The 90,472-nt window shown below is 61.4% G+C and carries 84 protein-coding genes and 2 tRNA genes; 30 read left to right on the top strand and 56 right to left on the bottom strand.

Annotated features, from left to right (window positions below; genetic code table 11):
• The coding region (radC, locus tag GYA94_RS10120; RefSeq protein WP_161892252.1) for a RadC family protein at nt 1-417 on the top strand (417 nt) is incomplete at its 5' end.
• 9 nt (nt 418-426) lie between these two features.
• Nucleotides 427-609 carry a hypothetical protein gene (locus GYA94_RS28160; protein ID WP_161892251.1) on the top strand — a complete coding sequence of 61 codons (183 nt, stop codon included), beginning with the start codon at nt 427-429 and terminating at the stop codon, nt 607-609.
• Nucleotides 610-705: 96 nt separating this feature from the next.
• Here GYA94_RS28160 and brxL read toward each other — a convergent pair whose 3' ends face one another.
• The 14 genes from brxL to GYA94_RS10045 all read right to left on the bottom strand — a co-directional run bounded on the left by brxL (nt 706) and on the right by GYA94_RS10045 (nt 20,611).
• Nucleotides 706-2,748 carry a protease Lon-related BREX system protein BrxL gene (gene brxL / locus GYA94_RS10110; RefSeq protein ID WP_255326916.1) on the bottom strand — a complete coding sequence of 681 codons (2,043 nt, stop codon included), beginning with the start codon at nt 2,746-2,748 and terminating at the stop codon, nt 706-708.
• Nucleotides 2,749-2,754: 6 nt separating this feature from the next.
• Nucleotides 2,755-5,073, bottom strand: a complete 2,319-nt coding sequence (pglZ, locus tag GYA94_RS10105) for a BREX-1 system phosphatase PglZ type B (RefSeq protein WP_161892249.1) — start codon at nt 5,071-5,073, stop codon at nt 2,755-2,757.
• A 14-nt stretch (nt 5,074-5,087) separates the two neighbouring features.
• Nucleotides 5,088-5,771 (bottom strand): DUF4276 family protein, encoded by a 684-nt coding sequence (locus GYA94_RS10100; protein WP_161892248.1) that lies wholly within the window; start codon nt 5,769-5,771, stop codon nt 5,088-5,090.
• The gene (locus GYA94_RS10095; RefSeq protein ID WP_161892247.1) at nt 5,768-6,871 is read right to left on the bottom strand and encodes an AAA family ATPase; all 1,104 of its coding nucleotides are present in this window, start codon (nt 6,869-6,871) and stop codon (nt 5,768-5,770) included. Before GYA94_RS10095 ends, GYA94_RS10100 begins: the two co-directional genes overlap by 4 nt.
• Nucleotides 6,872-6,887: 16 nt before the next feature.
• Nucleotides 6,888-8,681, bottom strand: a complete 1,794-nt coding sequence (locus GYA94_RS10090; protein ID WP_161892246.1) for a DUF262 domain-containing protein — start codon at nt 8,679-8,681, stop codon at nt 6,888-6,890.
• Nucleotides 8,678-9,655 carry a DUF932 domain-containing protein gene (locus GYA94_RS10085; protein WP_161892245.1) on the bottom strand — a complete coding sequence of 326 codons (978 nt, stop codon included), beginning with the start codon at nt 9,653-9,655 and terminating at the stop codon, nt 8,678-8,680. The genes GYA94_RS10090 and GYA94_RS10085 overlap by 4 nt, the downstream gene beginning before the upstream one ends.
• 2 nt (nt 9,656-9,657) lie before the next feature.
• Entirely contained in the window at nt 9,658-12,591 is a 2,934-nt protein-coding gene (locus GYA94_RS10080) for an Eco57I restriction-modification methylase domain-containing protein (RefSeq protein WP_218031591.1), read from the bottom strand.
• A 590-nt stretch (nt 12,592-13,181) separates the two neighbouring features.
• Nucleotides 13,182-16,646, bottom strand: coding sequence for a BREX system P-loop protein BrxC (gene brxC / locus GYA94_RS10075; protein ID WP_161892243.1), 3,465 nt, complete (start codon nt 16,644-16,646; stop codon nt 13,182-13,184).
• A gap of 63 nt (nt 16,647-16,709) precedes the next feature.
• Complete coding sequence (locus tag GYA94_RS10070) at nt 16,710-17,255, bottom strand: BREX protein BrxB domain-containing protein (protein WP_161892242.1); 546 nt, start codon at nt 17,253-17,255, stop codon at nt 16,710-16,712.
• Nucleotides 17,248-18,027 carry a hypothetical protein gene (locus GYA94_RS10065; RefSeq protein ID WP_161892241.1) on the bottom strand — a complete coding sequence of 260 codons (780 nt, stop codon included), beginning with the start codon at nt 18,025-18,027 and terminating at the stop codon, nt 17,248-17,250. The genes GYA94_RS10070 and GYA94_RS10065 overlap by 8 nt, the downstream gene beginning before the upstream one ends.
• Nucleotides 18,024-18,557, bottom strand: a complete 534-nt coding sequence (locus GYA94_RS10060) for a WYL domain-containing protein (protein ID WP_255326915.1) — start codon at nt 18,555-18,557, stop codon at nt 18,024-18,026. Before GYA94_RS10060 ends, GYA94_RS10065 begins: the two co-directional genes overlap by 4 nt.
• A gap of 15 nt (nt 18,558-18,572) precedes the next feature.
• Nucleotides 18,573-18,920, bottom strand: coding sequence for a BrxR family helix-turn-helix transcriptional regulator (locus tag GYA94_RS10055; protein WP_161892239.1), 348 nt, complete (start codon nt 18,918-18,920; stop codon nt 18,573-18,575).
• Between the two features lie 112 nt (nt 18,921-19,032).
• A complete protein-coding gene (locus GYA94_RS10050) occupies nt 19,033-20,043 on the bottom strand; it encodes a YagK/YfjJ domain-containing protein (protein ID WP_161892238.1) in 1,011 nt (336 codons plus the stop codon).
• A 334-nt stretch (nt 20,044-20,377) separates the two neighbouring features.
• Nucleotides 20,378-20,611: a helix-turn-helix transcriptional regulator gene (locus GYA94_RS10045; RefSeq protein ID WP_161892237.1), complete on the bottom strand. Its 234-nt coding sequence runs from the start codon at nt 20,609-20,611 to the stop codon at nt 20,378-20,380.
• 957 nt (nt 20,612-21,568) lie between these two features.
• Here GYA94_RS10045 and GYA94_RS10040 point away from each other — a divergent pair.
• Nucleotides 21,569-22,261 carry a RepB family protein gene (locus tag GYA94_RS10040; protein ID WP_174824178.1) on the top strand — a complete coding sequence of 231 codons (693 nt, stop codon included), beginning with the start codon at nt 21,569-21,571 and terminating at the stop codon, nt 22,259-22,261.
• 131 nt (nt 22,262-22,392) lie between these two features.
• Here GYA94_RS10040 and GYA94_RS10035 read toward each other — a convergent pair whose 3' ends face one another.
• From GYA94_RS10035 to thrS, 10 genes are all read right to left on the bottom strand, one after another.
• On the bottom strand, nt 22,393-22,599 hold the full coding sequence (locus GYA94_RS10035) for a hypothetical protein (protein WP_161892235.1): 207 nt from the start codon (nt 22,597-22,599) through the stop codon (nt 22,393-22,395).
• A 290-nt stretch (nt 22,600-22,889) separates the two neighbouring features.
• Nucleotides 22,890-22,966, bottom strand: a tRNA-Pro gene (locus GYA94_RS10030).
• 116 nt (nt 22,967-23,082) lie between these two features.
• Nucleotides 23,083-23,439, bottom strand: coding sequence for a MerR family transcriptional regulator (locus GYA94_RS10025; RefSeq protein ID WP_009685877.1), 357 nt, complete (start codon nt 23,437-23,439; stop codon nt 23,083-23,085).
• Nucleotides 23,420-23,722 (bottom strand): integration host factor subunit alpha, encoded by a 303-nt coding sequence (ihfA, locus tag GYA94_RS10020; RefSeq protein ID WP_003250679.1) that lies wholly within the window; start codon nt 23,720-23,722, stop codon nt 23,420-23,422. The genes GYA94_RS10025 and ihfA overlap by 20 nt, the downstream gene beginning before the upstream one ends.
• Before the next feature lie 4 nt (nt 23,723-23,726).
• Nucleotides 23,727-26,108, bottom strand: coding sequence for a phenylalanine--tRNA ligase subunit beta (pheT, locus tag GYA94_RS10015; protein WP_161892234.1), 2,382 nt, complete (start codon nt 26,106-26,108; stop codon nt 23,727-23,729).
• 31 nt (nt 26,109-26,139) lie between these two features.
• Nucleotides 26,140-27,156, bottom strand: a complete 1,017-nt coding sequence (pheS, locus tag GYA94_RS10010; RefSeq protein WP_161892233.1) for a phenylalanine--tRNA ligase subunit alpha — start codon at nt 27,154-27,156, stop codon at nt 26,140-26,142.
• A gap of 109 nt (nt 27,157-27,265) precedes the next feature.
• Entirely contained in the window at nt 27,266-27,622 is a 357-nt protein-coding gene (gene rplT, locus GYA94_RS10005; protein WP_003250671.1) for a 50S ribosomal protein L20, read from the bottom strand.
• Nucleotides 27,623-27,649: 27 nt separating this feature from the next.
• A complete protein-coding gene (rpmI, locus tag GYA94_RS10000; protein ID WP_003250667.1) occupies nt 27,650-27,844 on the bottom strand; it encodes a 50S ribosomal protein L35 in 195 nt (64 codons plus the stop codon).
• A gap of 60 nt (nt 27,845-27,904) precedes the next feature.
• Nucleotides 27,905-28,456, bottom strand: coding sequence for a translation initiation factor IF-3 (gene infC / locus GYA94_RS09995; RefSeq protein ID WP_012052879.1), 552 nt, complete (start codon nt 28,454-28,456; stop codon nt 27,905-27,907).
• Complete coding sequence (thrS, locus tag GYA94_RS09990) at nt 28,456-30,378, bottom strand: threonine--tRNA ligase (protein WP_009685881.1); 1,923 nt, start codon at nt 30,376-30,378, stop codon at nt 28,456-28,458. The genes infC and thrS overlap by 1 nt, the downstream gene beginning before the upstream one ends.
• A 334-nt stretch (nt 30,379-30,712) precedes the next feature.
• On the opposite strand from thrS, the gene GYA94_RS09985 reads away from it, so the two are divergent.
• On the top strand, nt 30,713-31,018 hold the full coding sequence (locus GYA94_RS09985) for a hypothetical protein (RefSeq protein ID WP_161892232.1): 306 nt from the start codon (nt 30,713-30,715) through the stop codon (nt 31,016-31,018).
• 162 nt (nt 31,019-31,180) lie between these two features.
• On the top strand, nt 31,181-31,393 hold the full coding sequence (locus GYA94_RS09980) for a cold-shock protein (RefSeq protein WP_003250656.1): 213 nt from the start codon (nt 31,181-31,183) through the stop codon (nt 31,391-31,393).
• A 75-nt stretch (nt 31,394-31,468) separates the two neighbouring features.
• On the opposite strand, the gene GYA94_RS09975 is transcribed toward GYA94_RS09980, so the two are convergent.
• The gene (locus GYA94_RS09975) at nt 31,469-31,798 is read right to left on the bottom strand and encodes an I78 family peptidase inhibitor (protein ID WP_009685884.1); all 330 of its coding nucleotides are present in this window, start codon (nt 31,796-31,798) and stop codon (nt 31,469-31,471) included.
• A 275-nt stretch (nt 31,799-32,073) separates the two neighbouring features.
• Here GYA94_RS09975 and GYA94_RS09970 point away from each other — a divergent pair, with 275 nt between their 5' ends.
• A complete protein-coding gene (locus tag GYA94_RS09970) occupies nt 32,074-32,286 on the top strand; it encodes a hypothetical protein (RefSeq protein ID WP_009685885.1) in 213 nt (70 codons plus the stop codon).
• On the opposite strand, the gene GYA94_RS09965 is transcribed toward GYA94_RS09970, so the two are convergent.
• The 7 genes from GYA94_RS09965 to GYA94_RS09935 all read right to left on the bottom strand — a co-directional run bounded on the left by GYA94_RS09965 (nt 32,258) and on the right by GYA94_RS09935 (nt 39,200).
• The gene (locus GYA94_RS09965) at nt 32,258-33,259 is read right to left on the bottom strand and encodes a nucleoside hydrolase (protein WP_161892231.1); all 1,002 of its coding nucleotides are present in this window, start codon (nt 33,257-33,259) and stop codon (nt 32,258-32,260) included. The genes GYA94_RS09970 and GYA94_RS09965 overlap by 29 nt on opposite strands.
• A gap of 72 nt (nt 33,260-33,331) precedes the next feature.
• A complete protein-coding gene (rbsD, locus tag GYA94_RS09960; RefSeq protein ID WP_009685887.1) occupies nt 33,332-33,730 on the bottom strand; it encodes a D-ribose pyranase in 399 nt (132 codons plus the stop codon).
• Nucleotides 33,727-34,635, bottom strand: a complete 909-nt coding sequence (rbsK, locus tag GYA94_RS09955; RefSeq protein ID WP_161892230.1) for a ribokinase — start codon at nt 34,633-34,635, stop codon at nt 33,727-33,729. The genes rbsD and rbsK overlap by 4 nt, the downstream gene beginning before the upstream one ends.
• A gap of 15 nt (nt 34,636-34,650) precedes the next feature.
• Nucleotides 34,651-35,673 (bottom strand): LacI family DNA-binding transcriptional regulator, encoded by a 1,023-nt coding sequence (locus tag GYA94_RS09950; RefSeq protein ID WP_161892229.1) that lies wholly within the window; start codon nt 35,671-35,673, stop codon nt 34,651-34,653.
• Nucleotides 35,674-35,677: 4 nt separating this feature from the next.
• The gene (locus GYA94_RS09945; RefSeq protein ID WP_161892228.1) at nt 35,678-36,670 is read right to left on the bottom strand and encodes an ABC transporter permease; all 993 of its coding nucleotides are present in this window, start codon (nt 36,668-36,670) and stop codon (nt 35,678-35,680) included.
• A complete protein-coding gene (locus GYA94_RS09940; protein WP_161892227.1) occupies nt 36,667-38,220 on the bottom strand; it encodes a sugar ABC transporter ATP-binding protein in 1,554 nt (517 codons plus the stop codon). The genes GYA94_RS09945 and GYA94_RS09940 overlap by 4 nt, the downstream gene beginning before the upstream one ends.
• Before the next feature lie 26 nt (nt 38,221-38,246).
• The gene (locus GYA94_RS09935; RefSeq protein WP_161892226.1) at nt 38,247-39,200 is read right to left on the bottom strand and encodes a sugar ABC transporter substrate-binding protein; all 954 of its coding nucleotides are present in this window, start codon (nt 39,198-39,200) and stop codon (nt 38,247-38,249) included.
• A 398-nt stretch (nt 39,201-39,598) separates the two neighbouring features.
• Between GYA94_RS09935 and GYA94_RS09930 the strand changes: the two genes are divergently transcribed.
• A complete protein-coding gene (locus GYA94_RS09930) occupies nt 39,599-40,687 on the top strand; it encodes an asparaginase (RefSeq protein ID WP_009685895.1) in 1,089 nt (362 codons plus the stop codon).
• Nucleotides 40,688-40,739: 52 nt separating this feature from the next.
• Here GYA94_RS09930 and GYA94_RS09925 read toward each other — a convergent pair whose 3' ends face one another.
• Both GYA94_RS09925 and GYA94_RS09920 read right to left on the bottom strand, forming a co-directional pair.
• Nucleotides 40,740-41,231, bottom strand: a complete 492-nt coding sequence (locus GYA94_RS09925; protein WP_161892225.1) for a GNAT family N-acetyltransferase — start codon at nt 41,229-41,231, stop codon at nt 40,740-40,742.
• A gap of 117 nt (nt 41,232-41,348) precedes the next feature.
• Entirely contained in the window at nt 41,349-42,269 is a 921-nt protein-coding gene (locus GYA94_RS09920; RefSeq protein ID WP_029884919.1) for a LysR substrate-binding domain-containing protein, read from the bottom strand.
• Between the two features lie 160 nt (nt 42,270-42,429).
• Here GYA94_RS09920 and GYA94_RS09915 point away from each other — a divergent pair, with 160 nt between their 5' ends.
• The 8 genes from GYA94_RS09915 to GYA94_RS09880 all read left to right on the top strand — a co-directional run bounded on the left by GYA94_RS09915 (nt 42,430) and on the right by GYA94_RS09880 (nt 48,072).
• Complete coding sequence (locus GYA94_RS09915) at nt 42,430-43,218, top strand: YqcI/YcgG family protein (RefSeq protein ID WP_110677733.1); 789 nt, start codon at nt 42,430-42,432, stop codon at nt 43,216-43,218.
• 2 nt (nt 43,219-43,220) lie between these two features.
• Nucleotides 43,221-43,859 carry a LysE family translocator gene (locus GYA94_RS09910; RefSeq protein ID WP_110677734.1) on the top strand — a complete coding sequence of 213 codons (639 nt, stop codon included), beginning with the start codon at nt 43,221-43,223 and terminating at the stop codon, nt 43,857-43,859.
• A 39-nt stretch (nt 43,860-43,898) separates the two neighbouring features.
• Nucleotides 43,899-44,981 (top strand): hypothetical protein, encoded by a 1,083-nt coding sequence (locus GYA94_RS09905; RefSeq protein WP_161892224.1) that lies wholly within the window; start codon nt 43,899-43,901, stop codon nt 44,979-44,981.
• Between the two features lie 139 nt (nt 44,982-45,120).
• On the top strand, nt 45,121-45,816 hold the full coding sequence (locus tag GYA94_RS09900) for an SEL1-like repeat protein (protein ID WP_029884916.1): 696 nt from the start codon (nt 45,121-45,123) through the stop codon (nt 45,814-45,816).
• Between the two features lie 122 nt (nt 45,817-45,938).
• Nucleotides 45,939-46,631, top strand: a complete 693-nt coding sequence (locus GYA94_RS09895; RefSeq protein WP_029884915.1) for an AzlC family ABC transporter permease — start codon at nt 45,939-45,941, stop codon at nt 46,629-46,631.
• Nucleotides 46,628-46,942 (top strand): AzlD domain-containing protein, encoded by a 315-nt coding sequence (locus GYA94_RS09890; protein WP_009685903.1) that lies wholly within the window; start codon nt 46,628-46,630, stop codon nt 46,940-46,942. Before GYA94_RS09895 ends, GYA94_RS09890 begins: the two co-directional genes overlap by 4 nt.
• Nucleotides 46,939-47,772 (top strand): AraC family transcriptional regulator, encoded by an 834-nt coding sequence (locus GYA94_RS09885; RefSeq protein ID WP_110677738.1) that lies wholly within the window; start codon nt 46,939-46,941, stop codon nt 47,770-47,772. The genes GYA94_RS09890 and GYA94_RS09885 overlap by 4 nt, the downstream gene beginning before the upstream one ends.
• Before the next feature lie 72 nt (nt 47,773-47,844).
• Nucleotides 47,845-48,072: a hypothetical protein gene (locus tag GYA94_RS09880; protein WP_029884913.1), complete on the top strand. Its 228-nt coding sequence runs from the start codon at nt 47,845-47,847 to the stop codon at nt 48,070-48,072.
• 32 nt (nt 48,073-48,104) lie between these two features.
• Here the strand turns inward: GYA94_RS09880 and GYA94_RS09875 are convergent, their stop codons facing one another.
• From GYA94_RS09875 to GYA94_RS09855, 5 genes are all read right to left on the bottom strand, one after another.
• On the bottom strand, nt 48,105-48,587 hold the full coding sequence (locus GYA94_RS09875) for a copper chaperone PCu(A)C (RefSeq protein ID WP_029884912.1): 483 nt from the start codon (nt 48,585-48,587) through the stop codon (nt 48,105-48,107).
• A complete protein-coding gene (locus GYA94_RS09870) occupies nt 48,588-49,196 on the bottom strand; it encodes an SCO family protein (protein ID WP_009685906.1) in 609 nt (202 codons plus the stop codon).
• Nucleotides 49,197-49,497: 301 nt separating this feature from the next.
• On the bottom strand, nt 49,498-50,082 hold the full coding sequence (gene nfuA, locus GYA94_RS09865; protein ID WP_003250416.1) for a Fe-S biogenesis protein NfuA: 585 nt from the start codon (nt 50,080-50,082) through the stop codon (nt 49,498-49,500).
• 58 nt (nt 50,083-50,140) lie between these two features.
• Nucleotides 50,141-51,175 (bottom strand): acyltransferase family protein, encoded by a 1,035-nt coding sequence (locus GYA94_RS09860; RefSeq protein WP_009685907.1) that lies wholly within the window; start codon nt 51,173-51,175, stop codon nt 50,141-50,143.
• 113 nt (nt 51,176-51,288) lie between these two features.
• Entirely contained in the window at nt 51,289-53,589 is a 2,301-nt protein-coding gene (locus GYA94_RS09855) for a fatty acid cis/trans isomerase (protein WP_161892254.1), read from the bottom strand.
• A gap of 180 nt (nt 53,590-53,769) precedes the next feature.
• On the opposite strand from GYA94_RS09855, the gene metH reads away from it, so the two are divergent.
• Together metH and GYA94_RS09845 are read left to right on the top strand one after the other, a co-directional pair.
• Nucleotides 53,770-57,477 carry a methionine synthase gene (gene metH / locus GYA94_RS09850; RefSeq protein ID WP_009685909.1) on the top strand — a complete coding sequence of 1,236 codons (3,708 nt, stop codon included), beginning with the start codon at nt 53,770-53,772 and terminating at the stop codon, nt 57,475-57,477.
• A gap of 160 nt (nt 57,478-57,637) precedes the next feature.
• Nucleotides 57,638-57,856: a DUF2970 domain-containing protein gene (locus tag GYA94_RS09845; protein WP_009685910.1), complete on the top strand. Its 219-nt coding sequence runs from the start codon at nt 57,638-57,640 to the stop codon at nt 57,854-57,856.
• 277 nt (nt 57,857-58,133) lie between these two features.
• Here GYA94_RS09845 and GYA94_RS09840 read toward each other — a convergent pair whose 3' ends face one another.
• Nucleotides 58,134-59,210, bottom strand: coding sequence for an ABC transporter substrate-binding protein (locus GYA94_RS09840; RefSeq protein WP_161892223.1), 1,077 nt, complete (start codon nt 59,208-59,210; stop codon nt 58,134-58,136).
• A 214-nt stretch (nt 59,211-59,424) separates the two neighbouring features.
• Here GYA94_RS09840 and GYA94_RS09835 point away from each other — a divergent pair, with 214 nt between their 5' ends.
• The 4 genes from GYA94_RS09835 to GYA94_RS09820 all read left to right on the top strand — a co-directional run bounded on the left by GYA94_RS09835 (nt 59,425) and on the right by GYA94_RS09820 (nt 63,867).
• Entirely contained in the window at nt 59,425-61,077 is a 1,653-nt protein-coding gene (locus tag GYA94_RS09835; protein WP_161892222.1) for a nitrite/sulfite reductase, read from the top strand.
• Nucleotides 61,061-61,555 (top strand): DUF934 domain-containing protein, encoded by a 495-nt coding sequence (locus GYA94_RS09830; RefSeq protein ID WP_029886967.1) that lies wholly within the window; start codon nt 61,061-61,063, stop codon nt 61,553-61,555. Before GYA94_RS09835 ends, GYA94_RS09830 begins: the two co-directional genes overlap by 17 nt.
• A 262-nt stretch (nt 61,556-61,817) precedes the next feature.
• On the top strand, nt 61,818-62,621 hold the full coding sequence (dkgB, locus tag GYA94_RS09825; RefSeq protein WP_161892221.1) for a 2,5-didehydrogluconate reductase DkgB: 804 nt from the start codon (nt 61,818-61,820) through the stop codon (nt 62,619-62,621).
• A 97-nt stretch (nt 62,622-62,718) separates the two neighbouring features.
• Nucleotides 62,719-63,867, top strand: coding sequence for a M14 family metallopeptidase (locus tag GYA94_RS09820; protein ID WP_009685915.1), 1,149 nt, complete (start codon nt 62,719-62,721; stop codon nt 63,865-63,867).
• Nucleotides 63,868-63,888: 21 nt separating this feature from the next.
• On the opposite strand, the gene GYA94_RS09815 is transcribed toward GYA94_RS09820, so the two are convergent.
• The 7 genes from GYA94_RS09815 to GYA94_RS09785 form a co-directional block, all read right to left on the bottom strand.
• Nucleotides 63,889-64,860 (bottom strand): Csu type fimbrial protein, encoded by a 972-nt coding sequence (locus GYA94_RS09815; RefSeq protein WP_161892220.1) that lies wholly within the window; start codon nt 64,858-64,860, stop codon nt 63,889-63,891.
• A complete protein-coding gene (locus GYA94_RS09810; RefSeq protein ID WP_218031592.1) occupies nt 64,857-67,151 on the bottom strand; it encodes a fimbria/pilus outer membrane usher protein in 2,295 nt (764 codons plus the stop codon). The genes GYA94_RS09815 and GYA94_RS09810 overlap by 4 nt, the downstream gene beginning before the upstream one ends.
• Nucleotides 67,152-67,259: 108 nt before the next feature.
• Nucleotides 67,260-68,036, bottom strand: coding sequence for a fimbrial biogenesis chaperone (locus tag GYA94_RS09805; protein ID WP_161892218.1), 777 nt, complete (start codon nt 68,034-68,036; stop codon nt 67,260-67,262).
• Between the two features lie 47 nt (nt 68,037-68,083).
• Nucleotides 68,084-68,587: a Csu type fimbrial protein gene (locus GYA94_RS09800; protein WP_161892217.1), complete on the bottom strand. Its 504-nt coding sequence runs from the start codon at nt 68,585-68,587 to the stop codon at nt 68,084-68,086.
• A gap of 3 nt (nt 68,588-68,590) precedes the next feature.
• Nucleotides 68,591-69,121, bottom strand: coding sequence for a Csu type fimbrial protein (locus tag GYA94_RS09795; RefSeq protein WP_161892216.1), 531 nt, complete (start codon nt 69,119-69,121; stop codon nt 68,591-68,593).
• Nucleotides 69,122-69,139: 18 nt separating this feature from the next.
• The gene (locus GYA94_RS09790; protein WP_054913375.1) at nt 69,140-69,676 is read right to left on the bottom strand and encodes a Csu type fimbrial protein; all 537 of its coding nucleotides are present in this window, start codon (nt 69,674-69,676) and stop codon (nt 69,140-69,142) included.
• Between the two features lie 30 nt (nt 69,677-69,706).
• Nucleotides 69,707-70,234 carry a Csu type fimbrial protein gene (locus GYA94_RS09785; RefSeq protein ID WP_110677759.1) on the bottom strand — a complete coding sequence of 176 codons (528 nt, stop codon included), beginning with the start codon at nt 70,232-70,234 and terminating at the stop codon, nt 69,707-69,709.
• A gap of 267 nt (nt 70,235-70,501) precedes the next feature.
• On the opposite strand from GYA94_RS09785, the gene GYA94_RS09780 reads away from it, so the two are divergent.
• From GYA94_RS09780 to GYA94_RS09770, 3 genes are read left to right on the top strand one after another with little or no spacing between them, the layout of a single operon-like run.
• Nucleotides 70,502-72,760 (top strand): ATP-binding protein, encoded by a 2,259-nt coding sequence (locus tag GYA94_RS09780; protein WP_161892215.1) that lies wholly within the window; start codon nt 70,502-70,504, stop codon nt 72,758-72,760.
• A gap of 6 nt (nt 72,761-72,766) precedes the next feature.
• On the top strand, nt 72,767-73,228 hold the full coding sequence (locus tag GYA94_RS09775; RefSeq protein WP_009685925.1) for a response regulator: 462 nt from the start codon (nt 72,767-72,769) through the stop codon (nt 73,226-73,228).
• Nucleotides 73,229-73,241: 13 nt separating this feature from the next.
• Entirely contained in the window at nt 73,242-75,641 is a 2,400-nt protein-coding gene (locus GYA94_RS09770; protein ID WP_161892214.1) for a response regulator, read from the top strand.
• A gap of 141 nt (nt 75,642-75,782) precedes the next feature.
• Here GYA94_RS09770 and GYA94_RS09765 read toward each other — a convergent pair.
• Nucleotides 75,783-75,857 (bottom strand) — tRNA-Gln (locus tag GYA94_RS09765).
• Nucleotides 75,858-76,114: 257 nt separating this feature from the next.
• Here GYA94_RS09765 and GYA94_RS09760 point away from each other — a divergent pair.
• Together GYA94_RS09760 and zapE are read left to right on the top strand one after the other, a co-directional pair.
• On the top strand, nt 76,115-76,357 hold the full coding sequence (locus GYA94_RS09760) for a DUF465 domain-containing protein (RefSeq protein WP_009685928.1): 243 nt from the start codon (nt 76,115-76,117) through the stop codon (nt 76,355-76,357).
• Between the two features lie 130 nt (nt 76,358-76,487).
• The gene (gene zapE / locus GYA94_RS09755; protein WP_161892213.1) at nt 76,488-77,564 is read left to right on the top strand and encodes a cell division protein ZapE; all 1,077 of its coding nucleotides are present in this window, start codon (nt 76,488-76,490) and stop codon (nt 77,562-77,564) included.
• Here the strand turns inward: zapE and GYA94_RS09750 are convergent.
• The gene (locus GYA94_RS09750; RefSeq protein ID WP_161892212.1) at nt 77,561-79,450 is read right to left on the bottom strand and encodes a propionyl-CoA synthetase; all 1,890 of its coding nucleotides are present in this window, start codon (nt 79,448-79,450) and stop codon (nt 77,561-77,563) included. The genes zapE and GYA94_RS09750 overlap by 4 nt on opposite strands.
• A 178-nt stretch (nt 79,451-79,628) precedes the next feature.
• Between GYA94_RS09750 and GYA94_RS09745 the strand changes: the two genes are divergently transcribed.
• On the top strand, nt 79,629-80,495 hold the full coding sequence (locus GYA94_RS09745; RefSeq protein WP_009685932.1) for a LysR family transcriptional regulator: 867 nt from the start codon (nt 79,629-79,631) through the stop codon (nt 80,493-80,495).
• On the opposite strand, the gene GYA94_RS09740 is transcribed toward GYA94_RS09745, so the two are convergent.
• From GYA94_RS09740 to GYA94_RS09720, 5 genes are all read right to left on the bottom strand, one after another.
• The gene (locus GYA94_RS09740) at nt 80,469-81,626 is read right to left on the bottom strand and encodes an HPP family protein (protein WP_161892211.1); all 1,158 of its coding nucleotides are present in this window, start codon (nt 81,624-81,626) and stop codon (nt 80,469-80,471) included. The two genes, GYA94_RS09745 and GYA94_RS09740, sit on opposite strands and share 27 nt — an antisense overlap.
• 252 nt (nt 81,627-81,878) lie before the next feature.
• Nucleotides 81,879-83,195, bottom strand: coding sequence for an ATP-binding protein (locus tag GYA94_RS09735; protein WP_009685935.1), 1,317 nt, complete (start codon nt 83,193-83,195; stop codon nt 81,879-81,881).
• A complete protein-coding gene (locus GYA94_RS09730) occupies nt 83,192-83,860 on the bottom strand; it encodes a response regulator transcription factor (RefSeq protein WP_161892210.1) in 669 nt (222 codons plus the stop codon). The genes GYA94_RS09735 and GYA94_RS09730 overlap by 4 nt, the downstream gene beginning before the upstream one ends.
• On the bottom strand, nt 83,861-84,175 hold the full coding sequence (locus tag GYA94_RS09725) for a PepSY domain-containing protein (protein ID WP_009685937.1): 315 nt from the start codon (nt 84,173-84,175) through the stop codon (nt 83,861-83,863).
• A complete protein-coding gene (locus GYA94_RS09720; RefSeq protein WP_161892209.1) occupies nt 84,175-84,483 on the bottom strand; it encodes a PepSY domain-containing protein in 309 nt (102 codons plus the stop codon). Before GYA94_RS09720 ends, GYA94_RS09725 begins: the two co-directional genes overlap by 1 nt.
• A gap of 201 nt (nt 84,484-84,684) precedes the next feature.
• Here GYA94_RS09720 and GYA94_RS09715 point away from each other — a divergent pair, with 201 nt between their 5' ends.
• Complete coding sequence (locus GYA94_RS09715) at nt 84,685-85,764, top strand: patatin-like phospholipase domain-containing protein (protein ID WP_161892208.1); 1,080 nt, start codon at nt 84,685-84,687, stop codon at nt 85,762-85,764.
• 53 nt (nt 85,765-85,817) lie between these two features.
• Nucleotides 85,818-86,174 carry a 6-carboxytetrahydropterin synthase QueD gene (gene queD / locus GYA94_RS09710; RefSeq protein WP_009685940.1) on the top strand — a complete coding sequence of 119 codons (357 nt, stop codon included), beginning with the start codon at nt 85,818-85,820 and terminating at the stop codon, nt 86,172-86,174.
• 13 nt (nt 86,175-86,187) lie between these two features.
• Here the strand turns inward: queD and GYA94_RS09705 are convergent, their stop codons facing one another.
• A complete protein-coding gene (locus GYA94_RS09705) occupies nt 86,188-86,784 on the bottom strand; it encodes a hypothetical protein (protein ID WP_161892207.1) in 597 nt (198 codons plus the stop codon).
• Between the two features lie 128 nt (nt 86,785-86,912).
• Entirely contained in the window at nt 86,913-87,380 is a 468-nt protein-coding gene (locus GYA94_RS09700) for a DUF1289 domain-containing protein (RefSeq protein WP_161892253.1), read from the bottom strand.
• Nucleotides 87,381-87,786: 406 nt separating this feature from the next.
• On the opposite strand from GYA94_RS09700, the gene acnB reads away from it, so the two are divergent.
• Nucleotides 87,787-90,396, top strand: coding sequence for a bifunctional aconitate hydratase 2/2-methylisocitrate dehydratase (gene acnB, locus GYA94_RS09695; RefSeq protein WP_029888008.1), 2,610 nt, complete (start codon nt 87,787-87,789; stop codon nt 90,394-90,396).
• Nucleotides 90,397-90,472 lie beyond the last annotated feature (76 nt).

Below are 90,472 nucleotides of genomic sequence, written 5' to 3'. Positions count from 1 at the left end.
GGTTTATGGAGCGGTTACGCCACTCTGCGCCTGCGCCGGGGGCGAGCACTGACATCACCCAAGGAGGTATTTAGCCACCTGCAAGCCCTGCTGGCCGAGTATGAGCATGAAGTGTTTGCACTGCTCATGCTCGACAGCAAACACCGTGTGATCGACTTTCATGAGCTGTTCCGAGGCACCCTGGACGGCGCCAGTGTTTACCCGCGCGAAGTCGTGAAGTTAGCCCTGGAGCACAACGCCGCCGCAATGATCCTCGTGCACAACCACCCCTCTGGAGACCCCGAGCCAAGCCTGGCGGATCGCAATCTCACTCACAAACTCAGGCAAGCGCTGGATTTGGTCGGGGTGCGAACTCTGGATCATATCGTGGTCGGCCAGGAAGGCTGCGTCTCTCTGGCAGAACAGGGCTACCTGTAAGGAGGCGGCATGAAGCTTTGGCTACGTACCTTCGCAGCTGTGTTCGTATTCGCTGGCATCCTTGTAGGCTGCTTGGCAATCGTGCTGCTGGTGATTCTGATGGTGCATTTTCCACCACTGCTGGTCGCTGTTCTCCTGGCTTGCTGGGTCTTCGCTCGGCTGCTGAGTGCAAAGCCAGGCACAGCCCGCTAAACGGCCACCTTCAACGTGAGCAGCCGAATGGCTGCTCACGTTGAGGTCGGCCAGTTTTTTCTTTTTGGGTCTGCGCTCCACCATCAAGGCGAGCTGTTACTCCACAACCGCCTTCAACAGCGCATCGCGGGCATCCTGATAGAACTGAATGTCGATTTTGGTGGCCATGTCATCAGACAGATCGTAGAGCTGTCGACGCGCGGCAACTGGCATCAGTAATGCGCTAGCGCCCTTCTCCACAGCCAGCTCGGCGATGTTTACTGCATTGCTGATGGGCTCGATTGAGCCACCCAGGTTGATCTCACCAACGACGATTAACCCACCTTTGACGGACTTCTTCAGCAAGCTGCTGCACATGGCGATTAGCGCTGCCATCCCCAACTTAGAGCCGCGCTTCGCCGCATCAAAAGCCCGCAGTTGAATGGAAAACTCATGGGAGCGCGGATCGCGGTCGCCAATCAACTGCCCTGCACGTGAGTACAGGTTTTGTTCGGCATAGCGCACAGACTCTTTGAACGCGGCAGGTGCTGGGTTATTGAGAATCTTCACCCCAGAACCAGGCCCTTCATTGACCTCAATCCGGTACAGGCCGGCATTGTCATCAATATCCGCCCCCCCTTCACTGATGGTCCAGATCTGACCCGGCTCCAACGGATCGTCACCGATCTCGTTATCAGCTCTCAGCTCAGGGGTTGCAACGAACTTCTCGACGCCATCATCGCCAATGAAATAGCTGAAATGGGTATTGCGGAACTCGGCAGCCCCCACCCGTTTCTGCTGCTCTTTCACCCGCCGGCGAACCTCAAGGCCCAAGCGCGTTGCCCACTCCAGATCTTCATCGGAGACCGGCATATCCTGTTTGGGGTACATCAACTTCAGCAAGCCCGATACCGTCTTGTTGACCGCGTTGGTATCACGACCACTGAGAGCGCCGCCCAGGTGAACGCGGTTTTGCATCACGGATACACGGCTCTCAAATCGCAGGCGGCTCATGCACTCGGAGAAGAAGTCGCTAACCAGACCAAAATGATCGGTGGCCAGATCCTTGTTCATCTTCGGTACATCCCAGCCAGGCAGATAGCAATGGATACGGTCCATCCACGCCGTGTCATCACGCATTTCAGCAGGCAGCGGGCCAAACAAATGGCCAACGCGCTGCTGGTGCTCCACGTCTACATCGAAGTTACCCACAAACACCATGGAGCCATCAGCACGAATGCTTTCCTTGCCACGGCTGAACTCACCGGACTCCATGTAGCCTTTCATGATGTTGATCCCCTCCTTGCTGTCAAAGGAGATCCCACTCACCTCATCAAAACAGACCACATCGTACTGGCACACCAGGCCGCGCTGTCCGCTCGAATTATTCACAAACATCTTGGCGATCGTCGCCTTGCCCCCGGAAATCAGGTGGGCGTAGGGAGATACCTGCTGGAAAAGGTGGCTCTTGCCGGTGCCCCGCGGCCCCAATTCAACCATGTTGTAGTTGCGCTCAACGAACGGGATCATCCGCAGCAAAATGGCATCTTTCGCACGCGAGGTCAGCGCGCTGGCCTCCAGGCCAATGGAGCGCACCAGAAAGTCGCGCCACTCCTCACTGCTGAAATGACTACGGGCCTCGGCCATGATGTCCAGCACGTTGCGCTTGGACATCTGGATCGGCCGCAGCTCGGAGATACCAAAAGCGTTGCCCTTCTCCTCAGCAATCACCCCGTCATACTCAAGGGTGACCTCAGCATAAAAACCGCCGGTCAACAGGCGCTCGTTGTCATCGACTATCTGGTCAGGGATGCGCACCCGGTTCAGGTTCAGGCTGGGCAAACTGGCCAGATAGCACCCCTCTTTTTCCACGAAGCGTACGCTGACAATATCAATCAGCTTGGCCGAACCTGTCTTGTAAGCCCTGGCCTTGAACAGCTCTTCCTCGCCCGCGCGCACGGTTCTGGAAGACAGCTGGCGCTGCACAATCTCCAGCCCCTCCTCAATCTCATCGGGATTGGTGGAAGCGCAGTACCGTCCCAGCATGAACTCGACCACATAGGTGGGTACCGGGAACTGGCGGGCGAAGGTTCGCACCAGATCCTTGCGGACCAGATAACCCTCAAAGGACTCAGCAGCCTTGTGGTCCAGCGTATCCATTTCCACTTATTCGTCTCCTACCAATGTCGGCTTCTTCGCCAGCACATTGCCTTGATCATCCAGCAGCACCAACACCGCAGAGCTGCCCTCATACTGGTCATCCACCAAGAGGCTGCACTTGCCTTCTTTGAGCGGCTTGCGCTTGCTGATTTCGGAATCCGCCTCACCCGCATGTGTTCTCAGCACCGCCAATACACCGTCTGCCTGGGTTGCAGCCTGCACCTTGCAGGTCAGGCCTAACCAGCGAATATCCGACAGGGTCGCGGTAACTGCAGAGACGGAGATGGGCGCTTGTGTGCTGCGCAGCTCAATGACCGGAGTGAGGCACTCCTGCAGGCTCAAGCCTCCGTGATCATAGTGCTGACCGGCCTTGAAGCTAAAAACTCCCGGCGCCAATGCAATGCTAACAGCGCTATTCCAGTACCAGCCCACCTGCTGATAGCCCGTATCGACAGCATCCTTGATGACCGCGCAACGGCCCCAGCGAGTCTCTGTCAGATGCTTGGGCAAATCGACCTTCACCATCGGCTTGGGCGTCAGCAACCAGCCATGGTCAGTAACAATGCGGATTCTCCGCCAGCCAGCAGCGATCAGTTCCTCAGCCCGCTCCACCACCTCATCCAGCAGAGTGTCGATGCGCGCGGCGAGTTTCAGCCCTTTTACGTGGCCTTCCTTATCAATATCGCCACTTTGCAGCCAGGCATTCGAGGACGAACTACCCGACTCTCCTTCTTCCAGGTACTGCCAGCTCTTTTCGTCCAGCAGCTTGCGCAGGTAGTGAGCTGAAAAGTCTTTATCCTCATCCAGCAAACTGGGTTCGAAGTCTCGATCGGTCACACGCCCGGTCAAGCGATCATGCACAGGGGTAACTGCCGCCTTGGCCGTAGCAGTCACCGAAGGCAACGCCGCCCAGTTAGAAGCGAGCTTAATATCACCCAGATCTTGCAGTTTGGCCGCCAGGCGCTGAGCCGTATCGAAGCGCAAACCATCTACGAAGAAAACCGCCTCGCCGGTCGCGGCATAGTCAGCAGTTGCCTCATTGACCTGACCAGAACCCGGGTAGCCCTTAGTGCGCACCAGGTTCTGGAAGTTGGAAGTGATGCCATCCAGCCACGGGGTGTAAATCAGATCCAGGATGCCCTGCACCAACCCCTGCTGTACCAAAGACAACGGATAAGCCAGCGCTCGCAGCGCATGATCATCCGCCTGCCAGTAGTGCTCTTTGTACTGGCTTGCCATTTCCTCCGGGTCAACTCCCGAGAAGGTGGTTGTCGTGGCCTTGGCAATTTCCGCCAGATGCTGCAGAACGCCAGCCAACGGAGCCATCTCAAGCGAGAACCACACCCACTCACGACGCGCAGCATGCCGCGCTTCAAGCTGAGCAATAGCCAAGCGAACCTTGGCAGGCTCCTGCTCAAGCAACCCGCTTAAGTCCTGCTCAAGCTGCTGTTCTTCACTGGCATTGATCGAAGGGTAGCTGTCACCGCTCGCAGCAAGGTCAGCCTGCACCTTCAACAGCAACTGCGGCAACTGCGGGTAGTGGGTGCAAGACTCGACAAAACGCCGCCATACGCCGTCCCAAATACCCTGGCGCTGGCACAGCAACTCCGCTGCAGTCAGCTCCCCATCCCGCTCCGGATTAAAATGGTACTCGGCATCGCAAATACCCACCAGCGCCTGCCAGCGTGCCGGCTCCCAGCGCTCACGGCAGGCTTGGCTGTCATTCATCCAGCTGAGTAAATCTCTGACCGGATCACTGCTGACCAACTTGTTGAAGTCCGCTGCTTCCAGGCGACGGTTGCTCAGCTCATCGCGCTCGCTTTCGAGAATTTCAGGCAGTACGCGCAGCAAAACCTGCTGGCTTTTCTCATCCTTGGCCACATCCAGCCCGGCACCGCCGTTGCTCGATACCAGGAAGGCATTCACCGTCCAATCCCGACCGGAATTGCTGTAGATCCACCAGCAGCCACGGTACTGCAACTCCGCCAGCGGCTTGAGCGCCTCCGGGCAAGCGGCGATAGCGCGTAAATCTCGGCGCTCATAGCCTGGCAAATACACAATCGGCGTACGTTCGGCGGGCAGCTCAATGCCAGGCAACACCCCCTCAACCGCACACTTGATCCAGATAGCCGGACCGGTTCTAGCCTCAGGCGCATAGTCACCCAGCACAATCAGCTCAGGCATAGCCGCCTGCAACAAAGGCAAGGCCGGCTCCCACTGACGCAGCTTATCGGTCCAGAGAATCACGCTGGGGGCGGTTTGAACGTTGGAGTTGTACGCAGCGCTGGCACGGACTTCCTGGACCAACAGGTCAATCAGCTTCATGAAACTCCCTAAATTCAGATTGCTTCATTGGTTACCAGCAACGACTCAATGCGCGTCAACCAATCATTGAAAAGCGCGCATTTTGCACGCATTACATCCAAACCCACTTCCAAGGCAGCCAGCGTTCCCATCAATGGCTTTTGATAGTCAGCCATCAAGGCCTCGATCCGCTTGCTGGGAGCTGTTACAGGGCTATTGTTAATGTGTTCTGGACTCTCGAACTGCGCGCCGATTGCTTTGAGGTGCTGGTTCAAGGAAATTCTGTCGACGCCAATGGCAAAGGCATCAGGGTCGCTGAACAACAGCGCCTCAAATTCGTACATCTGCACAAAGGGTATAAATCGTCGCATGGAATCTTGGCCGATTAAACGGATAAGCTCATCGACCATCGCATCCTGTACGGCTGCAGCTTTGTCTCGGATGTCCGCATGAGCAACTAGAGTATCCTTACCTGGGAAACCCTGCGGCAGGCCGTAATAGTCAAAGAATGTAGTGCAATAAGCGGTTCGGTCACCCAGCAAGCGATTTTTCACATCCGCCTGTAGGCGTTCAAACTTGAAATTGCCGCCCTTATGCCCTGGTTTGCCAACGAGCGCAGGAACTAACTGAATACCCTTAGGGAAAAAGACCGGCGTCAGAATTTCATTGACAAACATCTCCTCTGTTTGCCCTTCGCAAATGACGTGGACTCGGATCATCGTGAAGGCCTCCCGCCCAAGACGTTCTTCTCCCATAGTTCACCGAGACTGTAATCCTCCAACCAACTGGTGAAGTCCGCTTCAGCCAGGCGCTTAAATACCGAACCGCCCTCTTCACGCTCAACGACGATCAAGTCTTCAATTTCAAACTCGTTGAGCAAGGGAACTGACTGAGTGGAAATAATCACCTGAGTGCGCATGGCAGCCGAACGTATCAGTGCCCCAAGCAGCGTGATTGCATAGGGATGTAAGCCCAGCTCAGGCTCATCAATAATAATTGTTGTAGGGGGATCAGGCTGAAGCAGCGCAGTTACCAGACAGATGAATCGGATAGAACCATCCGACAGTTGACTGGGCCAGAGTGCGTAATCACTGTCGTTTTGCTTCCAAAGCAAACGGATCTGCTGCTCTTCTGTGGGCAAGGTCGTCGGCTTGAGCACAAAGTCCTCAAAGAACGGCACTGCCAGACGAACCGTCTTACGAATCTGGTTGTAAACCTCAGGTGCTTCACTTTGCAATCGGAAGAGGAAGGCTGCCAGATTCGAGGCATCCTTCCGCAAAAAGGTGTTGTCATGCACGGCACACTGGCGCTTCACGCCCGCCGTATCACTAGTGTCATGGAAGTGATAAACCTTCCATCCGTTGATAGCGTTAAAGCAAAAGGTCGCAATTTTTTTTGACGTACCGCTCGCCATCACACTCTTGAGATTCGACTCGGAATGCCCAGCACCCAACCTGGGACGGGTTACACCGTGGTAAGGGCCATTGAAATACAACATTTCAGATGTGAAAGTGAATCCACCATCTACCCTTGGTTCCAGCGCAATGTCGTAGCCATTAGCACCAAAACGAACAGATGTAGTCAATTCAGAGGTTTCCTTAACCCCATAACTGAGAAGCCTGTCTGCGCCGCCTTGCTTGCTTGCCCAGACCTGTAGCCGCCCCTCCACAAGCTCTGAGAGCATGCGGAAATAGGCAACAAAATTGCTCTTTCCGGCACCGTTTGCCCCTATCAAAACGTTAAGGCTCGACAGGTTCAGGTTCTCCATCTTTCTGATGGACTTGAATCCACTGATAGACAGCGTGTGGATCGCGCTCATATCGTCACCGAGGCTTTCATTTGAACGAAATGGCCAGAGGATACTTCTGCAGCACCTCTTGCACCAAAAGATCCGTGCGTGCCTTGAGCTTATCCACGGTCCAGCTGGTCTCATTGGCCAACGCTTGGTTCAAGTGCAGGCCATTGTTGTAGCCCACCTTGCGCCCCTGGCTATCCAGCCGGCTCTGCTTTTCGGCAAAGCTCTTGTTGCCCAGAGCGCTGTTGTAGCCAGAGATAGTCAGATTTCCCAGGCAGTGGGCGTAGGTTTGGCGGTGTTGCTCCGCTAGCGCAGCGTCGCCGTTGGCGATCATCTGCACCCAGGTATCGGGGATGTTTTCACCCTGAGGGAAAATGTGCTCGATCGTCCAAACGTACTGCTTGCCTTTCAAGGCCCAGAGATCAACCTGGGTTTCACGGGTCATGCGACTTTCTTCAAGCGCACAAAGCACAAAGCGGCAAACGGCCTTGTTATCTTCATAGACTGGCCCTTTGAGGATCTTCTCAAACTGCTCGTCACTGGAGCTTTCGCCTGTCAGGCGTTGCTGGATATGACTGACCACTGCCTGGCCTTTTAACGCCAGCACTGCCTCGGCCACATCCATAAAAATCCGGGTCAGGTCTCGGGTAGGCGGCAGGTCGGTGGTGTTGCGCCGTACAAAGAAGGCGATGAGGAAATGCACCGCCTGCTCCAGATGCTCCTGCTCGAGCTCCAGGGTGTCCTTACGCTCAAACAGCACCATCAACAACAGATACGCTGCGGCCCCTTGGATACGATCCAACGACAACAGCAGACCGGATAGCTTTGGCTGCTCAGGCACGGCGCGGTAACCCACGATCTGAGCGTAATGGGCAGAGAGCCGGATCATTGCCTGCAGGAAGCTCTCAGCATCATGGGCGATCAGCTTCTCGTACACATGCATCAGGTTGGATTTGGTCGCCACCGGCACCGAGACGATGTCCTTCAGGTCAGGCTTGAAGGCGTTGTAGTACTGACGGAAGAATCGCTCCTGCACCGCATAGTCATCACCCAAGGCATCGATGACTTTCTTCCAGCGGTTGTAGTGCTTGTCGATGCTGCCAGGGTCCTTGGCTTCCAGCACGGCCAACAGCTTGTTCTTGATAAGATCAATAGCCGTCAACGGCACACCACGGTTGTTCAGCGATTCAAACAGCGTGTAGGCATCCGAATGACCAGCCACCTCGATCTTGACCAGGGTGGCGGTGTTCACTTTGTCCAGCAGCGCTTGCAGGCCCGTGACTGGTTCACTGAGCTCTTGCAGATACTGCTCAATACGCCACAGAAAGTGCCGGTATGCTTTCAGCACACGGCGGTTACCTGCGTGCTGCACCTGCTCCACATCGTCTAAAATCCCGGCTTTGCCGAGCACCGCGAAGTAATCCTGCTGATTGTTGTTCTGCACCTGGGGGATCAATCGTGGCTGGTCTGACTTTTTCTTCAGCACCAGCTTGTGCTTGAGGTTATACAACTCAATCTGCTGCTCCATGCCCAGGTTGGGCAGCACCCTGAAGCTTTGGTAGATCGCAGCTAACAACAGCGACAAGGTAGTCATGCGCTGCTGACCATCCACCAGCTCCAGGCTTTGTACTGACAAAGCGTCTTGCGACTGATTGATGCAAATGATCGAGCCAAGAAAGTAATTTGGCTCGTTCTCCAGCAAATCGTCAAACAGAGCATCCCATTGCGCCCGACTCCAGGTGTACTCACGCTGGTAGCGCGGGATAGCGTAGATAACACCACTTTCAATATCGAGAAGAGTAGATACAGGGTAGTTATAAACCGACTTGATCATAATCTGGCGATGGCCTCTGCTGTTTTCAGGTGTTCGCCGAGATAGGCTTCAAACGTGAAATCACGCTTTTCAATATGTTCAACAAATTCATCGATCCAGTCACCGGCCTTGTGCTGGAAGCCATCAATCATGGTTTCTGGGGCAATAACACCCACAGGTCGGCTAGCGTAATCTGTCAGCACATTGAGGGCGGCATAGCCGTGCCCCCCCATCGACACAAAATAATCACTGGCCAGATCCGCAATGGCCTGGCGGAACTTAACCAGCTCATCAGCCCGGCGTTTTTTGATGGGCGTATCAGAGGCAATGCGCACGTCAAATACCTTGCACGCGAGCGGTAGCATCCAGCGTGCAGGCACATGAAAGCGCTGCAAATTATTCAGCTTGGCCACAAAGAGTTTTTCTAGCAGCTTGATACCAGCGAGATTCTCATGCCAACGGCGCATTTCATCTTGCAACTGCCGGGTATGGGCAAAGCTGATTTCGACACTTTTACCGCCAAAGATCAGCCCATTCAGACAGATCCAACGGCAAAAACCAACTTCAAAGCGTAAACGGCGGGTGCGGTTGTAGCTGTTGGTGATACGCACAAAGGGTACCCAACGGTCGTTCTGCCAGGGCTCAAAGTCGCTTCCTTTGTGAATCAGATCGATATGACAGAACGATCGCGACTTGGGCATGGTCACGTTTAGGCAGGCCATATCCTCCATCGAGGTAAAGTCAAAAACCTGCTTGAGTGCATCGGCTGCCAAGTCAAACGCCTGACGATTAGTGACCAAGCGATAATCCTCGGTCACCACTGCAAAGGCATGGTTACTCTCTACATCGACCACCGCTTGGTGACGAGGAAGCGCCTGATACCCGCAGCCTGCAAACAGGTCGTTACCTTGAGCTGAAGCCTCGATAAAAACCGGCCTCAGCTCGACAGGGAAAAAGGCAACCGCTGGCTCCATCGCGGACCATTTACGTTCCATGTTTAATGGCTCCTTGCCGCCCGTTTCTCAGCCAAACTCAGGTGATGGTCGTTGATGCGTGCGCCTTCGCCTTCGCCGTATTGCAGGCCCAGGCGATACCAGGGGGCGGATTCGACGTCTTTGCCGCGATCTTTGGTCCACTTGATGTTGGGCGCCCAGCGCAGGATGCCGGCGCCTTTCTTGCTGACGTCGCGGGCATACAGGAATGGGCGGATATTGAGGCGCACGCCATCGTTGAGGTCGGGGGTCCAGCCGATGGGTTGTTCTGCCAGAGGCTTCCAGCGGACGAAGATATCGTAGGGTTTTTCGGCTGTACCCTCTCCTTCGAGGATGGCTTCCAGCTCTTTCTTCAGGGCTTCGGCGGCGGCGAGGCGTTCCTGGGCACCGTCTTCGCCGTTGGCGAGGCCGGCCTGCTGGGTGCGAATCCAGTCGCCCAGATAGGTGTAGATCAGGCGCTCAAGGCCGGCCTTGTCGAGCTTGTGGTAGTTGACCAGTACACTGAAGCCGTCCTTAAGGCCGTCCCAGATGTGCCAGATGAAAGGCCGGTGCTGGAACAGCTTGCAGTGCTGCTCGAAGAACTTGTCGCGCAGCCAGAGGCTGAGGGATTTGCTGCCGACAGCGTCGAGCAGGCGGTTTTTCAGTGGGGTGGTCCAGGCATCGCCATAGGCGGCTTGCAGCAGGGCTTCCAGGCGCTGGTCGGCGGCCTTTTCACCGCGCACCGGTGGCAGGCAGACAATGCCGTCGTCATCGACAAAACCGGCCAATTCCTGGCAACGCTCTACCCATTCGCGTTGTTCGGCGGCCAGCTCCATCTCCGGGTCCAGCTCTGCTGGCCAGCGGTAGCCGAGCAGGCGGGCAACGGCGACTTGCAGCACGCTGTCATCGACGCGCAGTTCACCTTGGGCGGTCCATTTGCTGTCTTCGTCCCAGATTACCGAGCCACAGGGGTGGCCGTGGTAGATCCATTGGGTGGGGTCGTTGGTGTAGGGCTGCGGGAGACCGTTGGGATAGGCGTTTTTTGAATTTTCTAACCATGCCTCATGGTCGTACGAAGCGCGACCAAGAGTTGCCGGGGTAACGCCAAGCTTTGAGTCGATTTTACGTATAGCAACGTTGTAGTCTTCTGAGGATAAGAAGCACCAAAGAGCGGGAAGATCCTTATTGGACTCTGGAATAGCTACAGCTCCATTCTGGTCAAAAATTTCACCCAAGAAAAAGGTGACTGGGAGGTTTGCCATTCTGTGGATAAGAATTCCTTTTTTCCGGCAGCAATCTAACCCTCTAATTGCGGATCCAGAATTCGATTTCAGCTCCAGCCCAGACGGATGCCATCTCAGTATTTGTCTAGCACCCGAAAAGTGCTCTGAACGCTCGGCTGTGCGCTGAAAAAGAGCCCAAGGTTCGCATATTGACAAAACCTCCCAAAACAGAAAAGAGAACCGATCATTATCGCCAGTCTGGAGGCCCGTTCTTGGCTTGCAATAAGCCTCAAGTAAGCCCCCACCTTGTTGGTTGAAAGTAACCACCACATCTGGATTCTCAAACTGCTTCGATTGCTCAGCAATCTGAATGTCATCCGCCAACAACCCCGCCGCCTTCTCCGCCGCCGTGCGCGGTTCAGACACATCCACCCCGCGAATCCAGTTGTCTTGCTCGCCACTGTGCAGCAGATCCGCCGACTGGCCTGCGGCATTGCCACGACTCAGGTTGATCAGAATGGCTTTGACCACCTCGCCACTGATGGTCTCAAAGGCACCTGGCCCCAAGCGGGCAATCAAATGCCAGCTGTCGTTCTGCAACAGCTTCTCGCGAAACTTGCGGTAGCTGGTAAGGAACAGCCAGTTCTGCGGCAGCACAATGCTGGCAGTGCCCCCCTGCACACAGAATTCCAGACAACGGTCAAGAAACACCGTGGCAAGGTCATTCTTGGCTTCGGGGTAATGGGTTTCGCAGTGGTCCTTAAGGGTCTCATGCTGCTTGCCCCGCGCCAGATATGGCACGTTGGTGATAACCCAGGTGTATTGGCCCGCGAGCAGCTCGGCGGCCTTGGCCAAGCCCTGAGCGACAATGCCGGCCTCCAGGCGATTGGTCAGGGCGGAGATTTCGCCGTCGACCTGGTTTTGCTGGTTGGCTTGATCTTGAGTGAGCGCTTCACCCAACAGTTGCTGCAGTTCGCTCCACTGGGCAATTTGCGCGGCCTTGCTGCGGCGCGGGTTGATCAGGCTGCCAAGCACCGGGGCATCCTGGAAGGTCTGGTACATCCAGTCCAGGGCAATGGTCAGGTTCTGTTTGCCGGCCTTGCGGCTGAGCTCTTTCCATTCGTCGCGGGCGGCAGCGATGGACAGGCCACTGCAGGCCAGGTGCAGTTCGGGCAGCAAGCGATAACCATCGGCATCGGGGTAGCGCCAGGCTTCCAGGGCGACGGCAAAAGCGGCCAGCTCGACACAGCGCTGGTCCAGCTCAAGGCCGTGGAGGTTTTCGCTGAGTACCTTGTCGATGGCTTGGCGGGCGTTGAGGTGCTCGGCCTGCATGCGCATGGGCACCAGCATCAGAAAGGCGGCGACCAGGAAATGGCCAGAGCCGCAGCAGGGGTCGAGGGTTTTAAGCTCGCTGAGGTGCTTGGGCCAGGCGTCGAAGGTGCCGGAGGCGGGTTGCCATTGCTGGGTTTGGTCGTTTTGCACAAAGCGCAGGTAGCTCAGCGGCACGCCGGGGATGGCAGCTTTTTCGCGCAGTTCCTGTTCGCTGTGCGCGGTTTGCCAGTCGTGCTCGGTGAGCCGCTGGCCTGCCCACCAGGCGCCCAGACTGTTATCCAGCAGGAAGCTGACCATGTAGGGTTCGGTAAACAGCTGGGTGACGGGCGAGAGTTCGTCGGCGCCTATCTTGACCTCGGATTTGTTGACCTCTTCCTTGCGCTTGCTTTGCCAGAACTGATACACCCAGCCGAGGCTGTCCTGAGCCTGGAAGGTCTCTGCGGCCAGGCCGGTAACCAGCCTTTCAAGCTCGCGCTGGTGCTCGGGGGCAAACTCCAGGGCAAATACCGGCGAGTCGACGCGAAAGATCTGCGGCAACATCTTCGAGGCGAGTACGCCGGCCATCTCCCAGCCACTGTTGCATCGGCTCTCCAGCTCATCACGCAGAGTGTCCGGGTCCTGGATCAGTTCGCTGCATTCGGCCAAGGTCAGCGGTGTGTGCTCGTCATACATCAGCAGATGGTTCTGCTCCAGAAAACGGGCGAACAACATGCGGTGCCAGTGCTCGTAAGCGACTTCGGTTATCAGCTTGTTCAGGCTTTGCTGGCCGCTGGCCTGTTTGCAGTCACCCAACTGGCGGCCATGGGCGCGCAGACGTGTACGCAGCTGGCGTTGCTGGTCATTGAGGTAGTCCGCCGCTTTGGCCTCCCCCACGCTCAGGCGGGTAAGCGCCTGGCTGGCGGCCGTTTCGGCGATGTCACGGGCTTTGACGACGGTAGCTTCCAGCGCACGGCGCAGGGCTTTGTCGAGGGGCTGGCGGTGTGTGGTTTGGGTCATCAGAAGGTCACCGGTCCGTCGTTAAGTTTGCTGAGAATCTGTTGTTTGACGTCAGTCAGCCAGGCATCCACATCGGCTTCGCTTTCAAAGGTTTTGCGCGGCAGGCTGATGCGTTGCAGCTTGGGTTGCAGCAGCTCGGCGGCTTCCAGGCGGGCGCTGTCGAACTTGCTGGCGAGAGACTCGGTGCGGTCTGTCCACTGCTCCAGGCTGACCTCGCTGAGGCTGTCGATAATCGCCTCGGCATCGTTCAGCGTGGGTTGCTCCAGGGTCATCAGTTTGCGCTTTTCCAGGATGGCGCTTTGTTGCTGATCATTCAGTTGCTGCCAGTGGCTATCTGACTGCAGCTGAGCCAAGCACTCCGCGTGGCGATCCAAATAAGCCTGGACATGGAACTGGATCGCATCGCGCAGCTTGCTGACCAGTTGCTGGATCAGCGCGGTGGCCGGGTTAGGGTCGTCGAGTAACGAGCGTTGCTGGCTAATCGCATCGGCTTCGGCCTGAATGGGCGCGTGGAAGGCTAGGCCACGGCTGGCGTCTAGCAGACTGGTCAGCAGCGTCCAGTCACCACGGCGAGCGTCAATACGCTTTGCGGTGTCGGCCCAGTCCTTGATGGCCTGCTTGATGGCGTCCTGCTCATCCAGCACCTGCTTGAGCTGGGCATTACCGGATTGGCGGGCCAGTTCGTCAAAGACCTTGGTATCTGGCACTGCCGGGAATGGCGCAGGACCACCGGCGCGCTTGGCCAGATCGCGCCCCTTCTCGGCTAGGAGTGGCAATTTGTTGGCCTCTTCCCCCGGCTGGCACTCGATACCACTGCTGCTGAGCACACCACGGATCTTGATCATGTCCACCGGGCGGATGGTGATGCTTTCCGGACGGAAGCTGGCCTGGGTGATCTGCTTACGATCAAGGCTACTGGCACTGACCGGGTTGTTACGGCTGTCGGTGGCGATCAGGATGCCGCTGGAAAGCAGCACATAGAGCGCACCGTCAATGGCATCCTGTGGCCAGCCATAGGGCGCGGCCAGGAAGTGCTCGCGGATTTCACTGCCCTTTTTCGAGACACCGATAAAGCGTTTGATCGCGGCACAGACCGGATGCTGTTCGGCATCACCACTATAACCAAGTAGCTCGAGGGCGTTCTGGCCACCGTCTTTGCTGGCACGCTCGTAGACCTTGCCCCAGGCGGGGTGGTCGGCCTGGTCAAACTCGCGGTAAAGGCGAACCAGTGAGGCCTTGGCGGCGCTTTCGACGCGGTCGCTGATGCTGTTGCCGTCTACCTCGTTACCGCCGGCCTGCAGCACCTGTACACCCTCGAAGATTTCACGCAGCAGGGCTTGCACCTGCTTCTGGGCATCGCGGTGGCGGGTTTCCATGGCGCTGCGGGCATCTTTGCCGGCATCAGTGTTGGGTATGCCGCGCTTGTCCAGGGTGGCCTGGGCCGCATGTTCTGCAACGATGGCGTTAGTCAGCTCGGAACGGTTACGAGCTGGTACATAAATGAAGATGGTCGGCTCGCTGGGGTTGCGGCTGCGAGCCTCGGTCATAAAGCTTTTTTCATCAATCGCCCAGCCATCCTGAACCCAGGCATAGATTTTCTCGTTGGCATCCTTCGGTAGTTCCGCATCAAAGCAAGGCAACACTTGGCGCGGCTCATTGCATTTGCCTTGGGTCAGGCGCACCTGGGCGATCTGACGGCGCAGCTCCTTGTGCAGCAGATCGACGCGGATGTTTTCTACCCGCTGCAGGTTACCGCGCAGGTCGGCCTCTTCCTGGCGCAGGGTGTCGTACCACTGAGCGCTTTCCTGGGTTTGCAGGCGGTATTCGGTGCCGGTGCTGGTTTGCATAGGCATGACCAGGCCATCGTCAGCCAGCTCTTGCAGCAGTTTGGGTACCTGGGTGCGGATGGCGTCTTTGCCCTGATTGAGGTCATCAATCAGCAGATCGCCGAGCATATCGGCAGTGGCGCGCACGCCACAGTCTGCGGTCGGATCCGTGGGCAATTTTCCAATTAGCAATACCAGGGAAAGGATGCGTGACTTGAGTTGATCGTCAGCATCTCCAGCTGACAAGCGGCCAATGGTTTCCGCGATTTCTTTGGAGATCACCCCGGTCTGTAACAGGTTGACCGAGATCTGGTTGTAGATGAAATCAGCGGCGACCACATGGCCCAGGGGCTGATCAGCCGTGGCCTGAGCGGCCTCGTGGATGACCTTGAGCTGGTTACGCAGCTGCGAGGCGGTACCGGTGGTATCAACAATCCGCAGGACCTTTTCCCAGAAGCGCCGGCGCACTGGCAGCAGCGGATAGTCGGCCAGCATGACCTTTTCGTCGTCGCGATGGTGTTCGATCTTGGTTCCGCGAAGCTGACGGGAGATTTCGCCCAAGTGAGCGTTCATCACCTGCTCCAGCTGCGGGCGGGCCGAGGCTTTCTTGCGCAGGATGACCTTGCGAATCACCGATTCAACATCGGTATCGGACAGCTGCACAGGAATCTGGAAACGGCCGAGCAGACGCTGCAGGTTAGCCATGCCTGACAGTGCGCTCTGTCCGGTGGACACGAACAACATCTTGCTCTTGAACTTGGAGCTCTTGCAGCAGGTTTCGACCACCTCCTGCACCTGGTGAGCTTTTTCTGGGTCCGAGCCGACGTACTGCTGCACCTCATCGAGCACCACCAGTGTCAGCGGGAACTGGCCGTCCTTCACTAGGGCGTCATAGATGGCGTCGACCATCTGCTGGTTGGTCACATCCTGCACATTGGGGTACTGCTCGCGCAGCAGCTGGCGCACTTGTTTGACGTCATCGCCGAGGGTGCTGTCGATAGCCAGCAAGGCACGTGAAATGCTGCTGGAAACGTAGAGGTCTTCCAGCTCGTCATCCCAGTTGTCGCCTGCTGCTTCAACGTGGGCTTTAACCTGATCGAAAATGCCCTGCTTATGCAGCCACAGCACAAAGCGCGCCTGGTGGTACTGTTCCGGCAGGCCTGCGGACTTGAACACAATGTTCAGCAGGGCCAGACGCACATTGTTGTTGGCACCAGCACCTAAAGTGCCCGAGGCGGCGTGGAGGCCACCGTGGCGCTTGGCCTGGATGCTGAGTTCTTTGAAATGGTCCTTGATCTCCTGGGGCAGATCGGCAATGTCGCGAGCAGCTACGCCATCACTGAACTCCTGGTTGGTCCAAAGAGCGCGAAGCATTTTGGCCAGGTGCGATTTACCCGAACCGAAGAAACCAGAGATCCACACGCCGGGCTGTTCATGCCCGTCACCCAGGTTGCGCAGATAGGCGGAGAGGATTTTATCGAGGCCCGCCTGGTATTCGCCGTCACAAACAAAGGTCTGCAGTTCGTAGCGCAGGGTTTTCAGGGCCTGCTGGGACTGGTCGTCTTTGACCTCGGCAACGCCGTTGTTTTCCAGCCGGTTCTGTTGCGGGTCTAGGTCGTAAATCTCGCGGTTCAACATCCTGGGCGTACTCCCTGTGCGCATTGGCGCTATTCAATTCAAAACGGCAATGTGTGCCGGTATTCAGTTGTCTGCCGTAATGGCGGTGGCCTGATAGCCCCAGCCATCGCGGGCATCCAGCAGGCGGTAGGTGTTGTTGACGTACTCGCCGGGGAAGAGCACCAACAAGCGCCCCGGCACATGCTCGGCCAGTTGCTTGACGAAATCGGAAACCGAGGCGAACCCGAACAGGGTGCCGCAGCCAACCAGGGCGACCAGAGTGTTGCTGTCGGCCTGGTTCTGGATTCGTTCTGCCAGCGCCACTACGGACTGGCGGGCAAAGGTTTTGTACTTCGAGGTGAGCGAGTCGGGGTCCTCGAAATAATCTTCGCGGTATTTTTGCTGCGCCATCCACTCTGGAAACAGGCGCGTAATATCCAGCTCCAACCAGGGGTGGCCGGCACTTTCAGTAGCCAGCCGAAACTCTTCGATGCGGGCACGTAGCTTGAGCTCATCTTCCTTGTGGTAGACGGCAAAGAGCACCCGCTGCTCATTGGCCAAGCCGCTGATCCACGGCAGGCTGATGTGGTTGCTGTAGCTTTTCAGCAAACGGTTCAGGCGGTTACTCATGCAGCCAGCCCTCCTCTTCCTTGGTCAGGTAGTCGGGGAAGGTGACTTCCACAACTTCGCTGGAATGTTTGAAATTCAGCAGGCCGCTGTGACTGGCCTGACGAGCCAGCTCCAGCAGGCGCTCCTGACGGCAGCCGAGTAATTTGGTCCACTCGGTATTGAACAGGCGGTTACCTGTTGCACCTTGCAGGTAGCCCATAAACAGCGCAAAGGCGACGTTCACCGGGCGGATGTCAGGCTCGGTACGACGTTTTTTGCTTCGGCCTTGCAAGTAGCCGGCATCGGTCCATGTGCCGTTGACGTTCTGCGCCAAAGACCTGAGTGTTGCCGGGCTATAGCGGTCGGGGAACTGTTCCTCAAAGGCCTGTTCCATTTCCTCGCGCAGCAACAACTGCCCAAGCACAAGCGACAAAACCTTTTCTTGCGACAGCCTAAGCAGTGGGTCCCGAGCCAAGGCTATTTGGCAAGCCAGCAAGGCGCGTGCGCTCGCATCACTCTCCCACAGGCGGCGAAAGGCTCGGAATAGCACGACGTTTTTGTCCATCGCGAACAGATCAACCAGGTGACGCCAGGTCAGCTTACGGGCCTTTTCTGTCGGTTTATGCAGTACGTTGAAGAGTTCGATATCTTCCTGATATTGCGCCGTACTCGCCTCAGCTTCGCGGCCTTGGAACAACTCGGTGAGCTCAGCCAGCATCATGGTGCGCGCGGCATGCGCACCATTGCGGCCAAACTTGAAGCCAAATTTCTGCTGTGTAGCGTTACTGGTCATCGACAGTCGGTCTCTGAGGTAAATCCTGGAGCAATGGAGAGGTTGGCCTGCAGCGCAACGCTCTTGGGCTCGCGCAGAGCCAGTTGATACTCGCCCGGGTTTAAGCCGGCACTCACGCTGCAATCCACTCCCCAACGCCGCAGCAGATAACCCGCTGTAGCGGCCCGCACCTGCACTCGAATGGTTTGCCCAGGCGTCAGCCCATAGTCCAGCTCGATGGCGCGGATATGCGGAGCATTGGGATGGGGAATCAGCTCCAGCACAACCTCATGATTCCACTCTTTATCCCGCTCCCAAGACTCGGCTGCGGTTTCTACATCGCCATCCAGCTCCTGGACCTGGGTGATACGGGTTAATACGAAGTCGCGAAACTGTGCGCGCGTTCTGCAGTAGGCACGGACATGCCAGCGCAGGCCTGTGTTAACCAGACTATGCGGCACGATTTCTCTGCTGGACTCACCGCTACTGACCGAGACATAGCGAATCGCCAAGCCCTTGCCGGCGTAAATAGCGCGAGACACTGAGGCCAGGGTTTCCAGGTCCGGCTAATTTAGCGTGGGCGCAACATCAACCACAATCGGCTGCGCACAAGCCTCCAACCCCACGCCCTGCCCCAAGCTGAGGGCCTGCAGGGTGTGTTCACGGTCATAGGCGAAAAGCGGCTGGAACACCGGAGCACGTCGGTAAACCTTCTCGCGATGGTCATAATCGAGGTTGTCCGGTGCCAGCTGGCGATAGAGAGCGAAGTCACGGGTAGCATTAGACAGTGCGATAGCAAAGCGCTGCACAAGATCTTGACGGGTCACCTGACCACGAAAACGCGCCAGAAAGTCGATCTGCCACAGCCGCTCACGCTGGTTTGGCGAGGCATCTTTAGGTGCGATATTGGGCATGTGCGAGGGTTGTTCCGTTTAGCCTGGCTGGTCATACTAAAAATGATGATAACCAAACTGCACAGCTCAAACCAGCGCCAATTACTGGCTTACGCAACGGTCGTTGCAGGCATTAGCCCGGACTGGAGATAAATCGCACTACTGCGGGATGGACCAGCCCCCCCCTAGTTCCTCTTCCGACCTGACCTTTGCGCAAGCAGCGAGCCCCCACAGGCTTGAGCCGCAGGTGCTGGTCATTCTTGACCAGATAGCGCATGGCGTAATGCACATTCCCCCGCGCGATTGGGTCACGCCGCTGGATCATCCCAATCCCTAGGCGGTCCCGGTGCTTTGCCTTCTCACGGTTGCAGTTGTGGTAGCAGCCCTGACCAAGAGTGATGCGCTCCCACAGCTCGCCAATCTGCTGCGCCCTGTAGATGTCCGCACCCACCTCTGAGCCGTTGAAGAAAAAGGCCGCATGGATGTGGTAGCCACGATCCTCACCCTGCTCAACACTGCAGATGTAGCCGGTCTCATGATCGAAAATCGGGTTGCGTTCACGCCCCTTAATCAACCGCCTCAGATCATCGAACACACGCTCCACACGCAACCTGGCCTGAGCCTCTTTCCGGTAATACAGATCGACCCTGACCACGCAGGCACGGGCGTAACGATCAAGCACAGCATCCACGTAGCGAGTGATCTCAGTCTCCTGCTGAATGGCCTGGTAGCGCTGATCATGATGCTCACGCTGCTTGAACTCCTTCTGGGTAAAGAGGCTACGGATGCATTGGGTTAGCTCGTTCAGTGTCTCGCTGGTGCTCAGGTAGCGAGTTTCATCCTCGCTCAGGCAGGTAATGCCACATGGGCTGAGTTCAACCCCGATGATCTGGCAGGCTTGCTGAAAGAGGCTCAACTGCCAGCTGTACTGATACTCCACATCGCCTTCGAACAGCATGATCATCTGTTCGACACCATTGAAGTACCTAGACAGCCTGGTATCACTGACCAGTTCATCTCCCTGCTTCGAGTAGGTGATTCGGTAGGCTTGGCTATCGGTACGTTTGATGGCGTTGATGAGACGTTCAATCTGGATGGCGGTATCGGACTGGGATGGATAGGTGTTGGCGCTTCGTTTGGTCATGGGTATGTACCTGTTGATGGTTTCTCATACCAGGTACGCAATGTGTGTTTTTTAACCTATGACCTACTCACTTACTGGGATATAGGACTGGTATTGCTATCCACACCCAGACCTATTGACTGGATGGATGTTGATAGTCTTTAGCTATATAACTAGATCCCGATCCAGTCTCATGCAGCCCTCCCAGGTTGGCTCGGCAATGGGGAGCAACATTGCCGAGCCAACCGTCAGATTCGCCGTGGCGCATCTTGGGAGAGTTAGCTGAGAACGATTTTTCCCAGACGGCATAAGCGCCATGACCAGCCGAAGCCAGTCATGGCGCTTATGGTCATTGCTAGCTGGCCACATTCAGGTGGCCGACTGAACGTAGCGCAGCGCCACCCTCTGCAAGGTCGCGCTCCTCAATCCTTGCCAGGATCCAGTCGTGCACTTCACTGTCGACCCAGCCGACGCAGCGATCGCCCAGCGAGACCGGTTTCGGGAAGGCGCCTTCCCCGATGTACTTGTAGATGGTCGACCGAGCAAGACCGGTCGAGTCGATGACTTCTTTCAATCGGATGATTCGCATGAGCAGGCTCCTCTGTGGCTCAGAGGATCTGCAAGCACCGTTTAAAAAAACTAACCGGCCACAACACTGACCTACCCCAACCAAACCGAACACCCTTTCCCCGCCAGGTCACCCGCCAGCCAGACGCTTGAACTCCTGAGGTGAACAGCATTTCAGCCCTCCGTGCGGATGCTCCTCGCCGTAATCCTTGAAGAGCGACCTAGGCTCAGTCGATAGGGAAACGTGGCACATACAGTCCCGCCTCACGATCTTTACGAGGCTCTCCCCTATGCGTTGCTCTGCGTGCTGACACCACGGATTACCAGCGGTGGTAGGTCAATATTCCAGACAACAAGTCGAGGGCTTGCCGAAGGCATCGATCGAACCGTCATCACTCAGCGATTGCACCGACAGAACCTTGCCGCTCACCACAGCGGGTTTCTTGATCGCCTACAGCATCACGTCACAACACCACCTCCACCGCACCCGCTTGAAGCTGAGAACCCCGCTACGCCGGCCCGACTACTTGCTCAACGCGCCAGCAACGAGCCGTAGTCGCCCATGACACAGAAAATCCATTCACGGTCACCATCAACTAGATCTGCTGCTAATGCGGCTTCTGAAATAGCAGAAACCCTGAAAACCCTTTAAAAATTGGCATAAGAACACGATTATGACCCATAGAAGGTTCCTAGAATGGCAATAGAATCCGACTAGAAATAGATTAGAATTTCCGTAGAAGAAAGATAGGATAGATTTAGAATATACGAAGATCACCACTAGAATCAGCGCCGACTTAACACTAATGATTCGCACACACAGGCACAAGTGATAATGGCTTCCACCTACCCCTCCGACAAACTCTCCCAACTACTACCCGGCACACGGATAAACAAACGCCAAGAAATTTGGCTTTGGCTCGGCCTGTACGTATATGAGCGCTTTGACCTAGAGCGAGACTCGTGCAATGGAGCAACCATGCGCGATGAGGTCGCCCAGGCCTTGAGGGGAGACCGCAAGATCGCAGCAGACATCCCCGCCAAAATGGATCGCTACTTGCTGCCGGATGAGCAACTGAAATGGATCACTGACAACACGAGACAGATTCAGTGGCTAACCAGAAGAGTTGACAAGCTCACCGAGCGCATCCTCCCCAGGGGCCTGCCTCACCTTCAGGGGCGGGAGCGACTCGTAGCCGCAATAGACATTTGGCAAGTCGACCTAGAAAAGAAGCAACGAGATGTAGACAGACTTCACGACCAATGGCGCAGGCACAAAGCCCTAGATAGCCAGCTTGAGTGGTTTGCAGATCAGAAAGAGAGCACGAAGCGATGTCTTTGCGCCTGGGAGTGGTTACAGAAGAATTACTTGACGCCAATCTCAAGACAGCCCCCCATCAGCAACTATCAGGAGCTGCTGATGTTCTTCGACCAAGAGGAGATAGGTTCAAACGAACGAGTAGCTATCATCGAAAGGATCAGGAGGCTTTGGAGCAAAAGGCAATTCAATGAACGCTCCACTGACAAGAAGCAGGTCAACGTCATGCTCTCGAAAGCAGTAATTGCCCAGCTGGATGCGCTAGCAGAGAAGCATGGCCTGAAACGTGCTCAAGTCATTGAAAGCTTGATTAGGATGGAGGCCGATACAGGCATGTACCTGGCCGAAAGCTAGCCATTGGATCGAAGCAGCTACCGCCTTGCAATTGCAGGGCAACCCGGCCTCCCGCCAGTTGTGACACAGCCGTGGAGCCCCCTCTGCGACCCCTGCTGCGCCGTATGCCTGAACGGACCTGCCGACCCAGTTCAGCTCTTCACCAGCGCCACATTGATGCCCTGCAAGAGCACCAGGCGTAGTAGCCACTGCGGACGACGCCCAACACGTGACACATAGCCCGGCTCGGAAAGTGCGCGGCAGCCTTTTTTGCGATGGCCATCTCCCCCGGCTTGCTCGGCCAAAGCCACCGCTTCGCCCTTATAGGCTTGGGAATGACGGGCGCGGGCCCGTTTCATCAAAAAGAGGAGGTGCCATTGCCCCCTCGCGCCAGGATCGCTTAACGAGGCGCACACCGGGACTGGGCAGGATCAGTCACCCAGAAGAGCAAAACACCGGCACACCAGCAGCAGAAAATCCAAGGGCCGGAAGCCAGGATCAACCGACCGGAACGGGAGAAAACGACCCCACAAAAACAACAGAGGATATCGGTGGGGCAAAAAGTGGGGCAAAAATAAGAGCACCAACAAAACCATCAGACATAAAAAAATCCAGTCACCGCTAAGTGACTGGATTTTCTAGGGTATTTTGGTCGGGACGGAGTGATTCGAACACTCGACCCCTTGCACCCCATGCAAGTGCGCTACCGGGCTGCGCTACGCCCCGACTGGGCTTGAAGCATGTTCTCAATACTGCCGAGAACGTTGAAGAATGTACCCTAACCCTCTGATAAATGAAAGCTTTTTCTCAAAAAAATTTTCACTCACCAGATAAGCACAAGCTCACTTCTTCAACACGACCAGCACATCCTCCAATTCGACAATCATCTGCCGAATCAGCTGCTTGTACTGGCTCGAATCATCTTTAGCCTCATCACTGGAGAGCCGCAACCGCGCCCCGCCAATGGTGAACCCCTGCTCATACAGCAGCGCGCGAATCTGCCGGATCATCAGCACGTCTTGCCGCTGATAATACCGCCGGTTTCCCCGCCGCTTCACAGGGTTGAGCTGGTCGAACTCCTGCTCCCAATACCGCAGCACGTGTGGCTTTACGGCACACAACTCGCTCACTTCACCAATGGTGAAGTAGCGTTTGCCCGGTATGGGGGGCAGTTCGTCGTTATGGCTTGGTTCCAGCATAGGCCTCAACCCGGGCCTTCAACTTCTGCCCTGGACGAAAGGTGACGACGCGCCGTGCGGTGATCGGGATTTCTTCCCCGGTTTTGGGGTTGCGGCCCGGCCGCTGGCGTTTGTCGCGAAGGTCGAAGTTGCCGAAACCAGACAGCTTGACCTGCTCGTTCTCTTCAAGTGCGTGCCGAATTTCTTCGAAAAACAGCTCGACCAGCTCCTTGGCCTCACGCTTGTTAAGCCCCAGCTCCTCGTACAGCCTTTCGGCCATCTCAGCTTTCGTCAGAGCACCCATGCCGTTATTTCCTTAACGTGGTGTTCAACCTTTGTTCGAGCGAGGTGAGGATGTTTTGCAGGGTAGTGTTCACCTCATCGTCGTTAAGAGTGCGCGATGGATGCTGCCAGGTCAAGCCGACTGCCAGGCTTTTTCTATCAGGATCAATACCTTTACCCTGGTAGACATCAAACAGCCTGAGGTCTGTGAGCCATTCGCCTGCATTGTCACGAATTAATTCAAGCACCGCACTGGCTGCCACGTCACGACCGGCGATCAAGGCCAGGTCACGACGGGTTTCCGGGAACTTGGACAGTTCGCTGAATTTCGGCAGGCGGCCTTCGACCACGTCGCCCAGCACCAGCTCGAACAGGAACACCGGGCGGTCCAGGTCCAGGGCTTTGGCCAGCTCTGGGTGGATGGCGCCGAGGTAACCGACCAGTTTGCCGTCGCGCTCGATGGCGGCGGTCTGGCCTGGGTGCAGGGCTGGGTGCTTGCCGGCGCTGAAGGTGAAGTCGCTCAGGGCACCGGAATAACCCAGCAAGGCTTCCACGTCGGCTTTAACGTCGAAGAAATCGACGCCGTCGCGGCCGTTGGCCCAGCCTTCTGGCAGGCGGCTGCCGGTGACCACGCCAGCGATCATGGGCTGCTGTTGCAGGTCACCCAGCTGGCCGACGAAACGCAGGCCGCTTTCGAACAGGCGCACGCGGTCTTGCTGGCGGTTCAGGTTGTGCTGCAGGGCTTTGACCAGGCCCGGCCACAGCGAAGCACGCATGGCGGCCATGTCGCTGGAAATGGGGTTGGCCAGCAGCAGCGGCTCTACGCCCGGGCTGAACAGTTCGAACAGTTTCGGGTCGATGAAGCTGTAGGTGATGGCTTCCTGGTAACCGCGGGCAACCAGCAGGCGGCGCAGGGTCGGTAGGTCACCGCGGGTTTCCGGCTTGCCCTGTGGCGCCAGGCGCGCTTGCGGGTAGCGGACCGGCAGGTTGTTGTAGCCGTACAGGCGGGCCAGTTCTTCGATCAGGTCCACTTCCAGGCTGATGTCGAAGCGGTGGCTTGGCACGGTGACGGTCCACTCCCCGTCGGCTGCCTTGCTGGTGGTCAGTTCCAGGGCGTTGAGCAGTTGCTCGACCTGGGCTGGGTCCATTTCCATGCCAAGCATCTGGGTGATGCGTTCGGCGCGCAGGGTAACCGGGGCCACCTGCGGCAGGTGCTGCTCGCTGACCGCTTCGACGACCGGGCCGGCTTCGCCGCCGACAATGTCCAGCAGCAGCTGGGTGGCGCGTTCCATGGCTTCGCGGGCCAGGTGCGAGTCGACGCCGCGCTCGTAGCGGTGCGAGGCATCGGTGTGCAGGCCGTAGGAACGGGCTTTACCGGCAACGGAAATCGGCTCGAAGAAGGCACTTTCCAAGAACAGGTCGCGGGTTTTTTCGGTGTTTACACCACTGTGCTCACCCCCCATGACGCCGGCGATGGCCAAGGCACGGGTGTGGTCGGCGATCACCAGGGTGTCGGCGCGCAGGGCCACTTCCTGGCCGTCGAGCAGAACGAGCTTTTCGCCCTCTTCGGCCATGCGTACGCGAATACCGCCGTTGATTTCTGCCAGGTCGAAGGCGTGCATCGGCTGGCCGAGTTCGAGCATCACGTAGTTGGTGACGTCTACGGCGGCGTCGATGCTACGCACGTCGCTGCGGCGCAGGCGCTCTACCATCCACAACGGGGTTGGCTTGCTCAGGTCGACGTTACGGATAACGCGGCCCAGGTAGCGCGGGCAAGCAGCCGGGGCGCTGACTTCGACCGGGCGCACTTCGTCGTGGGCCGGTGGTACAGCAGGCACTACCGGGCGGGTCACCGGGGTGTCGTACAGGGCGCTGACGTCACGCGCCAGGCCGGCGATGGACAGGCAGTCACCGCGGTTCGGCGTAAGGCCGATTTCGATGCTGGCGTCGTCCAGGCTCAGGTAGGTACGAATGTTCTCGCCTACCGGGGCGTCGGCTGCCAGTTCCAGCAGGCCGTCGTTTTCTTCGCTGATTTCCAGCTCGGCAGCCGAGCACAGCATGCCGAAGGACTCGACGCCACGCAGCTTGGCCTTCTTGATCTTGAAGTCGCCAGACAGCTCGGCGCCGATCATGGCGAATGGCACCTTGATGCCTGGGCGGGCGTTAGGTGCGCCGCACACGACCTGGAAGGTTTCCTGGCCGTTGGTTACCTGGCACACGCGCAGCTTGTCGGCGTCCGGGTGTTGTTCGGTGGCCAGGATCTCGCCTACCACGATGCCGCTGAACTGGCCGGCAGCGGGGGTAACGCTGTCGACTTCAAGGCCGGCCATGGACAGGCGGGCAACCAGTTCGTCACGAGAGACTTGCGGGTTTACCCAACCGCGCAGCCACTGTTCACTGAATTTCATGCTGTTCTCCTGAAAGTTGCGTCGATTGGGCCTAGCGGAATTGCGCCAGGAACCGCAGGTCGTTGTCGAAGAACAGACGCAAATCGTTGACGCCATAGCGCAGCATGGCCAGGCGCTCGGCCCCCATGCCAAAGGCGAAGCCCTGGAACTCTTCCGGATCGATGCCAGACATGCGCAGCACGTTCGGGTGCACCATGCCGCAACCCATCACTTCCAGCCAGCCGGTTTGCTTGCACACCCGGCAGCCGTTGCCGGAGCACATCACGCACTGGATATCGACTTCGGCGGACGGCTCGGTGAAGGGGAAGAACGATGGGCGGAAACGTACCGCCAGTTCTTTCTCGAAGAACACGCGCAGGAACTCTTCGATGGTGCCCTTGAGGTCGGCGAAGTTGATGTCGCGGTCGATCAGCAGGCCTTCGACCTGGTGGAACATCGGCGAGTGGGTAATATCCGAGTCGCAGCGGTAAACGCGGCCCGGGCAGACAATGCGGATGGGCGGCTGGGTGGACTCCATGGTCCGCACCTGCACCGGCGAGGTGTGGGTACGCAGCAGCATGTTGGCATTGAAGTAGAAGGTGTCGTGCATCGCCCGCGCCGGGTGGTGGCCGGGAATGTTGAGCGCTTCGAAGTTGTGGTAGTCGTCTTCCACCTCAGGGCCTTCGGCAATGCCGTAGCCAATGTGGGTGAAGAACTGCTCGATGCGCTCGAGGGTACGGGTGATCGGGTGCAGGCCACCGGTGGCCTGGCCACGGCCTGGCAGGGTGACGTCAACGCATTCGGCAGCCAGGCGAGCGCTGAGCTCGGCTTCTTCAAAGGCAGCCTTGCGGGCATTGAGCACAACGGTAACGCGCTCTTTGGCGTCATTGATCAGCGCGCCGACTTTCGGCCGCTCTTCGGCTGGCAGGTTGCCCAGGGTCTTCATCACCTGGGTCAGCTCGCCTTTCTTGCCGAGATAGTTAACCCGGATCTGTTCCAGGGTAGTGATGTCTTCAGCGCGCTCCACGGCCTCTAGGGCTTGGGAGACCAACGCATCCAGGTTTTCCATGTACAGACTCCAGATACGAAAATAGGGGAAGAGCTTTGAAGGCTCTTCCCCTATCGATGACGTTCAATGCCCGGCGCCGCGAGCGCCGCCGGGTGATTGTCGCGGGTACTTAAGCCAGAACGGCTTTAGCTTTCTCGACAATCGCAGCAAACGCCGCTTTTTCGTTCACTGCCAGATCGGCCAGAACCTTACGGTCGATTTCGATCGAAGCCTTTTTCAGGCCAGCAATCAGACGGCTGTAGGACAGACCGTTGGTGCGGGCACCGGCGTTGATACGAGCGATCCACAGTGCGCGGAACTGACGCTTCTTCTGGCGACGGTCGCGGTAGGCGTATTGGCCAGCCTTGATGACCGCTTGCTTGGCTACGCGGAATACGCGCGAACGTGCACCGTAGTAACCTTTAGCCAGCTTCAGAATTTTTTTGTGACGCTTACGAGCGATAACGCCGCGCTTAACACGAGCCATGAGTAACTTCCTCTATCTTAACCAGAATTAACGTACGCGCAGCATGCGCTCGACTTTCGCCACGTCGGACGGGTGCAGCAAGCTGGCACCGCGCAGTTGACGCTTACGCTTGGTCGACATTTTGGTCAGGATGTGGCTCTTGAAAGCGTGCTTGTGCTTGAAGCCCGAAGCAGTCTTCAGGAAGCGCTTCGCAGCACCGCTCTTGGTTTTCATTTTTGGCATGTTGGAACTCCGCATTCGATAAAATTACACATAATCATCAGGCCTGCCGTGCCCGGGAGATTATTTCTTTTTCTTGGGGGCGATGACCATCATAAGCTGGCGTCCTTCCATCTTAGGATGCTGCTCAACGGTGCCGTATTCGGCGAGGTCGGCTTCGACCCGCTTCAACAGCTCCATGCCCAGCTCCTGGTGGGCCATCTCACGGCCGCGGAATCTCAGAGAGATCTTGGCCTTGTCCCCATCGGTAAGGAAACGTACCAGGTTGCGTAGTTTTACCTGGTAATCCCCATCCTCCGTCCCTGGACGAAACTTGATTTCTTTGATCTGGATCTGTTTCTGGTTTTTCTTGGCTTCGTTAGCCTGCTTCTTCTTCTCGAAGAGGTGCTTGCCGTAGTCCATCACCTTGCAGACAGGTGGTACTGCGTCTGCAGAGATTTCTACCAGGTCCAGCTTCGCTTCATCAGCGATACGCAGCGCTTCATCAATCGAGACGATGCCAACTTGCTCGCCGTCTGCGCCAATTAACCGAACCTCGCGGGCCGAGATATTCTCGTTGATCGGGGCCTTCGGTACAGCACGCTTATCGTTTCTCATTTCACGCTTAATAGTCATTACTCCGATTCTTGGCGACCACGCCGGGAAACCGCTTGATTCAGCAGCTCAACGAACTGGGCGACGGGCATGGAGCCCAGGTCAGCACCTTCGCGAGTGCGCACAGCGACGGTTTGCGTTTCGACTTCGCGGTCCCCTATAACCAAAAGGTACGGGACCTTGAGCAAAGTATGCTCGCGGATTTTAAAGCCGATCTTCTCATTTCTCAAGTCCGACTTGGCACGGAAACCGCTACCGTTCAGAGATTTCTCCACCTGAAGGGCGAAATCGGCCTGTTTGTCGGTGATGTTCATGATCACCGCCTGGGTCGGTGCGAGCCAGGCCGGGAACACGCCAGCGTAGTGCTCGATCAGCATGCCGATGAAGCGCTCGAACGAGCCGAGGATGGCGCGGTGCAGCATCACCGGGCGCACGCGGCTGTTGTCTTCGGCGATGTAGCTGGCATCCAGGCGCTCTGGCAGGTTCGGATCGTACTGCAGGGTACCGCACTGCCAGTTACGGCCAAGGCAGTCACGCAGGGTGAACTCGATCTTCGGACCGTAGAAGGCACCTTCGCCTGGCTGGTATTCCCACTCCAGGCCGGATTCGTTGAGGGCGTCGGCCAGTGCACCTTCGGCACGGTCCCACAGCTCTTCGGAACCGACACGCTTGGCCGGGCGGGTGGACAGCTTCATGGCAATGTCGCTGAAGCCGAAGTCCTTGTACACGTCCAGGGTCAGCTTGATGAAGTCGGCTGCTTCTTTCTTCACCTGTTCTTCGGTGCAGAAGATGTGCGCGTCGTCCTGTACGAAGCCACGTACGCGCATGATGCCGTGCAGGGCACCGGATGGCTCGTTACGGTGGCAGGCACCGAACTCGGCCAGGCGCAGCGGCAGGTCGCGGTAGCTTTTCAGGCCCTGGTTGAACACCTGCACGTGGCACGGGCAGTTCATCGGTTTTACCGCGTAGTCGCGGCTTTCCGACGAAGTGGTGAACATGTTCTCGGCGTAGTTGGACCAGTGGCCGGAACGCTCCCACAGAATACGGTCGACAACCTGCGGGGTCTTGATTTCCTGGTAGCCGTTTTCGCGCTGCACGCCACGCATGTACTGCTCGAGCACCTGGTAGACGGTCCAGCCGTTGGCGTGCCAGAACACCATGCCCGGGGCTTCTTCCTGCAGGTGGAACAGGTCGAGCTGCTTGCCGATCTTGCGGTGGTCGCGTTTTTCGGCTTCTTCGATGCGCTGGATGTAGGCTGCCAGCTGCTTCTTGTCCGCCCAGGCGGTGCCGTACACGCGCTGCAACTGCTCGTTCTTGGCATCGCCACGCCAGTAGGCGCCGGACAGCTTGGTCAGCTTGAAAGCCTTGAGGAAGCGGGTGTTGGGCACGTGCGGGCCACGGCACATGTCAACGTATTCTTCGTGGTAGTACAGGCCCATGGCCTGTTCGTCCGGCATGTCTTCGACCAGGCGCAGCTTGTAGTCTTCGCCACGGGCGGTGAAAACGTCGATGACTTCGGCGCGCGGGGTGACCTTCTTGACCACGTCGTAGTCTTTGTCGATCAGCTCCATCATGCGCTTTTCGATGGCGGCCAGGTCTTCAGGGGTGAAGGGGCGCTCGTAGGCGATGTCGTAATAGAAGCCTTCGTCGATCACCGGGCCGATCACCATCTTGGCGGTCGGGTACAGCTGCTTCACCGCGTGGCCAACCAAATGGGCGCACGAGTGGCGGATGATCTCCAGTCCCTCTGCATCTTTAGGGGTGATGATCTGCAGTGTGGCGTCGTGGCTGATCAGGTCGCAGGCGTCGACCAGCTTGCCGTCGACCTTGCCGGCCACGGTGGCCTTGGCGAGGCCTGCACCAATGGATGCGGCGACATCGGCTACGGATACGGCGTGATCAAACGAACGCTGACTGCCATCGGGAAGAGTAATAACGGGCATGGCGCCTCCTCTCCTAGTGGTGACCCCTACCAAAGGTCACGTGGGTTGGGATGAGCCAGTACAAGATCCGACCTGCCTTCCTGCAAAGGAAGCCTGCCTCACAGTGGCAGAAGCCTTTCGGCTTGCGAGGGACGAACCAGAGTGACTGGAAAGAAAAATGGCTGCGCCAGGCAAAGGCGCGAACACAAGCCGAGCATGCTAGCACGCGGGTTGCGCCGCAGGCAGAAATATTTGGAAATTACGGGGTTGGGGTGAACTAACCCGGAAAAAGCCCTATCAGACTTTGGGAAGCAACCTACTCTTGATGAGACCTTAACCCAAGGAGTAACTGGTTATGCGAGTTCCGTCTCTTCTGGCCCTGGCGGCCACTGCTGCCCTGCTGCTGCCGGTAGCCGCGAACGCTGGCAACTTCCCACCGGGGAAAGAGGCCGGCTACATGGCCCAGTGCACGCAGGTGGCCAGCGGCCAGGGCGTTGATGCTGCAACTGCGAAGAAACACTGCGACTGTGGCGCCCAAGCCATCAAGAAGAACTTCACCGATGCCGAAATTGCCGACCTGGACAGCAAGGATGGCGTGGACGCCAAGCTGATGCAGAAAGCGCAAACGGTTGTGAAACATGCCTGCGCACCAAAGGGCTGAAACCTTAAAGCCAAAGGCGGCCGGTAAATCTTTGAGCTGGATCAATATCCGGCGAAGGTAAAAGGCGCTAGATGCGCAGAAATGGACTATGATACGTCCCGTGCTCCGTAGCCTCGGCCGCATTGCACCACCGAAAAAACTAAATGTTCTGGAGATTCACCCATGTCCAATCGCCAACAAGGCACCGTCAAATGGTTCAATGATGAGAAAGGCTACGGCTTCATCACCCCAGCAGGCGGCGGCGACGACCTGTTCGTTCACTTCAAAGCCATCGAATCTGACGGCTTCAAGAGCCTGAAAGAAGGCCAGACTGTTTCCTTCGTCGCCGAGCGCGGCCAAAAAGGCATGCAGGCTGCACAGGTTCGTCCGGAGTAATTCGGATAGCTGTAAAAAACCCGCCCTTGTGGCGGGTTTTTTTTGGGCGCGCCCCAGGGGCCGGGGGTAGCTGAATCAGCCGCAGTTGACGCGGTTGACCACACCCTGCTCATTGACGTTAAGGTTCAAGCGCTCGGACCGGTACTCCAGGGTTACCACGTCGTGCGGCTTGAGAATACGCGCTATTTGCGAACCACTGGCCTTGCGCGCCTGCTCCAGCAACTCGGCACTGGCCTGCTTGCCCATGGCAAAGTCTGCGCCGCTGGCATCGCAGCGGCCGTCGTTGCCGGCCGGCGCAGCCGGTGCAGCCCCACCGGCATTACCACCAGCATCGCCACCAGTGCTGCAACCAGCCAGGACAGCAGCCATCGCCAGGGTTGCCAGGTAAGCACGGGTACGGAACATGAAGCCTCCTAAATCGGTATGGGAATGTCTGATCCGACAGTTCCGCTCATCATTTGTTGCAAAACCGGTCAAGTCTGCCTGAACTCGATCAATGAGGGGGAAAAGCAATCGTGACCGGATTTTGCACAACCCGCTGCGTTTGCCATATGCTTAGCGCGCACGGTCACTGGCGCAAAGCCATGATTTGCTGCAAGAAGTGGAGTGCATCCCGCCTCCATCGAACACCAGGGTCAGGTGTTCACCCCTTCGTTCCGGGCCCCTAGCGAGAGCTTTTCATGAGCAGCCACACCATCGATGCCGATATCAAGGTCAAGTGGGCCGAGGGCCAGAGTGCGTACAGCCCTGGCACACCAGAGGAGTTGCTGTTGATCGGCATCGACCTGCTGGTGCGCGACCGCGGCCCCGAGGCAGCACGCAGCTTCATCGAGCAGGTGCTGGAGCGCTACGCCCCGCACGCAGCTATTGCAGCCGCGCCAACCGGGCGCTAAGCAGGTCGAACAGGCCTTGGGCGTCACCCTGTTCCACCCACAGCACATTGGCCGGCTGCTTGAGCACGCCGTACCAGTCAGCGACGGTCTGACCAAAGGTCGGGCCTTCGCGGCTGTCGATGCTCAGGTGAATGCGCCGGCCGCTGAACAGTTCGGGCTTGAGCAAGTAGGCAATGACGCTGGCGTCATGCACCGGACCGCCGGGCATGCCGTACAACGCCATGTCGTGCTTGATGTACACGTTGAGAATGTCCACCACCCGCTTGCTGGCTTGTGTATTCACCGCGGCCAACTGCTGCAGCCGGGCGTCGCTGGTCAGCAGCTTGTGGGTGACGTCCAGCGGTAGATAGGTCAGTTGCACCCCGCTGGCCAGAACCACCTGAGCTGCATGGGGGTCGGCGTAGAGGTTGAATTCTGCCGCTGGGGTGATGTTGCCGCCGTTGAAGTGGGCGCCGCCCATGACCACCACCTCCTTGATGCCCGTGGCAATCTCCGGGCGCTGGATCAGCGCCAGGGCCAGGTTGGTCTGTGGGCCGAGCATGGCCACGGTGATGCTGTGCGGCTTGGCGGCCGCCAAGGTGTCTACCAGGTACTGCACGGCGTTGCCGGCGGCCAGCGGGGCCTTCGGCTCATGCACTTGAACGCCGGCCAGGCCTTCTTCGCCGTGCACTTCTGCGGCATAGACAGGTGCGCGCACCAGCGGGCGGCCGGCCCCCGCGTAAACCGGGATGTCTTCGCGGCCAGCCCATTCGCGCGCCAGGCGGGCGTTGCGGGAGGTTTTATCCAGGCGCACATTGCCGGCCACGGTGGTGATGGCGCGAATATTGAGTTCTTCTGGCGAGGCCAGGGCCAGGAACAAGGCGACCACGTCGTCGGCACCGGGGTCGGTGTCGATGATCAGGTCGATGGGGGCAGCCTGCAAGCTGGTGGCAGTGAGCATGAAAGCGAGTCCTTGAAGCCAGGGCTTGAGCATGGAATGGCACTCCTGTTGCCTTTGGTGAATAACGGCCGACGCGCCGGGTGGCACCGGCGGCTGGTCAACGGCTCAGAACGTGACGCCGGAAACCAGCGCGATATTGCTGTAGGGCTGGCACTCACCGGTACGCACCACCGCGCGCGCACTGCGCGACAGCACCTTGAATGCTTCATGGCTAAGCCATTCGCGCTTGCCCAGCTTGCCCTTGAGACGCTCGAGCTCGACCAGCGCTGGCGGCACCACTTTCTGCATTTCCTCGGCCAGCACATGCCGCTCCACCTGAAGCTCGCTCAGCACGGCGCGCAACACACTGGCGAAGTCCGGCAAGCCAGGGGTGATCGCCAGGTCGATCATTTCCACGCCTGGCGGCACCGGCAGGCCCGCATCGCCGATCACCAGGATATCGCCATGGCCCATGCCGGCGATGGTGCGCGACAGGGCAACGTTCAGCAGCGGGGTTTTCTTCATGGCACCAGCTCCGCCAGGTAAGGGATTGATGGCTGCGCGCCAACGCGTGTCACCGACAGCGCCGCAGCACGCTGGCCGAAGGCGATGGCCTCGCCCTCCTCCAATCCACGCACCAGGCCTGCAGCGAAGCCGCCAATGAAGGTGTCGCCAGCAGCAGTGGTGTCCAGCGGCTGCACCACCGGTGCAGGGTAATGCTGGTGCCCCTCGGGCGTTACCAGCAACGCCCCTTGCGCGCCCAGCGTGACGATCACCTTGCCCGCCCCCGCCTGCAGCAAGCGCTCTGCGGCAAGCTGCGCGCTCGCCTGGTCGGTCACCGCAATGCCGGTCAGCGCTTCGGCCTCGCTTTCATTGGGGGTGAGGTAATCGATGAACGCGAACCATTGCGCAGGTAACGGGCCGGTGGCAGGCGCCGGGTTGAGGATCACCTGCTTGCCCAGTTCACGCGCCCGCCTCAGCGTCCAGGCCACCGTGTCGACCGGCACCTCCAACTGGCAGATGACCACCTGCGCAGCCTGCAACAACGCCTCGAAGTGCTGCACCGACTGCGGCGTCAGCAGGCCGTTGCCGCCGGGGATGATGACAATGCAATTCTGGCTGGCGGCATCCACGGTGATCAGGGCTACACCGCTGGACACGCCGGGGCAGGTACTGACGCCCTGGCAGTCGATGCCTTCTGCGGACAATGCCTGGTGCAACTGGCGGCCATAATCGTCATCGCCGACATTGCCAATCATCGCCACGCTGGCGCCCAGGCGCGCAGCCGCTACGGCCTGGTTGGCCCCCTTGCCGCCCGGCACCGTGAAAAAACGTTCGCCGGGCAGGGTTTCGCCGGCGCGAGGCAAGCGCTGGGCGCGGACCACCAGGTCCATGTTGAGGCTGCCGACCACCACAACCTTGGCATTCATGACAGTTCCTTAGCGTTAGCGGTAATCGTTGAACAGGTCCGGGCGCGGCCCGGTGGATTCGCGCAAGACAATGCGCGGGGCGACGATGCGCTGCTCGGCCATGCCTTGCCGGGGTGTGCCGATGCGCGCCAGCAACAGCGAGGCAGCGCTCTCGCCCAGTTCGCGGATCGACTGGCCCACGGTGGTCAACGGCGGGTACACGTAGCGGCTGAGCTCGATGTCGTCGAAGCCGATCACCGACAGTTCGCCGGGCACGTTGATATTGCGTTCGGCGGCAGCGCGCAGCACGCCGAAACCGATCATGTCGTTGCCCGCAAAAATGGCCGTAGGGCGCCGCCCGTGCAACACTTGCGCAGCGGCGGCATGGCCGCCCGGGCTGGTGAAGTCGCAGTGCAGCACACGGTCACTGTGCACCGGCGCCTGCGCCTCGGCCATGGCCCGATGAAAGCCGCGCAGGCGCAGCTGGGTTACCCCGGTATCGGCGGGGCCACCGATGTAGGCGATGTCGCGGTGCCCCAGGGCCAGCAGGTGCTGGGTCGCCAGGTAAGCGCCGTGCTCATGGTCGATGCGCACCAGGTCAGCGTCCACCCCTTCCAGCTCGCGGTCGACGACCACCATGGGCGTACGTACGCCGGCCAGGCTCTGCAGCAGGTCGCTGTCCTCGCCCACCGACGCCACCACCAGCCCGTCGATGCGCTTTTCCAGCAACACGCGCAGGTAGCTGCGCTGCTTTTGCGGGTTGTCGTCGGAGTTGCACAGAATCACGCAATAGCCGTTGCGTTCACAGGCATCCTCGATGCCCCGCGCCAGCTCGGCAAAGTAAGGGTTCACGCTGCTGGGCACCAACAGCCCGATGGTCGCCGTGCTACGAGCCTTCAGCGAACGCGCCACGGCACTGGGCACGTAGTCGAGTTCGACAATCGCGGCCTCCACTTTCTGCCGCACCTGCTCGCTGACCGGTCGGGTCTTGTTCAATACATGGGACACCGTGGTATAGGAAATACCCGCCAATGCCGCGACATCTTTGATGGTTGCCATGTTGTCAGTTCCGCCGGCCTGCACGCCGGCTACGGTAAGTGTCGAGCACCACGGCAATGACGATCACCGCCCCGGTGATGATGCGCTTGGTCGGTTCGCTGGCACCGATCTGCGCCAGCCCCGCGGCCAGCACGGAAATGATCAGCACGCCGAAGAAGGTGCTGATGACCGAGCCACGCCCGCCCATCAGGCTGGTGCCGCCGATCACCACGGCGGCAATGACCTGCAGTTCCAGGCCAGAGCCCGCATTCGGGTCGGCCGCTTCCAACCGGGAAATCTGGAACAGCGCAGCCAGCCCGGCCAGCAGGCCCATCAGCGCGAACACCAGCACTTTGTAGGGCCGTGGGTCGATACCTGCCAGGCGCACGGCCTCTTCATTGGTGCCGATGCCGATCAGGTAGCGGCCGAACACTGTGCGGGTCAGCACCAGGTGGGCCAGCACGATCACCAGCAAGCCGATGATGAACGCTGGCGAGATGCCAAAGGTGACCGGGTCGGAGAACCAGGCATAGGCATCGCCGATATAGGCGGTGCGCGAGTCGGTGAACTGGTAGGCCAGGCCACGGGCCATTTCCAGCACGCCGAGCGAGACGATGAACGACGGGATGCGCCAGGCCACGGTCACGCTGCCAGTGATGCTGCCGGCCAGCGCAGCCAAGGCCATGCCCAGCAGCGCGGCGGGTAGCACGCCCCAGCCCCAACCGAGCATCGCCACGCTCACCGTCGACGCGGCCAGGGCCAGCACCGACCCCACCGACAGGTCGATACCGCCGATGATCAGCACGAAGGTCATGCCGACCGCCAGTACCATCAGGTCCGGGATCTGGTTGGCCAATGTGCTGAAGGTGTTGTACGACCAGAAGTGGCTGCTGAGGAACGAGAACAGCACGATCATCGCCAGCAAGGCGCCGGCCAGGCCCAGGTAGGTGCCCAGGCCGTAATAGGAACCGTTGCGGCGCACGGCGGCGCCTTGGCTGTCGAGCGGTGTGGTTTTCATACGTCCATCCTGGGGGCTGCCTCATGCAGCAGAGCGTCACGTTTCTGATAACCGGCAAAGGCTGCCGCCAACAGTTGATCCTGCGTCCAGTGCTCACGCTCGAAGGTGTCGATCAGGCGGCCGGCAGACAGCACGGCGATGCGGTCGCAGATCAACATCAACTCGCGCAGGTCGCTGGACACCACCACCAGGGCCTTGCCTTGGCGTGCCAGCTCGGCCAGCAGGCCGTAGATGTCGAACTTGGCACCGACATCGATGCCCCGGGTGGGCTCGTCGAACAGCAGCACCTGGCAGTCGCGCTCCAGCCACCGGCCGATCACGACCTTCTGCTGGTTGCCACCCGACAGCTCGCCAACCACCTGTTGCGCACCGGCGCTGCGAATACGCATGGCCTGGATCTGGCGCTCGGCCAAGGCCCTTTCCGCCTCGCCGTCGAGCACGCCGGCCCGTGACACGGCGCCAAGGTTGCCCAAGGCAATGTTGGCGCTGATCGACTGGCTCAGCAGCAGGCCCTCGCCTTTGCGGTCTTCGGTGATCAAGGCTATGCCTGCGCGCACGGCCGCCTTGGGCGAATCGATGGTCACCGGCTGCGGTGGCTGGCCCAATGCGATGCTGCCGCTGTCAGCACGGTCGGCGCCGTAGATCAGGCGCAACAACTCGGTGCGGCCCGCGCCGATCAGGCCGGAGATGCCGAATATCTCCCCCGCCCTGACCTCGAAAGATACCTCTCGCACCTTGTCGCTGCGAGTAAGCCGCTCGACCTTGAGCAAGGGTGCGCCAAGCTGCCGCCGGCCCAGGTCGATGTGTTCGCCCAGTTCGCGGCCCACCATGAGGTTGACCAGTTCGGCGCTGCTGTAGCGCTGGATGGGCTCGTCACACACCTGCCTGCCGTCGCGCAGTACGACGATCCGCTGGGCGACGCGCTGCAGTTCTTCCAGGCGGTGCGAAATGTACACGATGGCCACCCCGCGCGCGCGCAGGCGGTCGATCTGGGTAAATAACAGTTCCACCTCACGCGCGGTCAGCATCGCGGTGGGTTCGTCGAAGATCAGCACGTGGCAGTCGCCGATCAGGTTACGGGCGATTTCGACCATTTGCTGGTGGCCGATACCCAGTTCGCCGACTGGGGTATCCGGGTCGATGGCATCGAGCCCGACCCTGGCCATGGCCGCCGTGGCCAACTGGCGCAGGCGTTTGTGGTTGATCCAGCCAAAACGGCTGGGCAGGTTGTCGAGAAACAGGTTTTCCGCCACGGTCAAGGTTGGCAGCAGGTTCAGTTCCTGCATGACCATGCGCACGCCAAGGCGCTCGGCCTCGCTGCGGCTGGCGGGGGCGTAGGCCTGGCCGCGGTAGGTCATGTGCCCGGTGGTGGGGGTTTCCAGGCCGCTGATCAACTTGGACAGCGTGCTCTTGCCCGCACCGTTCTCGCCGGTCAGGGCCAGCACTTCGCCGGCCCGCAGGTTCAGGCTGACCTCACCCAGCACCGGCTGGGCGTAGGTCTTGCCAAGGCCGCTGGCAGCGAGCACCACTTCATTGGCCGATGCAGGCATGGCCGGTTCTCCTGGCAGGGTCGGGGCTACTTGGTAACGAGCTTGACTGGGGTCTGGATGACGTTGTCGGCATCCACGTCAGGCTTTTCGCCCTTGACCATTTTCAATGCTGCCTGAATACCGAATACGGCTTGCTGGCTGGCGGCCTGGTCAAGGGTGGCGAGCACGCGGCCATCGGCCAGCATGGGCTTGATGGCGTTGATATTGTCATAGCCGACCACTTGCACCTGGCCCGCCTTGCCGGCGGCACGCACAGCCGAAACCGCACCCAGCGCCATGCTGTCGTTACCGGCCAGCAGGGCCTTCAGGTCGGGGTATTCGTTGAGCATGGAAGCGGCGACGGCGTTGCCTTTGTCGATCTCCCAGTTACCGCTTTGGACCGAGACGATGTTCATTTTGGCGGCTTCCATGGCGTCCTTGAAGCCTGCAGTGCGCTGCTGGGCGTTGGTGGTGGTTGGCACCCCTTCGATGATGCCCACCTGGTCACCGGCCTTGAGCTTCTGTTGGGCCAGGTACTCGCCCACCATACGCGCGCCTTTGCGGTTGTCAGGGCCGACGAAGGGCACGCTGATGCCTTTGCTCTTGAGCAGCGCAGGGTCCAGGCGGTTATCGATGTTGATCACCACCACGCCTTTGTCCATGGCTTTCTTCACCGCTGATACCAACGCCTTGGAATCGGCCGGGGCGATCACCAGCGCCTTGGCGCCGGCGTTGACCATTTGCTCGACGATGCGGATCTGTTCGCCAGTGTCGGTTTCGTTCTTGATGCCGTTGGCAATCAAATCAAACTCAGCGGCGTGGCTTTTCTGGTAGTCCTTGGCACCGTCTTCCATGGTGCGGAAGAACTCGTTGGCCAGCGATTTCATGACCAGGGCGACCTTGGGCTTGTCTTCGGCGTGGGCGGCAGAAAACGGCAAGGCAAGGGAGAGTGAGGAAACGACAGCGAGGGCCAGCAGACGACCGGGGAACGGCAGTTTCATGGACGATGACTCCGAATCTTGTTTTTTTATCGGATCGCAAACGTTTGCGGTACGTAACTATGGAAACAGTACCAGGGTTTGTCAAATCCGTTTTTCAGGTCAGCGGCCGAAACCGTTGGCGCTGATTATCCAGAATCTTTCCGCAAAACCGAACACCTTTTCCTACGCCTGTTCGGATTCTCGAATGGAACACTACCCCCGCAACGCCCCCCCTGGGTCGCGCCGGGCTGCGCTGCACCTGCGCCAACCTGCACTGCGGCCGTGGTTTCGGGGCTGCTGCGCACAGCACTGCAACACAAAGCGATGCCTGCACCACTGCGCGCGCAAGCTGGTATGAAAGATGCCTTGCAAGCTGCGCGATTCAAAAACCATCTCATTTGGAAGAGAGCACAAGAACGATGAATGCCGCACTGAAAACCTTTGCCCCCAGCGCCCTCGCCCTGCTGCTGGTCCTGCCCACCGCCGCCTCGGCCAAGGAAGCCGAAACCCGGCAGAAACTGGCCAACGTGGTCATCCTCGCCACCGGTGGCACCATCGCCGGCGCTGGCGCCAGCGCCGCCAACAGCGCCACCTACCAGGCTGCCAAGCTGGGGGTGGACAAGCTGATCGCCGGCGTGCCGGAGCTCGCTGACATCGCCAATGTGCGCGGCGAGCAGGTGATGCAGATCGCCTCGGAAAGCATCAGCAACGATGACCTGCTGAAGCTGGCCAAACGCGTCGCCGAACTGGCCGACAGCAAGGATGTGGACGGTATCGTCATCACCCACGGTACCGACACCCTGGAAGAAACCGCCTACTTCCTCAACCTGGTCGAGAAAACCGACAAGCCAATCGTGGTAGTCGGCTCGATGCGCCCGGGCACCGCCATGTCCGCCGACGGCATGCTCAACCTCTACAATGCAGTGGCCGTGGCCGGCGACCAGCAGTCGCGAGGCAAGGGCGTGCTGGTGACCATGAACGACGAGATCCAGTCTGGCCGTGACGTGAGCAAGGCCGTCAACATCAAGACAGAAGCGTTCAAGAGCGCCTGGGGGCCAATGGGCATGGTCGTGGAAGGCAAGTCGTACTGGTTCCGCCTGCCGGCCAAGCGTCACACGGTCAACTCCGAGTTCGACATCAAACAGATCAGCAGCCTGCCACAGGTGGACATTGCTTATGGCTATGGCAACGTGACCGATACCGCCTACAAAGCGTTGGCGCAACATGGCGCCAAGGCGCTGATCCACGCCGGTACCGGCAATGGCTCGGTGTCTTCACGGGTAGTGCCGGCGCTGCAGGAACTGCGCAAGGAGGGTGTGCAGATCATTCGCTCGTCGCACGTCAACCAGGGTGGCCTCGTGCTGCGTAACGCCGAACAGCCAGATGACAAGAACGACTGGGTGGTGGCACACGACCTGAACCCGCAGAAGGCGCGGATTCTGGCCATGGTGGCAATGACCAAGACCCAGGACAGCAAGGAGCTGCAGCGGATTTTCTGGGAGTACTGATACCCCAGCAACCTCAGCAGCCACAGGCTGCTGAGGCCCGCTTCACGGTTGCCTAGAGGGCCATGACCATTTCGTGCCAAGCCATGCCGCCGTGGTCGGAGGGCGAAGGCCGCACGTACTGGTAGCCCATCTTGCGGTACAGCTCCACATGCTGCTCCTTGCACATCAGGTGAATGGTCTGCTTGCCTTGCGCCTTGGTCCGCGCAATGAATTCATCCATCAGCCGCTTGGCGTAGCCTTTGCCCTGGTGCGCGGGGTCCACCACCACCGACATAATCACCACATTGGCTGCCTGCGGGTCATGCCCGACCAACTCTTTGAACGCCTCGTCAGCCATCACCACGGCATGGGCACAGCCACTGTTGATGAACCCCACGATGCCGCCCTGCTCTTCGAGCAACAGGAAGCCTTGTGGGTACTGGCTGATACGGGTGCGGATCTTTTCCAGGGTGGCCGCCTCGTCGCCCTCGTAGGCACTCACCTCAATCTGGTAGCAGCGCTCGGCGTCGGTGATGACGGGCTGGCGGAATTGCAGGTTGCTCAAGGGCAGGCTCCGGGTAACAAAATGGCAAGCCGGCCATTCTAAACCGCTGGCTGGCATGCGCGCAGCCGTTGCAAGGCACTTTGGCCACAGCGCTCTGCCACCGCGAAGCAGTACGGCTCAACCGTACAGGTAGTCGATATCCTTGTAGGCCAGCGGCGGCACCTGGCCCATCAGGAAGTCACGCAGCTTGTGCATCTGCCGCGCCTTGGGGCTGGCCTTGAGCCAGGTCATGTAGTACCCGTCGCCGGTGGCCACGGCATGCTTGAATGGCGTAACCAGGCGCCCGGCCGCCAGGTCGGCACTGGCCAGTACCAGGTCGACGACCGAAATGCCAAGGCCCTGCTGGGCAGCCGAAATGCCCTGGTCCAGCGTGTCGAATACCTGCCCCTGGTCGATACTGATGTGCAGCGCGTCCATCCGCGCCAACCAGCGCCGCCAGTCGCGCCGGTCGGGGGAAGGGTGCAGGAACTCGCACTGCGGCAGGTCGCTCAGGGCTGGCTGCGCTTGCGCCATGTAATCGGGGTGGCATACCGGTATCAGCCACTCGTCGAACAGCTTGAAGCTGTCGATGTCGGCAGGGAAGCGCCCGCTGGCCAGAAGAATGGCGCAGTCGTAAGGCTCGGAATAGAAGTCGACGCTGTCGATGTCCATCCACACGCTCGACAGCTGCACGCTGCAGTGGTCTTCGTGCTTCTTGAACGCATCCAGCGCCCGCAGCAGCCAGCGTACGGTCAGCGTGGAAGGCGCCTTCAGGCGCAACCCGTAACGGTCCTGGCGCAACAACGCGCAGGCATTTTCGATGATCTTGAAGCCCACTTTCAGTTCCTGGGCCAGCACACGGCCATGCTCGGTCAGGCTTAGCTTGGGCCCACGGCGCTCGAACAGGTCGCAACCAAACATGGCTTCGAGGGTCTTGATGTGGTGGCTGACTGCACCCTGGGTCAAGGCAAGCTCTTCGGCCGCACGGGTGAAGGAGCCATAGCGTGACGCCACCTCGAAGGCACGCAATGCGTGCAGGGCCTGGATGCGTTCCGACATGGCGATATCCCGAGCATGAGTGAGACTAATAGTAGGTCATAGTTCCACGCGTTTTACAACGTGAAGTGCGTCTCGGAAAATGCAGGTAAAAAACAAATATAACCAAGATCCTGCCTGCATATGACTGGAACGTTCATTTAAATTCACGCCTGGGGAAATCATGTTTACGGGATATGGAAATTGCTATCGCCTGGATGCGCTAGAGCTCGCCGCTGAACATGGTCATGACATGCAACACTGGACGTACACCACCGTAGAACAATTTCGCACCATTCTCGCCAACCCCGAATTTCCGTGCCTGTTCGGCCGCAAGGCGGTAAACGGCGAAACCTGTTACATCCTGTTCGCACGCGCCGAGCAACTGTCGGATGATATCGCACAGGGCCTGGCCGATTATGTGCGCCTCATCGCACCTGTCACACCCCGGCAGCGCATCGGCAGCCCACTGGTGGTGTTTCTGCAGACGGCAGCCGACAGCAGCCTGAGCGAACAGCAGGCGCTGGCCTGGAAGGTGCTGCGCGGGGTGCATGCGCGCGACCCCCACCCCTGGCCACAGGGCATACCGACCGACCCCGCCGATACCGGCTGGTCGTTCTGCTACGCCGGCATGCCTTTGTTCATCAACATGAACTTCCCCGGCCACCAGCGCATGAAAAGCCGCAACCTGGGCCAACACATCACCTTCGTCATCAACCCCCGGGAAAACTTCGACGAAGTGGCCGACACCCGCAGCGAAAGCGGCCGGCGCATCCGCGCGCGCATCCGCGAGCGGGTACACCACTACAACGATGGCGTCGTGCCCGACACCCTTGGCGCTTTTGGCGATGCCGACAACTACGAATGGAAGCAGTACCAGCTGCAGGAGGCAGGTTCGCTGAACCCGTCGCGCTGCCCGTTTCATACCCACACCGCACACCAGCCGACACCCGACATCCTGATCGAGAACTGACCGTGAATACCGCACTCACCGCCACTTATGCCCTCACCGTCCTGCTGCTGATCGCCACGCCCGGCCCAGTGGTGGCACTGATCGTCAACACTGCGGCCGCTTCGGGCTCGCGCAAGGCCATGTTCACCGCCGTCGGCACCAACTGGGCGTCCCTGGTGCTGATTGGCGCAGCCGCCTGGATCATCCTCACCAGCGCGGCCATCGACAAGACCTGGCTGAACATCATGAGCCTGCTGGGCTGCCTGTTCATCGGCCACATTGCCGTGGGTACCCTGCGCGAGGCGCTGCAGGCGCCGGCTGCTGCGGCCTCGAACGAGGCCCCGAACGAGGTGGCCAAGCCCGGCCGTGGCGGGCTGCTGCAAGGGTTCATGGTGGGCATTTCCAACCCGAAGGACATCATCTTCTTCATCGCCTTCTTCCCGCAGTTCATCCAGATCACCGAGTCGTTCGGCAAAAGCATGGTGGTCCTGTCGCTGCTTTGGGTGGCCATCGACTTCGCCGTGCTCAGCCTGTACATCTTCGCCATCGGCAAGATCGCCTCGCAGCGTAGCAACCGGGTCATCAGCCTGGCGTCAGGCGTGGCGCTGCTGCTGATCGCCGCAGGCGGCCTGCTGTACAACCTGAAAGAACTGGCGGCCTGAAACTGCTGTGCACCCTACGGCGCCATTGAAGGAGCATTCATGAACCCCACCCGCACCAGCCCGCCTCCTTCGCCGCTGCCACAGGACTACCAGCGCTTTCTGCTGCGCGGCAGCCGCCGCGCGCCACACACCGTGCATGTGCACGAAACCGGCTACCGCTCCGGCACCATCAACACCGATGCCCTGGGCCTGCGCTACAGCCATTGCGCCGGCAAGCGCTTTTCTGCGGGCGAGCGCGGCGGCGCTTCGCGCATCAACTTGCTGGTGGGCGGCTCGACAGCCCTGGGCATCGGCGCCAGCTCCGACGAGCACACCGTGGCCTCGCACCTGTCGATGCTCACCGGCGAAGTCTGGCTGAGCCTGGCCGGTTGCGGGCTCAATGCCAGCCAGGAGCTGCTGTTGTTCCTGACCCACCAGCATCGCCTGGGCCAGCTCGGCCACGTGGTCGTGCTCAGCGGCCTGAACAGCCTGGCCCACGAAGCCCTGTGCGAAGTGCTCGCCAGCCCCGCAGCGGCCCATGGCAAGGCTTACCAGGACTTTCTCAACAGCTTCAGCGAAGGCCTGCAGCCTGCCACCGCCGCCCGCCGGCAATCGTTGTGGCGGCGCATTGGTCAAGCCTTGGCGCCGCCGCCGCCAGCCGAAGCCGTGGGCAGTTGGCCGCTATCCGCCCCGGAGAAGCGCCTGGCTCGCGCCGCCGACACCATTGGCCGCACGCTGCGGCAGTGGGACCGGTTGCTGGCCGACAGCCATGCCACCCTGACCTTCATCCTGCAGCCGTTGCTGCCCTGGTGCCGGGAAACCCTGCCTGCCGGTGAACAGGCCATGTTGGCGGCACTGGAGCAGCAGCCGGGCAACTTCGACCGGCTGCTCGACGGCGCGTTCGACAGCCAACTGCACTCGGCGTTTTTCCGCCGCATCAAAAGCCAGGCCGATCCGGTCCCCTGCTACGACATGAACGGCATGCTCAGCAGCTCGCCCGTGTTCGGGGCAGATTTGTTCATCGATCGCCTGCACCTGAACGACCTGGGCAACAATGCCTTGGCCAAGGTGATCACCGCCAAGCTGGGCCTGGCCCAGGAAAAACACGCCCTGCGTAATGTCACCCCTATCAGACTCGTCTGACATTTGCACAGCGGCCTTTCGGCCAGGCCCCTTGGCTGGCTAGAATACGTGGTCGTTCCGATTTCCCCGAGGCGCAATGCTTGACCGCCATGACCGTCGAAACCGTGCACTCTTACCTGGCCGCCCCTGGGGTTCACCTGTGAGCCTGGCCATGCGCCTGCCCGCGCTGCTGGTTGCGTTACTGCCGCTGGCTGCCCAGGCGCTGGAGGTTAATATCGACCCGCATGCCGACCTGCTCTACCGCCAGGCGTTGCCATTGCTGGAACAGGCCGACAATCAGGAAGAAGGCAGCAGCACCCTGCGCACGTCGCTGGGCGCCGATCCGGAGCTCAGCCGCCAGGGGCAGGCAATGGCTCACACCTTGCCTACAGCGGTGGCCCTGTTGAAAAAGTCGGTCGAGCTGGGCCACCCGGTCGCCCAGTACCGGTTGGCCCTGTACTACATGACCTACCTTCCCGCGGCGCAGATCCCTGAAGCTGCCTGCCCGTTGCTCGAAGCCAGCCTAAAGCAGGGCTTTGCCGCACCCGCACCGGCCATCGCCACCTGGTGCCAGCCCTACAATGCCAGTAGCGATTACCGCACAGCCCTGGAGGCCATCCCCAGCATGGCCACCGTGTACGCCCCCTATTACCCGCAGCCTGCCACCCACCTGGCCTGCCGACGCAACCAGCCACAAGGCCTGGAAATGCTGTGGGGGCGCCAGCGTGACTACCAGGCCGAGGTGTACCGCCTGCTCAGCGAACTGGACCCACAGCACCGGTTGAGCCTGCTGCAGAAGGCGGTCGACATCAATGGCTGCGTGACAGCGCAGCAACACCTGACCCGGCACCCCTAGCCGGTGCCCGGGGGCATTACGGGCGCTCACGCCAAAAGCGCTGTCGACCAGCAAGATCGTTCAAGCCAACCCCCCTGCCCGTCTGGCATGCTGGCCTGCCCTGTAAACGCATTGCAGACACCATGCCCACCATTGCTCGCCAAGCCTTTCTCCACGGCGCCATCGCCATCCTGCCGCTGTCCCTTGCCGTCGCCCCTTGGGGCCTGCTCGCCGGGTCGATGGCCATCGAGGCCAACCTAAGCCCTTGGCAGGGCCAAGGGCTGTCGGCCATCGTCTTTGCCGGCGCCGCGCAACTGGTGGCCATCGGCATGCTCAAGGGCGGCGCCAACCTGGCATCGATACTGCTGACCACTTTGCTGTTGACCTCACAGCACCTGCTATATGGCCTGTCGATGCGCCCAGTGCTGTCCAACCAGCCGCTGCGCTGGCGGCTGGGCCTGGGCTTTCTGTTGACCGACGAATTCTTCGCCCTGACCAGCCAGTACGACCAGCAGCAGTTCAACCGCTGGTACGCGTTAGGGGTGGGCCTGACCTTCTACGTTGCCTGGAACCTGTTCACCCTGGCCGGTATCCTGCTGGGCCAGAGCATTCCACACCTGGACCAGTACGGGCTGGACTTTTCCATCGTCGCCACCTTCGTGGCCTTGATCGCGCCACTGGTGCGCAACCTCGCCACGCTGGCGTGCGTAGCCGTGTCGCTGTTCTGCTCGGTTTTGTTCAGCTACTGGCACTGGGAGACCGCGCTGGTCGCCGCCGGGCTGCTGGGCATGAGCGCCGGTTTCATCTGCCAGAAATTTGCCGGAGCACGCACATGACCTGGGTGCTGATTTTTGCCATGGGGGCCATCGTGTTTCTCAACCGCTACGCGTTTCTGGAACCACGCCTGCCCTTACGGCTTAGCTCCAACGCGCGGCAATTTCTGGGCTTTGCCGTGCCGGGCATGCTCACGGCCATCTGCGGCCCCATCATTTTCCTGCCCGAGCACCAGCTCGAACTGAGCCTGCTCAACCCCTACCTGCTGGGCTCACTGGCGGCCATCACCTTGGTGCTGTTGACCCGCAGCGTAGTGCTGAGCATGCTGGTGAGCATGTTGATCTTCTTCCTGTTGCGCAGTTGGCTGGCATGAGCGGGGCACTGCGCGAGCAGACACACCTTTGGCAGGCGCCAGCGCTAGGCGACGTCGAGATGCTGCACGCGCGTTACGTTCAGCAGCGCTTCGCCCCGCACGTTCACGAGGGCTATGTGTTCACCGTGATCGAGTCCGGCGCCCAGCGTTTCTGGCACCGCGGCAGCGAGCACCTGGCCCCGGTCGGCAGCATGGTGCTCATCAATCCGGACGAACTGCACACCGGCGCCACCGCTCACGAAGCAGGTTGGCGCTATCGCGGTTTCTACCCCGACCATGAACGGGTCACAGGGGTGCTCGAGGAACTGGAGCTGGGGCGTCACGGCATGCCCAGCTTCAAGGCCAGCGTGATCCAAGACCCGGCGCTGGCCGTTGCATTCAGCCAACTGCACAAGTTGTCCGAAGCCGGTGCCAGCGCCCTGCAGCAACAGACGGCCTGGCGCCAGGCGGTGCTGGCGCTGGTGCAGCGCCATGGGCAATGCGCGGCGCCTTCGGCCCCCGGCCAAGAGCCCCTGGCAGTGGCCCGCGCGCGCGAACTGCTGGAAAGCCGGCTGGCCGACCCGCCTTCGCTGGAGGCGCTGGCAGCGGCGGTCAACCTGTCGCCATTTCACTTCGCCCGGGTGTTTCGCCAGGCTACCGGCCTGCCGCCGCACGCCTGGCTCAAACAGCGGCGCCTGGCCCGTGCACGGGAAATGCTGAAAAACGGCCTGGTGGCGTCGCAGGTCGCGTTCGACCTGGGCTTTGCCGACCAGAGCCATCTGAGCCGGCAGTTCAAGCAGGCCTACGGCGTGCCGCCGGGCGTCTATCGCAGCGCCTGCCGGCCAGGCTGAGCTGTGGCACCTCGCCACAGGCAGGCCGCCTAGCCACTGCTACACTAACAGGGCTGAACGGAGGATCCTGCCATGTCCCAAAGAGAGCTCACCACCCTACTGTCGCTGATGAACCAGCGCCAGGCCTGCCTGAGTAGCGCGTGCAAGGAGATTGCCGACTGGATCGACCGGCAGGGCGATGTGCCCGCCGCAGGCAAGATTCGCGCGAGTTTACGGGCGCTGGAAGCCGATGAGGCGCAAGTCCGCAAGACCTTGACCTCGCTGACCCTCGACCGGCCACTGCCCAAGTTTCGCAGTTGACCGGCGCGCCAAGGCTACCTTGCTGGAACCTGTCAGTGCTGCATGTGCATGTGGTCGTGGCCGCCGCCCGCCTCGGCGGTGAGCGCGCGCACTTCAGCCTGCACTTCCACGGTTTCCTTGGCGCCTTTGGCGTCTTCGATGGTCAGGCTCAGCGGTACTTTCTCGCCTTCCTTGACCTGGCCGTTCAGACCCATCAGCATCACATGCAGGCCATTGGGGTCCAGCGTAACGGCTTTGCCCGCTGGTAGCTCGACAGCCTTCACCTCACGCATGCCCATCACATCGCCATTCATGGTCATTTCGTGTACCTGAACGGTCTTGGCAACTGGCGACGCCACGCTCACCAGCTTGCTGTCGCTGCTGGCGGTCAGGGTCATGAATGCGCCGGTGGACTGCTGGTGCGGCACGCTGGCACGCACCCAGGCTTCACTCACAGTGGTCTGGGCGAGGGCCGGCAGTGCCAGCCCGGCAAGGGCCAGGGCAGCCAAGCCGCGTTTGATCGGTTGCATCAACATTCAGCAGATCTCCATCAGGGTGACCAGGTCTTCGGCGCATTCCTTGGCTGTCAGGGAATGGCCCAGGCTCAGGCGCAGGGTGCCACGTGTATCGTAGACGTAGCTGGTGGACGAATGAGAAATGGTGTAGGTGTCCCCGGCCGGGACTTTCTCGTAGAACACCTTGAATTCCTTGGCTACTGCGGCAATTTCTTCGGGGGTGCCGGTCAGTGCGATGAACGTGGGGTCAAAGGCCTTGACGTAGGCATCGAGCACCTCGGGGGTGTCGCGCTCCGGGTCCAGGGTGATGAACACCACCTGGAACAGGTCGCGGTCGCGGCCGCGCAGCGTCTTGCGGATCTGCGCCGCACGCGCCAGCGTGGTCGGGCAGATCGCCGGGCACTGGGTGAAGCCGAAGAAAATCATGGGCATGCTGCCGTAGAAGCTCGACAGGGTACGCACGTTGCCTTGCGGGTCCTTGAGGCTGAACTTGCGCCCGAGGATCTCGTTGCTCATGTTCTTGCCGTACTTGAACTCGAGCCCCCGCGCCGGGCTGCAGCCCGCCAGCAGGCCGAGCCCGAGAACGCCCATGCCGGCGACGACTGCCCGCCGGCTATATAGATCATTCATGAAACCATCCTTTACAGGGAAGGTGCCGGCCCTCGGGACGGGCCGGTCGAAAAACCGGGGCATTCTGGCATGACACCCAGAGGGGTTCTACCCGACCTGAGCAGGTAAGGCCTGCAGCCCTTGAAATACGGGCTGCGGCCTGTTGTCGCAGGGCTTGAAAACGTAACACTTTATTGCTAAGTGCGCGGACTTTAGCGGCCTGTTCAGGCGCGGCCTCGTGTCGCGATCGGGCTGCAACGCAGCCCCAGCAAGCATGCGCCAAGGCAACGGTGCGGCTGCAGCCCAGCAGCCGCCGGAAGGCTTAGTAGTAGGCGTTTTCTTTCTGGCTGTGGTCAGTCACGTCACGCACGCCCTTCAGCTCCGGGATACGCTCGAGCAGGGTGCGCTCGATGCCTTCTTTCAAAGTTACGTCAGCCTGGCCGCACCCTTGGCAACCACCGCCAAACTGCAGCACAGCAATGCCGTCGTCCACTACGTCTACCAGGCTGACCTGGCCGCCATGGCTGGCCAGACCAGGGTTGATCTCGGTCTGCAGGTAGTAGTTGATACGCTCGTTGATCGGGCTGTCTTCATTGACCATCGGCACCTTGGCGTTCGGCGCCTTGATGGTCAGCTGGCCACCCATGCGGTCGGTGGCGTAATCGACCAGGGCATCTTCCAGGAACGGCACGCTGACCGCATCCAGGTAAGCGGTAAAGCTCTTGAGGCCAACGGCGGTGTCGTCAGGCTTCTCTTCGCCCGGCTTGCAGTAGGCGATGCAGGTTTCGGCGTACTGGGTGCCCGGCTGGGTGATGAAAATACGAATGCCGATGCCAGGCGTGTTCTGCTTGGAGAGCAGATCGGCCAGGTAGTCATGGGCGGCGTCGGTAATGGTTATAGCGCTCATGTAGGTTCCTCACAGACTTGCCGCCAAGTGTACGCCAACCGGCGCATCGAACAAAGTCCTAGTATTTGACTCGGGAAAGCGCGTAGGCCGGCTCGCCCCCTCGCGGCGCCGCCAGCCACGCCTGCATGCGCCGGTACAGGCCACGTTCCAGCCAGCAATAGCTGAACCACGACATTAGTCCAATGGACGGCACGCACACCGCGAATACCCAGTAAGGATTCAACTGCAAACGCTGGCTGGCGAACCAGCCGGCATACAGCACCAGCACATGGATCAGGTACACGGAATACGAGCAGTCGCCCAGCGCCTTGAGCAGCCGGTTGCCTTTGAACATCGGTTCCAGAGCGATGAAGGCCAGCACGATCATTGCGCTCGGCACGCCCCAATGCAGCAAGCGCTGCGATGCATCGAGGTGATAGATGGCCAGGCCTGCCGCCCCCAGCAGCAGCAACGCCAGAACCCGGCCCTGGCGGATCAGCCCATGGCGGTACAAGACCCCAAGGCCGATGCCGAGCAAGAACTCATAGATGATGTCGTTGTTGTAAAAGCGGCTGAGCAAGCCAAACCGCCCCAGCACCTCGCTGACCAGCAGCAAGGCGCCAGCCACCAGCAGCAGGTGGTGACGTTTGCGCACAAGAAAAGCCAGGCCGAACAGCAGGTAGAAGAACATTTCGAAGTTCAGCGTCCAGCCCACGTTCAAGGTGGGATACAGGCCGTAACCGCCGGGGTTCTCCGCCGGGATGAACAGCAGCGACAGCAGCAGGTGATGCCAACTGAACACCTGGTGCGGCATCCATTGGCTGAACGCCAGCAACAGCAAGGCCATTAGGGCCGTATAGAACCAGTAGGCGGGAACGATGCGCAGCACCCGGTTGAGCAGAAACTGGCGGGGCTCGACCGGCTTGTCGCAGGTCGACAGGTAGATAACCAGCCCACTGATCACGAAGAAGATGTCCACGCCCACAGCGCCCCGGTCAGTGAGCAATTGGCCGACGGGGCCGGTGGCATGGAAGTCGAAGAAGATCTGCATGAAATGGTGGCAGACCACCACCCAAGCGGCGAACGCCCGCAATGCCTGAAGCGAATACAACATGAAATAACCTGCGCTTTTCGGTGCATTGAGGCCCGTATCGGCTGCATGAGCACCGATACAGGCCACCTAACACTTTCCGACCGCAGGTGTATCGGAAAGGTCAGCCAAACCGATCAGAGGTTTTCGTAGCGGTTCATGTCCAGCACCCCGGCCTCGACCGGCTCGGTTTCCTTGATGTAGCTGTTCAGGTCATGGAAGTAACGCCAGAACTCGGGGTGGCTGCGGCGCACGCCCCAACGCATGACAATGCGTTCGAACTTAGCTGCATCGTCCTTCGCGGCCTCCATGTCCTCGACGAATTCCGGCACATCCTTGGTCGGGATGTTGAACATGAAGTTGGGGTAACTGCTGAGCACACCGGGGTACAGGGTCAGGGTGTCCAGGCCAGGCTGGTAGCGATAGGCCTCGCCAAGCAGGAAGGCCACGTTGCTGTGCGCACGGTTGCGTAGCAGGCTGTACACCTGGCGCTGGCCGCCCTGCCCTTCGATGCGCAACATCGTCGCCTCGGGCAGCTGGTTGATCACCTTCAGCCCGGCCGCCGGGCGCGAGACCAGGCGGCTGAGCGACTGCTCGGCATTGCGGAACTCTTCGCTCATTTGCGGCCGCGAGCAGAAGGCGCCCTGGCAGCGGTTGATCGGGTCGGGCGCGGCATTCAGGCTGCCGGTGCGCTGCAACAGCTTGAGGCCGAAGTCGCGCGTGGGGTTGCGCGGGTCAAGCTTGATACCGCTCGGCGTGTCACTGTCGATGTCCTCGTAGTCCAGCCACATCTTGACCTTGCCGCTGTTCTGGTACCAGTCGCCAAGAATCGCCTTGCGCTGGTCTGCCGGCATCAGGCGCAGGAAATTGACCTCGGCACCGTTGCGAATCAGGTCGAAGTACAGGCGCGTCTGCAACTGGTGGGACACGTTGCCATACACATCGAAATTGACTGCCAGCTGGTAATAGGTGCGTTCGAGCAGCGGGTAGTCGAACAGCCAGACGGTAAGGGGCACATCGCCGACCAGGCCCTTGGTGACCGAGGCGCTGTCGAAATGACGGAAAATGCTCAGCAGGGCATTGTCGTTACCCGCCCACAGCGTCGCCCAGCCTGGGGCCGGCATCTCGGCATAGGCTTCCCGGCGCAGCTTTTCATACGCGTTGCGCTTGTCGCGGTACGCGTGCCACAAGCTCAGCACACTGCCCACGTCGTCGTTCTGGCCTGGCATGGCCAGCAACGGCGTGGCTTCGCCGCGGTAGTGCGCATCGGTGATGTAGCGGTCGTGCGCGGGCTCCTGGAACAACGCCCAGAAGTTGTCGCGAATCACGTCGGTGGCGATCTGGCCCCGGCAAACAGGCCCGCGGATGAAGGTGCGCACGAAGTACTCGGCGTTATCCAGCATGAACTGGTAGCGCGCCACCGCCGGGATGGCCTCGAAGGTTTCGAACGGGTTGGCGCGGTGGCGCGGGCCATAGCCGGGCAGCGCGCTGGCATGCCAGTCACCGGCATAGAACAGCTGCTTCACCCGCTTGAGCTTTTGCGGCCCCATTGGGTAGGTGATGTGCGTCTTGTGCACGATCACGCCCTGCACCGGGATCAACCGGTAGTAGAAGTCGGTACCTGGGGGGTCGTTGGGCCGCCGCGTGGCGATGATGTCTGCCGGCTGGCCGCTTGGCGTGCGCGAGCGCACCCACTGGAAGAAGTGGCCCTGCTCGCCCCCTGTAAAATAGATATGCGCCAGGAACAGGTGCTCGTACAGCCAGCGGCCAACCAGCGCTTCGGTGGAGCCTGGGCGGTTGAGCAGCTCCTCCCATTCGGCGATTTGCCGGGCTTCAGCAGCGCTGGGTTGGATCGGCTGGTATTCGACCGGCGCGCCGGCGGCCAGCCAACGGCGCATGGTGTCGTATTCCTGGTCCGTCAACCCGGTCACGGCCAGCGGCATGCCTTCCCTGGGATGGGCGCCGGCGTAGGCATCGAACTCATGGGGCAAGGGGCACATGTTGTTGCGGTTCAGGCCCAGGACGATCTCGTCAGGCACCTTGGCATTGGGCGTGAGTGGCGTCTTGTGCCCCAGTTCGAGCATGCGCGCCATCAGCGCGGCCTGGCTGCCCTGGTTGTCGAGCACCGAGTAGAAGCCTTTCTTGCGCCACTCGCTCTCGCTGTGGGCGTCGTAGAACAGCCGCGTGGTGGGCACTGCCTGGCTGCGCTCGCCCTGGTACACCGGAACCTTGCTGGCCCCGCGTACTGCGCCTTCGGGGCTTTCCAGCTTCAGTTGGCAGGCGGCATCGTTGCAGGCGTGGCAGGCCACGCATTTCTCGGTGAAGATGGGTTGAATGTCCCGGGTGTAGGATATGGCCGGGCTCGACTGGGGAGCTTGCCCAAGCACCGCGCCACTGAGGAGCAGGGCGAAAGCGCCGGCAAGGATACGTTGCACCATGTGCGGAAAGTCCTGGTTCTTGAAGCCATCACGATTTGTTGCCTGGTCGTCCTTGGCCACCGTTTTTCACCGGCTAGGCCAACATGAGCAGAATTCATGGAAATGGGCGATGCACCTAAAAACCGCGCAGCTTTGTTATGATTCGGCCCCTTCTGATATTCGCCCGACCAGGTAGTTCCTATGTCCGACCGCAGCGCTCGTCTCCAAGCACTCCAGAACGCCCTCAAAGAGCGCATCCTGATCCTCGACGGCGGCATGGGCACTATGATCCAAAGCTACCGGCTCGAGGAACACGACTATCGTGGCACGCGTTTCGCCGATTGGCCAAGCGATGTCAAGGGTAACAACGATTTGTTGCTGCTCAGCCGCCCAGACGTGATCGCTGCCATCGAGAAAGCCTACCTGGATGCGGGCGCGGATATTCTCGAAACCAACACCTTCAACGCCACGCAAATTTCCCAGGCCGACTACGGCATGGAATCGCTGGTGTACGAGCTGAACGTCGAAGGCGCGCGCATTGCCCGCCAGGTGGCCGATGCCAAGACGCTGGAAACCCCCGACAAGCCGCGCTTCGTTGCTGGCGTGCTCGGCCCTACCAGCCGCACCTGCTCGATTTCACCGGACGTCAACGACCCTGGCTACCGCAACGTCACCTTCGACGAGCTGGTGGTCAACTATGTGGAGGCCACCCGTGGCCTGATCGAAGGCGGCGCCGACCTGATCCTGATCGAGACCATCTTCGACACCCTCAACGCCAAGGCGGCGATCTTCGCCGTGCAACAGGTGTTCGAGGAAGACAGCATCGAACTGCCGATCATGATCTCCGGCACCATTACCGATGCCTCCGGGCGCACCCTGTCGGGCCAGACCACCGAAGCGTTCTGGAACTCGGTACGCCACGCCAAGCCGATTTCCGTGGGCCTGAACTGCGCCCTGGGCGCCAAGGACCTGCGCCCGTACCTGGAAGAACTGTCGACCAAGGCCGACACCCATGTCTCGGCACACCCCAACGCCGGCCTGCCCAACGCCTTCGGTGAATACGACGAAAGCCCTGCCGAAATGGCCGCGGTGGTCGAGGAGTTCGCCGCCAGCGGGTTCCTCAACATCATCGGCGGTTGCTGCGGTACCACCCCAGGCCACATCCAGGCGATTGCCGAAGCGGTCGCCAAATACCCGCCACGCGAAATTCCGGAAATCGCCAAGGCCTGCCGCCTGTCGGGTCTGGAGCCGTTCACCATCGACCGCCAGTCGCTGTTCGTGAACGTTGGCGAGCGTACCAACATCACCGGCTCCGCCAAGTTCGCCCGGCTTATCCGTGAAGAGAACTACACCGAAGCCCTGGAAGTCGCCCTGCAGCAGGTCGAAGCCGGCGCCCAGGTGATCGACATCAACATGGACGAAGGGATGCTCGACTCCCAGGCCGCCATGGTCCGTTTCCTCAACCTGATCGCAGGCGAACCGGACATCTCGCGCGTGCCGATCATGATCGACTCGTCGAAGTGGGAAGTGATCGAGGCGGGCCTGAAGTGCATCCAGGGCAAGGGCATCGTCAACTCCATTTCCATGAAAGAAGGCGTGGAGCAGTTCAAGCACCATGCCCGCCTGTGCAAACGCTACGGCGCCGCCGTGGTGGTCATGGCCTTCGACGAAGTGGGCCAGGCCGACACGGCTGCGCGCAAGAAGGAAATCTGCCAGCGCAGTTACGACATCCTGGTCAACGAAGTGGGCTTCCCGCCGGAAGACATCATCTTCGACCCGAATATCTTCGCCGTCGCCACCGGTATCGAAGAGCACAACAACTACGCCGTCGATTTCATCGAGGCCTGTGCCTACATTCGCGACCACCTGCCGCATGCGCTGAGCTCGGGCGGTGTGTCCAACGTGTCGTTCTCGTTCCGTGGCAACAACCCGGTGCGTGAGGCGATCCACTCGGTGTTCCTCTACCACGCGATCCAGAACGGCCTGACCATGGGTATCGTCAACGCCGGCCAGCTGGAAATCTACGACGAAATTCCCGCTGCGCTGCGCGAAAAGGTCGAGGACGTGGTGCTCAACCGCACCCCGCACGGCACCGACGCCCTGCTGGCAATCGCCGAAGACTACCGCGGCGGCGGCGCCACCAAAGAGGTGGAAAACGAAGAGTGGCGCTCGCTGCCGGTGGAAAAACGCCTGGAGCACGCGCTGGTCAAGGGCATTACCGCATTCATCGTCGAGGACACCGAAGCCTGCCGCCAGCAGTGCGCACGCCCGATCGAAGTGATCGAAGGCCCGCTGATGAACGGCATGAACGTGGTCGGGGACCTGTTCGGCGCGGGCAAGATGTTCCTGCCCCAGGTGGTCAAGTCGGCCCGGGTGATGAAGCAGGCAGTGGCGCACCTGATCCCCTTCATCGAGGCCGAGAAAGGTGACAAGCCCGAAGCCAAAGGCAAGATCCTGATGGCCACGGTGAAAGGCGACGTGCACGACATCGGCAAGAACATCGTTGGCGTGGTGCTGGGCTGCAACGGTTACGATATCGTCGACCTTGGCGTGATGGTGCCGGCCGAGAAAATTCTGCAAACCGCTCGCGACGAAAAGTGCGACATCATCGGCCTCTCCGGCCTGATCACGCCGTCGCTGGACGAGATGGTCCACGTTGCCCGCGAAATGCAGCGCCAGGGCTTCACGCTGCCGCTGATGATCGGGGGCGCCACGACGTCCAAGGCGCATACCGCCGTCAAGATCGAACCGAAGTACAGCAACGATGCCGTGGTCTACGTCACCGACGCCTCGCGCGCGGTTGGCGTGGCTACCCAGCTGCTGTCCAGGGAACTCAAGCCAGGCTTCATCGAGCGGACCCGCCAGGAGTACGTGGAAGTACGCGAACGCACCGCCAACCGCAGTGCCCGTACCGAGCGCCTGAGCTACGCCCAGGCCATCGCCGCCAAGCCGCAATACGATTGGGCCGGCTACCAGCCAGCGGTACCCTCCTTCACCGGCGTGAAGGTGCTGGAAGACATCGATCTGCGCACCTTGGCCGAATACATCGACTGGACACCGTTCTTCATTTCCTGGGACCTGGCCGGCAAATTCCCGCGCATCCTCACCGACGAGGTGGTCGGCGAAGCGGCCACGGCGCTGTACAACGATGCCCGCGAAATGCTCGACAAGCTGATCGACGAAAAGCTGATCAGTGCCCGGGCGGTGTTCGGCTTCTGGCCGGCCAACCAGGTCGCCGATGACGATATCGAAGTCTACGGTGCAGATGGCCAGACCCTGGCCACCCTGCACCACCTGCGCCAGCAGACCATCAAGCCGGACGGCAAGGCCAACTGGTCGCTGGCCGACTTCGTCGCGCCCAAAGGCAGCGGCGTGACCGATTACGTGGGGGGCTTCATCACCACGGCCGGCATTGGTGCCGAGGAAGTGGCCAAGGCGTATCAGGACAAAGGCGACGACTACAGCTCGATCATGGTCAAGGCCCTGGCCGACCGCCTGGCCGAAGCCTGTGCCGAATGGCTGCACGAACAGGTGCGCAAGGAACACTGGGGTTATGCCCGCGACGAGCAACTGGACAACGAAGCGCTGATCAAGGAGCAGTACCGCGGCATCCGCCCGGCACCGGGCTACCCGGCCTGCCCGGACCATACCGAAAAAGAGACCCTGTTCCGCCTGCTCGATGGCACGGCCATTGGCGAAACCGGGCCAAGCGGCGTGTTCCTCACCGAGCACTTCGCGATGTTCCCGGCCGCGGCGGTCAGTGGCTGGTACTTCGCCCACCCGCAGGCGCAGTACTTTGCCGTGGGCAAGGTCGACAAGGACCAGATCGAGTGTTACAGCGCGCGTAAAGGCCAGGATGTCAGCGTCAGCGAGCGCTGGCTGGCCCCTAACCTGGGTTACGACAGCTGAGTCTGCCGGGGCCGCCTTGCGGCCCTTCGCGACACCTGGGGGCGGCTGCCCGGGCCCGGTTGCTTCGGCAGGTGCGGGCTCAGGTCGCGAACGGGTTGCACGGCAGTGGCAAACCCCACCTACACTGTCCCTGATTGCCTCTGATTATTCAGGAGCCAACATGGACGATTCCAGCCAAGGCAAACCGCCGACCTTCTGGCAGATGCTGCACAGCATCCTCGCCGCCGCCTTCGGCGTGCAAAGCGGCAAGAACCGCGCCCGCGACTTCACCCATGGCAAGGCAAGCCATTTCATCGTCATGGGCACACTGTTCACCTTGGTGTTCATTGCCGTGCTGATTGGCCTGGTGCAACTGGCGCTACACCTTACCGCGCGTTAATCACGGGGCCGCAAAGCACAACGCCTGCGCAATGGCTGCCGCAGGCGCCGTGGCTGCATCACGGACGGAAGGTTCAAGTCACTGGTGGCTGACCCAGTACACGGCGGTGACGACCACCAGCACGATCAGGCAGAGGATCGCCCAGGCATCGACACTGCTGTCAGCTTTGCGGACCTTGGTTGAGTTTCCCATTGCATTGCCTCTTGTAGTGGTTATGGGAATGCACTTCACAACCAGCAGTTAAGACGAGCAATGCCCTTCTCTCAAGCAGGGTCTTTCAATATTCGACCGGCGACGTCAAAAACGGGTATTGGTAACTGGCAGGCCGCCCTTCGGCGCTGTAACGCTGAAAATCCACGCCATAGTCGTCCCGCTCCAGCAGTTTCAGCCAACGCCTGGCCTTGGCCTGGTCAATCACCTGCATGACCGGCGCCGTGTGTACACCCAAGCCATCACGGTTCAGCGCCAGCCCCTGGGCATCATCGTGCAGCATCACCATGGCCCAGCCACCGAGGGTGAAATGCCCACCCAACAGCACGCTCAGGCGGCCGTCGATGCGCGCACGCAGCGCCTCGGGCGAGCTGTTCACAGCACCGAACAGCACGTCACGCCCCGGCGTATGGCCGGCTTCCTGGAAAGCTTGCATGGCGCCGAAGGCCATTTCGTCATTGGCCGACCACACCAGGCCGATGTTCGGGTAACGCTGCAGCAGCACCTGTGCCTGCTCGTAGGCCCGCTGTCGGCTCCAGCCGCCATACACCACCTGGCGCAGGCGCACCTGGGGGAAATCGGCCAGCGCCCTGCGCATACCCTGCTCGCGCAGTTGCGAGGCCGGCGTGGTCTTGACGCCGACAAACGCCAGCAACTCCACCGGGCCATGGCCACGTGGCAATTGCGCGACCATCTGATGCAACATCTCGAAACCCGCCTGTTCGTCATTGCTGGTCAGTGTGCCCAGTGGCGCGGCGAACTTGTCAGGCTGGGCCAGGATGCTGCGCTCCTGGCTGGCCGTGAGGCCATTGTTCACCAGCAGCAGCTTCACCCCCGTGCCGCGCGACAGGCGCAGGATTTCCGGCGCCACGTATTGCTCGTTGACCACCACCAGGTAATCGGGCCGCTGCGGCGCGGTGAGTATCGCCCTGGCCTGGGTCAACGCCTGGTCGGGGTTGCGCTCGGTGTATTGCACGCGCAGGGTCATGCCCAGCTCCTGGGCGGCGGCCTGCATGAACCGGCTGTAGCTGCTCCAGAACGTCTCGCTGGACAGCCCCGGGTTGAGGAACACCACTGAAGCCGGTTGTGCGCTCGCCGCCAGCGGCAAGGCAAGACAAATGCTTTGGCACAACGCCTTCAACATAGGCTGGCATCCCTGTAACGCAAACTGCGGATTATACCCGCCGCGCCGGTATACTGGGCACAAATGGCAGTCAGTCTCACATAGTCCATTTGGTTCTTTTCATATGCAAAAACATCACTTTAGCGCATAAACGCAACCTGCTATCGTTCCCCGGCTCCGTACCGGAGTGCGCGGCCGTGCGCGCGAATAGCTGCATGCCTGAGACAGGACTTTTATGTACGTATACGACGAGTACGATCAGCGGATCATCGAGGACCGCGTCAAGCAGTTCCGTGATCAGACCCGCCGCTACCTGGCCGGTGAGCTGAGCGAAGAAGAATTCCGCCCTCTGCGCCTGCAGAACGGCCTATACATCCAACGTTTCGCGCCGATGCTGCGTGTCGCCGTGCCGTACGGCCAGCTGAACGCCACCCAGGTTCGCACCCTGGCCAAGATCGCCCGCGACTACGACAAGGGCTACGCCCACATTTCCACCCGGCAGAACGTGCAGTACAACTGGCCGGCGCTGGAAGATGTTCCGGACATCCTTGCCGAGCTGGCCAAAGTGCAGATGCACGCGATCCAGACCAGCGGCAACTGCCTGCGCAACACCACCACCGACCAGTTCGCCGGGGTTGCTGCAGACGAGGTCATCGACCCGCGGCCATGGTGCGAAATCGTGCGCCAGTGGACCACCTTCCACCCGGAATTCGCCTTCCTGCCGCGCAAATTCAAGATTGCCATCAATGGCTCGCAGGAAGACCGTGCCGCCATCGAAGTGCACGATATCGGCCTGGAGCCGGTGCGCAATGCGGCCGGTGAGCTGGGCTTCCGCGTATTGGTAGGCGGCGGCCTGGGGCGTACCCCGGTGGTCGGCTCGTTCATAAACGAATTCCTGCCGTGGCAAGACCTGATCAGCTACCTCGACGCCATCCTGCGCGTGTACAACCGTTACGGTCGCCGTGACAACAAGTACAAGGCGCGGATCAAGATCCTGGTCAAGGCCCTGACCCCGGAAGTGTTCGCCGAAAAGGTCGAGGCCGAAATGGTCCACCTGCGTGGCGGCAGCACTACCCTGACCGAAGCCGAAGTGCAGCGGGTATCGCGCCACTTCGTCGACCCCGAATACCTGGCCCTGGACAACGTCGACTTCGCCGCCCAGGACGCCGAGTACCCTGGCTTCGCACGCTGGCGCTCGCGCAACACCCGCACTCACAAGCGGCCGGGTTACGTGGCCGTTACCCTGTCGCTCAAACCCACCGGCGTGGCCCCGGGTGACCTGACCGACAAGCAGCTGGACGCCGTGGCCGACCTGGCCGAGCGCTACAGCTTCGGCTTCCTGCGTACTTCGCACGAGCAGAACATCATCCTGGCCGATGTCGAGCAGCGCCAACTGCACGCGCTGTGGCTGGAATTACGCGAAAGCGGCTTCGCCACCCCGAACATCGGCCTGCTGACCGACATCATCTGCTGCCCGGGCGGTGATTACTGCTCGCTGGCCAATGCCAAGTCGATCCCGATTGCCGAGTCCATCCAGCGCCGCTTCGACGACCTGGACTACCTGTTCGACATCGGCGAAATCGATCTGAACATTTCCGGCTGCATGAACGCCTGCGGCCACCACCACGTGGGCCACATCGGCATCCTCGGCGTGGACAAGAAAGGTGAGGAGTTCTACCAGGTGTCGCTGGGCGGCAACGCTGCACGCGGCGCAAGCCTGGGCAAGATCCTCGGCCCGTCCTTCGCCCAGGATGACATGGCCGATGTGATCGAAAAGCTGATCGCGGTGTACGTCGAGCAACGTACCGAGGAAGAGCGTTTCATCGACACCTACCAGCGTATCGGTATCGACCCCTTCAAGGAACGCGTCTATGCAGCGAATCATTAAGAACAATCAGATCGTCGACGAAACCTGGCACCTGCTGCCCAAGGAAACGGCTTTCGACGAGCTGACCAACTGCGACGACTACATCGTTCCGCTGCAGATGTGGCGTGACCATGCCCATGTGCTCAAGGCCCGCGACGGCGGCCTTGGCGTGTGGCTGGACAGCGACCAGGAAGCCGAAGAAATCGGTGAAGACGTGCAGTACTTCCAGGTCATTGCCTTGAACTTCCCCGCCTTCACCGACGGGCGCAGCTACTCCAACGCGCGCCTGCTGCGTGACCGCTACGGCTTCAAGGGCGAGCTGCGTGCCATTGGTGACGTGCTGCGCGACCAGTTGTTCTACATGGCCCGTTGCGGTTTCGATGCATTCGCCATCCGTGCCGACAAGGACCCGGAAGACGCATTGCAGGGCCTCAAGGACTTCTCGGTGACCTACCAGGCCGCTACCGACGAGCCGCTGCCGCTGTTCCGTCGCCGCTGATTGCCACCTGCAACACCCACGGCCCGCCGCGATGGCGGGCCGTTTCATTTGCACCCGCCGGTACCGCTCAACCCTGCCCCAGCTTCCTCCCGGCCCACCCACGCCTGCGCCCTTTTTTGCCTGGGGAGCAAATGTCCTTGGTCGAACCCCGCCTTAATCAAACCGCGTCAAACTTGCACACTGCTCCACACTCAAACAACGGACGGGGCTGCACCCCCTGGCTGAATTCCAGCCCCTTCCCTCACCTAGCAGGAGCCACCTCATGAGCATTCCATCTTTTGGTCTCGGCACTTTTCGCCTTACGGGCCAGACGGTCATCGACTCGGTCAAGGCCGCCCTCGAGCTGGGCTACCGGGCCATCGACACCGCGCAGATCTACAAGAACGAAGCAGAGGTCGGCCAGGCCATCGCCGAGAGCGGTGTACCACGCGGTGAGTTGTTCATTACCACCAAGATCTGGGTCGACAACTATGCCCATGACAAGCTGCAAGACAGCTTGAAGGAAAGCCTGAAAAAACTGCGCACCGACTACGTGGACCTGTTGCTGATCCACTGGCCAGCCCCGGGCAACGGCGTTGACCTGCCCGCCTACATGGCCGCCTTGGCCGAGGTCAAGAAAGCGGGCCTGACCCGCCAGATCGGGGTGTCGAACTTCAATATCGCGTTGACCGAGCAAGCCATCGAGGTGGTGGGCAAAGGCGAAATCGCCACCAACCAGATCGAGCTCAGCCCGTACTTGCAGAACAGCAAGCTCGCTGCCTACCTCGAGGCGCAAGGCATCACTGTCACGTCCTACATGACCTTGGCCTACGGCAAGGTGCTGAAGGACCCGGTGCTGACCGAGATCGCCACCAAGCACAAGGCCACGGTGGCCCAGGTTGCCCTGGCCTGGGCCCTGCAACTGGGCTACGCGGTGATCCCCTCGTCGACCAAGCGCGAGAACCTGGCCAGCAACCTGTTGGCCTGTAGCCTGAAGCTGGATGACCAGGACATGGCACGCATCGCCACGCTGGAACGCAATGGCCGTGAAGTCAGCCCGCCGGGCCTTGCCCCTGATTGGGACTGAAACACTCTGCTGGGGGGGGCATGGGACCGAGCGCCACTTTGCACGGCCAAGCCGTGTACAGTACGCCTACAACAATGCCCACAAAGGAGCCCGGCCCATGAGTGTAACGCTGTCCCCCCTGCACATCGACTGCGATTTCGATTCTGGCAATATCCAGGTACTGGATGCCAGCAACCCGGCGCAGGTGCGCCTGGCCATCCGCCCGGACACCCACAGCGACCATTACCAGTGGTTCCACTTCAGGGTCAGCGGGCTGACGCCGGGCCAGGTCCACCGCTTCAGCCTCGACAACGCCTCTGGCGCTTCGTACAAGCATGCCTGGAGCGGCTACAACGCCGTTGCCAGTTACGACCAGCAACGCTGGTTCCGGGTGCCCAGCCAGTTCGATGGCAGCGCGCTTTCGTTCGAGCTCAAGGCTGAGCAGCCGCAGGTCTGGTTCGCCTACTTCGAACCTTACCCGCGCGCTCGCCACAACCAGTTGATCGAGCGGGCCCGGCAACTGCCCGGTGTCGAATTGCTGGCCAGCGGCCGCAGCGTGCAAGGCCGGGACATTCCCCTGCTACGGGCGGGTGATGGTGCCGAGGGCAAGCGCAAGCTATGGCTGATCGCCCAGCAACACCCCGGCGAGCACATGGCCGAATGGTTCATGGAGGGCGTGATAGACCGCCTGCAGGCTAACGACACGGTGATCCAGCAACTGCTGGGCAAAGCCGATCTGTACCTGATCCCCAACATGAACCCCGACGGCGCCTTCCTTGGCCATTTGCGCACCAACTTCAAAGGCAAGGACCTCAACCGTGCCTGGCAGGACGCCAGTGTCGAACTCACCCCGGAAGTGTTCTTCGCCCAGGCGCAGATGAAGCAATATGGTGTGGACGCCTTCATCGACGTGCACGGTGATGAAGAAATCCCCCATGTATTCACGGCGGCGTGCGAGGGCAACCCAGGCTACACACCCCGGCTGGCAAAGCTTGAGGCGCAGTTCCGCAGCACCCTGTGCAGCCTTACCCCCGACTTCCAGACGGTACATGGCTACACCCGGGACGAGCCTGGCCAGGCGAACACCACCCTGGCCTGCAATGCGGTGGGCATGGCGTACGACTGCCTGTCGCTGACCCTGGAAATGCCATTCAAGGACCATGATGATGCGCCCAACGCCGCCACCGGCTGGTCGGGCGCGCGCTCAAAGGCACTGGCCGGCGCCGTGCTGGAGACGCTGGCAGGCATGCTTGGCGACTTGCGCTGACCCCGCGGCTGGCGCATGCCTTCAAAACTGCACATCCAGGATCACACTGTCGGTATAGCTGGCCGCGGGCGGCGTGGCCTGGTCGGTGTAGACCTTGGCGTTGTAGTTGAACACCTGGCTGCCGGTGCCGGTACCGGCACCGGGGTTCACATCCGCATCAGTGCTCGCGCGGCGTGCCGCACCGACCGCGCCCCACCGCACCGTACCGGCACCCTTGAAAATGTCGTATGCCAGGTAATTGCTGGTGGTAGATTTCATGCGCCGCCTGCCATTGGCCACGTTCTGCCCGTCGTCCAGGCCAACCGTGTAGTTGCTGCCCTTGGTGCACGCCACACTCAGGCTCTGGCTGACCGTGGCGAACCCTGCCACCACCGGGGCACTGCCGAAGTTGATGTTGGGCGTGGTGATCTGGCAATCGTTGGTCACTGTCAGGCTCACGGTCAGGGTCTTGCTGCCTGAACCGATGTCGCGCCCAAGGCAGGCGCCGAGCAAGCCAATGCCCGAACAGTAGTTCCAGCTCCAGGCAATGGTCAGGGTTTCCTGGTACAGGCCAGCGGCGACATTGCTGCCCACCTGGGTGCGCATGTACAGCGGCACCGATTTGGGGGTGGTGCCGCCGAGCAAACCCAACAGGTCGAGAATGCCGGTACGGGCGAAGTCATAGGCCACGCCGCGGGCAATCGGGTAATTGGTGGTGTTGTCGCCGTACACCGTGTAAGGAATCACATCCCCCGTCGGGCCTACCAGGCCGCTGCTGGGCGACGTGATAGTGAGATAGAAATGGTCGCTGTTGCTCAGCACGCTCAGCAGCGACCCTGTGCACTGCAACCCCGAGTTCAGGGTCGAGGCGTTCTGTGCCGTGGTGCGCACCTGCGTGGAATTGAGGCTGCCGAACGCGGCCGGCAGGGTCGCCACCGATGAGCACAACCCCCAGGCGGCCCCCATCGGCAACCACAGCAAGCTTGCCAGCAGGCCCCGCTGCCAGGCCGTCATCGGCACACCAACGGCCCAAGCAACGGGATCGAACCTTGCGCTTCGGGGAAGTCGAACTCGACCTCGCAGCGCCCGCCCCCCTCCAGCGCGACCTGCAGGCGGTTGCGTGGCGACAGGTTCTCCAGGTACACCAGCCCGTCCCAACCGACCACAGCCTGGCTGCCCGATTGCTCGTGGGTCACCCGGCTGCCCAGTTTCAGCGGCTGCTGGCTGGCATCAACCAGCTCGATGCTCGCCGCCAGTACCCGTTTCAGCGGGAACTCCAGCAGGTAGCCACTGCCGCGGCGCACGGCCACACGCTGCTCCACATTCGGCGCCAGCACATCGGGCGGCAGGTCCATGGGGTCGATCTCGTACTTGCCGCGGTAGTAGCCACTGCTGTACGGCACCAGCAGGTGGCCGCTGGCATCGGTACGGCCGACCTCCTGGTTTTCATAGCGCACCGGTACATTGGCATAGCCGTCGGTACTGACCACGACGAAAGCGTCGTCGATCCGGTTGGCGGCGAACAGCCCATCCATCCATACCAGCGAACCACTGGCATCGGCCCAGCGGGTCGTTGCGCCGCTGCTGCCATATACGCCGGCCTGTAGCTGTACCGACTGCAAGCGCCAGGTCACATCGGCCTGGCGATAGGCATCGCGGTCGCTCCCCTGGGCATAGCCGAGGTTATAGCCCGCGCCGCTGCCTACCGGCACGGCGCGCCCGTAATTGACCCGCTGCAGGGTTTCACCGGTGTTGCTGCGTTCCAGGCCTAGCGCCAGCGTGCCATGGGTGTCGAACGGAATCACCATTTGCGCCTGCACGGCCCACTGCCCGCCAGCGATTTCGCGGTTGGCCGACAGGTACACACTGCTGCTGCCTGACAACGGCCTGCTGTAGCTCAGGTTGATCAGCCGGGTACGCGTGCCGTCTGCAGCGCGCACGTCAAAGTAGCCGGCACCGACATTGCCGTACCTGTCAAGGTTGAGGCTGAGGCTGACCTGCTCGCTGCGTGTGCTTGCCTGTATGTCCGGGGTGTCGACCCGGCTCAGGTCGGCATAGTCGGCACGCCGTTGCAGGCGCTGGTAGCTGAAACCGAAGCGCTGGCTGTTGTATTGGTAACCCAGCGCGACCTGCTGCCCCTGATCGCCGTCGAAACGGCTCTGCGCGAGCGCGGCATTGAGCACACCGAAGTTGCCCAGCCGCAGGTTGCCACCCAGGCCACCCAGCATCAGCGAGGCAGCGGTTTCAAGGTGGGTTTCCACGGTGAACGTGTCGCTTACCCCATGGCGCAGGCTGGCGCTGGCCGCCCCCGCGCCGTAGGCAAAGTCCCGCACACCGTAGTCACGCCTCAGGCTCCCGGCCGCTATCGAATAGTCTGACAGGCCTTTTTGCAACAGGCTGCTGGTGACGTAGAACGGCAAGGTGGTGGAAACCTGCCGGCCCAGGGCATCGGTGGTGACCACCACTGCTTCGCCGGCGCCGTTGATGAACGGCACGTTGGTCAGCGTGTAGGGGCCTGGCTGCAATTCGTTGGAACTGGCCTTGTAGCCGTTGATGAACAGGTCGAGCGAGGTCGGTACCGCGGCTTCGCCGGCAAAGGCCGGCAAGGGGTAAGTGACCAGGTCCGGCCGCGCGGCGAAGTCGCGCGACAGTTGCACGCCGCCCACCCGGACCGAACGGGTCCAGGGCAGTGCCCCGGTAACGAAATCGCCGGCCTCGTAGGTCAACAGGCGCTGCTCGTCGGTGAAGCGCCAGGTGGTGTCGTAGCGCAGGAAGCCCCGCCTTGCCGCGTCGGTCTGCGCGCCATTGAACGATTGGCGCCATTGCCCGGTGCTGGCGAAGGTGCCCCAGCCGTCGAACACGCGCAGTTCATTCCAGGCCGCCAGGTAGGTGCCGCCGTCATCGGTGTCGTTCAGGTACAGGTCATAGTTGAACAACGCGCCGAAGCTGCTCCGCGCATCGCTGGGCGGGTACAGGTTACGATCGCCGACCTGTTGCTCGGGCAACCAGGCCGGCGGCACTTGCAGCAACAGCTGCAGGTTCCGGCTGTCGTAATCGGCGTGCAGCCCGCTCACCGCGTCGAGGGCGACCTCGCCCTGCGGGTCGCCGGGCAGTGTCACGCCCGCCGCACGCAACACGGCGCTGTCCAGGTACAACTGGCCGGCCCGCTGCTGCACCGGCACCAGCTCAGCCTTGGGCATGCGGTTGACCATCAGGTCGAGGAACAGCGTGGCGTCGGCGATGGCGGACAGCTCCGTGGGCGGCGGCGGCAGGTCGTCGGCCAGCGCCAGCGCTGGGCCAAGCACGGCCAACTGCAGGCACCCGCGGCGCAAACTCAGCGCTAGCCATTTCACACACGGTATCCAACCATTGCCGGGTCCTCCTTGGCCCCTGCGCTGCATTCTGGTGCTGGTTCACTGCCCCTGGGGTAGGGTGTCGGCCGTGGCCTGGCCGTTGACCCGGCCTTGCAGCACACTGCCTGTATTGAGCGCCACGGGTGCCGGCCAACGCATACTCGCACCCGGCAGCACATAGCCCAGCAAACCTTCGGCCAGCGCCTTGCGCTGGCCGCCCTGCTGCAGCACCACGTCGGTCAGCCGTGCATGCACCGGGCCGGTATTGCGCAGCTCCACATAAGGCTTGCCCTGCACCGTGACAGGCCGCCAGCTCAACTGGGGCTTGCCCACGCTGGCGGCGGTGCGCCCGCCCTCGGGGTCCGCCTTGCCCCACAGCCCTTCGCCGTAGACGAACAGCGGTACGGAATAGCGCATCTGCAGCCGAATGGCGGCCGTGGTGCCGGGGCCGGCCTTGTCGAGCGGGATGGCCGGCGGAATTTCGTCGATGATGATGCGATAGGCCTTTTCCTGGCCGGCAGGTGAAGGGCCGGTGCGGGTCAGGCGGATCAATTGCTTCTGCCCAGGAGGAATATTGGCCACCGGGGGGCTGCCGATGATCTCGCGCTGGGCCTGGAACTGCTCCTGGTAACGCCCTTGGTGCCAGGCAAACACCCGCACCTGCAAGTTGGCAGCCTCGGTACCGCGGTTCTCCAGCCACAGTGCGCCGGCCTTCTGGTCGGCCTCCAGCACCGGGTCGATCGGCCAGATCAACACCGAGGTGGCTGCACCAGCCGGCAGGCTGGCCAACCACCACAACCCGATCAGCCCTCGCGCCCACTTCGCGCCTACTGCCATCAAGCTCTCCTTAGCACTGGTCATTGGCGCCGCTGGCGTTCACCAGGTCACCAGGTCACCATCACTTGCACAACATCGGTATAAGTCCCTGCCGGCAGCTTACCGGTCAGCTGAACCCGCCCATACACCGGCAGCTTGATCGCCGCGGCGTCGCTGTAGCTCACGGTGGCGCTCTGCCCTATGCCCAACGGCTGGCTGTAGGCGGCATCCCGGTACAACTGGTAGGCCAGGACCTGGCTGCCGCTGGTGTTCTTCAGATAGCGCGTGCCGCTGGTACTGTTCTGGCCACCGCCCAGGCTCATGCTCACCGCCACACCCGGGGTGCACTGGAAGGTCACCGTGGTGCCGCCCAGTGAGGTACTGAGCACGCTGGTGGACAACGCCGACTGGGTGCCATAGTTCAGCACCCCATACTGGCTGACACCGCCCACCACCAGGCAACCGGCAGCGACCTGCGCCGCGACCGTGAAGGTGCTGGTAGTGGCCGCATCCAGTGGCGCCGCCAGTAGCGCACCAAGGCCAGCCAGGCCCACCGTCAGCCAATGGCGCATGGCTCAGAACGACAACTCGACGGCTACCGTGTCGGTGTACACCCCAGCCGGCAACCCGGCCTTGCCACGCGCCTGGCCGTACAGGTTGACGGTTTGCGCCACACCGGTACTGGTTGGCAGGGTGATGGTGCCATCGATGGCCAACACGGTGGTGCGCCCGGAGTCGGTATAGAAGTCGTAGGGCACGAAATTCCCCGCGCCGTCAGCCAGTGCACGGGTGCCGTCGGTCGATTGGCCGTCATGCGACCCTGCACGCACGCGAATCGCCGGCACCGTGCCCGCCGAGCACAGGATGCTCAGCGCGCCACCGCTACCCAGCACCTGTGCGTTGGCCGTGGTGAACAAGGCATCCTGGGTGCCGAAATCCAGCGAGCCGAAGTTCAACCCCGAGGTGCCTGAGCTGCCATTGACCTGGCAGGCCGCCGTCAAGGTCAGCGTCGAGTTGATGGTCCCGGTCACCGTGGCGGCCTGGGCCTGCGTGGCCAGGGCCAAACCTAGGCCGGCGAGGATGCAGCATGAAAGGGTCGTTCGCATCGGAGTCTCCTTGCGTGGTTACCAGTCCAGGGTCACCCGGAGGGTGTCGCGGTACAGCCCGGCTGGCAGCGCGCGCGGTTGCGCCACAACCACGCCATAGATGGGGATCGGTATCTGTTGCGTGCTGCTGATGGTGAAGGCCCGTGCCTGGCCAATGCCGTAGCGGCTGTTGCCGCCCGGGTCGAGTGCCAGTTGATAAGGAATCAGCTGGCTGCCGTTGCTGAGGCGGCGAATGCCGTCGTCGCCATGCATGCCACCATTGATGCGCACGTTGAATGCACGCACTTCGGGGGTGCAACTGATTTGCAGGCTGCCCTCGCCGCCTGCTTCATCCACCCGGCTACGCAGCGGCTGGTCCCAGTTCGGGCCCCGCTCGCCGAAGTCCAGCAAGCCCGGGTTGGCCAGGGTCGCCGGTTGCGCTTCGTTGCTGCTGATCTGGCAGGCGGCGCTGATCACCAGCCGCGCCTGAATGAAGCCAGTGGCGCTGCCATGCGCTGCACCGCCTGGTACCAGTAAAGGCCCCAGGGTCAACAGCAGGATCGAGGTGCGGTTCATGGCTGCGCGTCCTTGTGCATGGCAGCATCCTCACCAAGTGACCGTGACTTTCAACAGGTCGGCGTACAGGCCGGCTTTCGGCACCCAGGCCAGCGTGTCGATTCGCGCATACAGCGGCAATTCGGCCGAGCCGCTATCGGGCACCCGGGCCGCCTGCGCAACGTTCACTGGCAGTGGCTCGCGCCAGGCCGCGTCGCGATAGAGCCGATAAGGAATAGGCCGGCCCGGGGCGTCGTCGCTGGCCAGGTAACGCACGTCGCCAGTGCCGCCGTGCTGGCCGCCGTCGACCTGTACTTGATAAGGCGTGTCGGGGTTGCACTCAAGGCGCGGGGGGCGCTGGCTCAGCAACACCCCGGCCAGCGGTGCCGCCGGGCCATCCAGCCGCGGCGCAGCACCCAGGTCGATTCGCCCAGCAGCCTGCGCGCCCGCGTCGCGGGCCTGGGTGACCAGAATGCAGCCGCGCTGCACCAGTACCCGCACCTCCACCAGGAAGTCTGCCGCTGCCCCAGCGTTGCTCAGTAACAGGCCAAACAACCCGGCCAGTAAGCGCTCCTTCACCTTGTTGTCCTTATCGCTCTATGCTCAGTTGAGCCTAGCAGCAAGGCACGGCGCCAAAAGCTGCAACCGACCGTTTTTTGGTATTAGCAACAAAGCGATAGCGTTCGATGAAAAAAAACCTGCAAGGGGCAGAACCCATCGTGATTCACAGACCTCAAATGGCCAGAAGCCGGCGAATGGGCCGATATTCTGATAAGGTGTACCTCCATCATCCTGCCTCAAACTCGTGCGGCAAGCATGGACCGACAAGACAGGAGCTTTCAATTGATGACTGCAGATAGCACGCTCGCCCAAGCCGTGGAGCGTTGCGCTCAGGAACCGATCCAGGTGCCCGGCAGCGTCCAGCCCCACGGTTTCCTGCTGGTCGTCGACGAAGCCGACTTGCGGGTACTCCAGGCCAGTGAAAACGTCGAACAGTGGCTGGGCAAGCCGGCCATGGAGCTTATCGGTTGCCATTTCGCCGAGCTGGTCAGTGGCGGGTTCGACTTGCGCATGCACCTTTCGCGGTTACCCGAAGACGAAGTATTCCCCTTTCACATTGGTGATGTGCACCTGTGCGAAGGGGCACCGCACACCGCCGCCTTGCACCTGCTGGCCCACCGTCACGATCAGGTGCTGATCGCCGAACTCGAACCACCGCGGCTGCCGTCCGACCTCACCGGGCAAGGCGATTACTACCCGCTGGTGCGCAACTTCGTCAGCACCCTGCACCTGGCCGGCAGCCTTGAAGAGCTGCTGCAGCAAACGGTGGTTCAACTCAAGCGCATCACCGGTTTTGGCCGGATCAAGGCTTACCGCTTCGATGCAGAAGGCAATGGCCAGGTTCTGGCAGAGGTCGCCGACCCGGGCTACCCAAGCTACCTGGGGTTGTGCTTTCCGGCCTCGGACATCCCGCGCCAGGCGCGCGAACTGTACCGGGTCAACCGTATCCGTGTGATCGAGGACGCCAACTACCAGCCTTCGCCGCTGCTGCCGGCAGCCAACCCGCGTACCGGCAAGGCGCTGGACATGAGCTTTGCGACACTGCGCAGCGTTTCACCGGTGCACCTGCAATACATGCGCAACATGGGTACCCTGGCGTCGATGTCCCTGTCGATCGTGGCCGATGGCGAGTTGTGGGGGCTGATCTCTTGCCACCATCAGCAACCCAGGCCTGTAGATTTGCGTACGCGCACCGCCTGCGAGCTACTGGCCAGCGTGCTGTCGTTGCAGGTCGAATCCCGCGAGTCACATGCCAGCACCAGCAAGGTCCTGGAACTGCGCCAGCACATTGTCCGCATGATTTCGTCCATGGCCGACCATGACAGCGTCAGCGATGGCCTGCGCGAGGTGCCCGAAGTCCTGTTGGCCTTTGCCGACGCCCAGGGCGCCGCGGTGATCTCGGCAGAGCGCTGCCACCTGTTCGGCCAGACGCCACCCACCGCCCAGGTCACGGCGCTGGTGCACTGGCTGAGCCAACGTGGCGACGAACATGTATTTTGCACCGACAACGTGCGCCGCGACATCGACGAGTTGCCCGAGCTGGCAGACCATGCCGGTGGCGTTCTGGCCGTCGCGATTTCGCAGATCCATTCGCACTACCTGCTGTGGTTCCGCCCCGAACAGGTACGCACGGTGAATTGGGCAGGCCAGCCGACCAAGCAGGTGGGGCCGCAGGGCAACCTCGACCCGCGGCACAGTTTCGAGCGCTGGCAGGAGCGACTGCATGGCTACTGCGCACCTTGGGAGCCACTGGTGGTCGAGGGCGTACAGGAGCTGCGCACCGCAGTGCTTGGCATTGTGCTGCGCAAGGCCGAAGAGTTGGCACAGCTGGCCGGTGAACTGCGCCGTTCCAACAAGGAACTCGAGGCGTTTTCGTACAGCGTTTCCCACGACCTGCGCGCGCCGCTGCGGCACATTGCCGGCTATACCGAGCTGCTCGGCGAAATCGAGGGCGCAGGGTTGAGCGAGCGTGGCCAGCGCTTCCTGCAGCACATCGGTGAAGCCGCCAATTTCGCCGGCAGCCTGGTGGACAACCTGCTCAACTTCTCGCAAATGGGCCGCTCTGCCCTGCGCATGTCCGATGTCGACCTGAACGCCCTGGTCGAGGCTATCCGCAGCGAACTGGCGCCCGATTACCAAGGCCGCGAGATCATCTGGGACATCGCGCCACTGCCGAAGGTGATCGGGGACCCGGCATTCATCAACCTGGCATTGCACAACCTGATCGCCAATGCCATCAAGTACACCCGCGGTCGTGAGCCCGCGCGCATTTCGATCAGCGCCGAGCAACACCCGGACGAAACCGAAATCTGTATCCGCGATAACGGCGTGGGCTTCGACATGGCCTACGCCAACAAGCTTTTCGGGGTATTCCAGCGCCTGCACCGCATGGAAGAGTTCGAAGGCACAGGGATTGGCCTGGCAAGCGTGCGCCGTATCATCGAGCGCCATGATGGCCGTGTCTGGGCCGAGGGCCAGATCGACCATGGCGCCAGTTTCCACTTTTCTCTACCGCGCCAACCCGCGACTACCCGAGGCACCTGAACAATCATGCTCAAACCCATCCTGCTGGTCGAAGACAATCCACGAGACCTGGAGTTGACGCTTTTGGCTCTGGAGCGTAGCCAGTTGGCCAACGAGGTCATCGTCCTGCGCGACGGTGCCGAGGCGCTGGACTACCTGTTGCGCCGCAACGCCTATGCCGATCGTGATGACGGCAACCCTGCTGTAATGCTGCTGGACCTGAAGCTACCCAAAGTCGACGGCCTGGAGGTGCTCAAGGAAGTGCGCGCCACTGCCGAGCTGCGTAGTATCCCCACGGTCATGCTGACCTCGTCCCGCGAAGAGCCCGACCTGCTGCGCGCCTACGAGCTAGGGGTGAACGCGTATGTGGTCAAACCCGTGGAATTCAAGGAATTCGTCGCCGCCATTTCCGACCTGGGCATCTTCTGGGCCGTACTGAATGAACCACCACCTGGCTCGCTGCGGCTGAACCGTCGCGGTAGCAATTGAGGCCGCCGCAACGATGCCGCAAACGCCGTTGAAACTACTGATGGTCGAAGACAGCTCGATGGACGCCGAGCTGACCTTGATGCGCCTGGAGCGCAGCGGGCTGCATGTGCAATCGCATCTGGTATTCGACCATACGGGGGTCGAGCATGCCCTGAAGCAGGACCACTACGACCTGATCCTTTGCGACTGCGTGCTGCCGGGCTCGTCCGGCACCGAGGTGCTGGCCATCGCCCAGCGCCTGGCTGCCGACACCCCGTTCATTTTTCTCTCCGGGATCTACGGCGAAGAGCATGCCGTGGAAATGATCCGCCTGGGCGCTACCGACTATGTGCTGAAGAAGAACCTGCCGCTACTGCCCAAGGCGGTACGCCGGGCAATGACCGAAGTGCAGGAGCGCCAGCGCCGGCGCCGCGCCGAGGAGGCACTGGTCGATGTCGAGGCGCGGGCGCGCATCGCCATCGACGCCGCGGGCATGGGCACCTGGGACCTGCGCCCGCAAGATGGCTCGTTGATATGGGACGAGCGCTGCAAGACCCTGTTCGGCCTGCCCGCCAGCATGGAAATGACCATGCAGGTGTTCTACGACGGCATCTACCCAGACGACCTTGCGCTGGTGCGCAATGCTGTCGAATACGCCATGCTGCCCGAAAGCGGTGGCCAATACCGGGTGGAATTTCGCACTGCCCAACCCAGTGGCCAGGAGCCGCGCTGGTTGCTCAGCAGTGGCCAGAGCCAGTTCGTGAACGGCCAGTGCGTGCGCTTTTCCGGCGTGCTGCAAGACATCAACACCCAGCGCCTGGCCACCCAGGCACTGCGCCAGCTCAACGAGATGCTGGGCGAGCGGGTGGAACGCCGTACCCGTGAACGCGACCGCGCCTGGGAGCTGTCACAGGATCTGCTGGCAGTGCTGAACAAGGACCTCACCCCGGTGGCGCTGAACCCCGCCTGGGAAGCCAGCCTGGGCTTTTCCCGCGAGCGCCTGAGCCAGTCGTCGCTGTTGCACCTGTTGCCCGACAGCGATCAGGAACTGCTGTTGACCGAACTGGCCGCGCTCGCGCACGGCCGTACCAGCGTGCGTTTCGTTGGCCGCATCCTTCACGCCAGTGGCCAGCAACGCTGGCTGTCGTGGGTCGTGGTCCCCGAAGACACCCTGCTTTACGTGGTCGCCCGGGACATCACCAGCGAGCGCGAAACCGCGCTGGGCCTGGCCGAAGCCAATGCCCGCCTGCGCGAGCAGATCGATGAGCGCGAGCGCATCGAGGCCGCCTTGCAGCAGATGCAACGCCTGGAAGCGGTCGGCCAGCTGACTGCCGGCGTGGCGCACGACTTCAACAACCTGCTGACCGTGATCCTCACCGGTGCCAGTTTCCTTGAGCGCGATCTGACCCGGGGCGACCTGGACAAAGCCCGGTCGCGCCTCAAGCATGTTCGCGAAGCGGGTGAGCGCGGTGCCAAGTTGACCTCGCAATTGCTCGCCTTCTCCCGTCGCCAGCGCCTGGAACCGGTACCGCTGAACCTCAACCGCACCCTGGCGGGCCTTGAGGAACTATTACGCCGCACCTTGGGCGGCAATATCTCGGTGCGCCTGGACCTGGACCCAAGCCTGTGGCAGGCGCTGACCGACCCGACCCAGACTGAAATGATCATTCTCAACCTGGCCATCAATGCCCGCGATGCCATGCCCGATGGCGGCCAGTTGATCCTGGCGACCCACAACACCTGCATCGACACCCCCCCACAGCGCCCGGAAGACCCTGAGCGAGGCGAATACGTGATGCTGAGCATTCGCGACACCGGGTGCGGCATGAGCGAAGAGGTGGTGGCCAAGGTGTTCGAGCCGTTCTTCACCACCAAGGATATCGGCAAGGGTTCAGGGCTTGGGCTGGCCCAGGTCTTTGGTTTCGCCAAACAGTCCGGTGGTGGTGTGCGCATCGACACCAAGCCAGGGCGTGGTACCGAGGTGGCGGTATACCTGCCAGCAGTGAAAGACCGCGCGGTCAGTGAACCGGCAGCTGCCGTGCTCAGCCTTTCGATCAACGATAGCGGCCGTAACCGGACCGTACTGCTGGTGGACGATGACCACCTGGTACGTGACATGCTCGGCGATGTACTGCGCCAGTACGGCTACCAGGTGCGCCAGGCGCACAGCGGCGAACAGGCACTGGCGTTGCTGGATGACGAGATCGACTTGCTGCTGACCGATTTCGCCATGCCGGAATTCAACGGTGGGCAACTGGCCTTGGCGGCCCGCGAGCGGCGCCCGCACCTGCCGGTGGTGTTTCTTACCGGCTATGCGGAGTTGCAAGGGTTGGAATTGCCGGGCAGCCTGGTGATGCAGAAACCGGTGCAAGCCGATGAACTGGCGCGGGTGCTCAACGAGATGCTGGGCGGCCTGGCAGTGCGCCAGGGCTGACCAATGGCTGGGCCGCTTTGCGGCCCTGGGCCAACGCAACGCTGCGGCCACAGTGGGTGTGGCATTTCGCACGCGCAGAAACGACAAAACCCGACGCTCATCAGAATAAGCACCGGGCAAGTTACGTTTGGAACTGGGAAATGGCAGGGGCGGCTGGATTCGAACCAACGCATGGCAGGATCAAAACCTGCTGCCTTACCGCTTGGCGACGCCCCTGTATCGGATGCAGCGTGAGCTGCTCTGACAATTCCAAGTGAGTGACAACTGCGTGTTGTCTTGGAATGCGCGGCACTTTAACAACAAAGTTTCGGTCTGTGAACCCCCTGATGAAAAAAAATTGCCAAAAAACAGCGGCTTAGTCATTTCTGCCGCCGCCGCCTACCATCCGTCGTTTTCTTCTCGCTTCGCTTCAACACATTCGCGTTCCTCCCTTCAAATCAGATAACCCATCTGCATTGACCAAGGAGGAACCCATGCCTGTCTCTCACGACCTTTACCAGGACCTGCACTACCCACGCGAGATCGTTCAACAACGTCGCCAGGCCGACAAGGCACTGGATCGCTTGCTGGATGAGTACGTCGATATCGACAACCAGGTACTGGCCGCCGAGGCCATCTCGGCAGGCAATTTCGTCGACGAGGACCTGCGCCACCTGAAAGAGCGCCGCCTGGCGGTGAAGTACATGATCGAGCGCCAGCTGGAACGCAAGGCATAGCCCAGCGACAGCCGTGGCGGCGGCACCTATCGCGAGAAGTGATGATTGCCGCGCAATTTCTCTATTGGTCAAAATCGCCGCCCTCGGGCAAGCTGCACACTGCCCCGTCAATGCCCAAGGAGCTGTGCTTTTGCCTGCCTGGATCCCTACCCCGCTGCGCCAACTTGGCCAACGCCTGCGCGGCGCTGCCGCGCATCAGAGCGAACTGCTCGCCTGGTTCGAAGACAAGGCGCACAGCCGCGGTTATCAGCTCAGCGATGGCCAGCGCCGGGTGATCCACTGCATGGCCAGGCAATTGGCACAATTGGAGCAAGGCCAGCCGCGTAGCCTGTACCTGTACGGCTCGGTCGGCCGGGGCAAAAGCTGGCTGCTCGACGGCTTCTATCAGGCCGTACCGGTCGAAGCCAAGAAGCGCCTGCACTTTCATGATTTTTTTGCCCGCCTGCACCAAGGCATGCATCGCCACCGGGCGCTGGACGACGCACTGGGCGCGACCCTGGACGAGCTGATAGGCGATTGCCGGGTGCTGTGTTTCGATGAATTCCATGTACATGACATTGGCGATGCCATGCTGCTCACCCGGCTGTTCAATGCCTTGTTCAGCCGCGGGGTGTTTTTGCTGGTGACGTCCAACTACGCGCCTGAGGGGCTGCTGCCCAACCCCCTGTACCATGAGCGTTTCCTGCCAGTGATCCGCCTGATCAACAGCTCGATGGAGGTCCTGGAAATCGGTGGCGATACCGACTTTCGCAGCCTGCCGGCCAACCGCGAGCAGCAGCGGTTCACCCAGGGGCATTATGTATGGCCCGGCACTGCCGCGCAGCGCCAGGCGTTGCAGGTACCCGCGCCACGGCCAGTGCAGCTGGACGTGAACAAGCGCCCACTGCGCGCCCTTGCGGTGGAGGGCCGGCGCGTGGTGCTCGGCTTCGACGACCTGTGCGAAAAGGCCACGGCGGTGATCGACTACCTGGTGCTGGCCGAGCAGTACGACGAATGGGTCATCGATGGGCTGGAGGACCTGGCGGACTGCTCCCTGGCGGCGCAACAACGTTTCGTCAACCTGGTGGATGTGCTGTACGACCAGGACAGGCAGGTGACGGTGATCGGCAAACGACCGTTGGAACAAAGCCTGGGTGGGCCGCTTGCCGACCTGATGCGCACCCGCAGCCGCCTGGGGCAACTGCAGGTGGTCGGGCCTCAGGGCTAAACCGCCCTGGGCAAGTCAGCCAGCAGCGCCTCGATCTCTCCCAGCACTGCCGGGTCGTCCAAGGTCGAAGGCGGGACGTAGTCCTGCCCATCGGCAATCTTGCGCAACACCGCCCGCAGGATCTTCCCGGAGCGGGTCTTGGGCAGGCGCTTCACCAGCCGCACTCGGTTGAAGCACGCCAACGGGCCTATTTCCTCGCGCACGCAGCCCACCAGGTCGACCAGCAACTGCGCCTCGGCAATGCCCTCGCCGTCCTTGAGCACCACCAGCGCCAACGGCACCTGGCCCTTTATTTCGTCATGCACGCCAATCACCGCGCACTCGGCCACCGCCGGGTGGCGCGCCACCAGGTCTTCCATTTCCCCCGTGGAAAGCCGATGCCCGGATACGTTGATCACATCATCGGTGCGCCCCATGATGTAAACGAAGCCATCATCGTCCAGGTAGCCGCCATCGCCCGTGTGGTAGTAGCCAGGGTAGCTGTGCAGATAGGCCTGCAGGTAACGTGCGTGGTCGCCCCACAGCGTCTGGCTGCAACCGGGCGGCAATGGCAGGGCGATCACGATCGAGCCCTGCTGGTGGGGGCCCAGCAGGCGCCCTTCGTCGTCCAGCACACGTACGTGATAGCCGGGCACGGCGCGGTTGCTCGAACCCGGCCGTGCCGCGCTGCCCTCCAGCCCCACGCAGGGCGCAGTGACTGGCCAGCCGGTTTCGGTCTGCCACCAATGGTCGTGCACAGGCTTGCCACTCACCTGCTCCAGCCATTGATGGGTGCTCGAATCGAGCTTTTCACCCGCCAGGAACACATGGCGCAGCGAGCTGAGGTCATGGTTGCGTACCCGCTCGCCCTGCGGGTCCTCCTTGCGAATGGCACGCATGGCCGTGGGCGCACAGAACAGCGCATTGACCCGATACTGCTCGACCACCCGCCAGTAGGCAGCGGCGTCTGGCGTGCGAATCGGCTTGCCCTCGTAGAATATCGTGGTGCAGCCGCTCATCAACGGCCCGTAGACGATCAGCGAGTGCCCCACCACCCAGCCCACATCGGAAATGCCCCACCACACATCACCGGCTTGCATGCCGTAGATATGGCGCATGGCGTAACACAGTGCCACCGCGTTGCCGCCGTTTTCGCGGACGATGCCCTTGGGTTTGCCCGTGGTGCCCGAGGTGTACATGATGTACAGCGGGTCACCGGCATCCAGCGCCACCGGCTCAACCGGCTTGGCAGTTTGCACCGCCACCTGCCAATCCAGGTCGCGCCCTGGCAGCAGATCGGCCTTCATCTGCGGCCGCTGCAGCACCAGCACCGAGCGCGGCTGGTGCCTGGCCAGTTGCAGCGCACGGTCGACCAGTGGCTTGTAGGGGATCACCTTGTCGAACTCCAGCCCGCAGGAAGCCGTCAGCAGCAGCGCCGGCCGCGCGTCATCGATGCGCAGGGCCAGCTCGTTGGCGGCGAAGCCTCCGAATACCACCGAGTGCACCGCCCCAATCCGCGCACAGGCCAGCATGGCCATGGCCGCCTGCGGCACCATGGGCATGTAGATGATCACGCCGTCGCCTTTGTTAACGCCCAGTTCACGCAGCAAGCCGGCCAGGCGCGCCACCTCGTCGCGTAACTGCAGGTAGGTGTAGGTTTGCTGCACGCCAGTCACCGGCGAATCGTAGATCAGCGCCAATTGCTCGCCGCGGCCCTGCTCGATCTGGTGATCGAGGGCCAGGTAGCAGCTATTGAGCCGGCCATCGGCGAACCAGCGGTGAGTGCCATCGGCGTTCTCTTGCAAGACCTGGGCAGGTTTTTGATACCAGGCCAGGTGAGCGGCCTGTTTCGCCCAGAAAGCGGCAGGGTCGGAGATGGACTGGGCGTAGCTGTGCTGGTAGCTCATATCGAAAGGAACCCGATTTTGTTGTTATTGAAGGGCGAACCTGAAGTATGGACTGCACCGCCCGCCTCGCCAGGCCACTAAAGTCACAACCGACCTGCAAATTTGCATAACGCGCCAATGCGCCCTATTTCGGTGCAAAACCCCTAGAATAGGCCCCCCTCAAGCCACCGAGCAGCCCATGGATATCGAACAGGCCCGTACCTTTCTGGAGATCGTGCGCTGCGGCAGCCTGGTCGCTGCCGCCGAGCGCCTGTTCGTTTCGCAAACGGCGATCACCGCCCGGGTGCAGCGCCTTGAACAGCAGTTGGGTTGCCAGTTGTTCGTGCGCAGCCGCAGTGGCGCCAGCTTGACCTGCGATGGCGAAGCTTTCGTCAGTTATGCCAACCAGTTGGTGCAGACCTGGGAGGCGGCGCGCCGTGACCTGCCGCTGCCCGAGGGCTGCCAGCAGGTGCTGCATGTAGGCGGTGAAGTGAGCCTGGGCAACCCGATGATGCTCGATTGGGTCAGCGCCCTGCATCGCGAACTGCCCAGCCACGCGATCCGCAGCGAGGTCAGCGACGGCGAGGCGCTGCTGCGCAAGGTCGAGATGGGCCTGCTGGACGCTGCGCTGGTCTACCAGCCAACCTATGGCCCGGGTTTGCAGGTCGAGCAGTTGATGGAAGAAAAGCTGATCCGCGTGCGCCGGGTCGATCGGCCCGAGCCGTATATCTACATCGACTGGGGCCAGGCCTTCCGCCGCCAGCATGACGCGGCCTTGCCCGACTGCGCGCGCCCGGCGCTGAGCTTCAACCTCGGCCCACTGGCGCTGCAGTTCATTCTCGACCAAGGCGGTAGCGGCTACTTCCGCACACGGGTGGTCCAGGCCTACCTCGACAGTGGGGTTTTCGAGCGAGTCCCGCACGCGCCGGAATTCACCTACCCAACCTATCTGGTCTACCCGCGCAAACGCGACAGCGAAGCCCTGCAACAGGCGTTCAGCGTGCTGCGCCGGCTGGTGGCCGCCGGCGCAAGCGACTGGTCACAACGCTGGGACCCTGTTCTCTGAAACCTGTTGGGCCTTGCTGAGCAACTGGCGCTTGAGGCCGGCGATCAGATCGGTCTGGGTGATCACCCCCACCAGGCGCCCATCGTCGAGCACCGGCAGGCAATGCAGGCCTTGTTCGCACAGCAGCGGCAGCAGGCGCTCCAGCGGGTGCTGGCTGCTGACGCTGACCACTGGATGCATCATCACCTGGGCCAGGCGCACGGGCGGGCGGCCAAACAGTCCGCGCCAGGTGAAACGGCCACGCTGCATGGCCGGGCCAACCAGATCGCTGAGGCTGACAATGCCCACCAGTTTGCCGTGCTGCAGCACCGGCAGTGTTTTCAGATGATGGCTGGCCAGCATGGCCCAGGCCTGCTCCAACGTCGTGTCGGGGCTGGCGAATTGCACATCGCGAGACATCACTGACGCCGCGGTGATGCCGCCCAGGCTGCGCTGCAATGCATGCTGCTCGGTGGCCAGGATAATGCGCTCCAGTTCGTCCCGGGTGACGTCCACGAACTCGCCCAGCTCTTCGAGGGCATGGTCCAGGTCTTCGCTGCGCACGCCAACGCGCTCGGTAGGCAGTGGGTCATGGGTATGGTGCAGGTCCTTGCGGATTACCGCGCCTTTGGGGTAGCGCACGCCCGTCAGGCGGTTGTAGAGCACTGCCACCGTTACCAGGATCAGTGCATTGAGCAACACCGGTTGCAACAGGTGGTCGCCCAGGGCGGTCAGGCCCGGGTCGGCCAGTACCGCACTCACGGCCACCCCGCCACCCGGGGGGTGCAGGCAGCGCAGCAGGCACATGACCAGGATCGAGATCCCCAGCGCCACGGCGGCTACCCACAACTCGGGGCCGAACCCCTGGCGCATGGCCAGGCCAACAGCGCCTGCCAGGGCGTAACTGCCCAGCACCGGCCAAGGCTGGGCCAACGGGCCGGAGTGCACCGCGAACACCAGCACCGCCGACGCGGCCAACGGGCCCAGCAAGTGCAGGGCGATACCCGGGCCGTAGGCCATGCTGGTCAGCCAGCCGGCGAGGAACAAGCCAAGCAGTGCGCCAATACCGGCACGCAACCATTCTTTGGGGGGGATATTCAGGGCGGGCGGCAATAGCCGCAGCAGACGACTTTCGGAACGCGAGGCAGGCATTTGAACTATCGGGGTCGTGTTTTTTTCGGTTTGAAAAGAAAGCCCAGGGCAGCTGCCTGGGCCTGGTATTGCGCAGGCAATATCACAAGGGGCTCCGTCCATGGAGAGATGGAAACCGCACGGTTTCGTGAGGGCATTGTGCCGAGCGCGGCGCGATTGGGCCAATTCAAAAAAATGCGCCTGTACTGCAATTTTTTTGCAGTGCCTATCGGCAAAGCAGGCCGCCGCAGCCGCAGGCGCGGCTCGGGACCACTAGGCCTTGCGCGGCAGGTTCAGGCTCACCCGCAGCCCGCCCAACGGGCTTTGCTGCAACGCCAACTGCCCTCCCCAGGCCTCCACGATGTCACGCACGATGCCCAAGCCCAGGCCGTGCCCGTCCACCTGCTCGTCCAGCCGCGACCCGCGCCCCAGCACCTGCTGGCGCTGCCCCTCGGGAATGCCCGGCCCATCATCATCGACCCACAGCCGATACCCTTCGGCATCCGCCTCGGCCCCCAGGCGCACTTCGCTGTCAGCCCATTTGCAGGCGTTGTCCAGCAGGTTGCCCAGCAGCTCCAGAACGTCTTCCCGGTCCCATGGCAGTGACAGCCCGGGCGGCACATCACTGGCCAGCAGCAAACCTTCGCCATGGATCATGCCCAGGGTTTCGAGCAGGCCGGGCAACTCGGCATCGCAATCGAACTGCGCGCCTGGCAGGGCGTCGCCGGCCAGGCGCGCCCGGTTCAACTCACGGGCCAGGCGTTGCTGGATCTGCTCCAGTTGCTCACGCATCTGCGCGCTGACTTGCGGCAAATCCTTGAGGCGCTCGCTCGACGCCAGGCTGAGCAGCACCGCCAGCGGTGTTTTCAGCGCATGGCCAAGGTTGCCCAGGGCATTTCGGGAACGGCGCAGGCTGTCTTCGGTGTGGCTGAGCAAATGGTTGATCTGCCCCACCAACGGGGCCAGCTCGCTGGGGACTTCGGCATCCAGTTGCGAACGCTGCCCCTGCTGCAGCTGGGCGATCTGCTGGCGTGCCCGCTCCAGCGGCCGCAACGAGCGGGTGACGGTAATGCGCTGCAGCACCAGCACCAGAATCAACGCCACCAGGCCCATGCCCAGGCCGATCTGTTGCAGGCGCCGGAACCCCTGGCGTACCGGGGAATAGTCCTGGGCCACGCTGATGGAAATATCCTGCCCCAGGCGCCGGTAGTCGGCACGCAGTGCTAACAGGTGCTGCCCTTCCGGCCGCAGCTCATGGCTGTCGGAAAGCCCTGGGGCCGCCGGTTTGGGCATATCCAGATCCCACAATGAACGAGAACGCCAGGTGCCCTGGTCGAAGTCGATACGGAAGTAGTAGCCGGAAAACGGCCGCTGGTAAGCCGCCGAGATACGCCGCTCGTCCAGCTGCAGGCCGGACGGCCCCCGCACCAGGGCCACCAGCAGGTTCTCGCTTTCCTTGCGCAGGCCGTTTTCCAGGTAGCGTTGCAGGCCGGCTTCGAACAACCACAGGGTCAGTTGTGCCAGCACCACGCCTACCACCACCAGCACAGCGACCAGGCCCAGGCTCAAGCGCGCCTGGATCGACTTCACTCGGCGCTCCCGGCGTAGATGTAACCTTGCCCACGACGGGTTTCGATCACGCTGCGCCCCAGCTTGCGGCGCAAGTGATTGACGTGCACCTCCAATACATTGGAGTCACGCTCGGTTTCACCGTCGTACAGGTGTTCGGCCAAGTGGCTTTTGGACAGGATCTGCTGCGGGTGCAGCATGAAGTAGCGCAGCAAGCGAAACTCGGCAGCGGTCAGCTGGATATCTACACCGTCGCGGCTCACGCATTGGCGGCCTTCATCCAGGTGCAAGCCGGCCGCTTCCAGCCTGGGCTGGTTGGCCAGGCCGCGGGCACGGCGCAACAGCGCCTGTATGCGCAACTGCAACTCCTCGGGGTGAAACGGCTTGCTCAGGTAGTCATCGGCCCATGCCTTCAACCCTTCGATACGCTCGGCCCAAGAGCCGCGCGCGGTCAGGATCAGCACCGGCGTGGCCAACGCAGCGGCACGCCACTGGGCGAGCACCTCCAGGCCCGGCATGCCCGGCAAGCCGAGGTCGAGGATGATCAGGTCATAAGGCTCGCTCTGGCCCTGGTACACCGCGTCACGGCCATCGGCCAGCCAGTCCACGGCATAGCCCTGGCGTTGCAAGCCGGCAATCAGCTCATCGGCCAGCGGTACGTTGTCCTCGACAAGCAACAGGCGCATTCAGTCGTCTTCCTCATCTTTGAGCAGGGCGCCGGTGCTGGCGTCAAGCTTGATTTCGCGAACCACGCCAGCAGGCGTCAGCAGCTCGACCTCATATTCGTAGCGATCATCGTCCTCTTCCAGCTCGGCTTCCAGCAAACGCGCCCCGGGGTAACGCCCCAGGGCGGTTTCCAGCAACTGTTCGAGTGGCAGGATGACGCCCTTTTGCCGCAGTTTAAGGGCTTCATCCTGGTCGAGGTCGCGGGCGGCTGCCAGCGAGCACACGGCCAGCAGCGCCAGCGCCAGGTAGCGCGCTGGCCGTGGTAAGCGACGCATCAGTTGTCTCGCTCGTCCTTCACCACTTCACCGGTCTTGGCGTCCAGTGCCACGTCCCATTCCACGTTCTGGGTATCGCGCAGCTCGACTTTGTAGATGTAACGGCCGTACTCGTCTTCCAGCTCGGAATCGGTAACGGTGGCGCCGGGGTGCTTGGCCATGGCAGTGGCCTTGAGTTCGTCCAGCGACTTGATTGTCTTGGTGTTTACCAGTTTGACCACTTCGTCGGGCTGCACATCCTTGGCGAAAGCGGCATTGGTGCCCAGGGCAAGGGCGGCGGCGGTGAACAGGGCAGTCAAGGTTTTCATCGTGCTTCTCTCCTGAGAGCTGTACAAGTTGTCTACGGGGTTAAGATTACCCGGCGGTCCTTAATTCAACCTGAAAGCAACGGGCGGCATGATAGCGCAGCCTGCGGGGCCGTGTGATGTTCCACCGCGCCGTTGCATCGGCACGCAGTATTCGCTTCACCGAACCTTATAATCACCGGCTCGATACCCAGGAGATCCGTCATGAGCGCCATCCACATCAAATACCCTGCGCTCACGTTCAAGGCGGGCCAACGTGCCCTGCAGCACATCCGCGAGCGTGGGCTACAGGCGGCCGATGTGGGTGTGCTGCCAGGCGCAGCGGGCGGGCCGAAGCCACTCGGCATCCAAGGCCTGGACCTGGCCCTGTTCGGTGAGTGGCTACCGTCGGCACCGCGCCAACGCGCGCTGATCGGCGCCTCGATCGGCGCCTGGCGGTTCGCCAGTGCCTGCCTGCAAGACCCGGTGGCCGGCATCCGCCGGCTTGGCGAACTGTATACCGAGCAAGACTTCGCCAAAGGGGTAACACCGGCCGAAATCAGCCGCAGTTGCGCAACAATGCTCGATGACCTGCTGCAGGGCCGCGACGCCCAGTTGCTGGCCAACACGCACTATCGCCTGAACATCCTGGTGGTGAAAAGCCATGGTCAGCTCGCCCACGACCAGCGTGCCCGCCTGGGCCTCGGCCTGGGCTCGGTGGTCGCCAGCAATCTATTGGGCCGGGCACGCCTGGCGCGCCACTTCGAGCGCATCATCCTGCATGACGGGCGTAGCGCGCCGCCGCTCGATGCCTTGACCGACTTCCCTTCGCGCTACCTGCCGCTGGACCTGGCCAACCTGCGCCAGGCCCTGCTCGCCTCGGGCTCGATCCCGATGGTCATGCAGGGGGTGAAGGATATTCCTGGGGCGGGCGCCGGTACTTACCGCGACGGCGGCTTGCTCGATTACCACCTCGACCTGCCTTACCACGGCGACGACCTGGTGCTGTACCCGCACTTCACCGACAAGGTCATACCCGGCTGGTTCGACAAGGCGCTGCCCTGGCGCAAGGGCGATGCCAGGCGACTGCAGAACGTGTTGCTGATGACGCCCTCACCGCACTATCTGGCCGCCCTGCCCTTCGGCAAGTTGCCAGACCGCAACGACTTCAAGCGTTTCATGGGCGATGCCGCGGGGCGCAAACGCTATTGGTACAAGGCCATTGCCGAAAGCCAGCGGCTGGGCGACGAATTGCTGGAACTGATCGCCACCGGGCGGCTGCATGAACGCCTGCAAGCCTTGTAGCGGTCATGCTGTTAAACTGCGCGCATTATTGATTCACTCAGAGTTCTGACAGCGTGGAAATCTTCAAGGAATTTACATTCGAATCGGCCCACCGGCTGCCCCACGTGCCTGCCGGGCACAAATGCGGCCGCCTGCACGGCCACTCGTTCAAGGTCGGCCTGCACCTGACCGGCCCGCTGGACCCGCACACCGGCTGGATCCGTGACTTCGCCGAGGTGAAGGCCATTTTCAAGCCGATCTACGAGCAGCTCGACCACAATTACCTGAACGACATCCCCGGCCTGGAAAACCCCACCAGCGAGGTAATCGCCAAGTGGATCTGGGATCAGGTCAAGCCGCTGCTGCCGGAGCTGTCCAAAGTCCGCATCCACGAGACCTGCACCAGCGGGTGCGAATACTACGGCGACTGAAACACCGCCAGGGTCAGGCGGCCCCTATGCTCAGCACCTGCAAATGCAGGTAGCCTGCTTCACCTTGCACCTCGCTGAGGTAGGGAAAGCCGTCCTCGACCAGCCGCCTGACCGTCTTGCCACGCAGGCTGACCAGGCTCACGTCGCTGACCGCATCGCCTTCGGCAAGCTGCTCTGGCGCCAGGCCATCGAGGCGCCAGAGCATGGTGCCGGCAGCCAGGGCGTCATGGCCAACTGCCTGCGCGGCCGAGTACAGGGCCAGATAGCCGTTGCGGCTGACATCCAGGCGGTGACCGCGCCGCCGCCAGTGCGGATGGCTGTCTTCGTCACCCACGGCGCGGATCTCGAAGTCGTACTCACCATCGGTCTCGTAGCAGCCGAACCAAAACAGCGTGCGGAATTTGCGCCGTGAGATCACATACGCCGGTGCCACCGTGTCGGTGTAATGGTCTTCACCGGCGTGCAGCCAGCCACCACTGGTAAAGGGCGAATCGCCATTACCTGTGTCACCGATGGGCACGCCTTGAACCTGCCCTTGCGTGCTCAAGCGTGGCTGCCAGTACAGCCTGGCAATGAAGCTTTTCTGAGGTTGGAATTGGTAGTGGGACATGCCGTCGAGCCCTCTTCACTGGCGGAAAAGGAAGACAGTAGTGAGTGCTGTTGCCCGCTTGCAGCCGGAACCCGCTCCCAGGCCATGCAAACAAGGCGTGAACGCGGCGAAGGCGCTGATGCCAGCGCTTAGCCCAGCGAGCTGGCGAGAAACGCAGGGGCGATGTAACGCTGGTAGTGCGCTTCGGACAAAAGGAAGAATTCGCGGTCGATGGCATCGCGCAACTGCGGCAGTTCCCAGTCGCGAAATTCCGGCAGCAGTACCATGCCGTAGGCTTCCAGATCACGGATCATCCGCGCACCGCGGGCGATCAGCTGGTAGGCCCAGCAATATTCCGACTGCTGGTCGACGAAGCGGATGGAGCGCTGCTCCAGTTGCTGGCGCAACAGGCTTTTGTCGAACACCTCGAGCTTGGCCATCATGACCTGCACCAGCAACTGCTCAAGGCGCAGCCACACAGCGCGCTTTTGCGCGTCATCGTAGCCGTTCCAGTGGATCACTTCGTGGTGGAAGCGCTTGCAGCCGCGGCAAACCGTATCCCCATACACCGTGGAGCACAGGCCGACGCAAGGGGTCTTGATGGAGTTGTTGGACATGAAAAACAACAGCATGGCGGTGGAACACGCGCCCATGTTAGCCCTTTGTCTAACCAGGGTCACTCGTTAAAGTGATGTTCTGCGCCTTACCTTCGGGCTTTTTTTGCCGTAGAATCATCCCGCCTTTTCACAGGCAACAATGTCCGTAGGAAGCTGTTTTCAAAGCGTCACGAGCACAGTTGATCCGGTAGAACGGCGTTGGCCCGGGCCATGCATCCCTCGCATGCCCGCGCCAGCCCTCATCAGCACCCCGTTCTGCAGGCGTAAAACTTTGAAAGCAGCTTCCGTAAGGATTCTTTGCGACCCTGGCCGGGCGGCTCAAAAAGCCGTGGCGGCGCATGGGTGCATTGAATGCTGGATGAGCGTCCCGGACCCCCTTTAGGGACCACTGATGAGGGAAATAACTGTGCTTGAAGCCTACCGCAAACACATCGAAGAGCGCGCCGCCCTGGGCATCGTGCCCCAGCCGCTGAACGCCGAACAAACCGCAGGCCTGGTCGAGCTGCTGAAAAACCCGCCGGCCGGCGAAGAAGCCTTCCTCGTAGAACTGATCACCCACCGTGTACCGCCAGGGGTCGACGAAGCTGCCTATGTCAAGGCTGCTTTCCTCTCTGCCGTCGCCAAGGGCGAAACCCAATCGCCGCTGATCGACCGCAAGCACGCCACCGAACTGCTGGGCACCATGCAGGGCGGCTACAACATCGAAACGCTGGTCGCGCTGCTGGATGACGCCGAACTGGGCGCCGTCGCGGCCGAACAGCTCAAGCACACCTTGCTGATGTTCGATGCCTTCCACGATGTGGCCGAAAAAGCCAAGGCTGGCAACGCCAATGCCAAGGCCGTGCTGGAATCCTGGGCTGCCGGCGAGTGGTTCACCTCGCGCCCGGCCATCGCCGACAAGTACACCCTGAGCGTGTTCAAGGTGCCTGGCGAGACCAACACCGACGACCTGTCCCCTGCACCCGATGCCTGGTCGCGCCCTGACATCCCGCTGCACGCCCTGGCCATGCTGAAAATGGCCCGTGACGGCATCGAGCCGCAGCAGCCGGGTTCGGTAGGCCCACTCGCCCAGATCGAAGCGGTCAAGGCCCAAGGCTACCCGGTTGCCTATGTCGGTGACGTGGTCGGTACCGGTTCCTCGCGTAAATCCGCCACCAACTCGGTGCTGTGGTTCTTCGGCGACGACATCCCGTACGTGCCGAACAAGCGCGCCGGTGGTTTCTGCTTCGGCACCAAGATCGCCCCGATCTTCTACAACACCATGGAAGACGCCGGCGCCCTGCCGATCGAGTTCGACTGCACCAACCTGGCCATGGGCGACGTCATCGACGTCTACCCGTTCAAAGGTGAAGTGCGCCGCCATGGCAGCGACGAGCTGGTCACCACCTTCGCCCTGAAAACCGAAGTGCTGCTGGATGAAGTGCGCGCTGGCGGCCGTATCCCGCTGATCGTCGGCCGAGGCCTGACCGAAAAAGCCCGTGCCGAACTGGGCCAAGGCCCATCCGAGCTGTTCAAGAAGCCGGAGCAGCCAGCCGACAGCGGCAAGGGCTTCACCCTGGCCCAGAAAATGGTCGGCCGTGCGTGTGGCCTGCCTGAAGGCCAGGGCGTGCGCCCAGGTGCCTACTGCGAACCGAAGATGACCACCGTCGGCTCCCAGGACACCACCGGCCCGATGACCCGTGACGAGCTGAAAGACCTGGCTTGCCTGGGCTTCTCCGCTGACCTGGTGATGCAGTCGTTCTGCCACACCGCGGCTTATCCGAAGCCGATCGACGTCACCACCCACCACACCCTGCCAGACTTCATCCGCACCCGTGGCGGCGTGTCGCTGCGCCCAGGCGACGGCATCATCCACAGCTGGCTGAACCGCATGCTGATGCCCGACACCGTGGGTACTGGCGGCGACTCGCACACCCGCTTCCCGATCGGCATCTCGTTCCCGGCCGGTTCCGGCCTGGTTGCGTTCGCCGCGGCCACCGGCGTCATGCCGCTGGACATGCCAGAGTCGATCCTGGTGCGCTTCAAGGGCAAGCTGCAGCCTGGCATCACCCTGCGTGACCTGGTCCATGCCATCCCTTACTACGCCATCAAGCAAGGTCTGCTGACCGTCGAGAAAAAAGGCAAGAAAAACGCCTTCTCCGGCCGCATCCTGGAAATTGAAGGCCTGGACGAACTGACTGTCGAACAAGCCTTCGAGCTGTCCGACGCTTCGGCCGAGCGCTCGGCTGCCGGCTGCACCATCAAGCTGCCGGAAAAGGCCATCGCCGAGTACCTGAAGTCCAACATCACCCTGCTGCGCTGGATGATCGGCGAAGGTTACGGCGACGCCCGTACCCTCGAGCGCCGCGCCCAGGCCATGGAAGCCTGGCTGGCCAAGCCTGAGCTGCTGTCGGCCGACGCCGATGCCGAGTACGCCGAAATCATCGAGATCGACCTGGCCGACGTCAAAGAGCCTGTGCTCTGCGCGCCGAACGACCCAGACGACGCGCGCCTGCTGTCCTCGGTTCAGGGCGAGAAAATCGACGAAGTGTTCATCGGTTCGTGCATGACCAACATCGGCCACTTCCGCGCTGCCGGCAAGCTGCTGGAGAAGGTCAAGGGCGGTATTCCGACCCGTCTGTGGCTGGCCCCGCCAACCAAGATGGACGCACACCAGCTGACCGAAGAAGGCTACTACGGCATCTACGGCAAGGCCGGTGCACGCATGGAAATGCCAGGCTGCTCGCTGTGCATGGGTAACCAGGCACGTGTGCAGACCGGTTCGACCGTGGTCTCCACCTCGACCCGTAACTTCCCGAACCGCCTGGGCGACGCCACCAACGTGTACCTGGCGTCGGCCGAGCTGGCTGCCGTGGCTTCGATCATCGGCAAGCTGCCGACCGTCGAAGAGTACATGCAGTACGCCAAAGACATCGACAGCATGGCTGCCGACGTCTACCGCTACCTGAGCTTCGACCAGATCGCCGAGTTCCGCGAAGCGGCTGCCAACGCCAAGATCCCGGTGGTACAGGCGTAAGCTGAGCGGCAAGTTGTAAGCTGCAAGCTACAAGAAGAAGCCCTGGCAGAAATGCCGGGGCTTTTTTGTTGTGCGC

Origin of the sequence: Pseudomonas juntendi, assembly GCF_009932375.1 — a bacterium.
GTDB classification, from domain to species: Bacteria; Pseudomonadota; Gammaproteobacteria; order Pseudomonadales; family Pseudomonadaceae; genus Aquipseudomonas; species Aquipseudomonas juntendi.
The sequence above is the reverse complement of the archived record's forward strand: the minus strand, read 5'-3'. Positions and strand labels throughout refer to the sequence as shown.

Bases quoted from the DNA above. Each gene is read 5' to 3' on its own strand.
- GYA94_RS09945 (WP_161892228.1), bottom strand. From the start codon at position 36,670: ATGAAAACCACACCGCTCGACAGCCAAGGCGCCGCCGTGCGCCGCAAC.
- rbsD (WP_009685887.1), bottom strand. From the start codon at position 33,730: ATGAAGAAAACCCCGCTGCTGAACGTTGCCCTGTCGCGCACCATCGCC.
- GYA94_RS09745 (WP_009685932.1), top strand. From the start codon at position 79,629: ATGGATATCGAACAGGCCCGTACCTTTCTGGAGATCGTGCGCTGCGGC.
- GYA94_RS09800 (WP_161892217.1), bottom strand. From the start codon at position 68,587: ATGCGCCATTGGCTGACGGTGGGCCTGGCTGGCCTTGGTGCGCTACTG.
- GYA94_RS10045 (WP_161892237.1), bottom strand. From the start codon at position 20,611: ATGCGAATCATCCGATTGAAAGAAGTCATCGACTCGACCGGTCTTGCT.
- GYA94_RS09970 (WP_009685885.1), top strand. From the start codon at position 32,074: ATGAGCAGCCACACCATCGATGCCGATATCAAGGTCAAGTGGGCCGAG.
- nfuA (WP_003250416.1), bottom strand. From the start codon at position 50,082: ATGAGCGCTATAACCATTACCGACGCCGCCCATGACTACCTGGCCGAT.
- GYA94_RS09975 (WP_009685884.1), bottom strand. From the start codon at position 31,798: ATGTTCCGTACCCGTGCTTACCTGGCAACCCTGGCGATGGCTGCTGTC.
- GYA94_RS10035 (WP_161892235.1), bottom strand. From the start codon at position 22,599: ATGAAACGGGCCCGCGCCCGTCATTCCCAAGCCTATAAGGGCGAAGCG.
- brxL (WP_255326916.1), bottom strand. From the start codon at position 2,748: ATGGATACGCTGGACCACAAGGCTGCTGAGTCCTTTGAGGGTTATCTG.
- GYA94_RS09805 (WP_161892218.1), bottom strand. From the start codon at position 68,036: ATGGCAGTAGGCGCGAAGTGGGCGCGAGGGCTGATCGGGTTGTGGTGG.
- GYA94_RS09845 (WP_009685910.1), top strand. From the start codon at position 57,638: ATGGACGATTCCAGCCAAGGCAAACCGCCGACCTTCTGGCAGATGCTG.
- GYA94_RS09770 (WP_161892214.1), top strand. From the start codon at position 73,242: ATGCCGCAAACGCCGTTGAAACTACTGATGGTCGAAGACAGCTCGATG.
- GYA94_RS28160 (WP_161892251.1), top strand. From the start codon at position 427: ATGAAGCTTTGGCTACGTACCTTCGCAGCTGTGTTCGTATTCGCTGGC.
- GYA94_RS09875 (WP_029884912.1), bottom strand. From the start codon at position 48,587: ATGTTGATGCAACCGATCAAACGCGGCTTGGCTGCCCTGGCCCTTGCC.
- GYA94_RS09700 (WP_161892253.1), bottom strand. From the start codon at position 87,380: ATGTCCAACAACTCCATCAAGACCCCTTGCGTCGGCCTGTGCTCCACG.
- pheT (WP_161892234.1), bottom strand. From the start codon at position 26,108: ATGAAATTCAGTGAACAGTGGCTGCGCGGTTGGGTAAACCCGCAAGTC.
- infC (WP_012052879.1), bottom strand. From the start codon at position 28,456: ATGACTATTAAGCGTGAAATGAGAAACGATAAGCGTGCTGTACCGAAG.
- GYA94_RS09950 (WP_161892229.1), bottom strand. From the start codon at position 35,673: ATGGCAACCATCAAAGATGTCGCGGCATTGGCGGGTATTTCCTATACC.
- GYA94_RS10085 (WP_161892245.1), bottom strand. From the start codon at position 9,655: ATGGAACGTAAATGGTCCGCGATGGAGCCAGCGGTTGCCTTTTTCCCT.
- GYA94_RS10070 (WP_161892242.1), bottom strand. From the start codon at position 17,255: ATGAGTAACCGCCTGAACCGTTTGCTGAAAAGCTACAGCAACCACATC.
- GYA94_RS10065 (WP_161892241.1), bottom strand. From the start codon at position 18,027: ATGACCAGTAACGCTACACAGCAGAAATTTGGCTTCAAGTTTGGCCGC.
- GYA94_RS09820 (WP_009685915.1), top strand. From the start codon at position 62,719: ATGAGTGTAACGCTGTCCCCCCTGCACATCGACTGCGATTTCGATTCT.
- GYA94_RS09920 (WP_029884919.1), bottom strand. From the start codon at position 42,269: ATGTCGGAACGCATCCAGGCCCTGCACGCATTGCGTGCCTTCGAGGTG.
- GYA94_RS09795 (WP_161892216.1), bottom strand. From the start codon at position 69,121: ATGCGAACGACCCTTTCATGCTGCATCCTCGCCGGCCTAGGTTTGGCC.
- GYA94_RS09930 (WP_009685895.1), top strand. From the start codon at position 39,599: ATGAATGCCGCACTGAAAACCTTTGCCCCCAGCGCCCTCGCCCTGCTG.
- GYA94_RS10100 (WP_161892248.1), bottom strand. From the start codon at position 5,771: ATGATCCGAGTCCACGTCATTTGCGAAGGGCAAACAGAGGAGATGTTT.
- GYA94_RS10055 (WP_161892239.1), bottom strand. From the start codon at position 18,920: ATGCCCAATATCGCACCTAAAGATGCCTCGCCAAACCAGCGTGAGCGG.
- GYA94_RS09830 (WP_029886967.1), top strand. From the start codon at position 61,061: ATGCAGCGAATCATTAAGAACAATCAGATCGTCGACGAAACCTGGCAC.
- GYA94_RS09905 (WP_161892224.1), top strand. From the start codon at position 43,899: ATGAACCCCACCCGCACCAGCCCGCCTCCTTCGCCGCTGCCACAGGAC.
- GYA94_RS09915 (WP_110677733.1), top strand. From the start codon at position 42,430: ATGTTTACGGGATATGGAAATTGCTATCGCCTGGATGCGCTAGAGCTC.
- GYA94_RS09885 (WP_110677738.1), top strand. From the start codon at position 46,939: ATGAGCGGGGCACTGCGCGAGCAGACACACCTTTGGCAGGCGCCAGCG.
- GYA94_RS09790 (WP_054913375.1), bottom strand. From the start codon at position 69,676: ATGAACCGCACCTCGATCCTGCTGTTGACCCTGGGGCCTTTACTGGTA.
- GYA94_RS09730 (WP_161892210.1), bottom strand. From the start codon at position 83,860: ATGCGCCTGTTGCTTGTCGAGGACAACGTACCGCTGGCCGATGAGCTG.
- GYA94_RS09840 (WP_161892223.1), bottom strand. From the start codon at position 59,210: ATGTTGAAGGCGTTGTGCCAAAGCATTTGTCTTGCCTTGCCGCTGGCG.
- GYA94_RS09935 (WP_161892226.1), bottom strand. From the start codon at position 39,200: ATGAAACTGCCGTTCCCCGGTCGTCTGCTGGCCCTCGCTGTCGTTTCC.
- GYA94_RS09760 (WP_009685928.1), top strand. From the start codon at position 76,115: ATGCCTGTCTCTCACGACCTTTACCAGGACCTGCACTACCCACGCGAG.
- dkgB (WP_161892221.1), top strand. From the start codon at position 61,818: ATGAGCATTCCATCTTTTGGTCTCGGCACTTTTCGCCTTACGGGCCAG.
- GYA94_RS09780 (WP_161892215.1), top strand. From the start codon at position 70,502: ATGACTGCAGATAGCACGCTCGCCCAAGCCGTGGAGCGTTGCGCTCAG.
- GYA94_RS09835 (WP_161892222.1), top strand. From the start codon at position 59,425: ATGTACGTATACGACGAGTACGATCAGCGGATCATCGAGGACCGCGTC.
- thrS (WP_009685881.1), bottom strand. From the start codon at position 30,378: ATGCCCGTTATTACTCTTCCCGATGGCAGTCAGCGTTCGTTTGATCAC.
- GYA94_RS09980 (WP_003250656.1), top strand. From the start codon at position 31,181: ATGTCCAATCGCCAACAAGGCACCGTCAAATGGTTCAATGATGAGAAA.
- rbsK (WP_161892230.1), bottom strand. From the start codon at position 34,635: ATGAATGCCAAGGTTGTGGTGGTCGGCAGCCTCAACATGGACCTGGTG.
- GYA94_RS09985 (WP_161892232.1), top strand. From the start codon at position 30,713: ATGCGAGTTCCGTCTCTTCTGGCCCTGGCGGCCACTGCTGCCCTGCTG.
- GYA94_RS09880 (WP_029884913.1), top strand. From the start codon at position 47,845: ATGTCCCAAAGAGAGCTCACCACCCTACTGTCGCTGATGAACCAGCGC.
- GYA94_RS09750 (WP_161892212.1), bottom strand. From the start codon at position 79,450: ATGAGCTACCAGCACAGCTACGCCCAGTCCATCTCCGACCCTGCCGCT.
- GYA94_RS10025 (WP_009685877.1), bottom strand. From the start codon at position 23,439: ATGCTGGAACCAAGCCATAACGACGAACTGCCCCCCATACCGGGCAAA.
- GYA94_RS09860 (WP_009685907.1), bottom strand. From the start codon at position 51,175: ATGTTGTATTCGCTTCAGGCATTGCGGGCGTTCGCCGCTTGGGTGGTG.
- GYA94_RS09855 (WP_161892254.1), bottom strand. From the start codon at position 53,589: ATGGTGCAACGTATCCTTGCCGGCGCTTTCGCCCTGCTCCTCAGTGGC.
- GYA94_RS09725 (WP_009685937.1), bottom strand. From the start codon at position 84,175: ATGCGTCGCTTACCACGGCCAGCGCGCTACCTGGCGCTGGCGCTGCTG.
- brxC (WP_161892243.1), bottom strand. From the start codon at position 16,646: ATGTTGAACCGCGAGATTTACGACCTAGACCCGCAACAGAACCGGCTG.
- GYA94_RS09890 (WP_009685903.1), top strand. From the start codon at position 46,628: ATGACCTGGGTGCTGATTTTTGCCATGGGGGCCATCGTGTTTCTCAAC.
- pglZ (WP_161892249.1), bottom strand. From the start codon at position 5,073: ATGAAGCTGATTGACCTGTTGGTCCAGGAAGTCCGTGCCAGCGCTGCG.
- ihfA (WP_003250679.1), bottom strand. From the start codon at position 23,722: ATGGGTGCTCTGACGAAAGCTGAGATGGCCGAAAGGCTGTACGAGGAG.
- GYA94_RS09870 (WP_009685906.1), bottom strand. From the start codon at position 49,196: ATGAATGATCTATATAGCCGGCGGGCAGTCGTCGCCGGCATGGGCGTT.
- GYA94_RS09940 (WP_161892227.1), bottom strand. From the start codon at position 38,220: ATGCCTGCATCGGCCAATGAAGTGGTGCTCGCTGCCAGCGGCCTTGGC.
- GYA94_RS09705 (WP_161892207.1), bottom strand. From the start codon at position 86,784: ATGTCCCACTACCAATTCCAACCTCAGAAAAGCTTCATTGCCAGGCTG.
- metH (WP_009685909.1), top strand. From the start codon at position 53,770: ATGTCCGACCGCAGCGCTCGTCTCCAAGCACTCCAGAACGCCCTCAAA.
- GYA94_RS09815 (WP_161892220.1), bottom strand. From the start codon at position 64,860: ATGACGGCCTGGCAGCGGGGCCTGCTGGCAAGCTTGCTGTGGTTGCCG.
- GYA94_RS09720 (WP_161892209.1), bottom strand. From the start codon at position 84,483: ATGAAAACCTTGACTGCCCTGTTCACCGCCGCCGCCCTTGCCCTGGGC.
- GYA94_RS10090 (WP_161892246.1), bottom strand. From the start codon at position 8,681: ATGATCAAGTCGGTTTATAACTACCCTGTATCTACTCTTCTCGATATT.
- GYA94_RS09965 (WP_161892231.1), bottom strand. From the start codon at position 33,259: ATGCTCAAGCCCTGGCTTCAAGGACTCGCTTTCATGCTCACTGCCACC.
- GYA94_RS09775 (WP_009685925.1), top strand. From the start codon at position 72,767: ATGCTCAAACCCATCCTGCTGGTCGAAGACAATCCACGAGACCTGGAG.
- rpmI (WP_003250667.1), bottom strand. From the start codon at position 27,844: ATGCCAAAAATGAAAACCAAGAGCGGTGCTGCGAAGCGCTTCCTGAAG.
- rplT (WP_003250671.1), bottom strand. From the start codon at position 27,622: ATGGCTCGTGTTAAGCGCGGCGTTATCGCTCGTAAGCGTCACAAAAAA.
- GYA94_RS09740 (WP_161892211.1), bottom strand. From the start codon at position 81,626: ATGCCTGCCTCGCGTTCCGAAAGTCGTCTGCTGCGGCTATTGCCGCCC.
- pheS (WP_161892233.1), bottom strand. From the start codon at position 27,156: ATGGAAAACCTGGATGCGTTGGTCTCCCAAGCCCTAGAGGCCGTGGAG.
- GYA94_RS10040 (WP_174824178.1), top strand. From the start codon at position 21,569: ATGCGCGATGAGGTCGCCCAGGCCTTGAGGGGAGACCGCAAGATCGCA.
- GYA94_RS10095 (WP_161892247.1), bottom strand. From the start codon at position 6,871: ATGAGCGCGATCCACACGCTGTCTATCAGTGGATTCAAGTCCATCAGA.
- GYA94_RS10050 (WP_161892238.1), bottom strand. From the start codon at position 20,043: ATGACCAAACGAAGCGCCAACACCTATCCATCCCAGTCCGATACCGCC.
- GYA94_RS09895 (WP_029884915.1), top strand. From the start codon at position 45,939: ATGCCCACCATTGCTCGCCAAGCCTTTCTCCACGGCGCCATCGCCATC.
- GYA94_RS09715 (WP_161892208.1), top strand. From the start codon at position 84,685: ATGAGCGCCATCCACATCAAATACCCTGCGCTCACGTTCAAGGCGGGC.